Consider the following 103,668-nt stretch of genomic DNA (forward strand, 5'->3'; position numbering starts at 1 on the left):
CCTGGACCCGCCGTACGCCGTCACCGACGACGAGCTCCGCGAGATCCTGCTCACACTCCGCACCCAGGGCTGGCTGGACGCCGACGCCGTCGCCACCGTGGAGAGGAGCACCCGCGGCGGGGAATTCCGCTGGCCCGAGGGGTACGAAGGGATCAGGGCCCGCCGGTACGGCGAAGGGACGCTTTGGTACGGTCGCGCCGCCGACGTTACTGACGCGTCATGAACCACCCGCAGAACCCTCAGAGCGAGGAGTCACCGTTGCGCCGCGCAGTCTGCCCCGGGTCCTTCGACCCCGTCACCAATGGACACCTCGACATCATCGCCCGAGCCTCGCGCCTGTACGACGAGGTCTACGTGGCCGTGATGATCAACAAGTCGAAGCAGGGCCTCTTCCCGATCGAGGAGCGCATCGCCCTCATCGAGGAGGTCACCGCCGAGTACGGCAACGTGCGCGTGGAGGCCTTCCACGGCCTGCTGGTGGACTTCTGCAAGCAGCGCGACATCCCCGCCATCGTGAAGGGCCTGCGCGCGGTCAGCGACTTCGACTACGAGCTGCAGATGGCCCAGATGAACAACGGGCTGTCCGGCGTGGAGACCCTGTTCGTCCCCACCAACCCCACCTACAGCTTCCTGTCCTCCAGCCTCGTCAAGGAGGTGGCGCAATGGGGCGGCGACGTCGCGCACTTGCTGCCGCCCGTCGTGCTGGAGGCCCTCAAGAAGAAGCTCGGGCAGCAGTAGAGTCTGGGACGTGGACGTCCAGAAGAAGCTCGACGAGATCGTGGCCGCCGTGGAGGCCGCCCGGTCCATGCCGATGTCGGCCTCCTGCGTGGTCAACCGTGCCGACCTGCTCGCCATGCTCGAAGACGTGCGGTCGGCGCTGCCCGACTCGCTCTCCCAGGCCCAGCAGCTGCTGGGCGGGCGGGAGCAGATGGTCGAGGAGGCCCGGGCCGAGGCTGGCCGGATCATCGGGGCCGCGCACGCGGAACGCGGTTCGCTGATCTCCGACACCGAGATCGCCCGCCGCTCCCAGCAGGAGGCCGAGCGCATCGTCACGGAGGCGCAGCGCGAGGCCACCGAGATCCGCGCCGAGGCCGACGACTACGTCGACAGCAAGCTCGCCAACTTCGAGGTCGTGCTGACCAAGACCATCGGCTCGGTGGACCGCGGCCGCGAGAAGCTGCTGGGCCACGGCCCGGCCCTCGACGAGAACGGCTACCCGTACGAGGACGACGACGCGCCGGAGCGCAGCGGCGACCCCGAGACGCTCCGCCGCCGCGCCGACGAGTACGTGGACGCCAAGCTGGGCGCCTTCGAGGCGGTCCTCAGCAAGACCCTGGAGGCCGTCGGCCGCGGCCGCCTGAAGCTCACCGGCCACCGCCCCATCGACGAGCTGGGCGACCACCTCGCCCACGACACGGACGCCGAGGGCCAGGTCCCCGGCCAGTCCGACGCCGAGTACCTCGCGGGCCTGGCCGCCCCCGTGGCGCCCGGCGACTACCAGTACGACCCGAACGCCGTGCAGCAGCCCGACTACGGCTATCAGCAGCACGACCCGTACCAGCAACAGCAGCAGGTCCAGCAGCCGGACCCGTACCAGCAGCAGGGCCAGTACGCCGACCCGTACGCCGCGCAGCCGCAGCAGGCGTACTACGACCCGAACTACGGCTGGCAGCAACCGCAGCAGCCGCAGCAGACCGGCTACGAGCAGCAGCACTACGCCCCGCAGCAGCACCAGCAGGGCCAGGGCGCGGCGCTGGACGAGACGAGCTTCTTCGACACCAGCATGATCGACCTGAACCGCCTGCGGGAGCTGGAGCAGGAGCGCGGTTTGGGCTGAGCCCGGGGGACCGGTATCCTGATCCCTCAGCCGTGTGATCCCCGGCGCTTTGGCGTGCCCGCCGTCGTCCCGACGGGCCCGCACCACCGGACCGAAGAAAGCAGGAGCCCTGAACACCCGCCTCGACCACCGCAACCCGCTCGTGTTCGACACGCACGAGCTGGGTCGTCGTCCTGGGGCGATGAAGAAGGTCTCCCGCTCGGTGCCGGCCCCCAAGGACATGGGCATCGAGGTCATCGGTGTCCGCGAGGGCACGGAGATCACGCTGGACCTCCGCCTGGAGTCGGTGATGGAGGGGGTGCTCGTCACGGGCACCGCCCGCGCACCGCTCTCGGGGGAGTGCGTAAGGTGTCTGGAACCGGTCGAGCGCGAGCTCGAGACGGACTTCCAGGAGATGTACTCCTACCCCGACGCCGACACCCGGACCGGTGGGCACCACGGTGCCGCCGACGCCGGTGACGACGCCGAGGAGGAGGACACTCTGTTCCTCGAGGGCGACCTGCTCGACCTCGAGCCCGTGCTGCGGGACGCGGTGGTTCTCGAACTGCCGCTGCAGCCGGTGTGCCAGGACGACTGTCCCGGCCTGTGCTCCGACTGCGGCGCGCGGCTGGCGGACGACCCGGACCACCACCACGAGGTCACCGACATCCGTTGGGCGGCCCTGCAGGAAATCCAGCTGAGCGGTGCCGAGGACGGCGCCGACGAGAACCAGGAGAAGTAGCCGTGGCTGTTCCCAAGCGGAAGATGTCGCGCAGCAACACGCGCCACCGCCGTTCGCAGTGGAAGGCTGCGCCCGTGAGCCTGGTGGCGTGCGAGCGCTGCCACGAGCCGAAGCAGCAGCACATCGCGTGCCCGAGCTGCGGCACCTACAACCGTCGTCAGGTCCTCGAGGTCTGATCGGCGGGTGAGGGGCTCCATGTCGTCAGACGGCGCAACGTCGACGGACGCCGGTAAGGCAGCCTCGTCCCCCGCGGTTCTGGAAGGGCGGCTCGGGTACACACTCGAACCCGCCCTTCTGGTGCGTGCGCTGACCCACCGCTCGTACGCGTACGAGAACGGTGGTCTGCCCACCAACGAGCGCCTGGAGTTCCTCGGGGACTCCGTGCTCGGCCTGGTGGTCACGGACACGCTCTACCGCACGCACCCGGACCTCCCGGAGGGCACGCTCGCCAAGCTCCGGGCCGCGGTGGTGAACTCCCGTGCCCTGGCCGACGTCGGCCGCGGCCTCGACCTGGGCAGCTTCATCCGCCTCGGCCGGGGCGAGGAGGGCACGGGCGGCCGGGACAAGGCGTCCATCCTCGCGGACACCCTCGAGGCGGTGATCGGCGCGGTCTACCTGGACCAGGGCCTGGACGCCGCGTCGGAGCTGGTGCACCGGCTCTTCGATCCGCTGATCGAGAGGTCCTCCAACCTCGGTGCGGGACTGGACTGGAAGACCAGCCTCCAGGAACTCACCGCGGGCGAGGGACTCGGTGTCCCGGAGTACGTGGTCTCCGAGACCGGACCCGACCACGAGAAGACCTTCACGGCTGCCGCCCGCGTCGGTGGTGTCGAGTACGGCACCGGCACCGGCCGCAGCAAGAAGGAAGCGGAGCAGCAGGCCGCCGAGTCCGCCTGGCGCGACATCCGCGCCAAGCGCGACGCGAACGGCACTGTCGCGAGCTGAACCCGTCAGGCCCGTCCGGCCGGCCCCCGAGGCCGCCCGGACGGGCCTTGCGGTTCCCCGGGCGGGGAACCGCTGTCCGAGAGGAGCGCACCGCGTGCCGGAGCTGCCCGAGGTCGAAGTCGTACGCCGGGGCCTGGACCGCTGGGTGAGCGGCCGTACGGTCGCCCGGGCCGAGGTGCTGCACGCCCGTGCCGTGCGCCGCCACCTCGCGGGCGGCGCGGACTTCGCCGCCCGGCTGGAGGCGCAGACCTTCGGTCCCGCCCTGCGCCGCGGCAAGTACCTGTGGCTGCCCCTGGCGGACTCCCCGCTGGCACTCCTCGGCCACCTCGGCATGAGCGGCCAGCTGCTCGTCCAGCCCGAGGACGCGCCCGCGGAGACCCACCTGCGGATCCGGATCGGCTTCGAGGACGACCTCGGCACGGAGCTGCGCTTCGTCGACCAGCGCACCTTCGGCGGCCTGTCGCTGCACGAGTGCGTACCCGGCGACCCCGAGCGGCTGCCGGTGCCCCTGTCGCACATCGCCCGGGACCCGCTCGACCCCCGCTTCGACGACTCGGCCTTCCACACCGCGCTGCGCCGCCGCCGCACCACGATCAAGCGGGCGCTGCTGGACCAGTCCCTGATCAGCGGGGTCGGCAACATCTACGCCGACGAGGCGCTGTGGCGCACCAAGCTGCACTACGAGCGGCCGACCGCGACCCTGACCCGGCCGGTCACCACCGAACTGCTCACCCACATCCGCGAGGTCATGACCGACGCCCTCGCCGCCGGCGGCACGAGCTTCGACAGCCTGTACGTCAACGTCAACGGGGAGTCCGGCTACTTCGACCGCTCCCTGGACGCCTACGGCCGCGAGGACGAGCCCTGCCGCCGCTGCGGCACCCCGATCCGCCGCCGCCCCTGGATGAACCGGTCGAGCTACTTCTGCCCCCGCTGTCAGCGACCGCCGCGCACCGCGGCCGGCGCCACCGCGCTCGTCGTCCGCTCGTCGTAGCTCCGCTGCGCCGTCAGCACCTCGGGCATCCGCGACTCCACGAGCTCGATCAGCGCGAGCAGCCGCTCGGCCGTGTCCCGGCCCAGCGGCGTCAGGCTGTAGTCGACGCGCGGCGGGTTGGTGGGCCGGGGCTCGCGGCGCACGAGGCCGTCCCTTTCGAGCGCGTGCAGGGTCTGCGAGAGCATCTTCTCGCTGACTCCGTCGACACGGCGGCGCAGCTCGTTGAACCGCAGTGCCCCGCCGGCCAGCGCACCCAGCGCCAGCGAACCCCACCGGCCGGTCACGTGCTCCAGCGTGGGGCGCGACGGGCAGGAGCGGGCGAACACGTCGAACTCCAGGGCCTCCGGCCCGGCACCACCGCTGCCGCCGGGGGCGTCACAGGTACGCGCGGACGTCTCCATGGGCGGGAGCGTACCCGCCAGCGGCACACCCCATGGGTCGCGCTGCGCCTCGGCGGGGACCCGCCGTGAGCCCCTGCCGTGAACCCCCGGCGCGCCCCGGGCCGTACGGCGCACAATGGGCGGATGCTTCCCGACGGCCCGCCCTCCCCGGCGTCCCCGGCTCCTCCGCCCGGCCCCGCCGCCACGTACGCCGAGACCGCCGAGCCGCAGGCGGAGGTCCCGCTGCTCGGCGGTGACGTGACCGAGGGCGTCGTCCGCGTCGGCGACACCGTCCGCCGCCCGACCGGCGCCCACAGCCCCCTGGTACACGCCCTGCTCCGTCACCTGGAGGACGCCGGATTCCCCGGCGCCCCGCGCCTGCTCGGCATCGACGCCGCCGGCCGCGAGGTGCTGACCTACGTCACGGGCGAGGTCGCCGGACGTCCGCGGCCCGCCTGGATCGCCGACGAGGACCGCCTCGTCTCGGTCGGCCGCCTCGTCCGTGCCTACGACGACGCGGCCGCCGGCTTCACCCCGCCGGAGGGCGTCGGAGCCCCGTCCGGTCCCGTCCCGCACCCGGACATGCCACCCGCACCCGACCACCCCGCCGAGCTGATCGGCCACATGGACTTCACGCCCGACAACATCGTCTTCCGGGACGGCCGGGCCGCCGCGCTCATCGACTTCGACCTGGCCAAGCCCGTCCCCAGGGTCGAGGAGATCCACAACGCGATGCTCTACTGGGCCCCGATCGGCGACCCCGCCGACGCCGACCCCCACCTGCGCGGCGTCGACGTCCCCCGCCGCTGCCGCCTCCTCGCCGACGCGTACGGGATGTCCGGCGCCGACCGCGGCCGCCTGCTGGAGGTCGCCGTGCTGCGGGCGCGCCGCGCGTGGTTCTCCATGAAGCTGATGGCCGAGACCGAGGGCGGCGGCTGGGCCCGCATGTGGCACGAGGGGCTCGGCGACCAGATCAAACGCCGCGAGGCCTGGCTCGAGCGCCACGGCACCTCGATCGAGGCGGCACTCACCGCCCCGTAGCGCCGACACCGCACGGCCGCACCCCCACCCCACGGCCGCGTCCCGCGGCACCACGTCCCTCCCGACCACACCCACCACTACGCGGCCGAAGCCGCCGCCGTTCAACGGCGCGCCCCCGGCGCAGCAACCCGCTCGGGACAGTCCGTCCTGGCGATCAGGCTGCGCCCGTGTGGAAAGAAGTTGCCGTCGGAGCTCTGCCCAGCGCCGGACTCCGACCGCCTGTGGACAGGCTCGCTCTCGCTGAGGCGGAACGGCGCCTCGGCCGAGGTCTGCCCGCTCCCCTGGCGGCCCTGCTGTTGGAGACCAACGGGGTGGTCGGCACCTACGGGAAGGACGTCGTCTGGTCCCTGGACCGGATCGTGCAACAGAACCTGCTGTTCTGGTCTCCCGATGCCTTCCCGGGCCTCTACATGCCCTTCGATCCCCTGTTGTTCTTCGGCGACAACAGCGGGGGTGACCAGTTCGCCTTCGTGGTGACGCCTGACCGTCCGGACATCTTCGTGTGGGCCCACGAGGACGACAGCCGGCTGTGGGCCGCCCGGGACCTGGAGGACTACCTCAACCGTTCCCTGGCAACCGGCGCCGACTGGTATCGGTAGCCACAAGGCCGCGAGCGCACCCGCTCGCGAATCGAGCGGCCGACGGTTGTCAGCGAGGATTTCCGGTCGTGCAAGACCAGTGATCGCTTCGCTTAGTCTCTTGGAATGGAGGACTCCGAGGCGTTCCGCATAGCGGTCAGAGCACAAGCAACGGCCATGCTGGACGGCGTTGCTTCTCCGTACGAACTGGCGTTGGAGATGTGGGGTTTCGCCATGGGTGAGTGGCCTGGGGCCGACGGAGACGAAGCGTGTTTCTCGCTGCATCTCATGTGGGGCGCGCTGACGGATTGGGTCGAGCTCCGGCCGGCGGAAACGGATCAAGCCGAGGCGCACATGATCACGGCGGCCCGTGAGTGGCTGACCATCGAAGGTGACCGGCAGGCCGAAGCCGAGTACTTCGATCATTGGGTCCACGACATTCTCGGATACGAGCGTCAGGCTTTGGTGGCGGATCAATAGGCGATCTTGAAAACCGTCGCGGCAGCGATATCCCCTGGGCGCGAGAACGGTAAGAGCCACGCACGCACGAGGGCCGCCGTCGATCTCGGTCCCGGAAGGAAACCTGTGATCGACGACGGCCCGCCGCGAGCTACCTGACCTGCGACTGCCTCTGCCTCAGTAGCCGAAGTCCTGCGTCCACCAGGGGCCGCCCTCGCCGAACACCGCGCCGACGCCGATCTTCTTGAAGTCGCAGTTGAGGATGTTCGCGCGGTGGCCGTCGCTGTTCATCCAGGCGTACATGACCTCCTCGGCCGTCGCCTGGCCGCGGGCTATGTTCTCGCCGCCGAGGTCCTTGACGCCCGCCTGGGCCGCGCGGTCCCAGGGGTCGTCGCCGTCGGGGTCGGTGTGGTCGAAGAAGCCCCGGGCGGCCATGTCGGCACTGAAGTCGGAGGCGAGCTCGGAGAGCTTCTTGTCGGCGTGCAGCGGCTGGCAGCCGGCGGTGGCCCGGACGGTGTTCACCAGGGCCAGGACGGAGACCTCGGCGACGCTCTGGTCGCCGTCCTCCACCTCCTCGTCGCCGCCCGGCACGGTGGTGGCCGCGGGCAGGGACGGGATGGTGGCCGGCGCGGAGGACGCGGAGGGCTGGGGCGCGGCGGGCGTGGTGGGGACCTCGACCGGGGCGGAGCTCGGTGCGGAGGGGGTCGGCGTCGTGGCGGTCACGGGTGCCGACGGCGCCGCCGGGGGCGCGGTCGTACGGGCGTCCCCGCGGCTCGCGGGGGCCGAGGTGTCGCGGTCGGCGGGCACGGCGCCGACGTCCTGGGGGCTCGCGGTGTTCGGCAGCCCGGCGGCCTGGACCTGGCCGGGAGCGTCGTCATGGTACGCGAACCCGCCGGAACCGTCCGGCGAGGGAAGCAGTCCGCTGGAGACGCCGATCGCACCGACGGCCAGCGCGGCGGAGGAGGCCAGCAGCCCGGTGCGCACCGGGTTCTGCTTGCGCCGCCGGGCCCTGCTGCTCTGCCCGCGGTGGCGCGGCGCCTCCGAGAACGGCGCCGGCTCGGAGGCTGTACGGCTGTGGCGGCCCATCCGGTGCAGTCCTTTATGTCGACGGTGTTCACCCGAACGGGTGAGTCCTGTTGCGGCGCGACTGTACCGAAAGACAGGCGGGGCCGGTGTGAACCCTGTGCAACTGGCGGGTTAGCGTGCTTCCATGAACGACGCTGTCCGACTCACGGCCTGGGTGCGAGGCCGAGTACACCAAGTGGGTTTCCGCTGGTGGACGCGGGCGAACGCGCTGGAGATCGGTGGGCTCGACGGCTATGTGAGCAATCTCTCGGACGGACGTGTGCAGATCGTGGCCGAAGGCGACCGGTCCCACTGCGACCGACTGCTCGACTGGCTGCGGACCGGCGACACGCCCGGCCGCGTCGACGGCGTGACCGAGATCTGGGGCGAGCCGCGCGGTGGCTACGAGGGCTTCGCGATCCGCTGAGGCACCGCCCGCCGCACCGCCCCGTCCTCGCAGGTGAGGGCCGGGCGACAGACCACCGGCATTCTCACGTGGCAAGAGCGGTAAGGAGGTTGCCATTTCGCGCACCACGTGCGAGGCTGCCGACAACGAGGACGCGGTGATCTTCGGGGAGCGGTTGACGGCCCCGTCCTCCACGCCACGCGGGACGCCCGCGGCGCCGTTCTCGCGCCGTGCTTTCTTAGGCGCACCCGACGACCGGGCTGTGATCGTGTTGACCGTCCAACCATTTGGTGAGACGCTGGAAGCCCCGCGCACCGCAGCTGTAGGCATGGCAAAGGGCAGCTTCGGCGCACACGGCGCGGGTGCCTCTAACCCCTCACAAACGACCCACACCGCTCCCCGGTCGGTCACTCAGCGTGGAGGACCATCCATCATGGCAAAGGCGCTTCTCGGTTACGTCGGCGGCCCCGACCCTCGACTCCTCGCCGAGATGCGAAGGCTGCAGCAGCGTGTCCAGGACCTGGAAACCGAGCTCGTACGGATCCAGGCCGAGAACGATGCGCTGGCCGCCGCCTCGCACGAGCTCGTCGACGTACCTCACGCGGAGCCGGTTCTCGCCTGACGCGGCCTTTCGGCCGGTCAAGTGGAAACGACTCCGTTTGGGAATGTGCAAGGGACGCCCCGGCGTCCCTTCGTCGTTTTCCGCCCCGTTGCCCTCCCATGATCTCCGCCCTTGCCTTGCATGTGCCCCCCGCATTCCTCGGTGAAACCGGGAGCGGGAGGTAGAGTCCAACGGCGTGCACCTCAAGAGCCTGACCCTGCGCGGGTTCAAGTCATTCGCCTCGGCGACGACACTGCGGTTCGAACCCGGAATCACCTGTGTCGTCGGCCCGAACGGTTCCGGCAAGTCCAACGTCGTGGACGCGCTGTCCTGGGTCATGGGCGAACAGGGCGCCAAGTCGCTGCGCGGCGGAAAGATGGAGGACGTGATCTTCGCCGGCACGACAGGGCGGCCGCCGCTCGGCCGCGCCGAGGTGTCGCTCACGATCGACAACAGCGACGGTGCCCTCCCGATCGAATACGCCGAGGTCACCATCACGCGGATCATGTTCCGCAACGGTGGCAGCGAATACCAGCTCAACGGTGACACCTGCCGTTTGCTGGACATCCAGGAACTGCTCTCCGACTCCGGTATCGGCCGCGAAATGCACGTCATCGTCGGTCAGGGACAACTGGATTCGGTGCTGCACGCCGATCCGATGGGCCGCCGCGCCTTCATCGAGGAGGCGGCCGGCGTCCTCAAGCACCGCAAGCGCAAGGAAAAGGCGCTGCGCAAGCTGGACGCCATGCAGGCGAACCTGGCCCGCGTCCAGGACCTGACGGCGGAGCTGCGCCGTCAGCTCAAGCCGCTGGGACGGCAGGCGCAGGTGGCCCGCCGGGCGGTGGTCATCCAGGCCGACCTGCGCGACGCCCGGCTGCGGCTGCTCGCCGACGACCTTGTCACCCTGCGGGACGCGCTGCGCTCCGAGGTCGCCGACGAGGCCGCGCTCAAGGAGCGCCGCGACGCCGTCGAGACGGACCTGGCGGCCGCCGTGCAACTGGAGGCGCGGCTGGAGGAGCAGGTCAGGGCGCTCGCCCCGCGCCTCGCCGACGCCCGGGCCACCTGGTACGGACTGTCGCAGCTGGCCGAGCGGGTCCGCGGCACCATCGGCCTGGCCGAGCAGCGCGTACGTCATGCCACCGCGCAGCCGACCGAGGAGCGGCGCGGCCGCGACCCGGAGGACATGGAGCGCGAGGCTGCCCGCATCCGCGAGCAGGAGGCGGAACTCACCGACGCCCTGGAGGCCGCGCAGCGCGCCCTGGACGACACCGTCGACCACCGCGCCGAGCTGGAACGCCGCCTCGCCGAGGAGGACAAGGCGCTCAAGGCCGCGGCCCGGGCCATCGCCGACCGCCGTGAGGGCCTGGCCCGGCTGCAGGGCCAGGTCAACGCCGCCCGCTCCAAGGCCGGGTCCGCCGAGGCCGAGATCGGCCGGCTGGCCGCGGCCCGCGACGAGGCGCGCGAGCGCGCCGAGTCCGCCCAGGAGGAGTACGAGGAACTGCGCGCCCGGGTCGAGGACCTGGACGCCGACGACTCCGAGCTCGACGAGCGCCTGGAAGCCGCCAAGGACGAGCAGGTCCGCGCCGACGAGGCGCACTCCGCCGCCCGCGAGGCCGCGACCGCCGCCGAACGCCGACGGGCCGCGCTCGCCGCCCGCCACGACGCCCTCGCCCTCGGCCTGCGCCGCAAGGACGGCACCGGCGCCCTGCTCGCCGCGGGCGACCGGCTGGCCGGGCTGCTCGGCCCCGCCGCCGAACTGCTCACCGTCGCCCCGGGCCACGAGGTGCCGGTCGCCGCCGCGCTGGGCGCCGCCGCCGACGCCGTGGCCTTCTCCGGCCCGTCCGCCGCCGCCGAGGCGCTGCGGCTGCTGCGCAAGGACGACGCGGGCCGCGCCGCGCTGCTGGTCGCCGGCGAGAGCGGCCCGCAGGAGCAGGCCGCCGAGGTGCCCGCGGGCGCGCGGGCCGCGGCCGCGCTCGTCAGCGGCCCCGACGAACTGCTCCCGGCCGTGCGACGTCTGCTGCGGGACCATGTCGTCGTGGAGAGCCTCGCCGAGGCCGAGTCACTGGTCGCCACCCACCCGCGGCTGATCGCGGTGACCGCGGAAGGCGACGTCCTCGGCGCCCACTTCGCGCACGGCGGCTCGGCCGGCGCCCCCAGCCTGCTGGAGGTCCAGGCCGCCGTCGACGAGGCGGCCGCCGAGCTGGAGGCGCTGGCCGGGCGCTGCGAGACGCTCGCGGAGGAGCAGGCCGCGGCCAAGGAACGCCGGGGGGCGGCCGCCCGGGTGGTCGACGAGCTGACGCAGCGTCGCCGGGCCGCGGAGAAGGAGAAGTCGGCCGTGGCCCAGCAACTGGGCCGGCTGGGCGGCCAGGCCCGCGCCGCGGCGGGGGAGGCGGAACGTTCTGCCGCCGCCGTGGGCCGCGCGGAGGAGTCGCTGGCGGCCGCCATAGAGGAGTTCGAGGAGCTCTCCTTCCGGCTGAGCGAGGCGGAGGCCGCCCCCGCCGACGAGGAGCCGGACACGTCCGTGCGGGACCGGCTGGCCGCCGACGGCGCCAACGCCCGCCAGACAGAGATGGAGGCCCGGCTCCAGGTCCGTACCCACGAGGAGCGGGTCAAGGGCCTGGCCGGACGCGCGGACGGCCTGGACCGCGCGGCCCGCGCCGAACGCGAGTCCAGGGCCCGGGCCGCCCGCCGCAAGGCGCGCCTGGAGTACGAGGCGCAGGTCTCCTCCGCGGTGCTGAAGGGAGCTCAGGGCCTGCTGGCGTACGTCCAGGTCTCGCTGGGGCGCGCGGACGAGGAGCGGGGCGCGGCCGAGCGCGCCAAGGCCGAGCGCGAGGCGGAGCTGGACACCGCCCGCCGCCGGGGCCGTGAGCTGAAGTCCGAACTGGACCGGCTGACCGACTCCGTCCACAAGGGCGAGGTGCTGGGCGCCGAGAAGCGCATGCGGATCGAGCAGCTGGAGGGCAAGGCGCTGGAGGAGTACGGCGTCGAGCCCGCGGGGCTGGTCGCGGAGTACGGGCCCGAGCAGCTCGTGCCGCCGTCGCCGCCCGCCGAGGGCGAGGTGCTGCCGGAGGACCCGGAGCACCCCCGCAACACGCCGCGCCCCTACCACCGGGGCGAGCAGGAGAAGCGGCTGAAGGCGGCGGAGAAGGCGTACCAGCAGCTGGGCAAGGTCAACCCGCTGGCGCTGGAGGAGTTCGCGGCGCTGGAGGAGCGGCACAAGTTCCTCTCGGAGCAGCTGGAAGACCTCAGGAAGACCCGGGCCGACCTGCTGCAGGTGGTCAAGGAGGTCGACGAGCGGGTCGAGCAGGTCTTCACCTCCGCCTACCACGACACCGCGCGGGAGTTCGAGGGCGTCTTCTCCCGGCTCTTCCCCGGCGGTGAGGGCCGGCTGATCCTCACCGACCCGGAGAACATGCTCACCACCGGTGTGGAGGTGGAGGCCCGTCCGCCGGGCAAGAAGGTCAAGCGGCTGTCGCTGCTGTCGGGCGGCGAACGCTCGCTGACCGCCGTGGCGCTGCTGGTGTCGATCTTCAAGGCCCGGCCGAGCCCGTTCTACGTGATGGACGAGGTCGAGGCCGCGCTGGACGACACCAACCTGCAGCGGCTGATCCGCATCATGCGGGAGCTGCAGGAGAGCTCGCAGCTGATCGTCATCACCCACCAGAAGCGGACGATGGAGGTCGCCGACGCGCTGTACGGCGTGTCCATGCAGGGCGACGGCGTGTCGAAGGTGATCAGCCAGCGCCTCAAGGCCTGATCGACCGCCGACTTCACGTGGTGAACGAAGAAGGGTCGTCGCCATCGCGCTGATCGGCCGGTGAAAGGCCCCGCCGACGGCGACCACCGCGGCGACCTGCTGAGCGTCGAGGCGTGGCAGGTCGTGTTCGGCGTGATGGTCGTGCCCGCCGTCCTGTACGGCCTGCCGTCGTTCGCCATCCCCGAGTCGCGCCGCTTCCTGATCTCGGCCGGGCGGATCTCCGACGCCGAGAAGGTGCTGCGCGACGTCGAGGGCGCGCACGCGGACACGGGCGCGCGGGTCACCGAGATCCGCGAGCACCTGCGCCGTGGTGCCCGTCCGGGCCCGGGGGCGTCGTCGCCCGCCGGGCCGGTCCTCGAGCCGGATCAGTCCTTGAGCCGGGGCAGCACCTGCTCCGCGAACAGCCGCAGGCTCCGCCAGCCCTCCTCGACCGGCATCCCCCCGCACAGCGGGTGCAGCACGAGCGCGGCGGCCGGGTCGGTGCTCGCTTCCGCGAGGGCGACGCACTCGTCGGGGGTGACCACGCGGTAGACGCCCTCGCGGCGCAGTTCCTCCGGGGAGGCGGCCGTCGAGCGCACCGCCGAGTGGATGCCGGCGGACTGCCAGGAGGCGTAGGTGGCGGCCTCGTAAAACAGCCGGCCGCCGTGCTCGGCCCAGGTGCGGTCGGGGTCCTCGGACAGGTGGAGCAGCGGCACCTGCGGCGGGGGCATCAGGCACCAGCCCTCCGTGCCGTGCTCGGCGAGCTGCTCCCGGTAGTACGCCTCCAGCTCCGGCAGGTGGGCGCTGGGGAAGAACGGCAGACCGAAACGCGCCGCCCGGCGCGCCGCGGCGCGCGAACTGCCGCCGACGATCAGCAGCGGGTGCGGCGAGCTGTGCGGGCGGGGCGTGACCCGGACCGTCCGGCCGCGGAAGACGAAGGGCTCACCGGTCCACGCCTTCAGGAGCGTGTCCAGCAGTTCGTCCTGGAGGGCGCCGCGCCGGTGCCAGTCGACCCCGAGGGCCGCGTACTCCTCGGGGCGGTAGCCGATGCCGGCGACGGTGACCAGCCGCCCGCCGCCGACGTGGTCGAGCACCGCCAGGTCCTCCGCCAGCCGCAGCGGGTCGTACAGCGGCCCGATCAGCGCGGAGACGGTGACCGCGATCCGGCGGGTCGCGCCGAGGACGGCCCCCGCGAAGGTCAAGGGCGAGGGCAGCCAGCCGTCGGGGGAGCCGTGGTGCTCCTCGGTCTGGAGGGTGGCGACGCCGCGCTCGTCGGCGTACGCGGCCATCTCCAGGGCGGCCCGGTAGCGGTGGCTCAGCGCCCCGGGCGAGGCCGCGGGGTCGACGAGGTTGAAACGTACGACAGTGGCGGGCATGCGCCGACGTTAGCTGACGAACCGTCAGATGAACAGAGTCGCGGACGCCCGCCGGGTGGCTCCCGGGAGGGCGGGCCGCGTGACCGATACTGGACGGGTTATGGAAACCGTCATTCTTGCCGTAGTCATCGCCCTGGTCGTGATCCTGGCGGCCGGCGGGCTGGTGGTGGGCAGCCGCCGCAGGAAGCAGCTGCCCCCCGCGCCGCCCACCGAGCAGCCGACGATCACCGCGCCTCCCGCCGAACCGCAGGTCGGCGACGAGGCGGAGGCCCCGCGGGATGAGCCCCGCCGGACCATCGAAGAGGTCGAGCTCCCCGAGTCCGAGGACGCCTCCGCAGGCGGCGTCATCGTCGAGGAGCGCCCGGCCGCCCCCGAGATCGAGCAGCCCGAGCCCACCGCCGGCCGTCTGGTACGGCTGCGCTCCCGGCTCTCGCGCTCGCAGAACGCGCTGGGCAAGGGCCTGCTCACGCTGCTCTCGCGCGAGCACCTCGACGAGGACACCTGGGAGGAGGTCGAGGACACCCTGCTCACCGCGGACGTCGGTGTCGCCCCCACCCAGGAACTGGTGGAGCGGCTGCGCACCCGGGTGAAGGTGCTCGGCACCCGCACCCCCGCCGACCTGCGGCAGCTGCTGCGCGAGGAACTGCTGACCCTGGTCGGCACGGACCTGGACCGCACCCTGCACACGGACGGGCTGCCGAACGCGGACGGTGCCGAGCAGCCGGCCGTGCTGATGGTCGTCGGCGTCAACGGCACCGGCAAGACCACCACCACCGGCAAGCTCGCGCGCGTCCTGGTGGCCGACGGCCGCAGCGTCGTGCTGGGCGCCGCCGACACCTTCCGTGCCGCGGCCGCGGACCAGCTGCAGACCTGGGGCGAGCGGGTGGGCGCCCGTACCGTGCGCGGGCCGGAGGGCGGCGACCCGGCGTCGGTCGCCTTCGACGCGGTCAAGGAGGGCATCGCCGAGGGCGCGGACGTCGTCCTCATCGACACCGCGGGCCGGCTGCACACCAAGACCGGCCTGATGGACGAGCTCGGCAAGGTCAAGCGCGTCGTGGAGAAGCACGGCCCGGTCAACGAGGTCCTGCTGGTCCTGGACGCCACGACGGGTCAGAACGGCCTCGTGCAGGCCCGGGTCTTCGCCGAGGTCGTCGACATCACCGGCATCGTGCTCACCAAGCTCGACGGCACCGCCAAGGGCGGCATCGTCGTCGCTGTCCAGCGCGAGCTGGGCGTGCCGGTCAAGCTGATCGGCCTGGGGGAGGGGGCGGACGACCTCGCCCCGTTCGAGCCCGAGGCCTTCGTGGACGCGCTGATCGGCTCCTAGCCGGCGGCAGCGGTCGACCAGCGGACGAGGGGCGCACTCCCGGGAGTGCGCCCCTCGCCGTCGTTCACGCGTACGCGCGGTCCCGGTGGCAGACGTACGCCAGCGTGCCCAGCAGCAGCCGGGCCTCCGGGGGCTGGCGGTCGGCGTCCAGCGCCGGCGGCCGCAGCCAGCGGACCGGGCCCAGGCCGCCGAGGTCGGAGGGCGGGGCGGTCACGTGCTCGCCCGGCCCGAGGCAGCGCAGGTCGAGGTCGGCGTCGTCCCAGCCCATGCGGTACAGCAGGTGCGGGAGTTCGGCGGCGGCCCCCGGCGCGACGAAGAACTGCGCCCGGCCGTCCGGGGTGGCGACGACCGGGCCGAGCCGCAGGCCCATCCGCTCCAGGCGCACCAGAGCGCGCACGCCGGATCGTTCCGCCACGTCGATCACGTCGAAGGTGCGCCCCACGGGAAGCATCAGCGCCGCGCCCGGGACGTGCTCCCAGGCCGCCACGGCCTCCTCGAGGGTCGCCCCGGCCGGCACCTCGCCGGCGAAGTCCAGTGCGTGGGCGCCCGGTGCCTCGCACCCCGGGTCACCGCAGGAGCACTGCCCGCCCCCGCGTGTGGCGCGCGCACCCGGCGCCACCGCCCATCCGCACAACCCGGTGTACTCCGCCACGGTGGTGCACGCCGAGGCGTGCGTCCGGCGGCGCGCGCCGGAGCGGATGTGACGCATCTCCCGCATGCTGCCGATCGTGAAGCCCATGACACCCCCAACGGGTCGCAGTTGCCGATGGTTACGCCCGTGCCTGATCGGCATGTGTCAAGTGAATCGCTCCGCGTGCACATGTAGTTCATTCGAAGGGGTGGCGAATGGTGGCGTTTTCGCTGAAGGCATCGCCGGATGGGTGATCGTAGGATTACTTTCGGTTTGCAAGCCCCGGAAGTGTGCGGGCCGGCGGGTATGCCGGAGGCAAGACTCGTAGGACACTGAGGCACTGGGGGCCCAGGCAGGCAACGGCCCTCATCCCCGAAGGTGTTGGGCGACGGAATGGGGGCGTCACGGTGGGCGGCACACAGGACAAGCAGCCCAACGCGCAGCTGACCTCTTGGTTTGTGCGCAGTGGCTGGTCCAAGGGCGAACTCGCCCGTCAGGTGAACCGCAGAGCGCGCCAGATGGGTGCCCTGCACGTCAGCACGGACACCTCACGGGTGCGCCGCTGGCTGGACGGCGAGCAACCGCGCGAACCCATCCCGCGCATCCTGTCCGAGCTGTTCTCCGAACGCTTCGGCACCGTCGTCCCGGTGGAGGACCTGGGGCTGCGCCCCGCCCACCAGCCGCCCGCCTCGACCGGAGTGGACCTGCCGTGGGCGGGGCCGCAGACGGTCCAGCTGATCAACGAGTTCTCCCGCAGCGACCTCATGCTCGGGCGCCGCGGCTTCCTCGGGACCTCCCTGGCGCTGGCCGCAGGACCCTCCCTGGTCGAGCCGATGCAGCGCTGGCTGGTGCCCACCCCCGCGTCCGGCGCCGACGTGCCCCCGCCGCGCGACTCCGGCGGCAGGGTCCGGCTCTCCGAGCCCGAGCTGGAGCTGCTGGAGGCCACCACGGTGATGTTCCGGCAGTGGGACAACCAGTGCGGCGGCGGCCTGCGCCGCAAGGCCGTGGTGGGCCAGCTGCACGAGGTCACCGACCTGCTGCAGGAGTCCCATCCGCAGTCCGTCGCCAAGCGGCTCTACCGCGTCACCGCCGAGCTCGCGGCGCTCGCCGGCTGGATGTCGTACGACGTCGGACTGCACCCGACGGCGCAGAAGTACCTGGTCCTGGCCCTGCACGCGGCCAAGGAGGCCGACGACCGCCCACTGGGCGCGTTCGTCCTGTCCAGCATGAGCCGCCAGATGATCCACCTGGACCGGCCGGACGACGCACTGGAACTCATCCACCTGGCGCAGTACGGCAGCAGGGACACCGCGAGCGCCACCACCCAGGCGATGCTGTACGCGATGGAGGCCCGCGCCTACGCCAACATGGGCCAGGTCAGCAAGTGCCACCGCGCCGTGCGGATGGCCGAGGACTCCTATACCGACTCCCGGCCCACCGAGGACCCGGACTGGATCAGCTTCTTCAACGAGGCCGAGCTCAACGCCGAGAACGCCCACTCCTACCGCGACCTGGCGTACGTGGCCGGCCGCAGCCCCACGTACGCCTCGCTGGCACACCCGGTGATGCAGCGGGCCGTCGACCTCTTCGCGAAGGACAGCGTCCACCAGCGCGCCTACGCCCTCAACCTGATCGGCATGGCCACCGTGCACCTGCTCCAGCGCAGCCCGGAGGAGGCCGCCGGGCTCACCGTCCAGGCGATCGACGTCGCCAAGCACGTGCGCTCCGAGCGGGTGAACACCCGTATCCGCAAGACCGCCGACAGCGCCCTGCGCGACTTCGGCAAGGTCGCCGAGGTCGCCCAGCTCAGCGAGCGCCTCGCCGCCGACCTCCCCGAGGTCGCCGAGACCGCCTGAACCGGCGGTCCGCCCCGCACCCCGGCCGCGGCCGGCCATCCCGACAGCCCGACTCGGCTCCCCCATGCCAGGTCAACCGGGTGGCCCGCCGCGGCCGGTCCTCGTCCACCGGCGCTTCGTCCTCCGGCGCGTCCTCCCGCGCCCCCTCGACGGCGTGGCGAGGTTTGTCCACCCCGGCCCGCGCGGCACGTATACAGCTCGTCGGCCCGCCAGAGGGGTCGCGGCGTCATGACGGCGTCGTCATGGCGGCGCCCGCTGGGGCGGCGGTTCATCGCGACGTAACACGGACGACTTCTTCGTCACGGTGACGAAACACCCGATGGCGCCGACGGAAACCCGGCTGGGACAACCTCATGGCGAAAACCGGCCCACCGAGCCCGCTTCCCGCACGGGCCGTTCGGATGACGAGGAGACGCCGATGGCAGCAGGCTTTCTGACGCTTGCCGCAGACACGCCCACGCTCGACAGCGGTAGCACGGCGTTCATGCTGCTGAGCGCGGCACTGGTGCTCGTGATGACCCCCGGCCTGGCCTTCTTCTACGGCGGCATGGTGCGGGTCAAGAGCGTCCTGAACATGCTGATGATGAGCTTCATCGCCATCGGCATCGTCACGGTGCTGTGGACGCTCTACGGCTTCAGCGTCGCGTTCGACTCCGGCAACGCCTTCTTCGGCGGCTTCGAGTGGGCCGGCATGCGCAACATCGGGATCAACCAGCTGTGGGACGGCTACACGATCCCGGTCTACGTCTTCGCCGTGTTCCAGCTGATGTTCGCGATCATCACACCGGCCCTCATCAGCGGTGCCCTGGCCGACCGGGTGAAGTTCACCGCCTGGTCGCTCTTCGTGGCCCTGTGGGCGACGGTCGTGTACTTCCCGGTCGCCCACATGGTCTGGGCGTCCGACGGCTTCCTCTTCACGCGCGGCGTGATCGACTTCGCCGGCGGTACGGCGGTGCACATCAACGCCGGTGCCGCGGCGCTCGGCGTGATCCTCGTCATCCGCAAGCGCGTGGGCTTCAAGAAGGACCCGTTCCGGCCGCACAACCTGCCGCTGGTCATGCTCGGCGCCGGTCTGCTGTGGTTCGGCTGGTTCGGCTTCAACGCCGGCTCCTGGCTCGCCTCCGACGGCGTCGCGGCCGTGGCCTTCACCAACACCCAGGTCGCCACCGCCTCCGCGATGCTCGGCTGGCTCGCCTACGAGAGGATCAGGCACGGCTCCTTCACCACCCTGGGCGCCGCCTCCGGAGCGGTCGCCGGCCTGGTCGCCATCACCCCGGCCTGCGGCTCGGTCAGTCCGCTCGGGGCCCTCGCGGTCGGCGCCATCGCCGGTGTGGCCTGCGCCGCCGCGGTCGGCCTGAAGTTCAGGTTCGGCTTCGACGACTCCCTCGACGTGGTCGGCGTGCACATGGTCGGCGGCATCGTCGGCTCGCTGCTCATCGGCTTCTTCGCCACCGGCGGGGTCGGCCAGACCGCCAAGGGCGTCTTCTACGGCGGCGGCTTCGACCAGCTGTGGAAGCAGTTCCTGGGCGTCGGTGTGGTCCTGGCCTACTCGCTGGTCGCCTCGGCGATCCTTGCCAAGCTGATCGACCTGGTGATCGGATTCACCGTCAGCGAGGAGACCGAGGTCGCCGGCATCGACCAGGCCGAGCACGCCGAGACCGGCTACGACTTCGCGGGCGTGGCCGGTGCGGTCAGGGCCGCCCTCTCCTCCCTGGACAGCAGCAGTGGCAGCGGCACCCAGGTGACCGACGCCCCGTCGAAGAAGGTGGACGCGTGAAGCTCATCACCGCGGTCGTGAAGCCGCACCGGCTGGACGAGATCAAGGAGGCCCTGCAGGCCTTCGGCGTCCAGGGCCTGACGGTCACCGAGGCCAGCGGCTACGGCCGCCAGCGCGGCCACACCGAGGTCTACCGCGGTGCCGAGTACACCGTCGACCTCGTGCCCAAGATCCGCATCGAGGTGCTCGTCGAGGACGGCGACGCCGACCAGCTGATCGACGTCGTCGTCAAGGCGGCCCGCACCGGCAAGATCGGTGACGGCAAGGTCTGGAGCATCCCCGTCGAGACCGCCGTACGGGTCCGGACCGGGGAGCGCGGCCCGGACGCACTCTGAGGACGCGGGGGGCGCGGCCGGGAGACCGGCCGCGCCCCTTCCGCACCACCGAAACCGGGCGGTTCCGCCGCACGGCCTGCGACTGGAGACAGTGTGACGGAGAACGTCGACGCGAAAGCCCCCGACGGACACGCCCCCGCAGGCTACGCGGCGGCCCGGCTGGCCCTCCTGAACGGCGGGGGACCGTCCGGGCCGCCGCGGCGCAAGGCGCTGGCCGCCCTCACCGACGGCTGGCTCGCCGACCTCGCCCGCGGCGCGGCCGACCGGACCGGGGCCCGGGGCTGGTCGCTGGTCGCCGTCGGCGGCTACGGCAGGGGCGAGCTCTCCCCGCGCAGCGACCTCGACCTGCTGCTGCTCCACGACGGCTCCGCCGGGCCCGGTGACGTCGCCGGCCTGGCCGACGGGATCTGGTACCCGGTCTGGGACCTCGGCGTCGCCCTCGACCACTCCGTCCGCACCCCCGCCGAGGCCCGCGGGACCGCCGCCGAGGACCTGAAGGTCCAGCTCGGCCTCCTCGACGCCCGCCACATCGCGGGCGACACCGCCCTCACCGCCTCCTTGCGCACCGCCGTCCTCGCCGACTGGCGCAACCAGGCCCCCAAGCGGCTCCCCGCGCTCCACGAGCTGTGCCAGGAGCGCGCCGAACGTCACGGCGAGCTCTCGTACCTGCTGGAGCCCGACCTCAAGGAGGCCCGCGGCGGGCTGCGCGACGCGACCGCGCTGCGCGCCGTCGCCGCGTCCTGGCTCGCCGACGCGCCCCGCGAGGGCCTGGAGGAGGCCCGTACCCGGCTGCTCGACGCCCGCGACGCACTCCACCTGGTGACGGGCCGCGCCACCGACCGGCTGGCCCTGCAGGAGCAGGACCAGGTCGCCGACGCGCTCGGGCTGCTGGACGCCGACGCGCTGCTGCGCCAGGTCTACGAGGCGGCCCGCACCGTCGGCTACGCCTTCGACGTCACCTGGCGCGAGGTCGGCCGGGTCCTGCGCTCCCGTCAGACGCGCCCCCGCAGGCGCGGGCTGCTCGGCCGCTCCCGTCCCGAGCAGGGGAACGCCCCCGAGCGCACCCCGCTCGCCGAGGGCGTCGTGGAGCACGAGGGCGAGGCCGTCCTCGCGCTCACGGCCAGGCCCGAGCGCGACCCGGTGCTGCCGCTGCGCGCCGCGGCGGCAGCCGCCGAGCACGGCGTGCCGCTGTCGCTGCACGCGGTCCGCCGGCTGAGCGCGGCCCAGGCCACCCGGCCGCTGCCGGTGCCGTGGCCCGCCGAGGCCCGCGAACAGCTCGTCACCCTGCTCGGAGCGGGGGAGTCCACCGTCCAGGTGTGGGAGGCCCTGGAGGCCGAGGGCATGATCACCCGGCTGCTCCCCGACTGGGAACGGGTGCGTTGCCGCCCGCAGCGCAACGCCGTGCACATCTGGACCGTCGACCGGCACCTCATCGAGTGCGCGGTGCGTGCCTCGCGCCTGACCCGCCGGGTCGGCCGCCCCGACCTGCTGCTCATCGCCGCACTGCTGCACGACATCGGCAAGGGCTGGCCCGGCGACCACTCCGAGGCCGGCGAGGTCATCGCCCGGGACGTCGCGGCCCGTTTCGGCTTCGGCCGCGCCGACGTGGCGACGCTGGCCCTGCTCGTCCGCCACCACCTGCTGCTGATCGACACCGCGACCCGGCGCGACCTGGACGACCCCGCCACCGTGCAGGGCGTCGCCGACGCCGTGCGCGACGGCGAGACGCTGGAGCTGCTGCACGCGCTGACCGAGGCGGACGCCCTCGCCACCGGCCCCGCGGCCTGGAGCGCCTGGCGCTCCTCGCTCGTCGGCGACCTGGTCAAGCGGGTCGCCGCCGTCCTGGCCAGCGGGGCGGTGCCCGAGCCTGCCGACCGCGAGCCCACCGCCGAGGAGGAGCGCCTGGCCGTCGAGGCGGCGCGCACCGGTGGCCCGGTCATCGCCTTGCACGCCCAGGCCGAGCCCGACCCCGACGGGACCGCCCCGCGGACCGCGGAGGACGAGCCCGAGCCCGTCGGCGTGGAACTGCTCCTGGCCGTCCCCGACCGCCCCGGGCTGCTCGCCGCGGCGGCCGGCGTGCTGGCCCTCCACCGGCTCACCGTCCGCGCCGCCGACCTGCGAACGGTCGACCCCATCGGCGAGGGCCCGGTGACCCTCCTGCGCTGGCGGGTGGCCGCCGAGTACGGCTCGCTGCCCGAGGCGGCACGGCTGCGCAACGACTTCGCCCGGGCCTTCGCGGGCTCCCTGGACATCGAGGCGCGCCTGGCGGAACGCGAGTCCGCCTATCCCCGCCGCCGCGGGGTCACACCCCCGCCGCCGCGGGTGGCCGTCGCCCCCGGCAGCTCCACCGCCGCCACCGTCATCGAGGTACGCGCCCACGACGCCCCGGGACTGCTGCACCGCATCGGCCGGGCCCTGGAGTACACCGGCGTGAACGTCAGGTCCGCCCGGATCAGCACGCTCGGCGCCAACGCGGTGGACGCGTTCTACGTCACCGACACCGCCGGCGCTCCGCTCCCCGACGTACGCGCGGCCGAGGTGGCCGACCAGGTGGAGCGGGCCCTGCGCTGACGCGGTGGAGACCATTCGCGGGCCGGGCGGATACCCTTGAGGACGACCTATCACCCGCCCCCGACCTGAGGATCCGCGACCGACGTGTTCGACACCCTTTCCGACCGCCTCGCAGCGACGTTCAAGAACCTCCGGGGCAAGGGCCGCCTCTCGGAGGCGGACATCGACGCCACGGCGCGAGAGATCCGCATCGCGCTGCTGGAGGCGGATGTCGCGCTGCCGGTGGTCCGTGCCTTCATCAAGCAGGTCAAGGAGCGGGCGAGCGGGGCCGAGGTGTCCCAGGCCCTCAACCCCGCCCAGCAGGTCATCAAGATCGTCAACGACGAGCTCGTCGGCATCCTCGGCGGTGAGACGCGGCGGCTGCGCTTCGCCAAGCAGCCCCCGACCGTCATCATGCTGGCCGGTCTGCAGGGTGCCGGTAAGACCACCCTGGCGGGCAAGCTCGGCCGCTGGCTGGCGGGCCAGGGCCACACCCCGCTGCTGGTCGCGGCCGACCTCCAGCGTCCCAACGCCGTCAACCAGCTCCAGGTCGTCGCCGAGCGGGCGGGCGTCGCGGTCTTCGCGCCTGAGCCGGGCAACGGCGTGGGCGACCCGGTCCAGGTCGCCAAGGACTCGCTCGAGCACGCGCGCACCAAGCAGTACGACGTCGTCGTGGTCGACACCGCCGGCCGCCTCGGCATCGACGCCGAGATGATGCAGCAGGCCGCGGACATCCGCGACGCCGTGCAGCCGGACGAGATCCTCTTCGTCGTCGACGCCATGATCGGCCAGGACGCGGTCAACACCGCGGAGGCCTTCCGCGACGGCGTCGGCTTCGACGGCGTGGTGCTCTCCAAGCTCGACGGCGACGCCCGTGGTGGTGCCGCACTGTCCATCGCGCACGTCACCGGCCGCCAGATCATGTTCGCCTCCAACGGCGAGAAGCTGGACGACTTCGACGCCTTCCACCCCGACCGGATGGCCTCGCGCATCCTGGGCATGGGCGACGTCCTCAGCCTGATCGAGAAGGCCGAGCAGACCTTCAGCCAGGCCGAGGCCCAGAAGATGGCCGAGAAGCTGGCCAAGGGTCCCAAGGAGTTCACCCTCGACGACTTCCTCCAGCAGATGGAGCAGGTCCGCAAGATGGGCTCGATCTCCAAGCTGCTCGGCATGCTCCCCGGCATGGGCCAGATCAAGGACCAGATCAACAACCTCGACGAGCGCGACGTGGACCGCACGGCCGCGATCATCAAGTCGATGACGCCGGGCGAGCGCCAGGACCCGATGATCATCAACGGCTCCCGCCGGGCCCGCATCGCCCGCGGCTCCGGTGTGGACGTCAGCGCCGTGAAGAGCCTGGTGGAGCGGTTCTTCGAGGCCCGCAAGATGATGTCCCGGATGGCCCAGGGCGGCATCCCGGGGATGCCCGGCATGCCGGGCCTGGGCGGTGGCGCCCGTCAGAAGAAGCAGCAGAAGAAGGCCAAGGGCAAGCGGCAGAGCGGCAACCCGCTCAAGCGGGCCGAGCAGGCGAAGGCCGACGCCGAGCGCCGCGAGCAGCAGGCCGGCGGCGCCTTCGGCCTGCCGGCCGGCCAGGACGGCCAGAACTTCGAACTGCCCGACGAGTTCAAGAAGTTCATGGGCTGATCCGGCCCGAAGCGCGTACGACGGCGGCGTCCCCCGGGGAGGGGGAGCCGCCGTCACGCGTGCATCATGGATCCATGCGCGTACACATCCGCCCCCCGGAGCCGGCCGACGCCCCCGCGTACCGGGAGGCGGTGCTGCGTTCCGCAGGCCACGTGGGCCGGTGGAACCCGGTCGAACCGGACGGGCTGCCCGAACTGCTGCGGCGCCAGGGACCCGTGCTGCGGACGTTCCTGATCCTCGACGAGGAGAGCGGCGGGATCGTCGGCAAGTGCAACGTGGCCAACATCGTCATGGGGCGCTTCCGCAACGCCAGCCTGGGCTACGACAGCTACGTGCCCTTCGCCGGCACCGGGCGGATGAGCGAGGGGCTGCGTCTGGTCGTCGACCGCTGCTTCGCCCCCGAACCCCACGGCCTGGGCCTGCACCGGCTGGAGATCAACGTGCAGCCGGAGAACGAGCGGTCCGTCGCGATGGCCAGGCGCCTCGGCTTCCGCCACGAGGGCTTCACGCCGCGCATGCTCTACCTGAACGACGCCTGGCGCGACCACGAGCGCTTCGCGCTGACCGTCGAGGAGTGGCCCGGGGCCTGAGGGGCGCCGGAGCGGCGCTGTCCTTATGGTCGGGTTATGGGCAATCCCGTACCGCCCCGGCAGAATCCGGACGACCCATGGCGGACGGAGGGCGCGCCACCCTCGCCGCCCACCCGGCGACGACGCCGCATGGGCGGCTGGGGCGGCATGATCCTGACGGCGCTCGTCGTCTTCCTCATCACCGACCTGGTGCTCTCGTTCTTCACCGGGCCCCGGCCGACGACGATCTCGTACACCGAGTTCGACCGGCAGCTCGACCGGGACAACATCTCGAAGATCTACTCCAAGGGCGACTCCATCGAGGGGCAGCTCAAGAAGAAGCAGGACGTGCCCGGCGCGGCCGACGGCACGTACATGCAGTTCAAGACCCAGCGGCCGGTCTTCGCCGACGACGACCTGTGGGCGACCCTGTCGAAGAACGGGGTCACCGTCACCGCGGAACCCGTGGTCCAGCAGCGCGGGCTGCTCTACAACCTGCTGCTCTCGCTCGCCCCCGTGCTGCTGCTGGTCGTGCTGTGGCTCTACGTCTCCCGCCGGATGAGCAAGCTCGCGGGCGGGCTCGGCGGACTTGGCGGCATGGGCCGCAGGGGCCCGCCGCGGCCGGTCGTCCCCGAGCTCGGCCGCCGTACGACCTTCGCCGACGTGGCGGGCATCGACGAGGTGGAGGCCGAGCTGAACGAGGTCGTCGACTTCCTCAAGCGCCCGCAGGCCTACCGGGCGCTCGGGGCGCGGATGCCGCGCGGCGTGCTGCTCGCGGGACCGCCCGGCACCGGCAAGACCCTGCTCGCCCGCGCCGTGGCCGGCGAGGCGGACGTGCCGTTCTTCTCCGCCTCCGCCTCGGAGTTCATCGAGATGATCGTGGGCGTCGGCGCCGGCCGGGTGCGCGAGCTGTTCGCCGAGGCCCGCGAGGTCGCCCCGGCGATCATCTTCATCGACGAGATCGACACCATCGGCCGCGCCCGCGGCGCCGCGGGCGGCATCGGCGGCCACGACGAGCGGGAGCAGACCCTCAACCAGATCCTCACCGAGATGGACGGTTTCTCCGGTTCCGAGGGCGTCGTCGTCATCGCCGCCACCAACCGGCCCGATGTCCTGGACCCGGCCCTGACCCGGCCCGGCCGGTTCGACCGCGTCGTCCACGTCAGCCCGCCCGACCGCACGGGCCGCGAGTCCATCCTCCGCATCCACCTGCGGCAGGTCCCGCTGGAGAGCGGCATCGACCTGACCGCCGTGGCCCGCGCGACGCCGGGGATGACGGGCGCGGAGCTCGCCAACCTCGCCAACGAGGCCGCGCTGCTCGCGGTCAAGCGCGGCAAAGGCGCCGTCGGGCAGGGCGAGCTCTCCGACGCCCTGGAGAAGGTGCAGCTGGGTGCGGCACGCCCGCTCTTCATGCCCGCCGAGGAGCGCCGCCGCACCGCCTACCACGAGTCCGGGCACGCCCTGCTCGGCATGCTGCACCCGGGCGCCGACCCCGTACGCAAGATCACCATCGTGCCGCGCGGCCGCGCCCTCGGCGTCACCCTCTCCACCCCCGACTCCGACCGCTACGCGTACACCCAGGAATACCTGCGCGGCCGGATCATCGGCGCGCTCGGCGGCATGGCCGCCGAACACGTCGTCTTCGGGGTGATCACCACCGGTGCCGAGAACGACCTCGAACAGGTCACCAACGTCGTCCGGGGCATGGTCGGCCGCTGGGGCATGAGCGAGAAGGTCGGCCCGCTCTCCGCGATCCCCGCCGACTCCCAGCAGCCCTACGGACTGTCCGCCGCCCCCGCCACCCTCGACGTGATCGACACCGAGATGCGCAGGATCGTCGACGAGTGCTACGGGACGGCCTGCCGGCTGCTGGACCGGCACCGCGAGCAACTGGACGCCCTCGCGGAGCGGCTCCTGGAGGCCGAGACGCTGGAGGAGAACGAGGCCTACGAGGCGGCGGGCATCCCGCGGCTTGCGAAGGCCGCCGAGTAGCCGCCGCAGCCGCGTGGCCGCCGCCTGGGTCGCGGCCGCCGTCGCGCGGGGGCATCCGGGCTACACCCGGGCCACCAGGTAGCGGAAGACGTTCTCCATCCGCACCGTGCCGTCCGCGCGCCGGTACGCGTGCAGCGCCTCGCGCAGTTCCTTGCGCACCTGGTCCTCGTCGGTGGCGGCCACGGCGGCGTCGAAGAGCCCGGTCGACACCAGGCCGCGCACCGCGCTGTCCATGTCGGGGTAGCCGAACGGGCAGGACACCCGCCCCGAGCCGTCCGGGCGCAGTCCCGCGTCGCGCGCCAGGTCCTCCAGGTCGTCCCGGCCGCTGAGCCGGACCGCGGCCTCGAGCGCGGTGCCGCGCGGCTCCGCCAGCCGGGACGCGACCCGCAGCACCCGCCCGGTGGCGCAGCGCTCGGGCGGTCCCCAACCGGCCAGCACGACCGGGGTGCCCCGCTCGGCCAGGCCCGCCGCGGCCCGCAGCGCCGGAACCAGCGTCGCCGGTGCCGTCCCCGGGTCGAGGGCGGTGACCAAGGTGAACGGTGCCCCGTCCGGCAGCGTGACCTCCTCCGGGCCGCCCGGCACGAGCCGGGTGCGCCCGCGTGACCGTACCGGCGCGCCCCACTGCGGCTCGGGCAGCAGCCGCTGCCGGGCCAGTGCCAGACGCCGTTCGTCCGGGTCGCACCCGGTGACGGCCGCGCCGCGGGCCGAGGCCATCAGCAGCGCGAGCCCCGATCCGCACCCCACGCCGAGCAGCCGGGTGCGGGGGCCGACCTCCAACCGCTCGTGCACCGCCTCGTAGAGCGGTACGAGCATCCGCTCCTGGATCTCCGCCCAGTCGCGCGCCCTGCCGTCCGTCCGGTGTGTTTGTGGGTGCCGTGCGAGCGTAGGTGTCATCGAGCGCCCCAATCAGCCGCGTCGCCGTCTCGCCGAAAGCCTTCCTCGTACGCCCCCCGGTTACGCCGCGCATGTCCTCCGTCACGCCGCGCATGCCCCCGGAGCCAGACAACTCCCCTTCCGGGCCGTAGTCCAGAGGTTTGAAGGTGAGGATTGGGCCGATTCCCGACCACGCCGATTCACGTCCGGTGCCGCTGTCCCCGTACCATCTGCGGCATGGCAAAGGCTCCCGTACTCACGCCCCAGGCGGACGACTTCCCGCGCTGGTACCAGGACCTGATCAACAAGGCCGAGCTGGCCGACAACGGCCCGGTGCGCGGCACCATGGTCATCCGGCCGTACGGGTACTCGCTGTGGGAGCGGATGCAGCAGGAGATGGACGCGCGGATCAAGGAGGCGGGCGCCCAGAACGCGTACTTCCCGCTCTTCATCCCGCAGTCCTACCTGACCCGGGAGGCCGAGCACGTCGAGGGCTTCGCGCCGGAGCTCGCCGTGGTCACCCACGGCGGCGGCAAGGAGCTGGAGGAGCCGGTCGTCGTCCGGCCCACCTCCGAGACGATCATCAACGAGTACTTCTCCAAGTGGGTGCAGAGCTACCGCGACCTGCCCCTGCTCATCAACCAGTGGGCCAACGTGGTCCGTTGGGAGATGCGCTCGCGGCTCTTCCTCCGTACGAGTGAGTTCCTGTGGCAGGAGGGGCACACCGCGCACGCCACCTACGAGGACGCCCGCGAGTACGCCGCGATGATCCACCGCGACGTGTACGGCGACTTCATGACCGACGTCCTGGGCATCGACGTCGTCCTCGGCCGCAAGACCGCCCGCGAGCGCTTCGCCGGTGCCGTCAACACCCTCACCCTCGAGGGCATGATGGGCGACGGCAAGGCCCTGCAGCTGGGCACCAGCCACGAGCTGGGCACCAACTTCGCCAAGGCGTTCAACACGTCCTACCTCTCGAAGGAGGGGCAGCAGGAGCTGGTCTGGCAGACCTCCTGGGGCGTGTCGACCCGCATGGTCGGCGGCCTGATCATGTCCCACGGCGACGACAACGGACTGCGCGTGCCGCCGCGGCTCGCGCCGGTGCAGGCCGTCGTCCTGGCGATCAAGGGCGACGACGAGGTCGTCGCCAAGGTCCGCGAGATCGGCGACCGGCTCAAGGCCGCGGGCGTGCGCGTCGAGGTCGACGTGCGCACCGACACCCCGTTCGGCCGGCGCGCCGTGGACTGGGAGCTCAAGGGCGTGCCCGTCCGGGTCGAGGTCGGCCCGCGCGACCTGGAGAACGGCACCGCGATGCTGGCCCGCCGCGTCCCCGGCGGCAAGGAGCCGGTGGCGATCGACGAGCTGGCCGCGCTGTTGCCCAAGGTGCTGGAGGAGGACCAGGCCACGCTGCTGCGCCAGTCCCGCGAGCGCCGCGAGTCCCGCACCGTGGACGTCAGGACGATCGCCGAGGCCGCCGAGGCCGCGGCCACCGGCTGGGGCCGCATCCCGTGGGCGGACCTGGGCCCGGAGGGCGAGGCCAAGCTGGCCGAGCAGGGCGTGTCCGTGCGCTGCCTCCTCACCGAGGACGGCGGTGTTCCGGAAGCGGACGACGCGCCGGGTACCGTCGCGATCGTCGCGCGGGCATACTGACCGTCAACTGACCGAAAAGCGACGTACGTAATCAGCAGTACGTCCATGCTTGAGGCGGGTGCGTGACTTCTCCACTGTCCTCCGCACCCGCCCTCAGCCGTACGCATCATCCGGAACTGACTAGTACGTGCAAAATATTTGGGATGGCCCGGTATCGGAACACTGGGCGCCCCCGGCTCGTTGTCACGACGTGAGCACGACACCACCAGTCCTCGCCGCCGAGCTGGCAGTCGCATGGGCCGACATTCAACGGCACCATCCCGAACTGCCCGACCTGGCCGCCCCCGAGTCCCTGATCGGAGAGTCCTCGTCCGCGTGCGGCACGGAGCTCTCCTTCGAGCGCCTGCTGCACGAGGCCGTCCACGGAGTCGCCGCCGCACGCGGCGTCCGGGACACCTCGCGGGCGGGCCGCTACCACAACCGTCGATTCCTGGCCATCGCCGACGAGCTCGGCCTGGACCACTCCGAGGAGCCGCACCCCAGCAGCGGCTTCTCCCTGGTCCAGCTGCGGCCGGACACCAAGAAGCGCTACCGGGCGACGATCGACCGGCTGCAGCGCGCCCTCAGAGCGCACACCGCGGCGACCGCCGCCGACACCGCCCGCAGTTTCCGCGGGCCCGCCGCCCGGCACGGGTCCTCGGGCGGAGGCGTACGGGTGAAGGCGGTCTGCGACTGCGGACGCAACGTCCGGGTCGTGCCGTCCGTGCTCGCGCAGGCGCCGATCGTCTGCGGCGCGTGCGGTACGCCGTTCCGGATCCCGGAGGCCGCGGCGGTCGCGTGAGCGCCCGCCGCGCACGGGGGCGGCTCGTCACGGGGGCAGCGCCGGTGGGGCCGCCGGCGTACGGCGGCATGCCCGCCGTATGGCACAATGGTCAGCTGAGCACTCGGCAGCCGTGCAGGACCCCTCTCTCCTTCGGCTGACGCGTCCGTCGGGCGAACCGGCTCCACAACCCCACGTGGCGGTCCGGCCTGCCCAACCACGTCAACACCAGGAGAACCCACTCCCGTGGCAGTCAAGATCAAGCTGAAGCGTCTGGGCAAGATCCGTTCGCCTCACTACCGCATCGTCGTCGCCGACTCCCGTACCCGCCGTGACGGCCGGGCCATCGAGGAGATCGGTCTGTACCACCCCGTGCAGAACCCGTCGCGCATCGAGGTCAACGCCGATCGCGTCGCGTACTGGCTGGGTGTCGGCGCGCAGCCGACCGAGCCCGTGCTCGCCATCCTGAAGAAGACCGGCGACTGGCAGAAGTACAAGGGCGAGCCGGCTCCGGCCCCGCTCCTGGTCGCCGAGCCCAAGGCCGACAAGCGCGCTCTCTTCGAGGCCGCCGCCAAGGACGCCGGTGACGAGCCCAAGGGTGAGGCCATCACCCAGAAGGCCAAGAAGTCCGACAAGAAGGACGAGGCCGCCGAGGCGGCCGAGTCGACCGAGGCCTGATCGTGCTCGAGGAGGCCCTCGAGCACCTGGTCAAGGGCATCGTCGACAATCCCGACGAGGTGCAGGTCGCCGCGCGCACCCTGCGTCGCGGGAAGGTCCTCGAGGTCCGGGTGCACCCCGACGACCTCGGCAAGGTGATCGGCCGTAACGGCCGCACCGCCCGCGCCCTGCGCACCGTCGTGGGCGCGATCGGCGGACGGGGTGTCCGCGTCGACCTCGTCGACGTGGACAACGTCCGCTGAGGTACGCAGCACCGGCACGGGCCGGGGGTGGCTCTTGGGCCGCCCCCGGCCCGTGGTCTTATCCGACACGTGAGCACAGGAGCGCGAACAAGTGCAGCTGGTAGTGGGACGCATCGGCCGCGCCCATGGCATCAAGGGCGAGGTCTCGGTGGAGGTGCGCACCGACGAGCCGGAACTGCGGCTCGCCCCGGGCGCCGTGCTCGTCACGGACCCGGCCTCGGCCGGCCCGCTCACCGTCGAGACCGGCCGGGTGCACAGCGGCCGGCTGATGCTGCGCTTCGCGGGCGTCAAGGACCGCAACGGCGCCGAGGCGCTGCGCAACGTCCTGCTCATCGCCGACGTCGACCCTGACGAGACGCCCGAGGACCCCGAGGAGTTCTACGACCACCAGCTGGTCGACCTCGACGTGGTCACCACCGACGGGACCCCGGTCGGCCGGATCAAGGAGATCTCCCACCTGCCCTTCCACGACCTGCTGGTCGTCGAACGGCCGGACGGCAGCGAGGTCATGGTGCCCTTCGTCGCCGAGATCGTCCCCGAGATCGACCTGGAGCAGCAGCGCGCGGTCGTCGACCCCCCGCCCGGCCTGCTGGACGAGATCGAGGACGAGGACGAGGCCCACGGCGAGGCCGACGGCGAGACCGGGGCCGAGGCGGAGCGGTAGGACCATGCGCATCGACGTCGTCACGATCTTCCCCGAGTACCTGGAGCCGCTGAACGTCTCCCTGGTCGGCAAGGCCCGCACGCGCGGCCAACTGGACGTACGCGTCCACGACCTGCGCGAGTGGACCCACGACCGGCACAACACGGTCGACGACACCCCGTACGGCGGCGGGCCCGGCATGGTCATGAAGCCCGAGCCGTGGGGCGAGGCCCTGGACGCGGTCCTGGAGTCGGGCGAGGGCGCACCCGTGCTGGTCGTCCCCACCCCGAGCGGCCGTCCCTTCACGCAGGAGCTCGCGGTCGAGCTGTCCGGGAAGTTCTGGCTGGTCTTCACCCCGGCCCGCTACGAGGGCATCGACCGCCGGGTCATCGAGGAGTACGGAGACCGGTTCGACGTCCGCGAGGTCTCCATCGGCGACTACGTGCTGGCCGGCGGCGAGGCCCCGGTCCTGGTGATGGTCGAGGCGGTCGCCCGGCTGCTGCCGGGCGTGCTCGGCAACGCCGAGTCCCACCGCGACGACTCCTTCGCCCCCGGCGCCATGGCCGACCTGCTGGAGGGCCCGGTCTTCACCAAGCCCCCGGTCTGGCGCGACCGCGGGGTGCCGGAGGTGCTGCTCAGCGGCCACCACGGCAAGGTCGCCCGCTGGCGCCGCGACGAGGCCTTCCGCCGTACGTCGGAGAACCGGCCCGACCTGATCGAGCGCTGCGACCCGGCGACCCTCGACAAGAAGGACCGCTCCATGCTCGCCGCGCTCGGCTGGGTCGTCGGCGAGGACGGGCGATTTGGGCGCGTGCCGGAGTCCGTGGAAGAATAGGCGGCTGCCGCTGTGCGTCCGGCGTGCGCCCCTGCCACAGGGGGACATGACGACCGTCCGACGTCGCGGCACTCGTATCACCACCACGATCCGCCGATGACCTGTGGCATGGGCGAAGAAAGCAGACGAACATGTCCCACCTGCTCGACTCCGTCGACGCCGCGTCGCTGCGCAGCGACGTCCCGGCCTTCCGCCCGGGTGACACCGTCAACGTCCACGTCCGCGTGATCGAGGGCAACCGCTCCCGTATCCAGCAGTTCAAGGGCGTTGTCATCCGTCGCCAGGGCGCCGGCGTCCGTGAGACCTTCACGGTCCGCAAGGTCTCCTTCAGCGTCGGCGTCGAGCGCACCTTCCCGGTGCACAGCCCGATCTTCGAGAAGATCGAGCTCGTGACCCGCGGTGACGTGCGTCGCGCCAAGCTGTACTACCTCCGTGAGCTGCGCGGCAAGGCCGCGAAGATCAAGGAGAAGCGCGACAACTGAGTCCGGCCGGCACATGCGGGGCCCTATAGGCTCTGCGCCTGATGGACACAGAGGTACACCTTCCGGAGCGCGACCGCGCGGATCCCGCCGAACAGCGGGATGAGCGGTCGCGCTTCGGCGTACGTACACAGCGGTACGCGCTCCTGGTCGTCGCGGCCGCCGCCGTGGTGGCGCTGGTCAACGTGTTCGTGGCGCAGCCCTTCGAGATCCCCAGCGGGTCGATGGAGAACACCCTGCGGTCCGGGGACCGCGTGCTGGTCAACAAACTGGCGTACCGTTTCGGCAGCACGCCCGCCAGGGGTGACATCGTGGTCTTCGACGGCAAGGGGTCGTTCGTGCAGGGCTCCGGCGGGACCGACTTCGTCAAGCGGGTCGTCGGTGTCGGCGGGGACCGGGTGACCTGTTGCGACGACAGCGGCAGGATCACCGTCAACGGGCGGCCGCTGGACGAGACCTATCTTTATCCCGGGGACACGCCGTCCCGGGTAGCGTTCGACATCGAGGTGCCGGATGGGAGGCTGTGGGTGATGGGTGACCACCGTGCCGACAGCCGGGATTCCCGCGACCACCTCGGCGACCCCGGAGGGGGCACGGTTCCGGTGGACGAGGTGATCGGCCGGGCGGAGGCGACCATATGGCCGCTGGGCCGCCGTCGGTCCCTGGACGGCGCCCATGGGTAGCCGCGGCCGGGCGCAGCCCGGTCAGCCGAGCCGCGCCGAGTACCTGGGCGAGGAGCCGGCGGGTCCGCGCAGGGGTGGTGGCCGGGCCGAGCGGCGCAAGCTGGCGCGGAAGGTCAAGCGCCGGCGCCGGCGTTCCGCCGCCAAGGAGATACCCCTGCTCATCGGGGTCGCGCTGCTGATCGCGCTGGTGCTCAAGACCTTCCTGCTGCAGGCCTTCGTCATCCCGTCGGGTTCGATGGAGCAGACGATCAGGATCGGCGACCGCGTGGTCGTCGACAAGCTCACACCGTGGTTCGGCTCGCGTCCGCAGCGCGGTGACGTGGTGGTCTTCAAGGACCCCGGCAACTGGCTGGAGGGCGAACAGGCCCAGTCCGGCGAGGACCCGGTGGTCGTCAAGCAGGTCAAGGAGTTCTTCACCTTCATCGGGCTGCTGCCGTCCGCGGACGAGCAGGACCTGATCAAGCGCGTGGTCGCGGTCGGCGGCGACACGGTGAAGTGCTGTGACGCCCAGGGCAGGATCACCGTCAACGGGACCCCGCTGGACGAGCCCTACATCCACCCGGGGAACCCGCCGTCGGAGATCAAGTTCACGGTCCACGTGCCCGCGAACCGGCTCTTCGTGATGGGCGACCACCGCTCCAACTCCGCGGACTCGCGCTTCCACCTCAAGGACGCCGGCAACGGCACCGTGCCCGAGAACATGGTGGTCGGCAGGGCCTTCGCGGTGGCCTGGCCGATGGGCCACTGGGCGGGACTGAAGGAACCGGCGACGTACTCCGGCGTCGCCGCCCCCGGGGGCTCGGGCGCGTCTGCCGCGAGGGCCGGCCCGGGAGTGGCAACATCCAACAATCGGCAAGGAATGACCCCGCTCCCGACTCCTGCGGAACTTCCGCTCGTTATGGGATTGGTGGGCCTGCGCCGCACGTGGCGCGGGCGGCAGCGCGCAGCAAGTCGAGTAAGGAGTGGATGTGGGGGACCTGGTGGTCGGCGCAAGGTCCGGACGCGAAGAGCCGGAGGATCGGGACCCCACGTCGGGCGGCTCGGCTGGCGACGGCGAGGCGCAGCTCGGAAAGAAGGGCCCGGACGCGGGCGCGGAGACCTCAGAAGGCGCGGGGACCTCCGAAGAGGCGGGCGAGACGGACGGCCGTGACGGCGGCGGGGAGAAGAAGCAGCAGCGTTCGTTCTGGAAGGAACTCCCGCTGCTGATCATCATCGCCCTCGCGCTGGCGTGGCTGATCAAGACCTTCCTGCTGCAGGCGTTCTCCATCCCGTCGGCGTCGATGGAGAACACCCTGAGGATCGGCGACCGCGTCCTGGTCGACAAGCTCACGCCCTGGTTCGGCTCCGAGCCCGAGCGCGGCGAGGTCGTGGTCTTCCACGACCCGGGCGGCTGGCTCGGCGAGACGGTCCCGGTGGACACCAACCCGGTGACGGGCGCGATCCAGAAGGGTCTGAGCTTCGTCGGCCTCATGCCGTCCGCGGAGGAGAAGGACCTGATCAAGCGGGTCATCGCGGTCGGCGGCGACACGGTGGAGTGCAAGGGCACGGGCCCGGTCAAGGTGAACGGCAAGGCGCTGGACGAGCCGTACATCTACCCCGGGAACACGCCGTGCGGTGACCGCCCGTTCGGTCCGATCAAGGTCCCGCAGGGCCGCATCTGGGTGATGGGCGACCACCGTCAGGACTCCCTGGACTCCCGTTACCACCAGAACCTCCCGGGCAACGGCACGGTCTCGGTGGACGAGGTCGTCGGACGCGCGGTCGTCGTGGCCTGGCCGATCAGCAACTGGTCCACCCTTCCCGTGCCCAGCACCTTCGACCAGCCCGGCATCAGCGCGGCCGCCGCCGGTCTGCCGGCCGCGGGCGGACTGGCCGGCGCGGTCCCGCTGGTCATGTGGCGGCGGCGCCGTCTGATCAACCGGGCCGGGTGACAGGGCTGCCCCCGGTCCGTACCCCCGGGTAGGGTGCGGACGCATGAGCACGAGCACAGGCACGGGCACGCGCACGGCGACGGGGCGAGCGGGCGGACAGGGCGGCGGACGGACCGGACGAATAGTCTCCGGTCTGGCCGTCGCCCTCGGCTGCGTCCTCTTCCTCGGCGGTTTCGTCTGGGGAGCGCTGGTCTACCGGCCGTACACCGTCCCCACCGGATCGATGACCCCGACCGTGGACGCGGGCGACAAGATCCTCGCCCAGCGGATCGACGGATCCGAGGTGCGGCGCGGGGACGTCGTGGTCTTCACCGATCCGCTCTGGGGCGACGTCCCCATGGTGAAGCGGGTCGTGGCGGTCGGCGGTGACGAGGTGGCCTGCTGCGACAAGCAGGGGCGGCTCACGGTCGGCGGGAAGCCGGTGGACGAGCCGTACCGCCTGGACGCCGACGGTCCGGCCTCACCGACCCCCTTCTCGGCCACCGTGCCCCGGGGCAACCTCTTCATGATGGGCGACAACCGCGCCACGTCCGAGGACTCCCGCCTGCGCCTCGGCGACTCCGACAACGGCTCCGTGCCGCGCAGCACGGTGTCCGCGCGGGTCGACGGCGTCGTCTGGCCGTTCGGCCGCGCGGGCATGCTGGAGCGGACCGGTGCCTTCGCCGCCCTGCCGGGCGACGGTCCCTCGGATCCCGGCCCGCTGCGCACGGTGGGCGTGGCGATCGCGGCCGGCGTGGTCCTGATCTTCGCGGGCGCGGCCTACGGGCCCGTCGCGGACCGGGCCCGGCGGCGGAAGGCGGCGCGATAACCATGCGACGTCGTGCCGCACGGGTCATCCTCCTCGACCCCTCCGACCGGATCCTGCTGCTGCACGGGTACGAGCCGGACGACCCGTCCGTCACCTGGTGGTTCACCCCGGGCGGCGGCGTCGAGGAAGGCGAGAGCCTGGAGGCCGCGGCGCGCCGCGAGCTGGCCGAGGAGACCGGGATCACCACGGCCCTGCTGGGGCCGGTGCTGTGGGAGCGCTCGTGCGCCTTCGCCTTCGACGGCCGGGACTGGGAGCAGGACGAGTGGTATTACCTGGCCCGCACCGACGACCTCCGGGTGCACACCGGCGGCCTCACCGAACTGGAACGGCGCAGCGTGGACGGCCTGCGGTGGTGGACCTGCGAGGAACTGCTCGCCTCGCATGAGACGGTGTACCCGACCAGGCTCGCCGGGCTGCTGCGCACGCTGCTCGACGAAGGTCCCCCATTGTCCCCGATTCACCTGGGGACGGAGCGTGACTGACGCACAATGGGGGGACGTACGGCTGAAGGGGAACATGCCATGAGCGCCGAGGACCTCGAGAAGTACGAGACCGAGATGGAGCTGAAGCTCTACAGGGAGTACCGGGATGTCGTCGGCCTGTTCAAGTACGTGATCGAGACGGAGCGTCGTTTCTACCTCACCAACGACTACGAGATGCAGGTGCACTCGGTCCAGGGCGAGGTGTTCTTCGAGGTCTCCATGGCCGACGCGTGGGTGTGGGACATGTACCGGCCGGCCCGCTTCGTGAAGCAGGTGCGCGTGCTGACGTTCAAGGACGTGAACATCGAGGAGCTGAACAAGGCCGACCTCGACCTGCCCTCGGACGACTCCGGCTTCAACGGCTGAGGCCGCCGGGGCCGCGGGGGCGCGCGGCGATCCGTCGGGGGTCCGGCGGAGGCCGGGAGTTGTCCACAGGCTCTGGTCAAGATCATCTCTCGGGCGCCATCTCCCTCACAGTGAGTGACGGAGGTGGTACGGATGAACGCTCGAGGAGCCTTCGGACGCTACGGCGAGAAGCTGGCGGCACGGTCCCTGACCGAGGCCGGGATGATCGTGCTGGAGCGGAACTGGCGGTGCCGGCACCGCGAACGCCACGGAGAGATCGACATCCTGGCGGCGGACGGCGACGCGCTCGTGGTGTGCGAGGTGAAGTCGCGCGCCGAGAACTGCGGTGAGCACCCGATGGCCGCGATCACCGCGCGCAAGGCCGAGCGGCTGCGGCGGCTGGCCGAGTGCTGGCTGGCCGACCACGGCGGACCGCCCCCGGGAGGGGTGCGGATCGACGTCGTGGGCGTGGTCCTGCCGGCCCGGGGTGCCGCTCGCGTCGAGCACGTGCGGGGGGTGCAGTGATGGGCTTCGCGCGCACGTGCTCGGTGGCGCTGCTGGGCGTGGAGGGCGTCGTCGTCGAGGTCCAGGCGGACCTGGAGGCGGGGGTGCCGGCGTTCACCCTGGTGGGGTTGCCGGACAAGAGCCTCAGCGAGAGCCGCGACCGGGTCCGCGCCGCGATCGTGAACAGCGGTGAGACCTGGCCGCAGAAGAAGCTCACGGTCGGCCTCAGCCCGGCCTCCGTCCCCAAGGGCGGCAGCGGGTTCGACCTGGCGGTGGCGTGCGCGGTCCTCGCCGCGAACGACCGCGTCGCCCCGCGCGACATCGCCGACCTGATGATGATCGGCGAGCTCGGCCTCGACGGCCGGGTCCGCCCGGTCCGCGGGGTGCTGCCCGCGGTGCTGGCCGCCGCCGAGGCGGGGTACCGCCACGTGGTGGTGCCCGAGCGCACGGTCGCCGAGGCCTCGCTCGTGCCGGGGGTCTCGGTGCTCGGGGTCCGCAGCCTGAGGCAGCTGATCGCACTGCTCAACGACGAACTCGCCCCTGAGGAGGAAGAAGAGCCCACGGACGGGCGGCCCGACCCGATGCTGGCCGGCCTCACCCTGCCCGGCGCCGGCCACGGCACCGGCCTCGCCGAGGCCGGCGCCCCGGATCTCGCCGAGGTCGCGGGCCAGGGCACCGCCAGGACCGCCCTGGAGGTCGCGGCCGCGGGCGGCCACCACATCTACCTCAAGGGGCCGCCCGGGGCGGGCAAGACGATGCTCGCCGAGCGGCTGCCGGGGCTGCTGCCGCCGCTCACGCGGCAGGAGGCGGTGGAGGTCACCGCCGTGCACTCGGTCGCCGGGATCCTGCCGGCGGACCGGCACATGGTGGACCAGCCGCCGTACTGCGCCCCGCACCACTCGGCGACCATGCAGTCCCTCGTCGGCGGCGGGAACGGGCTGCCGCGGCCGGGGGCCGTCTCGCTCTCCCACAAAGGAGTGCTCTTCCTGGACGAGGCGCCGGAATTCAACGGTCAGGCCCTCGACGCACTGCGCCAGCCCCTGGAGTCAGGGCACGTGGTGATCGCCAGGGCCGCCGGGGTCGTCCGCCTGCCCGCGCGGTTCCTGCTCGTCCTCGCCGCCAACCCCTGCCCCTGCGGACGGTACGGCGCTCCCGGCGGCCTGTGCGACTGCACGCCGAACATGATCCGCCGCTACCAGGGGCGGCTGTCCGGGCCGCTGCTGGACCGGGTCGACCTGCGGGTGGAGGTGGAGGCCGTCGGCCGTTCCGAGCTGATCGGCGGCGCCGGCACCGCCGAGACCACCGCGGTGGTCGCCGCGCGGGTGCGGGAGGCCCGCGAACGCGCCGCCGCCCGGTACGCGGGCACCCCGTGGCGGCTCAACAGCCAGGTCCCCGGCCACGAACTGCGCACCCGCTGGGCCGTTGCGCCCGGGGCCCTGCGCTCCGCCGAACGGGACATGGAGCGCGGACTGCTCACCGCGCGGGGGCTCGACCGGGTGCTGCGCGTGGCCTGGACGGTCGCCGACCTCGCCGGACGCGACCAGCCGGCCGGCATCGACATGGAACGCGCCCTGGAGCTGCGCACGGGTGTGCGCCGCGGCATGGCGACGGCGACGGGGGACGTCCGATGACGCAGATGCCGCCCGGCGCGGACGGGGACGTCCTGCCGGAACTGGAGGAGGAGCCGTCCCCGACACCGGATGAGCGCCTGGCCCGGGCCGCCCTGACCCGGATCGCCGACCCCGGCGACGGGCTCGTCGGCAGCTGGCTCCAGGAGCTCGGCCCCCTCGAGACCGTACGGGCGCTCACCGCCGGTGAGGCGCTGCCCGGGGCCGGGGAGCAGCGGACGGCCGGGTACGCCCTGCGGGCCCGCCGGACGAAGCCTGAGCGTGAGCTGGCGGCGGCCGGCGCCACGGGCACCCGCTTCGTCTGCCCCGGTGACCAGGACTGGCCGCGGCAGCTCGACGACCTGGGCGGCGAACGCCCTTACGGGCTCTGGGTGCGCGGCGGCGCCTCGCTGCGTATGTGGGCACAGCGGTCGGTCGCCGTCGTGGGCGCCCGCGCGTGCACCGAGTACGGCTCCCACATGGCGGCGACCCTCGGGGCCGACCTCGCGGAGGCCGGCTGGGTCACCGTCTCCGGGGCCGCCTACGGCATCGACGGCGCCGCGCACCGCGGCGCGCTGTCCGCGACGGGCGCGACCGTCGGGGTCGTCGCCTCCGGGGTGGACGTGCCGTATCCGCCGGGTCATGCCGAGTTGATCGGACGCATCGCCGAACAGGGCCTGCTCATCGGTGAATTGCCGCCCGGATCGCACCCCACCCGGAGCCGCTTCGTGCTGCGCAACCGCGTGATCGCCGCCCTCACCCGGGGCACCGTCGTCATCGAGGCCCAGTACCGCAGCGGCTCCCTGATCACCGCCCGCCGTGCCCGCAAGCTGGGGCGCTTCGTCATGGGTATCCCGGGCCCCTGCACCTCCGCGCTGTCCCACGGTGTGCACGAGCTCCTGCGCGCCGACGGTGTCCTGGTCACCGGCGCCGCCGACGTCATCGAACTCGTCGGCCGCATCGGCGAGGACCTCGCGCCCGAGCGCCGCGGACCGGTCCTGCCGCGGGATCTGCTGCCACCCGCGGCCGCCCGCGTGCTGGAGGCCCTGCCCGCCAGGGGCGCGACCGGCTGTGCGGAGCTCGCGGTGGCCGCGGGCAGCACCCCCGACGACACCCTCACCAGGCTGCATGAGCTGCACGCCCTCGGTTTCGTCGAACGGGAAGGCCCTCGCTGGAAGTTGGCGCGCGTCCGTGAGACCGCTCCCACGACGGAGGGAGGACACCAAGCCGACACGCTCTCCCGGTGAACACACCATCAGGTGACAGGACGGTTCTTGACCTGGGAACCCCTGGATGGCGAGGTTATGGGGACGCCCCGACGTCGCCCTGAGCGACGGTATGGTCACGCTACGCTCAAGGAGGTTCGAGTCCCGCCCGTCCCTCAGGTCAACGCAGAACGGCTCAGATCGACGCATGCACCGGCACACTCCCGGGCACGAAGGCAGCACGGCGGCGACCGCCGTCACCGGAAACCCCCGGCCGCCCGCCCCCACCTCGCTCGACGCGCTGTGGCGGACCTACAAGGCCACGGGGGACGCGCGTCTGCGCGAGCAGCTGATCCTGCACTACTCGCCCCTGGTGAAGTACGTGGCAGGGCGCGTGAGCGTCGGCCTGCCCGCCAACGTGGAACAGGCGGACTTCGTCTCCTCCGGGGTCTTCGGGCTCATCGACGCCATCGAGAAGTTCGACCCGGAGCGCGCGATCAAGTTCGAGACGTACGCGATCACCCGGATCCGCGGTGCCATGATCGACGAGCTTCGCGCCCTGGACTGGATCCCGCGCTCGGTGCGCCAGAAGGCCCGCGCCGTCGAACGCGCCTACGCCACGCTCGAGGCCTCCCTGCGGCGCACCCCGAGCGAGTCGGAGGTCGCCGCCGAGATGGGCATCGCCCTGGAGGAGCTGCACGGGGTCTTCAGCCAGCTCTCCCTGGCCAACGTCGTCGCCCTCGAGGACCTGCTCCACGGGGGCACCGAGGGCGGCGACCGGCTCACCCTGGTCGACACCCTGGAGGACACCGGCGCCGACAACCCCGTCGAGGTCGCCGAGGACCGCGAGCTGCGCCGGCTGCTGGCCCGCGCCGTCAACACGCTGCCCGAGCGTGAGAAGACCGTGGTCACCCTCTACTACTACGAGGGGCTCACCCTCGCCGAGATCGGCCAGGTGCTCGGCGTCACCGAGAGCAGGGTCAGCCAGATCCACACCAAATCCGTTCTGCAATTGCGCGCGAAACTGGCCGACGTCGGCCGTTGACGCCGGTTTGCCGACGCGTGCGCCCGGCGGCCGCACCACTTCCGTACAGTGGTGAGGTGCCCAAGATTCGAGCGGCCTCGGTGGCCGAGCACCGGTCGATGCAGCGCGACGCCCTGCTGGACGCCGCGCGCAGTCTGCTCTCCGAGGGCGGGACGGAGGCCCTGACCTTCCCCGCCCTGGCGGAGCGCACCGGGCTGGCCCGGTCCTCCGTCTACGAGTACTTCCGGTCCCGGGCCGCCGTCGTCGAGGAGCTGTGCGCCGTCGACTTCCCCCTCTGGGCGGCCGAGATCGAGGCGGCCATGGCGGCCGCCCCCACCGCCGAGGCCAAGATCGAGGCCTACGTTCGCAGTCAGCTCGCCCTCGTCGGCGACCGCCGGCACCGGGCCGTGGTCGCGATCTCCGCGGGCGAACTGGACGCCGGCGCCCGCGAGAAGATCCGCGCCGCGCACGGCGGTCTGGTCGCCATGGTCGTGGAAGCCCTCGCCGGGCTCGGCCACGACGAGCCGAGGCTCACCGCGATGCTGCTCCAGGGCGTCGTCGACTCCGCCGTCCGCCGGATCGAGCTCGGCGCCGCCGAGGAGCCGGACACCATCGGCGACGCGGCCGTCACCATGGCCCTGCGCGGCGTACTGGGCTGAGCGGCGCCACCGGCCGCACGTCCGGCCCGTCCGCGGCCTCCGGCAAGGGCACCCCGAACACCGGCAGCAGCCGCGACGGTCCGCCGCGCAGCATCGCCTCCGGCAGCAGGGACAGCGGGTCGAGGTAGACGTCCCCGCGCAGCAGCCCCCAGTGCAGACAGCCGCCGGGGCAGTGCCACGGGCCTCCCCCGAGCGCCCCCACCACCTGCCCCGCGTCCACCTCGTCGCCCACCACGACCGAGGCCCGCACCGGCTGGTACGTGATGCGCAAGCCACCGGCGAGCTCGATCGCCACCACCCCGCGCCCCGCCACCTGCCCGGCGTACGACACCCGCCCGGGCGCCGCCGCACGCACCGGTGCGCCCGGTCCCGCGCGCAGGTCCACCCCGCGGTGCCCCGCCGCCCACGGCACGGCGGGCGGGTCGAACCCCCGCTCCACGACCGGCCGCCGCCCACCGTCGCCCGGTGCCACGGGCCAGGCCCGGTCCGCGCCCCCGCCGGCCGGGACCACCGGCACCCGGACCACGGCCCCCACCGGGTGCACGAGCCCCCCGAGCCACGCCAGCACCGCCAACACCACCACCACGTAAGTCCTCATGAGCCAACGATGACGCCTCCCGCACCGACGGGACGATCATGGAACCGGCCTGTGGACAACCCCGGACGGCCCCTGCCCCCAGGCACGATGTCGCCCGCCGCTCCGGCGGTCCCGTACACTTTCCATGGCGATCCGGGTCACCGGGTCGACTTCGCACGCCCCGCCACCGCCGTACAGCGAGCGGTGGACGCGCTCCTCGGTCCCTCGTGGCACGGCGCGTTCGGGGCGTCAGGCGTGGCCTCCGTCCGGCGGCCGCGAAAACCGAGTACCCCTAGGAGTACGGCCATGGCCGTCGTCACGATGCGGGAGCTGCTGGAAAGCGGCGTCCACTTCGGGCACCAGACCCGCCGCTGGAACCCGAAGATGAAGCGCTTCATCTTCACCGAGCGCAACGGCATCTACATCATCGACCTGCTCCAGTCGCTGTCGTACATCGACCGCGCCTACGAGTTCGTCAAGGAGACCGTCGCGCACGGCGGCACCATCCTCTTCGTCGGTACGAAGAAGCAGGCCCAGGAGGCCATCGCCGAGCAGGCGACCCGTGTCGGCATGCCCTACGTCAACCAGCGCTGGCTGGGCGGCATGCTCACCAACTTCTCGACCGTCTACAAGCGCCTGCAGCGCCTGAAGGAGCTCGAGGAGATCGACTTCGAGGACGTGGCCGCCTCCGGCCTCACCAAGAAGGAGCTCCTGGTCCTCTCCCGTGAGAAGGAGAAGCTGGAGAAGACCCTCGGCGGTATCCGCGAGATGCAGAAGGTGCCGAGCGCCGTCTGGATCGTGGACACCAAGAAGGAGCACATCGCCGTCGGTGAGGCGCGCAAGCTGCGCATCCCGGTCGTCGCGATCCTCGACACCAACTGCGACCCCGACGAGGTCGACTACAAGATCCCGGGCAACGACGACGCGATCCGCTCCGTCACCCTGCTGACCCGCGTGATCGCCGACGCCGTCGCCGAGGGCCTCATCGCCCGCTCCGGTGCCGCCACCGCCGGTGACAAGGCCGAGGGCGAGCCGCTGGCCGCCTGGGAGCGCGAGCTGCTCGAGGGTGACAAGGCGAAGGCCGACGAGACCGCCGCCGAGGCGCCGGCCGCCGAGGCCGCTCCGGCGGAGGCTGCTCCGGCCGAGGCCGCTGCGGAGACGGACGCTGCGGAGACGACTGAGGCCGCTCCGGCCGAGGCCGCCGCTGAGACCGCCGAGGCGCCCGCCGCCGACGCCGAGCAGGCCTGAGCCTCAGCCCGCCTTCCGATGCGTGTGAGGACGGCGGGGGCTCCGGCCCCCGCCGTTCGTCCGTAGAACCACCGCTCACCGGATTCACCGACTTCCGAGAAGAGACTGACAGACCATGGCGAACTTCACCGCCGCCGACGTCAAGAAGCTCCGCGAGCTGACCGCCGCGGGCATGATGGACTGCAAGAAGGCGCTCGAGGAGGCCGAGGGCGACCTGGACAAGGCCGTCGAGATCCTCCGCGTCAAGGGCCAGAAGGGCGTCACCAAGCGCGAGGGCCGCTCCGCCTCCAACGGCGCCGTCGTGTCCCTGATCGCCGGTGACAACAGCGAGGGCGTCCTCGTCGAGCTCAAGTGCGAGACCGACTTCGTCGCCAAGGGCGACAAGTTCATCGCCGCCGCCGACGCGATCGCCGCCCACGTCGCCGCCAGCAAGCCGGCCGACCTGGAGACGCTGCTCGCCTCCGAGATCAAGGACGGCCAGACCGTCCAGGCCTTCGTCGACGAGGCCAACGCCACCCTCGGCGAGAAGATCGTCCTGGACCGCTTCGCGCAGTTCACCGACGGCTACGTCGCCTCCTACCTGCACCGCACCAGCCCGGACCTGCCCCCGCAGGTCGGCGTCCTGGTCGAGCTGGACAAGGAGGACGCCCAGGTCGCCAAGGACGTCGCGCAGCACATCGCCGCCTTCGCCCCGACCTTCCTGTCCCGCGAGGAGGTGCCGGCCGAGACCGTCGAGAACGAGCGTCGCGTCGCCGAGGCCACCGCCCGCGAGGAGGGCAAGCCCGAGGCCGCCCTGACGAAGATCGTCGAGGGTCGCGTCAACGGCTACTTCAAGGAGAACGTCGTCCTCGAGCAGGCCTTCGCCAAGGACAACAAGAAGACCGTCCAGAAGGTGCTCGACGAGGCCGGCGTCTCGCTGAAGCGCTTCGCCCGCTTCCGCGTCGGCGTCTGAGCGACCAGCCGCGCAAGCGTTTGACCGACGGCCCCGCTAGGGTCGTACGCAGCCGGCCGCTCACCGGCGGGCCGCAGTTGTGACGAGGAGGCCATTGCCCACAGGGAACCATCACGGACCCTCGGCAATGGCCTTCTTCGTACGTGCACGAGGAGATCTCCAATGGAACAGGACGCCGACAAGGCACCCACCGCCACCGGCAGCGCGCACAAGGGCCGGTACCTGCTCAAGCTCTCCGGCGAGGCCTTCGCCGGCGGAGGGGGGCTCGGAGTCGACCCCGACGTCGTGCACACGATGGCCCGCGAGATCGCCGCGGTCGTCCGCGACGGCTACGAGATCGCCGTCGTCATCGGCGGCGGCAACTTCTTCCGCGGCGCCCAGCTCCAGCAGCGGGGCATGGACCGTGCCCGTTCCGACTACATGGGCATGCTCGGCACGGTCATGAACTGCCTCGCCCTCCAGGACTTCCTGGAGAAGGAGGGCATCCAGTCGCGGGTGCAGACGGCGATCACCATGGGCCAGGTCGCCGAGCCCTACATCCCGCTGCGCGCCGTGCGCCACCTGGAGAAGGGCCGCGTGGTGATCTTCGGCGCCGGTATGGGCATGCCGTACTTCTCCACCGACACCACCGCCGCGCAGCGTGCCCTGGAGATCCACGCCGAGGCGCTGCTGATGGGCAAGAACGGGGTCGACGGGGTCTACGACTCCGACCCCCGCTCGAACCCCGACGCGGTGATGTTCGACGCCCTGGAGTACGCCGACGTCATCGCCCGCGACCTGCGCGTCGCGGACCTGACGGCGATCACGCTGTGCCAGGACAACAAGCTCCCGATCCTCGTCTTCGAGCTGCTCGCGGAGGGCAACATCGCGCGGGCCGTGAAGGGTGAGAAGATCGGCACGCTCGTCAACGACACGGGCGCCCGCTGACGGACGCCGCTGGCCGCAACCCGGCCGGCGATCCGCCCGGAACGGGGATGGACAAGACGCTGCCGGTCGGACACCGTGCAGGAAAGACGCGCGCAAGGGCCGAGGCTCTGCCTTCTGAATACCAGGAGCACATGGTGATTGAAGAGACCCTCCTCGAAGCCGAGGAGAAGATGGAGAAGGCCGTCGTCGTCGCCAAGGAGGACTTCGCCGCGATCCGCACCGGCCGCGCCCACCCGGCGATGTTCAACAAGATCGTGGCGGACTACTACGGCGCCCCGACCCCGATCAACCAGCTCGCCTCCTTCGCGGTGCCCGAGGCGCGGATGGCCGTGATCACCCCGTTCGACAACTCGGCGCTGCGCAACATCGAGCAGGCGATCCGGGATTCGGACCTGGGTGTCAACCCGACCAACGACGGCCGTATCATCCGGGTGGTCTTCCCGCAGCTCACCGAGGAGCGGCGCAAGGAGTACATCAAGGTCGCCCGTGGCAAGGCGGAGGACGCCCGGATCTCGATCCGCAGCGTGCGCCGCAAGGCCAAGGAGACCCTCGACAAGCTCGTCAAGGACGGCGAGACGGGCGAGGACGAGGTGCGCCGCGCGGAGAAGGAGCTCGACGACACGACCCACAAGTACGTGGCGCAGGTCGACGAGCTGCTCAAGCACAAGGAAACCGAGCTGCTGGAGGTCTGATCCGGCGCGCTGCCGGACCCGCTCCACGGCCCGGCCCGTCCGCGGCTGGGCCACCCATCCACCCGACCATCCATCCGACCGACCCGGACCGGACGAAAACGCGAGGCTGAACTCCGTGAACGACTCTTCTTGGGGGCCCTCGCCACACGCCGGTTCCTGGGGAGGCGGGGACGAATCAGGCACCCGGATGGGCGGCCCCTTGTTCCGTGACGACGCCCCCGAACCGGAGCGGCACTCCGCCCGGTCCGACCGTTCCGCACCGCAGCCCTCGGCGGCGGGCGGGAACGGCGGCCGGGCGAAGAAGAGCGCGGGGCGCAACCTGCGCGCCGCGATAGGGGTCGGCGTCGGCCTCGGCGTCGTCATCATCGCCTCGCTCTTCATCGTCAAGGCCGTCTTCGTGGGCGTCGTCGCCGCGGCGGTCGTGGTGGGCCTGTGGGAGCTCACCTCGCGTCTGGCCGAGCGCAAGGAGATTCGCGCTCCCCTGGTGCCGCTCGCCGTCGGCGGCGCCGCCATGGTCGTCGCGGGTTACGTGCGCGGCGCGGAGGGCGCCTGGGTGGCGATGGCGCTCACCGCGCTCGCCGTCCTGGTGTGGCGGATGACGGAGCCCCCGGAGAACTACCTCCGCGACGTCACGGCGGGCGTCTTCGCCGCGTTCTACGTGCCGTTCCTGGCCACCTTCGTGGTCATGATGCTCGCGGCGCACGACGGCCCGTGGCGGGTCTTCGTCTTCCTGCTCCTCACGGTGATCAGCGACACCGGTGCCTACGCCGTCGGCTGGCGCTTCGGCACGCACAAGCTCGCCCCCCGCATCAGCCCCGGCAAGACCCGCGAGGGCCTGGTCGGCGCGATCACCTTCGCGATGGTCGCGGGCGCCCTGTCCCTGCAGTTCCTGATCGACGACGGGCAGTGGTGGCAGGGACTGCTGCTGGGGCTCGCCGTGGCGGCCAGCGCCACCCTCGGCGACCTGGGCGAGTCCATGATCAAGCGGGACCTCGGCATCAAGGACATGGGCAAGCTGCTGCCCGGCCACGGCGGCATCATGGACCGCCTCGACTCGCTGCTGCCGACCGCCCCCGTGGTGTGGCTGCTGCTCGTCGTCTTCGTCGGCTCGGGCTGATCCCCGCCGGGCCTCACCGCCCCCGTGCTGTGCCCCGCCCCGTACGCGCGCCCGCGTACGGGGCGGCGTCGTGTGCGGCGCCACCATTGCCGACCTGGACCGTAGACGGCCCGGCGTGACGGCGGTCGCAGGGTGCGGTGGCCCACGCATGCTGGTCGGCGGTGCGTCCGCCAATTACACTCGAACATGTGTACGAGCTTCCTCCGGATCCGCAACGCCTGCGGGTGATACGCCTCTATCTGCAGATGCAGATCGCCGCAGTCGACGCCAAGATCCAGGAGGCGGAGTCCGGTTCGCCCGCCGGGGCCGGGGCCGGGGCAGGGGAGGGGCCGGAGGCCGGGGAGGGCACTGCGCGGCGAGCGGGGGGCAGGAGCGGCGCCCGTACCCCTGCCCGCGCCTGGCGGCTGCAGAGCGTGCCTGATCCGCGGGGCGGCGCGGGCCGGGGCGTCCTCCACCGCGACGACTGCCGCGTTCCCGGGGGTGGCCGGCTGAACCGGCAGGAGTTCGAAGTGGCGCTCGGCATGCCGGACGTCACGCCGTGCGAAATATGCCACCCGGAGCCGGACGGCACTCCCTGAGGGCCTGGTGTCCGCTGCCCTGGCCCGAGAGGTACGCCATGCCCATGCGCAGACGTCTGGTCTCCGCGGCTGTCGCTGTCGCCGCTTGCCATGGGTGGGACCGGACACCGTGGTGTCCCGGAGGGCCACGCGTCCCGTGGCGTACCGACTTTCGGCCGAACTGCCCACGGCCAAAGGCACCCTGACGCGCGCTGAGCCACTGCCGCGGCACCAGCGGCAACAGGAGTGTCAGACCCTCCGCGCAGACTGTGTACGTGCCGTCGCTTCGGAGCGGGAAGGTCGCCGGCGCGTCCGCGGGGTGCGATGGCCGGAGGAACGGGGGAGACGATGAGCGCTGACCGTACGGTGGACCGGATCCTCGGTGAGCGGTGGGAAGGGTACGTGCAGGAGGCAATCGCGGAGTCGGGACGCGACTACCCCGGACGCGACGTGGTGGTCGAAGTCTTCGGTGAACCGGACACGTTCGAGGCGCTGGTCGCTCCTTTCGGCCCCCGGTGGCCGGGGGCCGCGGCGCCCCCGGCCGGCTTCCGGGCCGATCCCGACCGGCTGGCCGCCGAGATCCTTGCCCAATGGGCGGACGAGGAGGACGAGGAGACCGCGGACGGCGACTGGGGCGTGCTGGAGCGGGGGTGCCTCAGCACGGACCTGCCCGCCCTCGCGGACGTGCGCGGGCTGCCGGACGAGTGGTCGGACGACGCCGAGGACATGTGCACCGTGCTGCGGTCGTGGGAGGACCGCTTCGGCATACGCATGCTCGCCCTCGACCGTGACAGCCTGGCCCTTTCGGTGGCGACCCCGCCGAGCACCATGGCCGAGGCCCTCGCCGTCGCAGCGGAGCACTTCGCGTTCTCACCGGACACCATCACCCAGATGAGCGAGCACGACACCCTGCGCACCTTCGCGGCCCATGAACTCCTGGGCAAGCAGATGTGGAGGTTCTGGTGGGACTGATCGGGGCCCGGCACGCTCCCGCGCTCGGTGTGGGCATGTGATGGTGAGGGGGCGTCAACTCGCCGCTTCCGGAGGGCACGTTCGGGGGACGGGCAGCGGGGCATGGGCCGGGCGATGGAGTGGCCGGAAGTAGTGCGCGAGGGTCCAGCGGGCGACACGGGCTCCCGCGAGGCAGCCTTCGGTGTCGGCGGTACGGGTGTGGATGCCGGCCCAGACGCGGGCGTCGATCATGTCCTGGTTGAACCGCACGGCGTCGTCGTAGTGCCGTGTGGTGCCCGTGGCGTCGGAGGGGAAGGTGAGGTCGACGCGGGTCGTGCCGAAGAGCCCCGCCAGGGTCTGGGCGACCGCCCCGGCGACCGCCGCGTGCCCGCTGATGTGGTCGGGGTGTGGTGGCGTGACGAGCAGCGGCTGCCACTGCGGATCGGCCTCGGTCGCCGGATTGCCGTCGGTGTCGGCGAGTTGGACGGCGGTGACGGGTCGCCAGGAGCCGTAGTGGAGCTTGGCGTCCCACGCGGTGACGACGGCGTCGGTCGCCGCCGCGTTCGCCGCGGCGAACAGCCGTGCCGTGTCGGCGATGTCCAGACGGTGGCGTGCGCTGTGGTCGCGGAACGCGGACTGGAGCTGTACGGCCAGATTGCCCCCGAAGAACAGGGCGGTCTCGGTCTGCTGCGCGGTACGGGGCGATCCCGTCCTCGCGCCCATGGTCCTCACCTCGTTCACGTCCCGGGCGTAGCGGGCCGAGGTCAGGGCGGGCGGCGGCCCGGGCCGGAACTGGGAGGGTGACGTCAGCACCAGCGGGCGCAGCCGGGCGAGCCAGGTGTCGATGAAGGGCAGGTTCCCCGGTGAGGTGGGCCGCCATACGCCGGGCGCGGGCGGGACGGTGAACTCCACGGTCGCGAACCGGCCGTCGCCTGCGCGCAGTTGTATGACGCGGTCCGCGGCGCGCGCCCCGAAGGCCACGCCCTGCCGCTTGGCGGTGCCGTCGGGGATCCGGGCGAGGGAATCGGCGTACGCGGCGTCGAGGAGGGCCCGGGACGCGGGGAAGTCGGAGAGCAGGACGTGGTGTGCGGCCGTGACGGCCGCCGCTTCCGGTGATGCGCCCGCGGGGCCGCGCGCGTGCCATTTGTAGGGCGCGTAGCGTCCCTCGATGCCGACCACGGCGTTGTAGACGGCGACCGAGACGAACCCGTGCCAGACGACCGCCTGCCCGGAGGGCCGGGTCGCGCCGAGGTTGGTGCCGATGACGTCCGTGGCGATGGCGTTCCACTCACGGACGGCGGCCGGATCCGCCGCGGGCCGTCGTTCCTTGCCCGCGGCCTGCGCAGGGACGAAGGCGGCGGCCGATACGGCGGTGGCGGCGAGGGCCACGGGAACGATCATGCGGGCGAGCCGCCGGTACCACTGTGCGGGCCGCCCGGAGGAGGGGGCGGCCCTGTCTGCAGGACTCATGGGGAGACTCCTCGTCGACGCCGGGCCCGATCCGGACCGGAGGGGATTCCCGCCCGGTTCGGGCCACATCGACGTCGTTCCTACCCATGGCCGGGCGGGGTGTCCGCCCGGTTCCTCAGGTGTGCGACCGGTTCCCGCCCTCCGTCTCACCGGCGGGACCCACCGGAGGACGACCGTCCCTCGTACGACCGGCCACCGCGGTGCCCGCCGTCCGGCGGGCGCCCACTGCGACGGGCCGTCGACGCGGGCCGGTCAGGGGATGGAGATCGGGGGCGGCGGCTGCAGGGGCCCCTGCAGCGGGTTCCACGCACCGCAGACCGGGAGGGCACCGGTGGTGGTGCAGCGGTTCTCCGCCACGTCGCCGCGGAAGGTGACGACCTTGACCGACAGTTCCGCGGTCGAGGTGGTGCTCACGCTCGCGCCGCACACGCCGGTGACGGGGTATCCGGGGAGCCCGCTGAGGTCCTGCCAGGTGTAGGTGCCGCCCACCGGGACGGTGTCGCGCTGCCCGACGAACGTACGGCCGCGGACAACGGCGACGGAGAAGTCGCGGGTGGTCGCGTTGGCCACGCCGGCCGAGTCGATGTCGCATCCTGAGAGCCTGCCGGGGCCGGGGAAGGGGGCCACGAAGGGCCCGCGGCCGGGGCCGAGGAGCGGGGCGGCGGGGTCGATGACGGGACCGGCACCGCTGTCGACGATGGGGCTGGTACCGGGGCCGAGAAGGGGCCCGCGACCGGGGTCGAGGAGAGGACCGGAACCGAGGAGCGGACCGGAGCCGAGGAGGGGCCCGAGGCCCAGCCCGGGGCCGAGCCCGAGTCCGGGACCGGAATCGACGCCGTCGCCGGGGTACGGGTAGTACGGGTCGTCGTACGGGTCGTCGTACGGGTCGGCGTACGGGTCGTTGTACGGGTCGGGCCAGGGGAGGCCGGACGCCGATGCCGCGGGCGCGGGAGCGCCGTCCGAGTCGGCCGCCTGAGCCGTCGTCAGGGAGGCCGCGGATATCACGGTGGCGATCAGGGCCGCCGGCACCACCGCGCCGGCGAGCCGTCCGAACCGTCGAAGGGACCGCCCGCAGGGCGGCGGGGTCCTGTCTGCAGGACGCATGGAGACACTCCTCGTCGATCTCTGGCCGGCACCGAACCGGAGGGCCTTCCGGCACGGCTCGGGCCCCTGTCGGCGGGATCCGTACCCGCGCCCACCGGCGTCCGGCGCCAAGGTCATCCCAGTGGCGCAGCCCGTTCCCTCCCACCGGGCCGCGCTCACCCGATCGACGCCCCGTGCCTCGACAGACCCTGACCCTCCGTGAGCCGTGCAGCGCTGGCCAACGTTCGCGGAGCCCCGGCAGCCGAGGGGGCCTCAGAATGCAGGCCGGACAACATTCATGACATACATGTGGAAAACGGAAGAGGCCCGGAGCGGGTCCCGAGCGGGGACGAGGTGACCGAGGTGGCGGAAGCCCCGGCGGACGAGGCGGCCGGCGAGCGGTCCGTCGAGGAGGGGGGATACCAGCAGGAGCTGAAACGGACGCTCGGCTCCTTCCAGGTCTTCGCGATCTCGTTCGCGTTCATCTCCGTGGCCGTCGGCATCTTCTCGACCTACGACGACGTGCTGCAGAACGCGGGCCCCGTGGGCATCTGGCTCTGGATCCTCGTCGCGGTCGGGCAGTCCTTGGTGGCCCTCGTGGTCGCGCAGCTCGCGGGACGCATCGCCCTCAGCGGCTCCTCGTACCAGTGGGCCTCGCGGCTGGCCGACCCGAAGGTGGGCTGGGGGTTCGGCTGGCTGACGTTCTGCTACCTCGCGATCGCCGTGGTCGCGATCGACAACGCCCTCGCGAGCCAGGCTTTCATGCCGCTCGCCGGCATGAGGCCGGACGAGGACTCGGCGCGCGTCATCACGCTCGTGGTGCTGCTCGTGCAGGCCGTGCTCGCCGTGGCATCGACCCGCCTCGTCAGCCTGATCAACACCGCGGCCGTCGGCCTGGAACTCGCGCTGGTCGTGGTGATGGCGGTCGCGCTCGTCATCGCGGCGGCGGTCACCGGGAACGGCGCCGTCGGCAACCTCACCTCACGCGGCGTCACCGAGGACGCCCCGCACTACTTCGTTGTCGGCGGCGGGCTCATGATCGCGATGATCATGGGTCTGGCCACGCTCGTCGGCTTCGACTCCGCCGCGAACCTCGCGGAGGAGGCCAAGGACCCCTACCGCAGCGTCCCCCGGGCGATCGTCGGCTCGGTCGTGGCCGCGGGACTGCTGGGCATGCTCTTCCTGATCACGCTCACCGTCGCCATCGAGGACGTCCCCCGGATCAGCCGCGACGGCTCTCCGGTCGCCACGATCATGCGGGACCAGCTCGGTCCGGTCATGGAACGGACCCTGCTGGTCGCGATCACGTTCGCCTTCTTCGGGGCGGGGATGGTGGTGATGGTCGCGTGCTCGCGGATCATCTTCGCCATGTCGCGCGACGGGCGCTTCCCCGCGCACCGGCTGATGCGCCGGGTCAACCCGTACACGCGGACCCCGATCCCGGCCACCGTGCTGATCTTCGCCATGGGCGTCGTCCTGATGGTGGCGCTCCCGGGCGCCGCGCTGCTGGAGCTCATCACGGCGTCGACGATCCTCCCGGCCCTCATCTACGGCGCGACGATCGTCCTCTACCTCGCGGTCCGCAAGCGCCTGGGCCGCCGCAAGGGCGCCTTCGACCTCGGACGCCTCGAACTGCCCGTCGCCCTCGCCGCCCTGGTGTGGACAGTCGTCGCGCTCATCGCCCTGGTGACACCGCAGGAGGCGCTGGTCCCCCTGGTGATCGTGGTGGGGCTGCTCGTCGTGGGCGGGCTGTTCTTCCTCGGCATGCTGATCTTCGACCGCCGGTCCTTGGAGGCGGAGCCCGGCGGGGTGGACGTCTTCAAGCACTGAGGCGCCGCGAACGCGTCCGCGGTACACGCGGTCCCGCCCGGCGCGGCTCTCCAACACCGGCAGGCGCTCATGTGAAGCCCGGTCAGCGCGCGAAACCTTGGTGCGAGATCAGATGAACGGCCCGTCGGAGACCGAATAGTCGCACCACGTTCCGATGGCGTATTGCTTCGAGTATTCGTGCTGAGCACCAACCTGTTCCGGCGACCACTCGTCCGGCCCCGGATCGAGGTCCAGGACGCAATGATCAGGTGCACAGCCCAGCTTCAGGCCGTCCGACAGGACAAAGTACGAGTGCTGCTCGCCGCAAACGAATCTGTAAGCGCTGACGCCTCCGACGGTGATGTGAACAAGACGCCACTCGCCATCCCCTGCCAGGTCCACGGCTTGGATGTCGAGCGTGACGGTTCGCGCCTCCACCGAACCTCTTGGCACACGGAATCGAATGCCAGTGATCACGGCGTCTTCGAACTGCCCGAATCTCGCGGTGAAGGCTCCGAAATTCTCCGGCGAGAGTCTCTCTACGTTCACTGCCCACCCGTTCTCACGACAGCCCGTGGCGTTGCTGCACCGGTCGCCCGATGCCTGTCCGCATCCTGCCAGCGGTCGATCGCGTCCGCCGACCGGGGACCGGCGGCGAGCGGGCGACAGCGGAAGCCGAACTCCTGCGCCTCAGTCGGCTGTGGATGGGACGCGGGGGCGCAGGCGCTCGCCCTGGGGGCCGTACATGATCAGATATTCGACCGGTCTGCCGAGGTCGGCGTTGGCGACGGCATGGGGCGTGCGGGTGTCGAACTCGGCGACGTCTCCGGCGGTCAGGACGAGGTCGTTGTCGCCGAGTGCCAGCCACAGCCGCCCGGAGAGCACGCACAGCCATTCGAAGCCTTCGTGCGACGCCTGGCGCGGCCGCGGGGGCCGCTCGTCGACGGCCGGCAGGACGTGCTTGTGCGCGTGCAGCCCCCCGACGTAGTGGGTCAGCGGCAGGACGGCCTTGTCGTCCGCCGCACGCCGGTGTGCCGTGCCGGACGGCTTCCGCGTCGACGCGAAGGCGGTGCCGGCCAGCGCGTCCAGGGAGACGTCGTACGCCTTCGCCAGGCGCAGCAGCAGTTCCAGATTCGGTTTGCGAAGGCCGTTCTCGACGCGTGACAGCGTACTCACGGCGATGCCGGTCGCCCGGCTGACCTGGGTGAGCGTTTCCCCGCGCTTCTCGCGCTCGCTCCGCAGGCGCGGCCCCATCGCGGCCAGGGCCGCGGCGACCTCGTCCGGCATTCCCCTCCGCCTCTCTTACGCTCACCTCTCCGGCCTGCCATTTTGCCATTCTGTCAAGGTTTCTCGCATCCCCGTCCGCCGACATCGCATGATCGACGGGTACCGCGGCCACCGGGAAATCCGAGGAGAAGCCATGCACCAGCCCACACCGTCCGGCGACCTGTCCCACCGCACCATCGACGCGCCCGCCGGACGGCTGCACCTGGTCGAGCAGGGCAGCGGACCGCTGGTCCTGCTCGTCCACGGCTTCCCCGAGTCCTGGTACTCCTGGCGTCACCAGCTCCCGGCACTGGCGGCGGCGGGATACCGGGCGGTGGCACCGGACGTGCGCGGCTACGGCCGTTCCTCCAAGCCGGCGGAGACCGGCGAGTACCGCATGCGTGCCCTGGTGGAGGACAACGTCCGCCTGGTACGCGCCCTGGGCGAGGAGACGGCGGTGGTCGTCGGGCACGACTGGGGCTCGAACATCGCCGCCGCCTCCGCCCTCCTGCACCCCGAGGTCTTCCGTGCGGTGGGGCTGCTCAGCGTCCCCTACACCCCGCCCGGCGGCCCGCGCCCCAGCGAGATCTTCGCGCGGATGGGCGGGGACGAGGAGTTCTACGTCTCCTACTTCCAGCAGCCGGGCCGCGCCGAGGCCGAGATCGAGCCGGACGTCCGGGGCTGGCTCGCGGGGTTCTACGCCGCCCTGTCCGCCGACACCATGCCGGCCCAGGGGCAGCCCACCCCGTACTTCGTCACCCGCGGCGGGACACTGCGGGACCGCTTCCCCGCAGGCCGGCTCCCCTCCTGGCTCACCGAGGCCGATCTCGACCACTACGCCGGGGAGTTCGAGCGCACGGGCCTGACGGGAGCACTCAACCGCTACCGGAACATGGACCGTGACTGGGAGGACCTCGCCGAGTTCAACGGCTCCCCTCTGACCCAGCCGTCCCTGTTCGTCGGCGGCAGCCTGGACGCCACCACCACTTGGATGTCCGATGCGATCGCCGCCCACCCGACGACCCTGCCCGGACTGGTGGGCTCCCAACTCCTGGACGGCTGCGGCCACTGGCTCCAGCAGGAACGTCCCCGGGAGGTCAACGACTTGCTGACCACCTGGCTCGCGGCCCTGCCTCAGCCGGTTCCCCTGCGATAGTTCGCGACCTCATCCCGTTCGCGGCCACAAAGGCGTGGTCGACGCACCTGGCGCGCCGGCTCCCGCCCGCGTTATGGTCCGTGCCGTCGCGGGGGGTGACATCGTGGGGCGGAAGAGCAAAGTGCCGGGCATCATGCCCTGGTGGCTGTGGCTGATCTACTGGGCGCAACTGGCGTTCGTGGCCTGGAACATGATCCGGCCGGTTTTCCACGTGAGCCTGGTCCTACTGGTGCCACCGTTCTTCATGACAGCCCTCAAGTGGTACCAGAGCCGCCGGACCGGCGGATAGCCGCGCCAGCGCTGTCGTATCGGAGCCGCGGCAGCATTGCCGCGGCCCCGGCGACAGTCAGCGGGTCACGAGTCCTCCGCCGTGCCGCTGCCGGCGTCACCCGTCGAACCAGACGACCAGACGGACGCCCTCGTCGCCGTGCAGGGTCGCCAGTGTGCGCATCACCGACCAGACGGCGGCCCAGTCGCTGTCCGGCACGGCATCCTTGCGGCGGAGGCGTCCGATGTGGAAGAGGCGGTCGCCGTCCGGCCACTCGGTGCCCTCGGCGTAGGTGCTGCCCGCGCGGTACCGAGCGTGGGGGTCGGTGAGGCCCGCGAGCTGGGCGAAGCGGGTGAGGCCGGAGTTCCGGCCGTGCAGCTCCCAGGACCCCTCGGGGCTCCGGCGGTACTCGTGAACGCAGTCGTCGACCTTGTCGGCGACCTCCTCCCAGTCCGCCGCCAGCTCCGCCCAGGTGATCCAGGACGTACCGGATGCGCCCGAGCCCCAGGACTCGAAGTCGGCGAGAGCCTCGCGCGACACGTCGCGAGGCAGGCCGCGGTGATCGGCGAGTGGGCGGAACGAGGCGGTGTCGCGGACACCGAACAGGGACCCGAAGGCGTCGTAGCAGCGCCCGTTGTAGAGGTGCACGAGGTCGACGGCCCCGTGCCAACTGCGGTCGTCCTCGTCCAGCCAGCGATCCCAGCGGCACTCTATGAACCCGTATATGTCCGTCCCCATGGTGGGAATTGTTCTGCGCCGGGGTGAGGAGTGCGACGCGATTTCCGCCGTGCCGGCCGGGCCACGCCCCCCCGACGCCGACAGGGGACGCCCGAGGGTGACCGGAGCCTCACCCATGTGACCTGGGGGCGCCGAGTCGATCTGCGACACTGGTTGAACCATGCCTGCACCCGGAGAACTCACATTCGTCGCGCCGCGCGGAGCCAAGAAGCCGCCGCGGCACCTTGCCGACCTCTCGCCCGAGGAGCGCCGGGAGGCGGTCGCGGAGCTGGGCGAGAAGCCGTTCCGCGCCAAGCAGCTGTCGCAGCACTACTTCGCGCGGTACGCCGATGACCCCGCCGCCTGGACGGACATCCCGGCGGCGGCGCGGGGGAAGCTGGCGGAGGGGCTCCTGCCGGAGCTGATGTCCGTGGTGCGGCACAGCAGCACCGACAACGACACCACGCGCAAGACGCTGTGGCGGCTGTTCGACGGGACGCTGGTCGAGTCGGTCCTGATGCGCTACCCGGACCGGGTGACCATGTGCATCAGCTCGCAGGCCGGCTGCGGCATGAACTGCCCGTTCTGCGCGACCGGCCAGGCCGGCCTGGACCGGAACCTGTCGACCGGGGAGATCGTGCACCAGATCGTGGCGGGCATGCGCTCGCTGCGCGACGGGGAGATCCCGGGCGGGCCCGCGCGGCTGTCGAACATCGTCTTCATGGGCATGGGCGAGCCGCTCGCGAACTACAAGCGCGTCGTCGGCGCCATCCGCCGGCTGACCGACCCGGAGCCGGACGGGCTGGGGCTGTCCCAGCGGGGCATCACCGTGTCGACGGTGGGCCTGGTCCCGGCCATGCTGCGCTTCGCCGACGAGGGCTTCAAGTGCCGGCTCGCGGTGTCGCTGCACGCGCCCGACGACGAGCTGCGCGACACCCTGGTGCCGGTGAACGCCCGCTGGAAGGTGCGCGAGGTGCTGGACGCCGCGTGGCACTACGCGGACGTGTCCGGGCGCCGGATCTCCATCGAGTACGCGCTGATCAGGGACATCAACGACCAGGCGTGGCGGGCGGACCTGCTGGGCCGGCTGCTCAAGGGTCGCCGCGTCCACGTCAACCTGATCCCGCTCAACCCGACCCCCGGCTCGAAGTGGACGGCCTCCCGTCCCGAGGACGAGCGGGCCTTTGTGGCGGCCCTGGAGGCGCACGGCGTGCCGGTCACCGTCCGGGACACCCGGGGACAGGAGATCGACGGCGCCTGCGGTCAGCTGGCGGCTTCCGAGCGCTGACCTGCGCTTGCTATGGTGACGGTCGTTTGCGGCCGTTTGCCGCGACGTCACGCAGATCACACAAAAGAACATCCGACAGGGGAGCGCGGAGAGCGCTGAGAGTGCGGCACGGCCGCAGACCCTCGGACCTGATCCGGGTCATACCGGCGTAGGGAGTCACCACATGAGCACTACCCGTCGGCGTGTGGCCGGCACCGCACTGGCCGTCGCGCTCGGCGCGAGCGCGCTCGCCGCCTGCGGCGGCGACGGCGACACCGCCAAGGACAAGGGCGCCGCCGCCTCCAAGACCGTCACCCTGGTCAGCCACGACTCCTTCGCCGCGTCGAAGGACGTGCTGAAGGCGTTCACGGCGCAGACCGGCTACACCGTCAAGGTGCTGCGCGGCGGCGACGCCGGCGCCGCGCTCAACCAGGCCGTGCTGTCCAAGGGCAACCCGCAGGGCGACGTCTTCTTCGGTGTCGACAACACCCTGCTGTCCCGGGCCCTCGACAACGACCTGTTCGAGCCGTACGAGGCCAAGGACCTCGACAAGGTGCCCGCCGCGCTCCAGCCGGACGCCGCGAAGCACCGCGTCACCCCGATCGACTTCGGCGACGTCTGCGTCAACTACGACCGGAAGTACTTCACCGAGCACAAGCTCCCCGTGCCGGAGAGCCTCGACGACCTCGTCAAGCCCGCGTACAAGGACCTGCTGGTCACCGAGAACGCCGCCACCTCCTCCCCGGGGCTCGCCTTCCTCCTCGCCACCACCGCGAAGTACGGCGACGGGGGCTGGGAAGCGTACTGGAAGAAGCTCAAGGCGAACGGCGTGCAGGTCGTCGACGGCTGGGAGCAGGCCTACTACGACACCTTCTCCGGCGCCGGCGGCGGCAAGGGCGACCGGCCGCTGGTCGTCTCGTACGCCTCCAGCCCGCCCGCCGAGGTGCTCGCGCTGAAGACGCAGCCGCAGGAGGGGCCGACCGGTGTCGCGACCGGCACCTGCTTCCGGCAGGTGGAGTTCGCCGGCCTGCTCAAGGGCGCCGGGAACCCCGAGGGCGGCAAGGCGCTCGTCGACTTCCTGCTGAGCCGCGCCTTCCAGGAGGACATGCCGCTCAGCATGTTCGTCAACCCCGTGCGGGACGACGCGAAGCTGCCCGAGGTCTTCACCAAGTACGCGCCGGTCGTCGCCGACCCGGCCACCGTCGCCCCGGAGAAGATCGCCGAGAACCGTGAGCAGTGGGTCAAGTCGTGGTCCTCGCTCGTGCTGAAGTAACGAAGGACGCCGGGGGGCGGCGCGCCGGGGCGGCGGCCCTGCGGCCGCTCGCCGTACGGGTCGGCCTGATGGCCGTGCCGGTCGCGTTCTTCGGGCTGTTCTTCGGCTACCCGGTCGCCGCCATCGTCGCCCGCGGGCTCCGCGAGGGCGGACGGTGGCGGTTCGGTCGGTTCGCGGACGTCCTGGGCGAGCCCGACGTCCTGCACGTGCTGTGGTTCACCTGCTGGCAGGCGGCCGCCTCCACCGCGCTCACCCTGGCGATCGCGCTGCCCGGCGCCTACGTCTTCGCCCGCTTCGACTTCCCCGGCAAGCAGTTGCTGCGCGCGGTGGTGACGGTGCCCTTCGTGCTGCCGACGGTGGTCGTCGGCTCGGCCTTCCTCGCGCTGCTGGGGCGCGGCGGGCTGCTCGACGAACTGTGGGGGGTGCGCCTGGACACCACGGTGTGGGCGATCCTCCTCGCGCACGTCTTCTTCAACTACGCGGTCGTCGTACGGACCGTGGGCGGGCTCTGGGCGCAACTCGACCCCCGGCAGGAGGAGGCCGCGCGGGTCCTCGGCGCGGGACGCCTCACGGCCTGGCGCAAGGTGACGCTGCCCGCGCTCGCCCCCGCCGTCGCCGCGGCGGCGCTGATGGTCTTCCTTTTCACCTTCACCTCCTTCGGCGTCATCCAGATCCTCGGCGGCCCCACTTTCTCCACCCTGGAGGTGGAGATCTACCGCGAGACCGCCCAGTTGCTGGACCTGCCGACGGCCGCCGTGCTGACCGTCGTCCAGTTCGCCGCCGTCGCGGCGATCCTCGCCGTGCACGCAGGGACGGTACGGCGCAGGGAGGGCGCGCTGCGCCTGGTGGACCCGGCCCGCACCGCCCGGCGGCCGCGCGGCGCCGGCGAGTGGGGACTGCTGGCAGGCGTGCTCGGGGTGGCCGCGCTGCTGATCCTGCTGCCGCTGGGCGTGCTCGCCGAGCGTTCGCTGCACGGACCCGACGGCTACGGCCTCGGCTACTACCGCGCGCTGGGTTCGGTGGCCGGAAGCGGCGGCACGTTCCTGGTGGCGCCCGTCTCCGCGGTCTGGAACTCGCTCCAGTACGCGGCCGCCGCCACCGCGATCGCCCTGGTCGTCGGCGGGCTCGCCGCGGCCGCCCTCACCCGCCGGGCCGGGCGCCTCGTACGGGGCTTCGACGCTCTGCTCATGCTGCCGCTCGGCACCTCGGCGGTGACCATCGGCTTCGGCTTCCTCATCACCCTCGACGAACCGCCGCTGGACCTGCGCTCCTCGTGGATCCTGGTGCCGCTCGCCCAGGCGCTGGTCGGGGTGCCCTTCGTGGTGCGCACCATGCTGCCCGTGCTGCGTGCCGTGGACGACCGGCTGCGCGAGGCGGCGGCGGTGCTCGGTGCCTCCCCGCTGCGGGTGTGGCGCGAGGTCGACCTGCCGCTGGTGCGGCGGGCGCTGCTGGTGGCGGCCGGCTTCGCCTTCGCCGTGTCCCTGGGCGAGTTCGGCGCCACCGTCTTCATCGCCCGCCCCGACAACCCCACCCTGCCGGTCGCGGTCGCCCGCTTCCTCGGACGGGCCGGGGAGCTCAACCACGGCCAGGCGATGGCGCTCAGCACCGTGCTGATGCTGGTGTGCGCGGTCGCGCTGCTGGCGCTGGAACGTATCCGCATCGACAGGTCGGGGGAGTTCTGATGACCCTGCTGCGACTGGACGGCGCCACCGTGCGCTTCGGCGGCCACACCGCCCTGGACGCCGTGGGCCTGGAGGTCGCCGAGCACGAGACGGTCTGCGTGCTCGGGCCCAGCGGCAGCGGCAAGTCCACGCTGCTGCGGGTCGTCGCCGGGCTGCAGCCGCTGGACGCCGGGCAGGTCCTGCTGGCGGGTCGCGACCAGGCGGGGGTCCCGGCGCACCGGCGCGGCGTGGGCCTGATGTTCCAGGACCACCAGCTCTTCCCGCAGCGCGACGTCGCCGGGAACGTCGACTTCGGCCTGCGCATGCGCGGCGCCGGTCGCGCCGAACGGCAGCGCGCGGTGGAGGAGTTGCTTGAACTCGTCGGCCTGCCGGGTGCGCAGCGGCGCGCCGTCGCCTCCCTGTCGGGCGGTGAGCAGCAGCGCGTCGCCCTGGCCCGGGCGCTGGCGCCGGGGCCCCGGCTGCTCATGCTCGACGAGCCGCTCGGCCAGCTCGACCGGGGCCTGCGCGAGCGCCTGGTCGTCGAGTTGCGCGGGCTCTTCCGGCGGCTGGGCACCACGGTGCTGGCCGTCACCCACGACCAGAGCGAGGCCTTCGCGCTCGCCGATCGCGTCGTCATCATGCGCGACGGCCGTGTCGAGCAGGTCGGCACCCCGCTGGAGGTGTGGCAGCGGCCCGTCTCCGAGTTCGTGGCGCGCTTCCTCGGCTTCGACAACGTGGTGCCCGCCACCGTCACCGGCGTCGCCGCCGACACCGCCTGGGGCAAGGTCCCCGTCCCCCCGGGCTCCCCGCAGGGCGCGGGACGGCTGCTTGTGCGGCCCGCCGGCGTACGGCTCGTCCCGCCCTCCGACGGGCTGCGCTGCGACGTCCTCGCCCGTACGTTCCGCGGTGACCAGGTCACGCTTCTCCTGCGGCCCGAGGAGGGTCCGCGGCTGGAGGCGGGCTGCGCCCTGCGCGACGCCCCCGCCGAGGGCGAGACGGTCGGCGTCTCGTTCAGCGCGGACGAGGTCGTGGTCCTGGGCGAGTAGGCCCCGTTCAGCGGCGGGCGCTTTCGGGGCGCGCGGCGGTGCGGTGGTGCGGTGGGGCCGGTGGGTGGGTGCGGGTTCGTCTCGCGCCCTTCGGGCGCACGGCGGCCGGCTGCGGAGGGGAGGGTGGGGGCCTGCCCTGTTCGCAGTGTGCGGGTGGGTTGGTGGTCGGGGTTCAGGCGCCGGAGCGGGGTGCCTTTCCGATGGCCTGGGGTCTCGTTGCCGTCAGCGGGTATAGATGGCCGCTTCCACGCCTACTGCCGGGGGTGGGCGCGCCCGCCGTTACCTGCGTCTGCGGATATTTCGAGGTGCTGCCGGGGGGGCTTGAAGGAGATCGGGCCCGCTTTCGACGGTATGGACGTCGAAACAGGGCCCGATCTTTGCGCGGACGGAGATCGGGCTCGCTTTCAGCGTCATAGGCGTCGGAAGAGGGCCCGATGTCGGGGAAGCACCCGCAGGCGCCGGTTACGGCGGGCGCGCCACCCACGAAGGGTGGGCGTGATCACCGGCCATCTGCACCCGCGGACGGCAACGAGACCGGGACCGTACGAACAACCGGCCCCGCTCCGGCGCTTGAACCCCCACCACCAACCCACCCGCACACTGCGGACAAGCCCCGGACCGCCACCCTCCCACCCGCAGCCCGCATCTTTGCGCCCGAAGGGCGCGAGACGGCGCGACAGTCGGCGACGTACGGGCTAACCCCGCGTCAGGCGTGCCAGGGCCTGCGGGGCGTCCTCGACGGAGTCGACCAGCGCGATGCGCGGCTCCATGGAGCGGCCTTCCGCCAGTGCCTGGAGGAGGGGCCAGGCCGGCAGCCGCCGGGTCCAGTGGTCGCGGTCGACCAGCACCATGGGGCGCGGGGCGCCGTTGGACTCGTAGTAGTTCGGCGTGGTGTTGTCGAAGACCTCCTGGACGGTGCCCGCGGCGCCCGGCAGGAAGACGACCCCGGCGGTGCAGCGGGCCAGCAGGCCGTCCTCGCGGGTGGCGTTCGCGAAGTACTTGGCGATGTGCGCGGCGAAGGCGTTCGGCGGCTCGTGGCCGTAGAACCACGTCGGCACCCCGATCGACTCGCCGCCACCGGGCCACCGGTCGCGCACGTCGAAGGCGACGCGCGCCCAGTCCGTGACGGAGGGACGGAAGGAGGGGATCTTGGCCACCGTCTCCAGGGCGTCGAGGAGCATCGCGTCGTCGAAGGGCGCGGCGTAGGCGCCGAGGTTGGCCGCCTCCATGGCGCCGGGCCCGCCGCCCGTGGCGACGGTCAGGCCCTCGCGGGCCAGCGCGCGGCCGAGGCGGGCGGCGCCCGCGTACGCGTCGGTGCCGCGCTCCATGGCGTGACCGCCCATGACGCCCACGACGCGGGCGTCCATGACGAGTTCGTCGAAGGCGTCGGAGACCGCGTCGTCGTGGATGCTGCGGAGCATCGAGGCGTAGATGTCGCGGCTGCCCCGCGTGCGCAGGAACCACTGGTAGGCGCCGGCGTCCGGGGTCGCCTCGTAGCCGTCGGCCAGGCCCTCGAACAGCGTCCCGGGGGCGTAGAGCGAGCCCCGGTACGGGTCGAAGGGAAGGTCCGGCAGCGGGGGGAAGACCATGGCACCGGCGGCGCGGACGCGGGACGTCGTCTCCGGCTCCATCGGGCAGCCCAGGAACACGGCCTCGGCGGTGTCGGCGGACAGCAGGGCGTCCGTACGGGTCGTCAGGTCGACCGACTGGACGCGGTATCCGCGCAGCGAGCCCGACGCGGCGACGCGGTCGAACTCCTCGAGGGTCTCTATCTCGTGATCGTTCGGATCGTTCGGCGAGAGCACGCCCGCCACCCTAGCGCCCGCGGCGGAGGCCGCCGCCGCGGGGCTGCTCGGGGCGTCACGGCAGCGGCAGGGTGCCCAGGCGGGCGACGAGCAGGGTCAGCGGCAGCACCGCGCCGAGGACCGCCAGGGCCCGCACGGCGGCCGCGTTGCGCAGCAGGGCGGCGGGCGCGCCGAGCCGGGTGAGGGCGGCGGTGGCCGGACGGCGGGCGCGCCTGGCGTCCACGGTCGCGGTCAGGGCGGTCGCGACCGCCGACAGGACGACGAGGACGGCACCCAGCACCGTGAGCGGTCCGACGGGGTGCGCCACGGCGCCGAGCCGGTCGCTCCCGGCGAGGGCGGTGGCGGCCACCGCGCACAGCGCGCCCAGCGGACGCCCCACGAGCGCCGCCTCCTCCTGGAGTGCCCGGCCCGCCAGCAGCCGCAGTGCGCCGGGCCGGTACGCCGCCAGCAGCCGTCCGGACAGGTGGACCACGCCCGGCATGGCCAGCACCATGCCGGTGGCCGTCAGCAACCAGCCACCGACGACGGCCGCGGCGGCGTGGCCGAGTCCGCCGGGCAGCGGCAGCGTGCCGCCGGGCGCGGCGGCGCCGGCGTCCCCGGCCGAGGAGATCTGCACGGCCAGGCCGATCACGACGAGCGCGACACCCCACGGCAGTCCGGACGGCGTACGTCCCTCGCGGGCGGCGGGCTCCTCCTGACGGGTGCGCCGCGGCCGGAGCACGACCGCGGCCGAGACCGCTGCGGCCAGCGGCAGCGTGGCCAGCAGGGTCAGCGCGCCCGCGAGCGGCAGCTCCCGGTCCGCACCCAGTGCCTCGGCCGCGCCGGTGAAGTGCGGGCCGGGCAGGTCGCCGCGGAGGAAGAGGAAGCCGAAGAGCGCGATCAGCACGCCCAGACCGCAGTTGAGCGCGGAGCTCGCAGCGGCCAGCAGGGGCAGTCCGTGCCGGCCGAGTCCGGCGGCGGCCAGTCCCGCGTGCAGCCGCCCGCTCGGCTCCGTACGGGCCACGAGCACCGACAGGTGGACGGTGGCGGCGAACGGCACCGCGCACCACAGCAGCCGGAGCAGGCCGTCCGGGGCGTCCTCGGGGTGCGCGAGGGCGTGCCCGAGCACGGCGAGCAGCAGGAACCCCGTGCCCGCGGCCGCGGCGACGACCATCAGCCGGCGCAGCAACACCTCCGGCCGGGAGCCGAGGGCTACACGGAGGCTGAGCACGAGTCGGCGTCCTCCCGCTCCTGTCGCGGCATGCCCGCCGCGAAGCGTCCGTCGACGAGCGTGACCACCCGGTCGGCGAGGGAGACGACCTCGGGCTCGTTGGAGGCCAGCACCACGGTGATGCCGTGCGAGCGGGCGGCGCTGGTCAGCATGCGCAGCACCTGGGCGCGGTCGGCACGGTGCAGCGGCGCGGTCGGCTCGTCGGCGAAGACCACCGAGGGCCGGTTGACCAGGGCGCGGGCGATCGCCACCCGCTGCCGCTCGGCCTGCAGCAGCCGGCCGGGACGCTGGCGGGCGGCCCCGCCGATGTCCAGCCGGTCCAGCCACTCCTGGGCGGCCGCCCGGGCCGTGCGGTACGGGACGCCGCACAGCAGGAGGGGCAGCGCGGCGTTCTCCCGGACGGTCAGTTCGGGCAGCAGCTGCGGGCTGCTGTCGATCCAGCCGAAGCGCTCACGTCGCAGCCGCTCGCGCGCGGTCGCGCCGAGGGTGTGCACGGGGGAGCTGTTGAACCACACCTCGCCCTGCTCGGGGAGCAGTTCGCCGGACAGACAGCGCAGCAGCGTGGTCTTCCCGGCGCCGTGCGGGCCGAGGAGGCCGAGGATCTCGCCCTCCCGCACACCGAGGGACACACCGAGCAGAGCGGGTGAGCGGTCGTGCGTGTGGCGCAGGCCGCGGGCCCACAGCACGTCGTTGTCGGGTGGGTTCACGTTGGCCTCTAACGAACGCGGGGAGTCCGGGTCACTGCGGCACCGTACGCGCCCCACGGCCCGGGACCCCGGTCACCGCGGCGTGTTCCGCGCCCGCGCCCACCCGTGCGGCGTACGCACGGGCCCTGTACGGCGTCCGGCCCGCGCGGACGCCGACGGGCCGGGGCACGCGGTGTGCGTGCCCCGGCCCGTGGGTGGCGAGGGGACCGTCAGAGCTTGGTCCAGGCCTCCGTGAGGACGGTGCGCAGGACGCCCTCGATCTCGTCGAACGTCGACTGGTCGGCGATCAGCGGCGGCGCGAGCTGGACGACCGGGTCGCCGCGGTCGTCGGCGCGGCAGTACAGGCCGTTCTCGAAGAGGGCCTTGCTGAGGAAGCCGTACAGGACGCGCTCGGTCTCCTCGGCGGTGAAGGTCTCCTTGGTGACCTTGTCCTTCACCAGCTCGATGCCGTAGAAGAAGCCGTTCCCGCGGACGTCGCCGACGATCGGCAGGTCGTGGAGCTTCTCCAGGGTGGCGCGGAAGGCGCCCTCGTTGTCGAGGACGTGCTGGTTGAGCTGCTCGCGCTCGAAGATGTCGAAGTTGGCGAGGGCGACCGCCGACGACACCGGGTGGCCGCCGAAGGTGTAGCCGTGCAGGAAGGTGTTGTCGCCCTTGTAGAAGGGCTCGGCGACGCGGTCGGAGATGATGCACGCGCCGATGGGGGAGTAGCCCGAGGTCATGCCCTTGGCGCAGGTGATCATGTCCGGGACGTAGCCGAACTTGTCGCAGCCGAACATCGTGCCGAGCCGGCCGAAGGCGCAGATGACCTCGTCGGAGACGAGCAGAACGTCGTACTGGTCGCAGATCTCGCGGACCCGCTGGAAGTACCCGGGCGGGGGCGGGAAGCAGCCGCCGGCGTTCTGCACCGGCTCCAGGAAGACGGCCGCGACGGTGTCGGGGCCCTCGAAGAGGATCTCCTGCTCGATCTGGTCGGCGGCCCAGCGGCCGAAGGCCTCCGGGTCGTCGCCGAAGAGCGGGGCGCGGTAGATGTTGGTGTTGGGCACCTTGTGGGCGCCGGGGACCAGCGGCTCGAAGGGGGCCTTCAGGCCCGGCAGGCCGGTGATGGACAGGGCGCCCTGCGGGGTGCCGTGGTAGGCGACGGCGCGCGAGATGACCTTGTACTTGGTCGGTTTGCCCTTGAGCTTGAAGTACTGCTTGGCGAGCTTCCACGCGGTCTCGACGGCCTCGCCGCCGCCGGTGGTGAAGAAGACCTTGTTGAGGTCGCCCGGGGCGTAGTCGGCCAGGCGCTCGGCGAGCTCGACGGCCTTGGGGTGGGCGTAGCTCCACACCGGGAAGAAGGCGAGCTCCTGGGCCTGCTTGTAGGCGGTCTCGGCGAGCTCCACGCGGCCGTGGCCGGCGTTGACCACGAACAGCCCCGCGAGGCCGTCGATGTACCGCTTGCCCTTGTCGTCGTAGATGTACGTGCCCTCGCCGCGCACGATGGTCGGCACAGGGGCGTTCTCGTACGACGACATGCGGGTGAAGTGCATCCACAGGTGGTCGTACGCGGTCTTGGAAAGGTCCGCGCTCATGGCTATCTGGTTCCCCAGGTGTAGGTCTGCTTCCGGAGCTTGAGGTAGACGAAGCTCTCGGTGGACCGCACGCCGGGAAGCGTGCGGATCCGCTTGTTGATCGTCTCCAGGAGATGGTCGTCGTCCTCGCAGACGATCTCGATCAGCAGGTCGAAGGAGCCCGCGGTCACGACGACGTATTCGACCTCCGTCATCTCCGCGAGCGCGTCGGCGACGTGTTCGATGTCGCCCTCGACGTTGATGCCGACCATCGCCTGCCGCCGGAACCCCACGGTGAGCGGGTCGGTGACGGCGACGATCTGCATGACGCCCTGGTCGAGCAGCTTCTGGACGCGCTGGCGGACGGCCGCCTCGGACAGGCCCACGGCCTTGCCGATGGCGGCGTAGGGACGCCTGCCGTCCTCCTGGAGCTGTTCGATGATCGCCTTGGAGACGGAATCGATCACGAAGGCGCCGTTGGCGCCCCTGTGATCCGGAGTACGAGTGGCCACGCCCCCACTGTGCACGAGAGGTCAGCCGTCACGCAACCCTTGATCGATGAAATCCGTGGTTTGAGGGCTCGAATCTCACGGAATCCATTGTTTCGGAGTTTCGGCTATGTCGAATACCGCAGTGCTGCAGGTAGGCTGGTGCCCGTCTCACACATCGGACAGGAACAGGGAGAGGTGCAGTGAGCGAGCTCCGTACCTTGCGCAACCACATCAACGGAGAATTCCGCGACGCCGCCGACGGGCGCACCACCGACGTGGTGAACCCCGCCACCGGCGAGGTCTACGCGACCGCGCCGCTCTCCGCCGCCGCCGATGTCGACGCGGCCATGGCCGCGGCCGCGGCCGCCTTCCCGGCCTGGCGGGACACGACGCCCTCCGAGCGCCAGAAGGCGCTGCTCAAGATCGCGGACGCCTTCGAGGCGCGCGCGGACGAGCTGGTGGCCGTCGAGAGCGAGAACACCGGCAAGCCGATCGGGCTGACGGCCAGCGAGGAGATCCCTCCGATGGTCGACCAGATCCGCTTCTTCGCGGGCGCCGCCCGCCTGCTCGAGGGCCGCTCGGCCGGCGAGTACATGGAGGGCATGACCTCCATCGTCCGCCGCGAGCCGGTCGGCGTCTGCGCCCAGGTCGCCCCGTGGAACTACCCGATGATGATGGCCGTGTGGAAGTTCGCCCCGGCGATCGCCGCCGGCAACACGGTCGTGCTGAAGCCCTCGGACACCACCCCGGCCTCCACCGTGCTGATCGCCGAGATCATCTCCGGGATCCTGCCCAAGGGCGTCTTCAACGTCGTCTGCGGCGACCGCGAGACGGGACGGCTGATGGTCGAGCACCCGACCCCGGCGATGGCCTCCATCACCGGCTCGGTCCGCGCCGGCATCCAGGTCGCCGGCAGTGCCGCCAAGGACGTCAAGCGGGTCCACCTGGAGCTCGGCGGCAAGGCGCCGGTCGTGGTCTTCCAGGACACCGACATCGCCAAGGCGGTCGAGGACATCGCCGTCGCCGGCTACTTCAACGCCGGCCAGGACTGCACGGCCGCCACCCGCGTCCTGGTCCACGAGTCGATCCACGACGAGTTCGTGGCCCAGCTCGCCAAGGCCGCCACCGACACCAAGACCGGCGCCGCGGACGACGAGGACGTGCTGTACGGCCCGCTGAACAACGCCAACCAGCTCGCCCAGGTCACCGGCTTCATCGAGCGCCTCCCGGCGCACGCCAAGGTCGAGGCCGGCGGCCACCGCGTCGGCGAGAAGGGCTACTTCTACGCCGCGACCGTCGTGTCCGGCCTCCAGCAGGACGACGAGATCATCCAGAACGAGGTCTTCGGCCCGGTCATCACCGTGCAGTCCTTCTCCGACGAGGACCAGGCCGTGGAGTGGGCGAACGGCGTCGAGTACGCCCTGGCCTCCTCGGTGTGGACCAAGGACCACGGCCGCGCGATGCGCATGTCCAAGCGCCTGGACTTCGGTTGCGTGTGGATCAACACCCACATCCCGCTGGTCGCGGAGATGCCGCACGGCGGCTTCAAGAAGTCCGGCTACGGCAAGGACCTGTCCGCCTACGGTTTCGAGGACTACACCCGCATCAAGCACGTCATGACCTCCCTGGACGGCTGACGCCGCAGGGCGCGAGCCCACGCCGCGGCCCCGGCGCGACCCCCGCGTCCGGGGCCGTGGCACGTGCGCGTACGCTCCGGACCATGGAGGATCGAAGATCTCTTGAACAGCGCATACGCGCGTGGCTCGTTGTCTTCGTGGTGTGCCTGGTGCTGAGCGGCGTGACCGCGTTCCCGCTGGTGCACGAGGTGCGGTGGGTGGACGGCTGGGGTCTGCCCGGGGCCGTCGGCGACTGGATCGCCCACGTGCGGGAGGCGCTCGACGCCACCGACGCCGAGTACCCGTTCCTGATGTACGGGACGGACTGGCTCGCCTTCGCCCACCTGGTGATCGCCACGGCCTTCTACGGCGTCTGGCGCGACCCGGTGCGCAACGTCTGGGTCGTCGAGTGGGCCATGATCGCCTGCGTCGGGGTCGTCCCGCTCGCCGCGATCTGCATCCCGCTGCGGGGTCTGCCGCTGTGGTGGATGCCGGTCGACATGGCCTTCGGCGTCTTCGGGATCGTGCCGCTGCTGGTCCTGCGGCGGATGATCAAGCGGCTGGAGCACGCCTCCGACGGCGCGTCAGCCGTGCCGGCCGGCGTCTGACGGCGCACGGCGGTCCCGGCCGCCGTGCGGAAAGCGGCTCAGCGGCCGCCGAGTTCCGCGCGCAGCACGTCGATGCGGTTGCTCGTGACGGCGTCCACGCCGAGCCGCTCCATCCGCCGCATCGTCCGGCGCAGGTCCACCGTCCACGCCGCGACCAGCAGCCCCTCGCCGCGCGCCCACTCCAACAGGGGCGCGCGCACCAGCCCGAAGCGCAGGTTGATCCAGCGCGGCCGCAACTCCGACAACAGCAGCGGCGGCACGGCCGCGGAGGTCTTCCAGGTCAGCGCGATCTCGGCGGCCGGGTCCAGGTCCCGGACCGCCAGGACGGCGGCCGCCTCCCCGCAGTAGTACGTACGGTCCCCGGCCCCCGCCTCCCGGACGGCGGACAGCACCGGGCCCGCGGACTCCGGCAGGGTGAGGTCGACCAGCGCCCGGCAGCCGTCGACCGCGGCCAGCGCGTCGTACAGCGTCGGGACGCCCGCCGGCAGCCGGTCCGCGGCGAGGCCGGCGACGGGGGACTCCACCCCCCACAGCCGCTTCAGCGTGGGGTCGTGGAGCAGCACGGGCACCCCGTCGCGGGTCAGCCGTACGTCCATCTCCACCGCGTCCGCCCCCGCGCGCAGCGCGCTGCGCAGCGAGGGCAGGGTGTTCTCGCGGTGGCGGTACGGGTCGCCGCGGTGGGCGACCGCTAGCGCCGCCATCCCGCCAGGTGGGAGTCGATCTCGGCGGTGAGCTTCGCCTTGCCCGGGGCGTCGAGGAAGGAGGCCTCGACGGCGTTCCTGGCGAGCTGGGCCAGGCCGCCCTCGTCGAGCTGCAGCAGCCGCGCGGCCACCGCGTACTCGGTGTTGAGGTCGGTGCCGAACATCGGCGGGTCGTCGCTGTTGACGGTGACGAGCACGCCCGCGGCCACCATCTCCTTGACGGGGTGCTCGTCGAGCGTGGCGACGGCGCGGGTCGCGATGTTGGAGGTCGGGCAGACCTCCAGCGGGATCCGGTGCTCGGCCAGGTGGTCCAGCAGGCGCGGGTCCTGGGTGGCGCTGGTGCCGTGGCCGATGCGCTCGGCGCCCAGCTCGTTCAGCGCGTCCCAGATCGTCTGCGGGCCGGTGGTCTCGCCCGCGTGCGGCACGCTGTGCAGACCGGCCGCCCGGGCGCGGTCGAAGTACGGCTTGAACTGCGGGCGCGGCACACCGATCTCGGGACCGCCCAGGCCGAAGCTGACCAGCCCGTCCGGCTGCAGTTCGGTGGCGATGCGCGCCGTCTCCTCCGCGGAGGCCAGCCCGGCCTCGCCCGGGATGTCGAAGCACCAGCGCAGCACGATGCCGAGCTCCGCCTCGGCCGCCTTGCGCGCGTCCTCGATCGCCTCGACGAACGCCCGGTCCGGGATGCCGCGGCGGACCGAGCTGTACGGGGTCACGGTCAGTTCGGCGTAGCGGATGTTCTGCCGCACCATGTCGCGGGCGACCTCGTACGTCAGCAGGCGCACGTCCTCCGCGTCGCGGATCAGGTCGACGACGGACAGGTAGACCTCGATGAAGTGGGCGAAGTCCCGGAAGCTGAAGTACTCGGCGAGCGCGGCGGGGTCGGTGGGCACCTTGGAATCCGGGTGCCGCGCGGCCAGCTCCGCCACGATGCGGGGCGAGGCCGAGCCCACGTGGTGCACGTGGAGCTCGGCCTTCGGCAGCCCCGCGATGAAGGCGTCGAGGGATGACGCGGTGTCGGACATGGGGTGATCCTCCTGCGGGGTGGTCGGCAACCGCCATCGTAAACGCGGAATTGCCTCGGCCCGGTGTCTTCGCAGGCCATAGCATTGCCCGACGTAGCCACCAGGAAGGCAGCGATGTCCCACGACCCCGAGAACCCGACGCCGCGCGACGCCGCGAGCGACACCCCCGCAGCGGCGGCCCCGTCGTCCTCGGCGGCCCCGGCGGACGCACCGCCCGCCCCCGACTACGAGCTGCCCGCCCCGGCCCCGGCCCCGGCACCGACGCCGGCGGATGCCGCGCCGGACGGCGCCGCGGAGTCCGACGCCCCGGCCGGGGACGGGGGTACGCAGGTGCTGGGCGGCGTGGCGCCCGTTGACGCGGTGCCGTCTGCCGATGCGCCTGTCGGCGCTGCGGGGGCCGATGCCCCGGTTGTTGCGGACGCGCCTGTTGCCGTGCCGGTCGCGGATGCCGGGGACGGGGGTACGCGGGTGCTGGGCGGCGTGGCGCCCGTTGACGCGGTGCCGTCTGCTGACGCGCCCGGTGCCGTCGCGGAGGCCGGTGGCTCGGCGGTTCAGGACGCGCCTGTTGCCGTGCCGGTCGCGGATGCCGGGGACGGGGGTACGCAGGTGCCGGGAGGCGTCGTGCCCGCCGGTGCCCCCGCGGGGGTGGGCGACGCTCCCGCCGCCCAGGCCGCTCCCGCGCCCGCCGTGCCGCCCTTCGGGGTGCCCGGGCCGCGGGATCCGTGGGCACCGCCGGTGCCGGTCGCTCCCGGGTACGGGCAGCCCGGTGCGCCGGCCGGGTACAACCCCTGGGCGCCGCCCGTGCCGCCCGTACCGCAGGCGCCGCAGGACCACATGACGCTGACCAAGCGGCCGGTGCCCGAGGACGCACCCGCGCCCGGGCCGGGGGAGCAGCCGCGCGACCCCTGGGCGCCGCCTGCCCCCGACGCGGGGGCGACCGTCCCCCCGCAGCCGCCGTACGCCACGTACCCCGGCCACCCCGGCGACACCGGCCACACCGGCTTCCCCGGTCACGCCGGCTTCCCCGGTCACGCCGGCCCGCCCGGCTACCCCACGTACCCGGGCTACCCCGCGTACCCCGCCCACCCCGGCTACCCGGCCCACCCGGGCTACGCGATGGGCCCCTACGGCGGGTGGGCACCGCCGGCCGCCCGCAACGGCGTCGGCCTGACCGCGATGATCCTCGGCATCGTGGGCGCCGTCATGGCCATCTCCTGCTTCGGGGCCTTCCTCGGCCTCCCGCTCGGCATCGCGGCCCTCATCTGCGGCATCGTCGGTCTGCGGATCGCCCGCCGCGGCGAGGCGACCAACCGGCCACAGGCGCTGACCGGTCTGATCCTCGGGATCGTCTCCGTCGTCCTGTCGGGCGCGATGATCGCCCTGGTGGTCGGCGGGATCGACGACGGCTGGTTCGACGGGGGGCCGGACGACGACCTCATCACCTCGCGCAACGGCGACTGGGAGTCGCCGCTGGACGCCGACGGCACCGCGCTCTACGACGACGGCGTCCACGTCACGCTGTCGGACGCCGAGCGGACGGTCGCGCTCCCGAACGACATGCTCCAGGGCGGTACCGCCGTCACCTTCTCCATCGAGTTGGAGAACACCGGCGACGTCACCGCCGACCTGGGCGAGAGCGAGGTCTCGGCCTACGGCGACGACTTCGACGACGAGGGCCTGCGCGACCTGACCACCGGCGTGGGCCTGCCCGAGTCGCTGGAGCCGGGGGAGCGCGCGAGCAGGGAGATCACCGTCGTCGTGCCGAAGGACGACGACGACGGCAGTTTCGAGGTCGAGGTCGCCCCCGGTTACGCCTACGACTACACCTACTGGGTCCTGGACGTGCCGTAACACCCGTGCCGCGCGGGCCTCATCGCCGGACCGCGTCCAGCGCCAGCAGGGCCACGTGCAGCGAGAGGCAGGACTCGACCTGGTCCAGGTCGATGCCGAGGACGCGTTCGACGCGGTGCAGCCGGTCGTAGAAGGAGGGCCGCGACAGGTGCGCGGCGTCGGCCGCGGCCGACTTGTTGCGGCCGGCGTCCAGGTAGACGGTGAGGATCCGGACGAGGTCCGTGCCGTGCTCGGCGTCGTACGCGAGCAGCGGGCCGAGTTCGCGCTCGACGTACGTCTGCAGCCGTGCGTCGTCGCGCAGGAGGTGCAGCAGACCGCGCAGCCGGACGTCCGGCAGCCGGTAGTACGCCCGGCCGCCGCCCGCTCCCACCCTCTTCTCGGAGGGCTGCGCCCGGCCGCCCTCGCCGCGCCCGCCGTGCATCGCGGCGTCCGCGACCTGTGCCGCCTCCAGCAGGGTGCGGCGGGCGTCGCGCAGCGAGCCGACCGAGGAGCCGGCCGCCATGACGAAGGCGGGGCCGCCGTCGGGTGCGGGCTCGGTCAGCCGGGTGAGCGCGGCGGCGAAGTCCTCCAGCGCGGTGTGCTCGTGGTCGGACGGGCCGAGGGAGACCAGCACGCCGACGCCGCCGTCGTCGAGGGTGCCGGTGAGCGCGGTCAGGCCCCGCTCGCGGACGGCCTGGGCCGCCGTCTCGGTGAAGTCGCGCAGCTGGGCCTGTGCCTCCAGCGCGGCCGAGGCCGGTCCGCCGCGCAGCCGCAGCATGACGCCCACCAGCCGCCGGCCCTCCAGCGGCACGCCCAGCGCCCGGGCCCGCAGCGCCACGTCGGAGACGGTCAGGGCGTGGGTGAGGATGCCGGAGAGGAGGGTGCGGTGGGTCTGCCGTTCCAGGGACTCGCGGTCGCGTTCCAGGAGCCGGTTGAGCGCGAGGGTGGCGGCCCCGCGCTCCAGCAGCACGCTGTGGCGGTGCGGGCGTTCGGCCGGTTCCGGCCCGGCTTCGGGCTCGGGCCCGGGCCCGGAGGCGGACCCGGACGAGGGGACGGGCCCGGAGGCGGACCCGGACGAGGGCGCGGGCGCGGGCTCGCCGACGATCACCAGCCTGCCCCAGTCCCGGCCGCGCGCCCCGACGGCGGTGACCAGCCAGCCGCTGCGCGGGTCGTGGCCGGTGCGCCCGGCCGGGTGGACGCCGCGGCTGCGCCGTTCCCAGCCGTCGAGCAGGGCCTCGGGATCCCGGCCGGCCGGGTCGAAGGCCAGCACCTGGTGGGAGAGGTTCTCCAGCACGACGGGCGCGCCCGCCATCCGGGCCACCTCGCGGACGACCTCGCCGGGCTCCGCGCCCTCGACGGACAGCTCGTTGAAGGTCTGGTGCACCGCCTCCGAGGCCCGCAGTTCGGTCAACTGGGCGTCGACGACGTGGGCGTGCACGGCCTCGGTCACCGCGACGAAGCGCACCTCGGTGCGGAGGGCCACCAGCGGCAGTCCGCGCCGTTCGGCGGCGCGGACCAGGGGGCGGGGGAGGACGTCCGCGTAGCGCCGGCCCAGTTCGACGACGAGCCCCGCGGCGCCGACGTCGGCGAGGCCGTCGATGTAGCGCGCCAGGGGCTCCTTGTCGTCGGGCAGCATCACGCCCGTGGTGAGGACCAGCTCGCCGCCGTGGAGCATGCCGGCGATGTCGGCCAGCTCGCTGATGTGCACCCAGCGGACCGGGCGCTGCAGGCCTCCGGAGCCCGCGACGACCTGCGGCGAACCCCGCCTGAGCACGTCCAGTTCCAGGACCTCGGCGACGGTGGGGAACACGGGTGACCTCCGGGGCGGAACGGGGCGGAACGGGGTGGATCGGGGCGGTACGACCGTCCGGTGCGTCGTGCCACGGTAACCGCAGGGTGTAAAGGCCCCCGTGGCACGCCATGCGATGTGTCGGTTGCCCGACGTACCCGGCGCCCGGCATCGTCCACCGTGACGATCTGCTGCGGGCGACAGGTGAACACAGAATTCGTCGCGTAACCAAAAGGCAACAACGGAATCACTTGTTGGGGCGAGCCTACTCTGTCAGGATCGTCCACCAATCCAAGCTTTGGCCACGCCGCCGAGCGGAGTGCGAGGAGAAGACGATGGACCTCAGCGCGAACGGCGCGTTCGATGTGCGGGAGCGTTTCGCCGAGGGAGCCCAGTACATCGGCGGAACCCTGCGCGGCGGAACCTCCGGCCGGCCGCACCCCGTGGTCGACCCGGCCACCGGCGAGACCGTGTACTCCTACGAACTCGCGGGCACCGCCGACGTGGACGCCGCCGTCGCCGCCGCCGCGCGGGCACTGCCGGACTGGGCCGGCGCCACCCCCGGCGAACGCTCCGACGCCATGCACCGCTTCGCGGCCGTTCTCGCTGCGCAGGCCGCCGAGTTCGCGTACGCCGAGTCGCTGCAGTGCGGCAAGCCGCTGCGGCTGACCACGGAGTTCGACGTCCCCGGCACGGTCGACAACACCGCCTTCTTCGCGGGCGCCGCACGGCAGCTGGAGGGCAGGGCGGCGGGGGAGTACTCCGGCGACCACACCTCCTACGTGCGGCGCGAGCCCGTCGGCGTCGTGGGCTCCGTCGCGCCGTGGAACTACCCGCTGCAGATGGCCGCCTGGAAGGTCCTCCCGGCGATCGCCGCGGGCAACACGATCGTGCTCAAGCCGGCCGAACTGACCCCGCTGACCTCGCTGATGTTCGCGCAGGCGGCGACCGGGGCGGGCATCCCGGCGGGCGTGGTCAACGTCGTCACCGGGGCGGGCAAGGAGGCGGGCGAGCACCTGGTGGGGCACCCGGACGTCGCGATGACCTCCTTCACGGGCTCCACCGCGGTCGGCAAGCGCGTCGCGGAGATCGCCACCGCCACCGTCAAGCGGCTCCACCTGGAGCTCGGCGGCAAGGCGCCGTTCGTCGTCTTCGACGACGCCGACCTGGAGGCGGCCGTCCACGGCGCGGTCGCGGGCGCCCTGATCAACACCGGTCAGGACTGCACCGCCGCCACCCGCGCCTATGTGCAGCGCCCCCTCTACGACGCCTTCGTCGCCGGCGTCGCCGACCTCTTCTCCGGCATCCGGGTGGGCGATCCGTTCGACGCCAAGACCGACCTCGGCCCGCTCATCTCCCACGCCCAGCGCGACCGCGTCGCCGGCTTCGTCGAGCGCGCCCGCGCCTACGCCACGGTCGTCACCGGCGGCGAGGCCCCCGCCTCGCCGGGCGCGTTCTACCGGCCCACGCTGGTGACCGGCGCCGCGCAGGACAGCGAGATCGTCCGGTCCGAGATCTTCGGCCCGGTACTGGTCGTGCTGCCGTTCGACAGCGATGATGAGGGCCTGGCCATGGCCAACGACACGCCGTACGGCCTGGCCGCGTCCGCGTGGACCCGCGACGTCTTCCGTGCGGGCCGTGCCACCCGTGAGATCAAGGCGGGGTGCGTCTGGGTCAACGACCACATCCCGATCATCAGCGAGATGCCGCACGGGGGGTACAAGGCGTCCGGCTACGGCAAGGACATGTCGGCGTACTCCCTGGAGGAGTACACGCAGGTCAAGCACGTGATGTACGACAACACCGCGGTCGCCAGGAAGGGCTGGCACCGCACGATCTTCGGCGACCGCTGACCCCCGGCCGCACCCCCCCGCGGACCGTCCCCCACCGGCCCGACAGTCCGTCCGTCCCACGCACCACCGTCCCTGGAGGCCGCACCGCAATGGAGATGTTCGAGGGCCTGTCCGAGCCCGTACGCAAAGCGTGGGAACGCAGCCTGACCAGCGGGAGGGCATCCCTCAGCCGGCGCCGGGTGCTCGGCGCCGGCCTCGCAGTCGCGGGCGCCGGGGCGCTGTCCGCCTGCGGCATCCCGGCGGCGACCAACAACCAGGGCGGCATGAAGAGCGACGACCTGTCCGACAAGGACAAGTCGCTGGTCTTCTCGAACTGGCAGCTCTACATCGACATGAGCGACGACGAGAAGCACATGCCGACCCTGGAGGCCTTCGAGAAGAAGACCGGGATCAAGGTCAAGTACAGCGACGACATCACCGACAACGTCGAGTTCTTCGCCAAGATCAAACCGCAGCTCGCCGCCGGTCAGTCCACCGGTCGCGACCTGGTCGTCCTCACCGACTGGATGGCCGCCCGGATGATCCGCCTGGGCTGGGCCCAGCCGCTGGACCCCACCTACCTGCCGAACGCCTTCACCAACCTGGAGCAACGTTTCCGCAACCCCGACTGGGACCCCGGACGCGCCCACTCCTACCCCTGGCAGGGCATCGCCACCGTCATCGCCTACAACGAGAAGGCCACCAAGGGGAAGAAGGTCGGCAGCGTCTCGCAACTGCTGGACGACCCCGACCTCAAGGGCCGCGTCGCGATGCTCAGCGAGATGCGCGACACCATAGGCATGACCCTGCTCGACATGGGCAAGCAGCCCGAGTCCTTCACGGCGGACGACTTCGACGCGGCCGTCGCCCGCGTCCAGAAGGCCGTGGACGGCAAGCAGATCCGCCAGTTCACCGGCAACGAGTACACCGACGGCCTCGCCTCGGGGAACATCGCCGCCTGCGTCGCCTGGGCCGGCGACCTCGTCCAGCTCCAGGCCGACAACCCCGAGATCAAGTTCGTGATCCCGTCCGCCGGCTACATCTACTCCACGGACAACATGCTCGTCCCGGCCGGCTCCAAGCACCGCAAGAACGCCGAGCTGCTGATCGACTGGTACTACCGGCCGGAGATCGCGGCCGAACTCTCGGCCTGGGTCAACTACATAACGCCCTGCACGGGCGTCTACGAGGAACTCCTCAAGATCGACGAGGACGTGGCCAACAACCCGCTGATCATTCCCAACGCGGAGATGAAGGCGAAGGCCCATCCCTTCCGGTCGCTCTCCGCCAAGGAGGAGACCGCCTTCGAGGACAAGTTCGCCAAGCTCATCGGCGCCTGACCGGCCACCGCAGTTAGGGACCTGACGACATGACCCAGCAGACCGCACCCCTCTCCGACGAGCCGGCCGGAGCCAAGGACCACGCCCCCGCGGGGGGCGCCGTGACCCTCACCGGCATCGGCAAGGCCTACGGCGACTTCACCGCCGTCCACCCGCTCGACCTCACCATCCCCGAGGGCTCCTTCTTCGCGCTCCTGGGAGCCTCCGGCTGCGGCAAGACCACCACGCTGCGCATGATCGCCGGCCTGGAGGACCCCAGCGGCGGCAGCGTCCGCATCGGCGACCAGGACGTCACCGGACTGCCGCCGTACAAGCGGCCGGTCAACACGGTCTTCCAGAACTACGCGCTCTTCCCGCACCTCGACATCTACGAGAACGTCGCCTTCGGCCTGCGCCGCCGCGGCGTCAAGTCCGTCAGGGGCCAGGTCGAGGAGATGCTCGAGCTCGTGGAGCTGGGCCACCTCGCCCGCCGCAAGCCGCACCAGCTCTCCGGCGGCCAGCAGCAGCGCGTCGCCGTCGCCCGCGCCCTGATCAACCACCCCAAGGTGCTCCTCCTCGACGAACCGCTGGGCGCCCTGGACCTGAAGCTGCGGCGGCAGATGCAGCTGGAGCTCAAGCGCATCCAGACCGAGGTGGGCATCACCTTCGTGCACGTCACGCACGACCAGGAAGAGGCCATGACCATGGCCGACACCATCGCCGTGATGAACGCCGGCCGCATCGAGCAGCTCGGCGCGCCCACCGACCTGTACGAGAACCCGCGCACCACCTTCGTCGCCAACTTCCTCGGCCAGTCCAACCTCATCGAGGCCCAGGTCGCCGGCACCAGCGGCGACGACCTGCTGCTCAGCGTCGGCGACGGCCGGCTGGCGATGCCCACCGCGCGCTGCGTCCCCTCCGTGCAGGCGGGCGACAAGCTCCTCGCCGGGGTACGCCCCGAGAAGATCACCATCGTCCACGCCGACGACGCCGCCGAGGTCCCCGAGGGCCGCAACAGGATCACCGGCCGGATCGTCGACGCCAGCTTCATCGGCGTCTCCACCCAGTACGTCGTCAACAGCCCCTGGTGCCCGGAGCTCGCCGTCTTCGCGCAGAACGTGGAGCGCGACGGCCGCCTCGTCCCCGGCGCCGAGGTAGTGCTGCACTGGAGCCCGGCGCACACCTTCGGTCTCGACGCCGCGCAGGACATCGAGGCGGGGGAGGTCAACGCGTAATGGCCGCCCTGTCCACCGCCCCCGCGGGGGCACCGGCGCAGAACCCGCCGGAGCCGTCCGGCTCCGCCGCCCGGCGCCGCAGACTCGTGCCGTACTGGCTGCTGCTGCCCGGCATCCTGTGGCTGCTGGTCTTCTTCGCCGCCCCGATGGTCTACCAGGCCTCGACCTCCGTGCAGACCGGCTCCCTGGAGACCGGCTACCGCGTCACCTGGCACTTCGCCACCTATTGGGACGCCTTCACCGAGTACGACGTCTTCTACCTGCGGTCGCTGGTCTACGCGGGCATCGCCACCGTGCTGTGCCTGGCGATCGGCTACCCGCTGGCGTACACCATCGCCTTCAAGGCGGGCCGCTGGCGGAACGTGCTGCTGGTCATGGTCATCGCGCCGTTCTTCACCAGCTTCCTGATCCGCACCCTGGCCTGGAAGACGATCCTCGCGGACGACGGCTACGTCGTGACCGTGCTGGACAAGCTGCACGTCCTGAACGTCACCGCGTCCCTCGGCATCACCGCCGACGACCGCGTGCTCGCCACGCCGCTCGCGGTGGTGTGCGGCCTGACGTACAACTTCCTGCCCTTCATGATCCTGCCGCTCTACAGCTCACTGGAGCGCATCGACCCGCGGCTGCACGAGGCGGCGGGCGACCTGTACGCCCGGCCCTTCACCACCTTCCGCAAGGTGACCTTCCCGATCTCGCTGCCCGGCGTCGTGGCCGGCACGCTGCTCACCTTCATCCCCGCCTCCGGCGACTACATCAACGCCGAACTGCTGGGCAGCCCCAGCGAGCAGATGATCGGCAACGTCATCCAGTCCAAGTTCCTGACGGTGCTCGACTACCCGACCGCCGCCGCACTGTCCTTCATCCTCATGGCCGCGATCCTCGTGATCGTGTCCGTCTACATCCGCAGGGCGGGGACGGAGGAACTGGTCTGATGCCCGTGCTGAACTGGGTGCGACGGCACCTCGTCGTCTTCGCCGGCGTGGCCGCGCTCGCCTACATGACGATCCCCAACGTGATCGTCCTGGTCTTCTCCTTCAACCAGCCCAAGGGCCGCTTCAACTACTCCTGGAACCACTTCTCGCTCGACGCCTGGACGAACCCCTGCGGCGTCGGCGACATGTGCGACTCGGTGTCGCTGTCCCTGCAGATCGCCGTCCTCGCCACCCTCGGCGCCACCGTCCTCGGCACCATGGTCGCCTTCGCGCTCGGCCGCCACCGCTTCCGCGGCCGCGGCCCGGTGACCGGCCTGATCTGGCTGCCGATGGCGATGCCCGAGATCGTGATGGGCGCCTCGCTCGGCACCCTGTTCCTCAACATGCGCATCCAGTTCGGCTTCTGGACGATCCTCATCGCGCACATCATGTTCTGCCTCAGCTTCGTGGTGACGGCGGTCAAGGCGCGCGTGATGAGCATGGACCCGCGACTGGAGCAGGCCGCCCAGGACCTCTACGCCACCCCGTGGTCGACGTTCTGGCGGATCACCTTCCCGATCGCCGCGCCCGGCATCGCGGCGGGCGCGCTGCTGAGCTTCGCGATCTCCATCGACGACTTCATCATCACGCAGTTCAACGCCGGCCCGGCCACCGTGACCTTCCCGATGTTCGTCTGGGGCGCCGCCCAGAAGGGCCTGCCCGTCCAGGTGAACGTCATCGGCACGCTGATGTTCGTCGTGGCGGTGCTCTGCGTCGTCGTCGGACAGCTGCTCAGCCGCCGCAGGAAAGCCCATAGTTGACCCGCCGACCGCATCCGCAAAGGTGTGAGACCCCATGGACCCAGCCCGTTCGCTCGCCGACGCGCAGCCGACACCGTTCTGGCTGGAGGACCCCGGCAGGCCGCGGGCCGGATCGGCCCTCGTGGGCGACGAGCACTGCGACCTGCTGGTGGTCGGCGGCGGCTACACCGGGCTGTGGACCGCGCTGCTGGCCAAGGAACGCGACCCGCGCCGCGACGTCGTCCTGATCGAGGCCAAGGAGGTGGGCTGGGCGGCGTCCGGCCGCAACGGCGGCTTCTGCGCCGCCAGCCTCACCCACGGCCTGGCCAACGGACTCGCCCGCTGGCCCGAGGAGTTCGGGCAGCTGGAGGAGCTGGGCAACCGCAACCTCGACGGCATCGAGGAGGCGGTCGCCCGCTACTCCATCGACTGCGACTTCGAACGCACCGGGGAGATCGACGTCGCCACCGAGCCCTACCAGCTCGACGACCTCCGGGCGTCCGCCGAGGAGGCCGCCCGGCACGGCGTCGAACTGGAGCTGCTCGACCGCGACCAGGTCCGCGCCGAGGTCGACTCGCCCACCTTCGTCGGCGGCCTGTGGGACCGCCGCGGCGTCGCCATGCTGCACCCCGCCAAGCTCGCCTGGGGCCTGCGGCGCGCCTGCGAGGAACTGGGCGTACGCGTCTACGAGCACACCCGCGCCACCCAGCTCGCCCACAACGGCTCCGGCACGGCCGTGCGCACCCCCTACGGGCGGGTCTTCGCCCGGCACGTCGCGCTCGGCACCAACGTCTTCCCCTCGCTGGTGCGCCGCGTGCGCCACTACATCGTCCCCGTCTACGACTACGCGCTGGTGACCGAGCCGCTGACGCCGCAGCAGCTCGGCGCGGTGGGCTGGAAGAACCGCCAGGGACTCGGCGACAGCGCCAACCAGTTCCACTACTTCCGGCTCACCGCCGACAACCGCGTGCTGTGGGGCGGCTACGACGCCATCTACCCCTACGGCGGACGCCTGGACGCCGCCCGGGACGAACGCCCGGAGACCTACCTGAAGCTCGCGGAACACTTCTTCCGCTGCTTCCCGCAACTGGAGGGCGTGCGCTTCGCCCACGCCTGGGGCGGCGCGATCGACACCTGCTCGCGCTTCTCCGCCTTCTACGGCACCGCACACGACGGGAAGGTCGCGTACGCCGCCGGCTACACCGGCCTCGGTGTCGGCGCCACCCGCTTCGGCGCCGACGTCATGCTCGACCTGCTCTCCGGCGGACCCACCGAACGCACCGCGCTGCGCATGGTGCGGACCAAGCCGCTGCCCTTCCCGCCCGAGCCGCTGGCGTGGGCGGGGATCGGCCTCACCAAGTGGTCACTGGACCGCGCCGACCGCAACGCCGGGCGGCGCAACCTGTGGCTCAAGGCGATGGACCGGCTGGGCCTCGGCTTCGACAGCTGACCGGCGGCCCCGCACCCCGCGCGAGCCCCGTGATCCGGATCACCCCATCGGGCGTGGTGAAACCCGCGTAATGATCCGTCCCCGGCCCCCTCTCTCCGCGTGACAGCACGACAGCGCACACACGGAACGGAGGAACCGGCATGGTGGGCACAGACGCGCGGGGCGCGGTCGAATGGCTGGTTTCCGTGGCACCCGACCCCGACGCCACCCGGTGGGAATGGGAGCGCCACCCCCTCGGGGTGACGCTCCTGCCCGCCGGGAGGCTGTGGGACGTCCTCATCCTCACCGGCGAACTGGGCTACCCGACGCTCGACGTCCTCACCCGTCTCGTCGACCGCCCGGGCCCGGTCCTGGCCGACTTCGGGGACTCCCGCATGGGCTGGTTCGTGCCCCCGGGCACCGCCGCCCGCTGGGTCGGCACCGGGGTGCGCACCGCGGGCCCCGGCACCTGGATCGTGGTCCCCTACCCCGGCCGCGCCACCGGGGGCGTCCGCTGGCTCGTGCCGCCCGACGGCACGGGCAACCTCACCGACCCCGGCGTCCTGGAACTGGCCATGCACGAGGCGGCCGCCCACCTGGCGGGACGGCGGGGCCGTGATCCGGGCGCGTGACCCGGCGGACGGGGGCCCGCCCGTCGTACGCCCCGGTGCGCGACACTGGTTCCATGATCCCGACGGAAGGCGGCCGGTCCCGGAGCGGCCGCGGATACCCGGGCGCGCCGCGGCGCGCCCCCGTTCCCGCGGCGGGCTGAGATGGTCCTCCCGCCCGGCCTCGCGCACCTCGTCGAGACCGCCCTGCCCGTCTGCGGGCGCCACGGCCTGGCCGTGGCGGGCGGCCTCGCGCTGATCGCGCACGGCTTCGACCGCCGTCCCTCCCGCCACCTCGACCTGGTCACCTTCAGCTCCACCCCGGTCGGTGACATCGGGGCCGCGCTCGCCACCGCCTGCACCGGGGCCGGCTACGAAGTGGCCCCGCTGCCCGGCACACCGCTCGCCGCCCACCTCGGGGTCACCGAGCCGGGGGAGGCCGGCCGCACGGTCCACGTGGCCAAGCAGCCGCTCTCCCGTCCGCCGGTCCCCGTCGGACTCGGCCTGTCCGGGCCCGTGCCGGTGGTGGCGCTGGAGGACTGCGCGGCCCTGAAGGTGGCCGCCGTCGCCGACCGCGCCACGGTCCGCGACCTCGTCGACGTCCACGCCCTGACCACCTGGTTCACGCCAGGGGAGCTGCTGACGATGGCCGTCCACCTCGACGACGACCTCCAGCCGCGCCTGCTCGCCGACCGCCTCGACAAGCTCGTCGAGGCCGACGACGCGGCGTACGCGGCGCAGGGACTGGACGGCGCGGGCACCGCCGCCGTCAAACGCTGGGCCTTCGAGTGGGCGCAGGACATCCGGCTGGACCTCATGGAGGGCATGGAGCACCCCGACGAGCTCTACGACCTGTAAAGCTCCCGGCCCCGGCGCCGACACCTTGGTGCTTGAGGGTGCCCTGCCCGCTGACGACACTGGCAGGAGACGAGGAGAGGAAGGTCCGCCGTGACCGACAAGCACATCACGCACTGGATCGCCGGACAGTCGTGGACCGGCACCACGGAGCGGCACGGGGACGTGTACGACCCCGCCACCGGGGCCGTGACCGGGCGGGTGGACTTCGCGTCGAACGCCGAGGTCGACCAGGCCGTCGGCGCTGCGGCCGCCGCGTTCAAGGAGTGGCGCCACGCCTCGGTGGCCAAGCGCAGCACGGTGCTCTTCGCCTTCCGCGAGCTGCTCAACGCCAAGCGCGAGGAACTGGCCGCGATCATCGTCTCCGAGCACGGCAAGGTGCACTCCGACGCGCTCGGCGAGATCGCCCGCGGCCTGGAGGTCGTCGAGTACGCCTGCGGCATCCCGCAGCTGATCAAGGGCGGCTTCACCGAGCAGGCCTCGACCGGCATCGACGTCTACTCGATCCGCCAGCCGCTCGGCCCGGTCGCTATCATCTCGCCCTTCAACTTCCCGGCGATGGTGCCGATGTGGTTCTTCCCCATCGCCATCGCCGCGGGCAACACCGTCGTCGTCAAGCCCTCCGAGAAGGACCCGTCCGCCGCCAACTTCCTCGCGGAGCTGTGGAAGCAGGCCGGTCTGCCGGACGGCGTCTTCAACGTCGTGCACGGCGACAAGGTCGCCGTCGACCGCCTCCTGGAGCACCCGGACGTCAAGTCCGTCTCCTTCGTCGGCTCCACCCCGATCGCGCGCTACGTCTACGAGACCGGCACCCGCTACGGCAAGCGCGTCCAGGCCCTGGGCGGCGCCAAGAACCACATGCTGGTGCTCCCGGACGCGGACCTGGACCTCGCCGCCGACGCCGCCGTCAACGCCGGGTTCGGCGCGGCCGGCGAGCGCTGCATGGCGGTGTCCGTCCTGGTCGTCGTCGACCCGATCGGCGACACGCTGGTCGAGAAGATCAAGGAGCGGATGTCCGGCCTCACGGTCGGCCCCGGCTGCAGCGCCGCCTCCGAGATGGGTCCATTGGTGACCGGCGCCCACCGCGACAAGGTGACGTCCTACCTCGACGCGGGCCTCGCCGACGGCGCGACCCTCGCCGTGGACGGCCGTACCCACGCCGTCAGCGGCGAGGACACCGAGGGCGGCTTCTGGCTCGGCCCGACGCTCTTCGACGACGTCAAGCCCGGCATGTCGGTCTACAACGACGAGATCTTCGGCCCGGTGCTGTCCGTGGTGCGCGTGGGCTCGTACGACGAGGGCCTGGAGCTGATCAACTCCAACCCGTACGGCAACGGCACGGCCATCTTCACCAACGACGGCGGCGCCGCCCGCCGCTTCCAGCACGACGTCGAGGTCGGCATGGTCGGCATCAACGTGCCGATCCCGGTGCCCGTGGCGTACTACTCCTTCGGCGGCTGGAAGGCCTCGCTCTTCGGCGACACGCACGCCTACGGCCCGGACGGCGTCCACTTCTTCACCCGCGGCAAGGCCGTCACCCAGCGGTGGCTCGACCCGAGCCACGGCGGCATCAACCTCGGTTTCCCGACCAACAACTGACACTCCGCTCCGAGGCCCGCCGACCCGCGCTTCCGCGGCCGGCGGGTCTCGCCCGTCCGGGTGGGGCGCTCACGCGTCCGTCGCCGGGCCGCCGACCTCGGGCAGGTGCGCGGAGAGGTGGCGCAGGTACGCGCCGGCGTCGGCACGGTAGTCCTCGGCGCCCCGCGCCTTGGCCAGCTCGAAGACGACGAACATGTTCAGGTTGAGGAGCCCGGCGACCATGCGCATCCGTTCCGCGCCGTCGAGACTCTCGACCACGCCGGCGATGTGCCTGGTGGCCCCCTCCCGGTCGTCCTCCAGCCACAGCGTGAGGAACTCGATCGCGAGGCGGGTCGCCTCTTCCGCTTTGCTCGGTTCGGTCATGTGGGGAGGGTAAGCCGCCGCGCCCGCGGTCCGTGCCGGCCACCCGGACCGGCGGCTCAGCGCGCTGGGTGATGACGTCCCGACCGGCGACCGACCGCCAGGGCGGCGCCCGCGAGCAGGGCGCCGCACAGCAGCCAGCTCCCCACGACGTCGAGCGGCCAGTGGTAGCCGCAGCGGACCAGGGCGACCCCCACCGCGGCATCGAGCAGTACAACGGCGGCGACCAGCAGCCGCCGTGCGGCCGTGCGCACCAGCCACGGCAGCAGCAGGAGCACGGCGCCGCCGTACGCGGCGGCCGCCGTCGCCGTGTGGCCGGAGGGGTAGAGCCCCGGATAACCGGGGGAGAGGGTCAGCGAACCGGGGCCGGCCCGGCCGATCAGCGGCTTGACCAGGGCGACCAGCAGCGGCGCAGCAACCATCACGAGCGCGTACGCCAGCGGCGGCAGCCAGGGGCGGGACAGCCCGTACAGGCGGGCGCGCCAGGTGGTCCAGACCATCGCAAGCAGCAGCACGGGCACGGCGACCCGCCAGTCGCCCAGGTCGGCGAGGAACTGCGACACGGAACGGTCCGCGGGGTGGGGGGAGGGTCCCGCGAGGGTGGCACGCACCGGTCCGTCCAGGGCCAGCAGGCGCCCTCGTATTGCCTCCTGCCAGGTCAGCAGTCCGAAGAGCGCCGTGCACACCACGGCCACCAGAGAAGTTGGCCGCCCCGGAACAGGGGGGAGAGTTCCGGGGCGGCCAGAACGATCGCCGTACCGCCCGCCCCGGGGGGTTTGGGGCAAGCGGCCGACCGATCGGCGAGGATTGCCGGAGCCTTCGGCTTCGGCGCTGTGCGCGAGGGCACTGCTGTGCCGGTGATGGGGAGTCACCGGCAAAGTGTCGCCCGCGGACTTCCGCAGACGGGGTGTTTCTTCCATCTGCCGAAACCGTACGTCACCGGGAGGCCGCCGGGCAGGGGTTGCACCCTCCCGCCATCAGGCCCGCACACCTTCTTCACGCTGCGTGCCGTACGCGCCCGGTCACCGGCGAAGCACCTGGTCACAGCCGGGCGAGCGCGCCTTCGATGATGTCCAGGCCCTCGTTCAGCAGGTCCTCCCCGATCACCAGCGGCGGCAGGAAGCGCAGCACGTTGCCGTAGGTGCCACAGGTCAGGACCACCAGGCCCTCGGCGTGGCAGGCCTTGGCCACGGCGGCGGTGGCGGCGGCGTTCGGGGTCTTGCTCCCCGGCTCCACCAGCTCGATCGCGATCATGGCGCCGCGGCCCCGGACGTCACCGATGACCTCGAACTTCTCCTGCATGCCGCGCAGCCGGCCGAGCATGATGCCGCCGATGCGGCGCGCCCTGGCGTTGAGGTCCTGCTCCTTCATCGTCTCGATGGCGCCCAGCGCACCGGCGCACGCCACCGGGTTGCCGCCGTAGGTGCCGCCCAGACCGCCGGAGTGCGCGGCGTCCATGATCTCCGCGCGGCCGGTCACCGCGGCCAGCGGCAGACCGCCGGCGATGCCCTTGGCCGTGGTGATGAGGTCCGGGACGATGCCCTCGTCCTCGCAGGCGAACCACTGGCCGGTGCGGCAGAAGCCGGTCTGGATCTCGTCCGCGACGAAGACGATGCCGTTCTCCCGCGCGAACTCCACCAGCTTGGGGAGGAAGCCCTTGGCCGGCTCGATGAAGCCGCCCTCGCCCTGGATCGGCTCGATCACGATCGCGGCCACGTTCTCCGCCCCGACCTGCTTGGTGATCATGTCGATCGCCTGGGCCGCCGCCTCCTCCGCGCAGTTCTCCGGGCCGGTCAGCCAGCGGTAGGGGTAGGCCAGCGGCATCCGGTAGACCTCGGGCGCGAACGGGCCGAACGAGTGCTTGTACGGCATGTTCTTCGCCGTCAGCGCCATCGTGAGGTTGGTGCGGCCGTGGTAGCCGTGGTCGAAGACGACCACGGCCTGGCGCTTGGTGTACGCGCGGGCGATCTTCACCGCGTTCTCGACGGCCTCGGCACCCGAGTTGAACAGCGCGGTGCGCTTCTCGTGGTCGCCCGGGGTCAGCTCGTTGAGGGCCTCGGCGACCTCCACGTAGCCCTCGTACGGCGTCACCATGAAACAGGTGTGGGTGAAGTCGGCCAGCTGCGCCGACGCGCGGCGCACGACCGCCTCGGCGCTGTTGCCGACCGAGGTCACCGCGATGCCGGAACCGAAGTCGATCAGGGAGTTGCCGTCCACGTCCTGCAGCACGCCGCCGCTGGCGCGGGTGACGAAGACGGGCAGGGTCACGCCGACGCCGCTCGGGACCGCCGCCGTCTTGCGCGCCAGCAGCTCCTGCGACTTGGGGCCGGGGATCGGGGTGACGAGTCGACGCTCCTGGGCCAGATCGGTCATGGCGGACGTACTCCTTCGAACCGTGGTCTTTCCTCGCAGGCTAAGCCCGTACGGCGGAGCCCCGCACACTCCGATAGGGCGCACTGCGGAACGCCTCTTCGACGTGACGGACATGAGCGTGCCAAGATCCTTCAGACTGCGGTGGCCGCTCGACTACATTGAGTGCGGACCTGCGAGGGGTGGCACACGCGATGGAACGCGACGGTACGCACGAGAAGCCCGCGGCGCCTCCGCCCGGGGGCTCCGGCCCGCAACCGGGCCCGCCGCCGGTACCCGGTGCCCGGCCGATGCCGGACGCCCCGCCCGCGCACGCCGGGCCCCCCGTGCCCGGCGCCCGGCCCGGCCCCGCCGGCCCCGGCCGCGCGCCCAGGGCCGTCCCGGCCACGCCCCCGCTGCCCCCCGGGCCCCCGCCGCAGCCCGCCACCCGCCCGGACACCGGCACGTGGCGCGCCCCCGCCGAGTCCGCGCCGTCCGCCACCCCGGACGGCTCCGGTTTCCTCGCCTGGCTGCGGGCCCCGCGCCCCGCCGCCGCCCCCGGCGTCTGGCGGCTCGGCCACCGCCCCCGCCCCGCCGCCGACCCGGACGCCGTGCCGGGCCGCCAGCTCGTCGCCGGCGCCCTGATCTCCTTCCTCGGCGGCTGGCTGCTGTGGTCCCTGCTGTGGAACGGCTACCTCGGCAGCTACTGGCTCTGGCCGCTGCTCGCCCTGACCCCCGAGTCCTGGCGGCATGCGGGCGGCAACCAGACCGCCTACCTGTGGGCCTCGTACCTCTACTACGCGCTCATCGGCGGCGCCCTGCTGGTGTTCTTCGCCCGCGTCGGACGCTGGGCCGAACTGTGGCGCCGCTCCATCAGCGCGCCGCTGCGGCGCGCGCGCGAGGAGGAGCGGGCGGTTACCGGCCGCGAACCCGCCGACCCCGCCCAGGACCCCGCCGCTTTCCCCGAGCTCCGCGGCGGCGGCGCCGCCGACGCCGCGGACCGGCTCGCCGAGGACGCCCGTTCCGGGCTGATGAACGACGTCGACTTCGCCCGCCTCAGCCGCGCCTGGCAGTCCGTACGCTCCGAACCCGGCCGGCTCACCGCCTTCACCGACACGGTTTTGCGCTACGGCGCCGCCGCCTGCGCCCACCCGTCCGGCGCCCGCGACCTGCCCGCCCGCACCGCCCAGCACGACCTGCTGGCCGGCCAGGTCCGCATCGGCGCCGCCTCCGACGACGAGCGCAACCCCCGCACCCACCGCGGCGCCGGCTACGCCCTCGACCCGTCCGTCCTCGGCACGTCCCTGCTGGCCGTCGGGCCGCCCGGCTCCGGCAAGACCGTGCGCTTCGTGCGGCCCGCGCTGGAACTCATGTGCCTGCAGGCCCTCGCCGGGCGGGCGGCCGTCGTCGTGGTCGGCACCGACGGGGCACGCCTCGCGCCCGACGAGTCCTTCGACGTCGTCGTCAAGATCGGCCAACCCGACTCCGCGTACGACCTCGACCTGTACGGCGGCACCGCCGACCCCGACGAGGCCGCGGGCTTCCTCGCCGAGGCCCTCGTCGGGGACCTCGCCGCGGCGCTGCCCGGCGGCGACAGCCGCCGCGCCGCCACCGCCCTCGCCCAGCTCCTCGGGCCCTTCCACGCGGCCCACGGCCGTTTCCCCTCCGTCCCCGAACTGCGCGAGCTCCTCGACGGCACCGCGTCGGCCCTCGCCGCGCTGCGCTCCGCCCTGCAGGCCCGGGGCGCCGCCGCCCAGGGGCAGCTGCGCGAACTCGACGCCCGCGAAAGGCAGTCCGCCCGGGCCGGCGACGCGGGCCCCTTGCTCGCCGACCGCATCGCGCTGCTCGACCGGCCCGCGTTCGCCGGGTTCTTCGACACCACGGGCGGCAGCCACCCCTTCTCCCTGCGCGGCCTCGAACACCCCCTGCGGGTCCGCATCGACCTCCCGGAACGGGGCCACACCGAGGTCTCCCGGATGCTGGCGCGGCTCGTCCTCGCCCAGTTCGCCGAGTGCGCCGCCGCCCGGCGGGACCGCTCCCTGTTCGCCTGCCTCGTCCTTGACGACGCCTCCCACACCGTGACCGCGGAGTCCGTGCGGGGCCTGCAGCGCATGCGCTCCGCCAACGCCGGCGCGGTGCTCACGCTGCGCACGCTGGACGACGTCCCCGAAGCGCTCCGGGGCGCCCTGCTGGGTGCCGTCGGCTGCCGGGCGGCGCTCGCCGGGCTCACCGCCTGGGACGGCGCCCGGTTCGCGGAGGTGTGGGGCAAGGAGTGGGTGGACGTCCACGACGTCACCAACCGTCAGATCATCGCGGACGAGCCGCTCACGCGGGTGTTGCACGCTGTGCGGCGGCTCGTCACGGGGAAGGCGGTCACGGCGGAGTCGGTGACGGTGCGGCGGGTCGAGCGCGAGCGGTGGTCCGCGTCGGACCTCGCGCACGCGGTTCCCGCGGGGCACGCCGTGGTTTCCCTCACGGCGGTCGACGGGGAGCATGCGGCCCCGGTGCTCGTGGATCTGCGGGCCTGAGGTCGTCTTTCCGGCCCGGGGTCGCGTGTGTGCGGGTCGTTTGCGCCTGCGGCGGCTGTGCTGTGCGGCCCGGTGAGTGTGTGCGGCGCCGTCGTGGTTGTTGTTGGGGTTTCTTCCCCGCCCTCCCGCCCGATTGCCCGGCGCGGTTGGTGCGGGTCGGCGCACCTCGTTGTGGGGTCGGCGCCGCGCCGGCGCACGTCCTCAACGCTCGCGGTTTGCCCCCACATCCTTGGGCGCCGGGTCCGCCGCTCGTCGTTTCCGGGCGCACCCCGACACACCCCCTCCGGCCGGTATGGGCGCACAACGGCCGGTGGGGGTGTCAGGAGGCGATCCGGGGCACCCCGAACGGTCTCTGACCCCCACCGCCCCGCGGTTCCAGCCCCGCATAATTCCGTGCCGGGTCCGCCGCTCGTTTCCTCTCGGCCTTCGGCCAGGGGAAGCACCCCGCCACACCCCCTCTGGCTCGTGTGGGTCGGCATCGAAGGCGCCCTCGGGTCACCTGATCGTGGAGTCGAGAGAAGCTCAGTTCGGGTGAGCTCATCGGTGGCGAACGTGGTCGCCGATGTGGGGGTGCGGTCAGGTCGCGGAGGGACTCACGCCATCACCCCACACCGACCGTTGTGCGCCCGTACAGGCCGAAGGGAAGGGCGTGTCGGAGTGTTCCCCCTGGCCGAAGGCTAGGACAGACGAGCGGCGGACCCGGTGCCGAATGATGCGGGCTGGAACCGCGGAGCCGTGGGGGTCAGCGAGCGGTTCGTGGCAACCCGGACCGCCTCCTCACCCCCGACCGGCCGTCATGCGCCCACAGGACAGACCCGGTGCCAGATGATGCGGGGCTGGAACCGTGGGGCTGTGGGGGTCAGAGGGCGGTTCCGGGTACCCCCGTACGCCTATCTGACCCCCCACCGGCCGTTGTGCGCCCATACGAGAGGAGGGGGTGTGTCGGGGTGCGCCCGGAAACGACGAGCGGTTAAGTCCGGTGCCCAAGGATGTAGACGTAAACCGCGAGCGTTGAGGACGTGCGCCGGCGCGGCCACGACCCCACCACAACGTGCGAGACCCGCACCAACCGCGCCGGGCAATCGGGCGGGAGGGCGGGGGAGAAACCCAACAGAAACCACAGCGGCGCCGCACACAAGCAAAGGGCCGCGAGGGGCACCGCCGACAACCAGGTGGCCCGGCGCAGCCGCGCGCAGGGGCACACAACCCGCGCACGACAAACGGCACGGCACCGCAGGTATACGGTGAGGCAGAATCGGAAGTGAACGCACTCCGAGATGGAGAAAAAGCCCGTGCCGCCCACGCTCGCCTCGCTGCTGCGGAACCCCGCCCTGAAGCTGGCCGCCCTCGCCGGAGGCGACCGCCTGGAGGGGGCCGCCGTCCGCTGGGTGCACACCAGCGAGCTGGACGACCCCGCCCCGTACCTGGAGGGCGGCGAGCTGCTGCTGACCACGGGCCTCAAGCTGGACGTCGGCTCGCCCGAGGCACTCGGCGCGTACGTGGCGCGCCTGGCCGGCGCCGGCGTCGTGGGCCTCGGGTTCGGCGTCGGGGTGAGCCACGACACCGTGCCGCAGGCGCTCGTGGACGCGGCGGCCGCGCACCGGCTGCCGTTGCTGGAGGTGCCGCACAGGACCCCGTTCATCGCGATCAGCAAGGCCGTCTCCGCGGAGATCGCCGCCGACCGGTACAAGGCGGTGACCGCGGGGTTCGAGGCGCAGCGGGAGCTGACCCGGGCGGCGCTCGCCCCGGACGGGACGACGGCGCTGTTGTCGCGGCTGGCGGCGCACCTGAACGGCTGGGCGGCGCTGTACGACGCGTCGGGCGCCGTCGTGGCCGCGGCGCCCGAGTGGGCGGGGCGGCGGGCGGCGCGGCTCGCCGGGGAGGTGGAGCGGCTGCGCGGCAGGCCCGCACCGGCCAGCGCGGCGGTCGCGGGCCCGGCCGGCACGGAGGACCGCGTCGAGCTGCAGTCGCTTGGCACCGGCCGCCGCCCCCGCGGCTTCCTCGCGGTCGGCACGGAGGAGCGGCCGGACACCTCCGCCCGGTACCTCGTGCACGCCGCCGTGGCGCTGCTGACGCTGTCCCTGGAGCAGTCCCGGGCGCTGCAGGACACCCAGCAGCGGCTGGGCGCCGCGCTGCTGCGGATGCTGCTGGTCGGGGAGCCCGAGCACGCGCGCACCGTGGCGGGCCGGTTGTACGGGGGGCTGTTCGACGCGCCGGTGCGGGTGCTGGTCGCGGAGCGCGCGGAGGCCGCGGGGGACGCGGTGGGGCTGCTGGCCGAACGGGTGGAGACGGCCGGGATGCGGGCCGCCGAGCCCGCGCTGGCGGTCCGCGACGAGGACCGGCTGACGGTGCTCGCGGCCGCGGACGGCGAGGTGACACGGGCCTGCGTGGCGGCGGTCGACGGAAGCGACGACCTGGTGGCCGGGCTGTCCGCCGCGGTGGGCACCGCGGGCGTCCCCGGTGCGCACGAGCAGGCCGAGCGGGCGCTGGCGGTGGCCCGGCGGCGCGGCCGCAGTCTGGTCGAGCACGACGAGGTCGGTGCCGGCCCGATGCTGCCGCTGCTGGGCGACGACGCCGTACGGGCCTTCTCCGAGGGCCTGTTGCGGCCGCTGCGCGAGCACGACGCCACCGCCCGGGGTGATCTGGTCGCCTCGCTGCGGGCGTGGCTGTCGCGGCACGGGCAGTGGGACGCCGCCGCGGCGGACCTCGGCGTCCACCGGCACACCCTGCGCTACCGGATGCGGCGCGTGGAGGAGATCCTCGGGCGTTCGCTGGACGACCCGGACGTCCGCATGGAGCTGTGGCTGGCGCTCAAGTCCGGTGGCTGAGCCCGTCCCGCCAAAACGTCGTATCGCCCCGGGCCCGTAGGACGCACTGGACAAGACCGGCCGGGTGCCGCCCGTCCTACGGTGGTCCGCATGAGCACCCCCACCGCCTTCTGGCTCGCCGGCCGCCCCGCCACCGGCGAGGACACCTTCGATGTCGTGAACCCGTACGACGGCAGCGTCGTGGCCTCCGTCGGCGTGCCGACGCCCGCCCAGGTGGAAGAGGCCGTCGCCGCGGCGAAGGCCGTCGAGGCGGAGTTCGCCGCGACCCCCGCCCACGTGCGGGCCGCCGCCCTGGACCACGTGTCCAAGCGGCTGGCCGAGCGCACCGAGGAGATCGCCCGGCTGATCACCGCGGAGAACGGCAAGCCGGTCAAGTGGGCCCGCGGCGAGGTCGGCCGCGCCGTGTCCGTCTTCCGCTGGGCGGCGGAGGAGGCCCGCCGCTTCAACAGCGGTGAGGCCCAGCGCCTGGACACCGACGCGGGCGGCACCGGCCGCCTGGCGCTGACCCGGCGCTTCCCGCGCGGCAGCGTGCTCGGCATCGCGCCGTTCAACTTCCCGCTCAACCTGGTGGCCCACAAGGTGGCCCCGGCGATCGCGGTGGGCACCCCGATCATCCTGAAGCCCGCCCCGGCGACCCCGCTGTCCGCGCTGCTCCTCGGCGAGATCCTGGCCGAGACGGACCTGCCGGCCGGCTCGTGGAGCGTGCTGACCGTCCCCAACGACCGCATGCCCGCCCTGGTGCGGGACGAGCGGCTGCCCGTCATCTCCTTCACCGGTTCCGACCGGGTCGGCTACCAGATCATGGACTCGGTGCCGCGCAAGCACATCACCCTGGAGCTGGGCGGCAACGCCGCGGCCGTCGTCCTGGCCGACTGGTCCTCGGAGGAGGACCTGGAGTGGGCGGCGAACCGCATCGCCACCTTCGCCAACTACCAGGGCGGCCAGTCCTGCATCTCGGTGCAGCGGGTCGTCGCCGACGCCTCGGTGTACGACCGGCTCGTGGAGAAGGTCGTCGCCAAGGTCCGTGCGCAGGTCACCGGCGACCCCGCGGACGACGCCACCGACGTCGGCCCGCTCGTCGACGGCAACGCCGCCTCGCGCGTCGAGTCCTGGGTCGACGACGCGCTGGCCAAGGGCGCGAAGCTGCTGACCGGCGGCCGGCGCGACGGCGCCGCCTACGAGCCGACCGTGCTCGCCGACCTCCCCGCGGACGCGATCATCGCCACCGAGGAGGTCTTCGGCCCGGTCCTGTCCCTGCACAGGGTGGACGGTGCCGACGAGGCCTTCGCGGTCGTCAACGACTCCCGGTTCGGGCTGCAGTGCGGTGTGTTCACCCACGACCTGCAGACCGCGTTCCGCGCCCACCGCGAGCTGGAGGTCGGCGGCGTCGTCATCGGCGACGCCCCCTCCTACCGCGCGGACCAGATGCCGTACGGCGGCGTCAAGGACTCCGGCGTGGGCCGTGAGGGCGTCAAGTACGCCATGGACGACTACACCTACGAGCGGGTCCTGGTCCTGACCGGTCTCGCCTTGTAGTCCGAACGGCAGGAGCCACCTTTTCCAGCGGCCGGGGCGCATGTGCGGTGCGTCCCGGCCGCGCTGTGCGTGCTGTCGGCATGGGCACGTAAAGTGACCCTCTCGTGAACGGCGCCGGGGAGGCGCCAGGGAGGGGAAACGCAAGGTGGCAACGTATGCGGTGGTCTGCACGGCGGAGGCCGGGGCGACCGCTGAGGCCGTGGCCGCGGGGCCGGTCGGCGGCTGGGTCGTCGGGGGCCAGGGCGGTACGGGGGTGCTGTTCGACGCGCCGGTGACCGAGGGCGAGGGCATCGGGATCGGCGACGTGGTGCCGGCCGGTCGTGAGCTGGCCCGGCGGCTGGAGGTGCCGGCCCTCGTGCTGGTGGCGACGCCGCAGGTCGCGTACGCGGTGTTCGTGCGCCCGGACGGCGAGGGCAGCCAGAGCATGGTGTGGGCCGCGAACTGGGAGCCGCCCACCGACCCGCAGGAGTACGCGGAGCACCGCGCCCAGTGGGACGAGCAGGCGGCACACTGCGCGCAGTGGTTCGGGCGCCCCGGGGCGGCCGCCGCCCTGGCGGAGGTCCGCAACGACCCGCGCCCCGGCGAGGCGAAGCCGGGTCCGGAGGATTTGCTGCGTCAGGTGTGCGCGGCACTCGGCGTCCCGTCCACGACGGTCGGCGTCTCCTCGCTGACCAGCCCGGACGGCGTCGCCGACGACGGGGTGCCCCAGGACGCGGTGCGCGCCGAGGCCGCGCCGCCCGCCGGATCCGAGCCGGCCGCGGCGGGCGGCTCCACGCTGCGCGCCGTACGCGCCATGGTGCTGCTCGCGGGCTTCTACCTGCTGGGCGTGGTGCTCCTCGCGGTGCTGGCCGGGATCGACGTCCTGGTCGCCTCGTGGGGCGTGGGCGGACTGACCGGCAAGGTCGTCCTCGTCAGCGTCGTCCTCGCCGTCCCCATCGTCCGCGGCATGTTCATGCTGCGCCGCCCCCAGGACGACGGCCCGTCCGGCGTCCCCGTCACCGATGCGCAGCAGCCCGAGCTGTGGGCGGCCGTCCGCGACCTCGCGGCGCGCTACGGCACCCGCGCCCCGGACGAGATCGTCCTCGTCGGCGAGGTCAACGCCGCCGTGTCCGAGAAGTCCCGGCTGCTCGGCCTGCTCGGCGGCCGCCGCCGCATGTACATCGGCGTCCCCCTGCTCGCCGGGCTGACCGAGCGCCAGCTGCACGCCGTCCTCACCCACGAGCTCGGCCACTACGGCAACAGCGACACCCGGCTGTCCGCCATCACCCTGCGCGGCCAGGAGCGCATGCTGCGCACCATCGCCCACTTCGAGGAGCGCGCCGCCAGCGCCCAGGGCCGGGAACAGGCCCGCCAGGAGGACAAGGCCGCCAAGGCCCTGGCCAAGGGCCGCAAGGCCAAGGAGGTCGACGCCTCGGGCGCCGGTGTCACCTACCGCGCCATGGCGGCGATCTACACGGCCTACGCCAAGTTCTACCTCCGCGCCTCGCACAGCGTCGGCCGCGCCCAGGAGCTCGCCGCCGACCAGGCCGCCGTACGCCTCGCCGGGCGCGACGCCACCGCCTCCGCGCTGCGCGAGATCCCGGTCCTGGACGCCGCCTTCGACCACTACATGCGGCAGTACGCCGCCTTCGGCGCCGCGGCCCGGCTGCTGCCGCCCGCCGGGGAGGTCTACGGCGGGCTGCCCCGCTTCCTGACCGACCCCGCGCGCCGCGCGGAGCTGGACCGGCTGCGGGCCCGGCTGCCGCGCCAGCAGCGCTCCCCGTACGACTCGCACCCCCCGATCGCCGAGCGCGTCCGCCTCGTCGAGGCGGCGCCCGCCGACGGCCCGCAGGCGCCGGCCGCCGGGCAGGACCGCCCGGCCATGGAGCTGCTGCACGACCGGGACCAGGTGCTGATCGCCCTGGAAACGGCCACCCTCAGCCCGGAGAGCCAGGCGTTCACCCGAGTGGAGTGGAGCGCGCTGGCGGATCCGGCGGTGCGTCTGGTGCTCGCCGAGAGCGCCGCGCCGATGCGCGTCGCGCTGTCGGCCGCGGGCACCGAGCCGACCGTGGCGGCCCTGCTCGACGCCGCCGACCAGGGCCGCCTGCCGGCCCTGGCGCAGGGGCTGCCCGAGGGCGCGCTGCACGCGGGAGTCGCCGCCCTCGCCGGTCTCGCGCTGGCGGAATCCGGCGCGGCCCGCTGGGAACTGACATGGGATCAGGGGGTGCGGCTGGTGCTGGCCGACGGCACCGACGAGTCGGAGTTCGGCTCCGCGGTCGACGCCCTCGCCGACCCCGTCACCGAGGGCGGCTCCGCCCCCGACACCGCCCCCCTGCGCAAGCTGCTCGCATCGGCCTGAACCGCCGTCGGAAAGGTCACCGGCCCTCCGCACCCCGTGCGCGAGGGCTGGTGACCATGCCGGAACCGGGGTACTAACGAACAAGTAGCACCGGTCGGTAACCGACGCGAGGTGACGCCCCCATGTCCGCAGCATCCGCCCGCCCCACCGTTTCCGAACGCGAAGCGCGCCAGGTCGCAGAGGCCGCCCGCGAACAGGAATGGCGAAAGCCGAGCTTCGCCAAGGAACTGTTCCTGGGCCGCTTCCGGCTCGACCTGATCCATCCCCACCCCACACCGTCGACCGAGCAGGTCCAGCGCGGCGAGGAGTTCCTGGCCAAGCTGCGCGACTTCGTCGAGACGAAGGTGGACGGGGCCCTGATCGAGCGTGAGGCGAGGATCCCCGACGAGGTCATCACCGGGCTCAAGGAGCTCGGCGCCCTCGGCATGAAGATCGACCCCAAGTACGGCGGCCTCGGCCTCACCCAGGTGTACTACAACAAGGCGCTCGCCCTCGTCGGCTCCGCCAGCCCCGCGATCGGCGTGCTGCTCTCCGCGCACCAGTCGATCGGCGTGCCCCAGCCGCTGAAGCTGTTCGGCACCCCGGAGCAGAAGGAGCGGTTCCTGCCGCGCTGCGCCCGCACCGACATCTCGGCGTTCCTGCTCACCGAGCCCGACGTGGGGTCCGACCCCGCGCGCCTGGCGACCACGGCCGTCCCCGACGGGGACTCCTACGTCCTCGACGGCGTGAAGCTGTGGACCACCAACGGCGTCGTCGCCGACCTGCTGGTCGTCATGGCGCGGGTGCCGAAGAGCGACGGCCACAAGGGCGGCATCACCGCCTTCGTCGTCGAGGCCGGCTCCGAGGGCATCACCGTCGAGAACCGCAACTCCTTCATGGGGCTGCGCGGCATCGAGAACGGCGTCACCCGCTTCCACCAGGTACGCGTCCCCGCCGAGAACCGCGTGGGTCCCGAGGGCTCCGGGCTGAAGATCGCCCTGACCACCCTCAACACCGGCCGCCTCTCGCTGCCCGCGTCCTGCGTCGCGGCCGGCAAGTGGTGCCTGAAGATCGCCCGCGAGTGGTCGGTCGCCCGCGAGCAGTGGGGCCGGCCGGTCGCCCGCCACGAGGCCGTCGGCGCGAAGATCTCCTTCATCGCGGCGACCACCTTCGCGCTCGAGGCCGTCATGGAGCTGTCCAGCCAGATGGCCGACGAGGACCGCAACGACATCCGCATCGAGGGCGCGCTGGCCAAGCTCATCGCCTCCGAGATGAGCTGGACCATGGCCGACGAACTCGTCCAGATCCGCGGCGGCCGCGGCTTCGAGACCGCCGAGTCCCTCGCCGCCCGCGGCGAACGGGGCGTCCCGGCAGAGCAGTTGCTGCGCGACCTGCGCATCAACCGGATCTTCGAGGGCTCCACGGAGATCATGCACCTGCTGATCGCCCGTGAGGCCGTCGACGCCCACCTGTCCGTCGCGGGTGACCTCATCGACCCCGACAAGGCGCTCGGCGACAAGGCCAAGGCCGGCATGAAGGCGGGCGGCTTCTACGCCCGCTGGCTGCCGAAGCTGGTGGCCGGCCCCGGCCAGATCCCCGGTACGTACTCGGCCTTCCACCCGGCGGGCCACCCCGACCTCGCCGCCCACCTGCGCTACGTCGAGCGCAACTCCCGCAAGCTCGCCCGCTCCACCTTCTACGCCATGTCGCGCTGGCAGGGCCGGATGGAGACCAAGCAGGGCTTCCTGGGCCGCGTCGTCGACATCGGCGCGGAGCTGTTCGCCATGAGCGCCGCCTGCGTCCGCGCCGAGATGCTCCGCAACCGCGGCGAGAACGGACGCGAGGCCTACCAGCTCGCCGACGCCTTCTGCCGCCAGTCGCGGATCCGCGTCGAGGAGCTCTTCGGCCGGCTGTGGACCAACACCGACGCCATCGACCGCAAGGTCGTCGACGGCGTCCTCGGCGGCGCCTACACCTGGCTCGAGTCCGGCATCGTCGACCCCTCCAGCGACGGTCCGTGGATCGCCGACACCACACCGGGCGCCTCCGGCAAGGAGAACGTCCACCGGCCGATCCGCTGACCGGACGAGGTGCGCGCCCCCAGCGCGCGGGGCACCGCCTTCCCGGAGGCGGTGCCCCCGCCGTGCCGGCGACCCGACACAATGGGGGGATGACGGACTCTCTCGCCGACCCCCACCTGCGGCTGCCCGTACCGGACGCAGCCGGCGGCGCCCACGACGGACCCCGCGACATCGTCGTCCTGGGCTCGACCGGATCGATCGGCACCCAGGCCATCGACGTCGTCCTGCGCAACCCCGACCGCTTCCGGGTGGTGGCCCTGTCCGCCGCCGGCGGCCGGGTCGGGCTCCTCGCCGACCAGGCGCTGCAGCTCGGCGTCTCCGCCGTCGCCGTCGCGGACGAGGACGCGGAGGGACCGCTGCGGGAGGCGCTGGCCGAGCGCTACGGCTCCGGGCCGCTGCCGGAGATCCTGGTCGGCCCGGACGCCGCGACCGAGCTGGCCGGCCGTCCGTGCCACTCCGTCCTGAACGGCATCACCGGCTCGATCGGCCTGCGCCCCACGCTGGCCGCGCTGGAGGCGGGGCGGATCCTGATCCTCGCCAACAAGGAGTCGCTGATCGTCGGCGGGCCCCTGGTGAAGGCCGTGGCGAAGCCGGGCCAGATCGTGCCCGTCGACTCCGAGCACTCCGCGCTGTTCCAGGCCCTCATGGGCGGCTCCCGCGCCGAGGTCCGCAAGCTCGTCGTGACCGCCTCCGGCGGTCCTTTCCGCGGCCGGGGCAAGGAGGAGCTGGCCGGGGTCACCCCCGAGCAGGCATTGGCCCACCCCACCTGGGACATGGGCCCGGTGGTGACGATCAACTCGGCCACCCTGGTGAACAAGGGCCTGGAGGTCATCGAGGCCCACCTGCTCTACGACATTCCCTTCGACCGCATTGAGGTCGTCGTCCACCCGCAGTCGTATATCCACTCGATGGTGGAATTCACTGACGGCTCCACGCTGGCCCAGGTCAGCCCGCCCGACATGCGGATGCCGATCTCGCTGGGCCTCGGCTGGCCCGAGCGGGTGCCCGACGCCGCGCCCGGGTGCGACTGGACCAAGGCGGCCACGTGGACCTTCTTCCCGCTGGACGACGAGGCGTTCCCGGCGGTGGCGCTCGCGCGCCACGTCGGTAGCCTCGGGGGTACCGCCCCCGCGGTGTTCAACGCGGCCAACGAGGAGTGCGTGGCCGCGTTCCTCGCGGGCACGCTGCCCTTCACGGGCATCGTGGACACCGTCGCAAGGGTGGTGCAGGAGCACGGCACTCCCGCGGCGGGAACTTCCCTCACCGTGGAGGACGTCCTCGAGGCGGAGAGCTGGGCGCGGGCCCGCGCCCGGGAACTGGCTGCGGAACAGGCGACAACGGAGGCAGCACACGTATGACAGGACTCATGTGGGGACTGGGAATCGCCGTCTTCCTGGTCGGTCTCCTCTTCTCCATCGCCTGGCACGAGCTCGGCCACCTCTCGACGGCCAAGCTGTTCAAGATCCGGGTGCCGCAGTACATGGTCGGCTTCGGGCCGACCATCTGGTCGCGCCACAAGGGTGAGACCGAGTACGGCGTCAAGGCGATCCCGCTGGGCGGCTACATCCGGATGATCGGCATGTTCCCGCCCGGCGACGACGGCCGGGTCGCGGCCCGCTCCACCTCGCCGTTCCGCGGCATGATCGAGGACGCCCGCTCCGCGGCGTACGAGGAACTCAAGCCCGGCGACGAGACCCGGATGTTCTACACGCGCAAGCCCTGGAAGCGCGTGATCGTCATGTTCGCCGGCCCGTTCATGAACCTGATCCTGGCCTTCGGCCTCTTCCTTGCGCTCTTCATGGGCTTCGGCATCCCCACCCAGACGACGACGGTGGGCTCGGTATCGGACTGCGTGATCCCCGCGTCCGACACCCAGGCCCTCAAGGCCAAGGACCCCTGCACCCGCGGCGACTACCCGGCCGCTCCCGCCAAGGCGGCCGGCCTGCGGCAGCGCGACCGGATCGTGGCCTTCAACGGGGTGAAGGTCGACGACAGCCAGTGGACGGTGCTGCAGCAGGAGATCCGCAAGACCATCGGCCCCGCCACGATCACCGTCGTGCGCGACGGCAAGACCGTCGACCTGCACGCCAACCTGATCCCCAACAAGGTCGTCAAGACCGACGGGCACGGGGGCATCGTCAAGGACCAGTACGTCCAGGCCGGGTTCCTCGGCTTCACGCCCGCGGACGGCGTGGTGACGTACGGTTTCGGGCAGTCCATCGACCACATGGGCACCACCGCCGAGGAGAGTGTCCGGTCCCTCGCGGCGCTCCCCGGCAAGATCCCCGACCTGTGGAACGCGGTCTTCAGCGGCGCCGAGCGGCAGCCCGACTCCCCGGTCGGCATGATCGGTGCGGCGCGTCTCGGCGGCGACATCTTCTCGCTGCCGCTGCCGGCCACGCAGAAGGTCGCCACGATGGTGAACCTGCTCGCCATGATCAACATGGCCCTCTTCCTGTTCAACATGCTCCCGCTGCTGCCGCTCGACGGCGGCCACATTGCGGGCGCCCTGTGGGAGTCCGTCCGCCGGAAGTTCGCCAAGGTCTTCCGCCGTGCCGATCCGGGCCCGTTCGACGTGGCGAAGCTGATGCCGGTCGCCTACGTGGTCGCCGGAATCTTCATCTGCTTCACGGCCCTGGTCATGGCCGCGGATCTCATCAATCCGGTGCGTTTGACATAGCGCGATGTCGGAGGCGTGGGTGGGGTGACGTAGTCTCGTTCAACGGAGCCCGCCCACGCCGCCGGGACCTCGATCCGCTTACTTTGGGGATGCCACGCACATGACCGCGATTTCGCTCGGGATGCCGTCCGTTCCGATCAAGCTCGCCGACCGCCGCAAGAGCCGCCCGATCCAGGTCGGGTCGGTCGCGGTCGGCGGCGACGCCCCGGTCTCCGTCCAGTCCATGACCACCACCGTCACGGCCGACATCGGCGCCACGCTGCAGCAGATCGCCGAGCTCACCGCGTCCGGCTGCCAGATCGTCCGCGTCGCCTGCCCCTCGCAGGACGACGCCGACGCCCTCGCCACCATCGCCAGGAAGTCGCAGATCCCGGTGATCGCGGACATCCACTTCCAGCCGAAGTACGTCTTCGCGGCCATCGACGCGGGCTGCGCCGCGGTGCGGGTGAACCCGGGCAACATCCGGCAGTTCGACGACAAGGTGAAGGAGATCGCCAAGGCGGCCTCCGGGGCGGGTGTGCCGATCCGGATCGGTGTGAACGCCGGGTCGCTCGACAAGCGGCTGCTGGAGAAGTACGGCAAGGCGACGCCTGAGGCGCTGGTGGAGTCGGCGTTGTGGGAGTGCTCGCTGTTCGAGGAGCACGGCTTCCGGGACATCAAGATCTCGGTGAAGCACAACGACCCGGTGGTGATGGTCAACGCGTACCGTCTGCTGGCGGCGCAGTGCGACTACCCGCTGCACCTGGGTGTGACCGAGGCGGGTCCGGCGTTCCAGGGCACGATCAAGTCGGCGGTGGCGTTCGG

At 72.4% G+C, this 103,668-nt stretch carries 94 protein-coding genes, 2 pseudogenes and 1 riboswitch (1 of these 97 running past the window's edge); of the genes and pseudogenes, 74 read left to right on the forward strand and 22 right to left on the reverse strand.

Features of this window, described 5'->3' with window-relative positions; genetic code table 11:
• The 7 genes from rsmD to mutM all read left to right on the forward strand — a co-directional run.
• Window positions 1-223: the 3' portion of a 16S rRNA (guanine(966)-N(2))-methyltransferase RsmD gene (gene rsmD / locus ACFZAU_RS25895; protein ID WP_500554154.1), read on the forward strand. 359 nt of this gene lie to the left of the window's left edge; the window shows 223 of its 582 coding nt (coding positions 360-582); the start codon falls outside the window, past its left edge; it ends in the stop codon at window positions 221-223.
• Window positions 224-258: 35 nt separating this feature from the next.
• Window positions 259-738, forward strand: coding sequence for a pantetheine-phosphate adenylyltransferase (coaD, locus tag ACFZAU_RS25900; protein WP_499602207.1), 480 nt, complete (start codon window positions 259-261; stop codon window positions 736-738).
• A gap of 10 nt (window positions 739-748) precedes the next feature.
• A complete protein-coding gene (locus ACFZAU_RS25905) occupies window positions 749-1,837 on the forward strand; it encodes an ATP synthase subunit B family protein (RefSeq protein WP_500554155.1) in 1,089 nt (362 codons plus the stop codon).
• 181 nt (window positions 1,838-2,018) lie between these two features.
• Window positions 2,019-2,558 carry a YceD family protein gene (locus ACFZAU_RS25910; protein ID WP_500465176.1) on the forward strand — a complete coding sequence of 180 codons (540 nt, stop codon included), beginning with the start codon at window positions 2,019-2,021 and terminating at the stop codon, window positions 2,556-2,558.
• 2 nt (window positions 2,559-2,560) lie between these two features.
• Window positions 2,561-2,734, forward strand: coding sequence for a 50S ribosomal protein L32 (rpmF, locus tag ACFZAU_RS25915; RefSeq protein ID WP_026251550.1), 174 nt, complete (start codon window positions 2,561-2,563; stop codon window positions 2,732-2,734).
• A gap of 19 nt (window positions 2,735-2,753) precedes the next feature.
• Entirely contained in the window at window positions 2,754-3,503 is a 750-nt protein-coding gene (gene rnc, locus ACFZAU_RS25920; protein ID WP_500554156.1) for a ribonuclease III, read from the forward strand.
• Window positions 3,504-3,597: 94 nt separating this feature from the next.
• Window positions 3,598-4,497 (forward strand): bifunctional DNA-formamidopyrimidine glycosylase/DNA-(apurinic or apyrimidinic site) lyase, encoded by a 900-nt coding sequence (mutM, locus tag ACFZAU_RS25925; RefSeq protein WP_500554157.1) that lies wholly within the window; start codon window positions 3,598-3,600, stop codon window positions 4,495-4,497.
• Here mutM and ACFZAU_RS25930 read toward each other — a convergent pair.
• Window positions 4,440-4,898 carry a winged helix-turn-helix transcriptional regulator gene (locus tag ACFZAU_RS25930; protein ID WP_500554158.1) on the reverse strand — a complete coding sequence of 153 codons (459 nt, stop codon included), beginning with the start codon at window positions 4,896-4,898 and terminating at the stop codon, window positions 4,440-4,442. The two genes, mutM and ACFZAU_RS25930, sit on opposite strands and share 58 nt — an antisense overlap.
• Window positions 4,899-5,021: 123 nt before the next feature.
• On the opposite strand from ACFZAU_RS25930, the gene ACFZAU_RS25935 reads away from it, so the two are divergent.
• The 3 genes from ACFZAU_RS25935 (at window position 5,022) to ACFZAU_RS25945 (ending at window position 6,976) form a co-directional block, all read left to right on the forward strand.
• Complete coding sequence (locus ACFZAU_RS25935; protein WP_500554159.1) at window positions 5,022-5,918, forward strand: phosphotransferase; 897 nt, start codon at window positions 5,022-5,024, stop codon at window positions 5,916-5,918.
• A 221-nt stretch (window positions 5,919-6,139) separates the two neighbouring features.
• Complete coding sequence (locus ACFZAU_RS25940; RefSeq protein WP_500554160.1) at window positions 6,140-6,517, forward strand: SMI1/KNR4 family protein; 378 nt, start codon at window positions 6,140-6,142, stop codon at window positions 6,515-6,517.
• A 105-nt stretch (window positions 6,518-6,622) separates the two neighbouring features.
• A complete protein-coding gene (locus ACFZAU_RS25945; protein WP_500554161.1) occupies window positions 6,623-6,976 on the forward strand; it encodes a hypothetical protein in 354 nt (117 codons plus the stop codon).
• A 156-nt stretch (window positions 6,977-7,132) separates the two neighbouring features.
• On the opposite strand, the gene ACFZAU_RS25950 is transcribed toward ACFZAU_RS25945, so the two are convergent.
• Window positions 7,133-8,041, reverse strand: coding sequence for a CAP domain-containing protein (locus ACFZAU_RS25950; RefSeq protein ID WP_500554162.1), 909 nt, complete (start codon window positions 8,039-8,041; stop codon window positions 7,133-7,135).
• 124 nt (window positions 8,042-8,165) lie between these two features.
• Here ACFZAU_RS25950 and ACFZAU_RS25955 point away from each other — a divergent pair, with 124 nt between their 5' ends.
• From ACFZAU_RS25955 to ACFZAU_RS25970, 4 genes and pseudogenes are all read left to right on the forward strand, one after another.
• Window positions 8,166-8,447, forward strand: coding sequence for an acylphosphatase (locus ACFZAU_RS25955; protein ID WP_026251710.1), 282 nt, complete (start codon window positions 8,166-8,168; stop codon window positions 8,445-8,447).
• 412 nt (window positions 8,448-8,859) lie between these two features.
• On the forward strand, window positions 8,860-9,048 hold the full coding sequence (locus ACFZAU_RS25960) for a hypothetical protein (protein WP_319131640.1): 189 nt from the start codon (window positions 8,860-8,862) through the stop codon (window positions 9,046-9,048).
• A gap of 175 nt (window positions 9,049-9,223) precedes the next feature.
• Entirely contained in the window at window positions 9,224-12,784 is a 3,561-nt protein-coding gene (smc, locus tag ACFZAU_RS25965) for a chromosome segregation protein SMC (RefSeq protein ID WP_500554163.1), read from the forward strand.
• A 72-nt stretch (window positions 12,785-12,856) separates the two neighbouring features.
• Window positions 12,857-13,093 (forward strand): annotated as a pseudogene (locus ACFZAU_RS25970) (MFS transporter); the annotation flags it as partial.
• A gap of 56 nt (window positions 13,094-13,149) precedes the next feature.
• Here the strand turns inward: ACFZAU_RS25970 and ACFZAU_RS25975 are convergent.
• Window positions 13,150-14,139, reverse strand: coding sequence for an LLM class flavin-dependent oxidoreductase (locus ACFZAU_RS25975; RefSeq protein ID WP_500554164.1), 990 nt, complete (start codon window positions 14,137-14,139; stop codon window positions 13,150-13,152).
• A 100-nt stretch (window positions 14,140-14,239) separates the two neighbouring features.
• On the opposite strand from ACFZAU_RS25975, the gene ftsY reads away from it, so the two are divergent.
• A complete protein-coding gene (ftsY, locus tag ACFZAU_RS25980; RefSeq protein WP_499602192.1) occupies window positions 14,240-15,466 on the forward strand; it encodes a signal recognition particle-docking protein FtsY in 1,227 nt (408 codons plus the stop codon).
• Window positions 15,467-15,530: 64 nt separating this feature from the next.
• Here the strand turns inward: ftsY and ACFZAU_RS25985 are convergent, their stop codons facing one another.
• Window positions 15,531-16,205 carry a bifunctional DNA primase/polymerase gene (locus ACFZAU_RS25985; protein WP_500465185.1) on the reverse strand — a complete coding sequence of 225 codons (675 nt, stop codon included), beginning with the start codon at window positions 16,203-16,205 and terminating at the stop codon, window positions 15,531-15,533.
• A gap of 299 nt (window positions 16,206-16,504) precedes the next feature.
• Between ACFZAU_RS25985 and nsdA the strand changes: the two genes are divergently transcribed.
• From nsdA to ftsH, 7 genes are all read left to right on the forward strand, one after another.
• The gene (nsdA, locus tag ACFZAU_RS25990) at window positions 16,505-17,953 is read left to right on the forward strand and encodes a transcriptional repressor NsdA (protein WP_499602189.1); all 1,449 of its coding nucleotides are present in this window, start codon (window positions 16,505-16,507) and stop codon (window positions 17,951-17,953) included.
• Window positions 17,954-18,371: 418 nt separating this feature from the next.
• Complete coding sequence (locus tag ACFZAU_RS25995; RefSeq protein ID WP_500554165.1) at window positions 18,372-19,730, forward strand: ammonium transporter; 1,359 nt, start codon at window positions 18,372-18,374, stop codon at window positions 19,728-19,730.
• Entirely contained in the window at window positions 19,727-20,065 is a 339-nt protein-coding gene (locus ACFZAU_RS26000) for a P-II family nitrogen regulator (protein ID WP_391578994.1), read from the forward strand. The genes ACFZAU_RS25995 and ACFZAU_RS26000 overlap by 4 nt, the downstream gene beginning before the upstream one ends.
• Window positions 20,066-20,158: 93 nt before the next feature.
• Entirely contained in the window at window positions 20,159-22,636 is a 2,478-nt protein-coding gene (locus tag ACFZAU_RS26005) for a [protein-PII] uridylyltransferase (protein WP_500554166.1), read from the forward strand.
• Window positions 22,637-22,720: 84 nt separating this feature from the next.
• Window positions 22,721-24,259 (forward strand): signal recognition particle protein, encoded by a 1,539-nt coding sequence (ffh, locus tag ACFZAU_RS26010; RefSeq protein WP_499602185.1) that lies wholly within the window; start codon window positions 22,721-22,723, stop codon window positions 24,257-24,259.
• Between the two features lie 74 nt (window positions 24,260-24,333).
• Complete coding sequence (locus ACFZAU_RS26015) at window positions 24,334-24,849, forward strand: GNAT family N-acetyltransferase (protein WP_500554167.1); 516 nt, start codon at window positions 24,334-24,336, stop codon at window positions 24,847-24,849.
• A gap of 36 nt (window positions 24,850-24,885) precedes the next feature.
• Window positions 24,886-26,820: an ATP-dependent zinc metalloprotease FtsH gene (ftsH, locus tag ACFZAU_RS26020; protein WP_500554168.1), complete on the forward strand. Its 1,935-nt coding sequence runs from the start codon at window positions 24,886-24,888 to the stop codon at window positions 26,818-26,820.
• 60 nt (window positions 26,821-26,880) lie between these two features.
• Here the strand turns inward: ftsH and ACFZAU_RS26025 are convergent, their stop codons facing one another.
• Window positions 26,881-27,714: a class I SAM-dependent methyltransferase gene (locus ACFZAU_RS26025; protein ID WP_499602180.1), complete on the reverse strand. Its 834-nt coding sequence runs from the start codon at window positions 27,712-27,714 to the stop codon at window positions 26,881-26,883.
• 216 nt (window positions 27,715-27,930) lie between these two features.
• Between ACFZAU_RS26025 and proS the strand changes: the two genes are divergently transcribed.
• From proS to ACFZAU_RS26115, 18 genes and pseudogenes are all read left to right on the forward strand, one after another.
• Entirely contained in the window at window positions 27,931-29,343 is a 1,413-nt protein-coding gene (gene proS, locus ACFZAU_RS26030; RefSeq protein WP_500554169.1) for a proline--tRNA ligase, read from the forward strand.
• Window positions 29,344-29,533: 190 nt separating this feature from the next.
• Window positions 29,534-30,124: a hypothetical protein gene (locus ACFZAU_RS26035; protein ID WP_319140678.1), complete on the forward strand. Its 591-nt coding sequence runs from the start codon at window positions 29,534-29,536 to the stop codon at window positions 30,122-30,124.
• Window positions 30,125-30,349: 225 nt separating this feature from the next.
• Window positions 30,350-30,781: a 30S ribosomal protein S16 gene (gene rpsP, locus ACFZAU_RS26040; protein ID WP_326572235.1), complete on the forward strand. Its 432-nt coding sequence runs from the start codon at window positions 30,350-30,352 to the stop codon at window positions 30,779-30,781.
• Window positions 30,782-30,783: 2 nt separating this feature from the next.
• Complete coding sequence (locus tag ACFZAU_RS26045; RefSeq protein WP_018562958.1) at window positions 30,784-31,023, forward strand: RNA-binding protein; 240 nt, start codon at window positions 30,784-30,786, stop codon at window positions 31,021-31,023.
• Between the two features lie 91 nt (window positions 31,024-31,114).
• Window positions 31,115-31,687 (forward strand): ribosome maturation factor RimM, encoded by a 573-nt coding sequence (gene rimM / locus ACFZAU_RS26050; protein WP_500554170.1) that lies wholly within the window; start codon window positions 31,115-31,117, stop codon window positions 31,685-31,687.
• A 4-nt stretch (window positions 31,688-31,691) separates the two neighbouring features.
• Entirely contained in the window at window positions 31,692-32,501 is an 810-nt protein-coding gene (gene trmD / locus ACFZAU_RS26055) for a tRNA (guanosine(37)-N1)-methyltransferase TrmD (RefSeq protein WP_500554171.1), read from the forward strand.
• Window positions 32,502-32,632: 131 nt separating this feature from the next.
• The gene (gene rplS / locus ACFZAU_RS26060; RefSeq protein ID WP_105869103.1) at window positions 32,633-32,983 is read left to right on the forward strand and encodes a 50S ribosomal protein L19; all 351 of its coding nucleotides are present in this window, start codon (window positions 32,633-32,635) and stop codon (window positions 32,981-32,983) included.
• 41 nt (window positions 32,984-33,024) lie between these two features.
• Window positions 33,025-33,663, forward strand: coding sequence for a signal peptidase I (lepB, locus tag ACFZAU_RS26065; RefSeq protein WP_500554172.1), 639 nt, complete (start codon window positions 33,025-33,027; stop codon window positions 33,661-33,663).
• Window positions 33,656-34,342 (forward strand): annotated as a pseudogene (gene lepB / locus ACFZAU_RS26070) (signal peptidase I); the annotation flags it as partial. The gene lepB (ACFZAU_RS26065) and the pseudogene lepB (ACFZAU_RS26070), both read left to right, overlap by 8 nt.
• A 298-nt stretch (window positions 34,343-34,640) precedes the next feature.
• Window positions 34,641-35,594 (forward strand): signal peptidase I, encoded by a 954-nt coding sequence (gene lepB / locus ACFZAU_RS26075; RefSeq protein ID WP_499602739.1) that lies wholly within the window; start codon window positions 34,641-34,643, stop codon window positions 35,592-35,594.
• 43 nt (window positions 35,595-35,637) lie between these two features.
• Window positions 35,638-36,402, forward strand: coding sequence for a signal peptidase I (lepB, locus tag ACFZAU_RS26080; protein ID WP_500554173.1), 765 nt, complete (start codon window positions 35,638-35,640; stop codon window positions 36,400-36,402).
• A 2-nt stretch (window positions 36,403-36,404) separates the two neighbouring features.
• Window positions 36,405-36,884: an NUDIX hydrolase gene (locus tag ACFZAU_RS26085; RefSeq protein ID WP_500554174.1), complete on the forward strand. Its 480-nt coding sequence runs from the start codon at window positions 36,405-36,407 to the stop codon at window positions 36,882-36,884.
• Between the two features lie 39 nt (window positions 36,885-36,923).
• On the forward strand, window positions 36,924-37,250 hold the full coding sequence (locus ACFZAU_RS26090) for a DUF2469 domain-containing protein (RefSeq protein WP_018562949.1): 327 nt from the start codon (window positions 36,924-36,926) through the stop codon (window positions 37,248-37,250).
• 132 nt (window positions 37,251-37,382) lie between these two features.
• The gene (locus ACFZAU_RS26095) at window positions 37,383-37,754 is read left to right on the forward strand and encodes a YraN family protein (RefSeq protein WP_500554175.1); all 372 of its coding nucleotides are present in this window, start codon (window positions 37,383-37,385) and stop codon (window positions 37,752-37,754) included.
• Window positions 37,754-39,364 carry a YifB family Mg chelatase-like AAA ATPase gene (locus ACFZAU_RS26100; RefSeq protein WP_500554176.1) on the forward strand — a complete coding sequence of 537 codons (1,611 nt, stop codon included), beginning with the start codon at window positions 37,754-37,756 and terminating at the stop codon, window positions 39,362-39,364. The genes ACFZAU_RS26095 and ACFZAU_RS26100 overlap by 1 nt, the downstream gene beginning before the upstream one ends.
• Complete coding sequence (dprA, locus tag ACFZAU_RS26105) at window positions 39,361-40,587, forward strand: DNA-processing protein DprA (RefSeq protein WP_500554177.1); 1,227 nt, start codon at window positions 39,361-39,363, stop codon at window positions 40,585-40,587. The genes ACFZAU_RS26100 and dprA overlap by 4 nt, the downstream gene beginning before the upstream one ends.
• Before the next feature lie 166 nt (window positions 40,588-40,753).
• Window positions 40,754-41,590, forward strand: a complete 837-nt coding sequence (gene whiG, locus ACFZAU_RS26110) for an RNA polymerase sigma factor WhiG (RefSeq protein WP_499602169.1) — start codon at window positions 40,754-40,756, stop codon at window positions 41,588-41,590.
• Window positions 41,591-41,670: 80 nt separating this feature from the next.
• On the forward strand, window positions 41,671-42,228 hold the full coding sequence (locus tag ACFZAU_RS26115) for a TetR/AcrR family transcriptional regulator (RefSeq protein WP_500554219.1): 558 nt from the start codon (window positions 41,671-41,673) through the stop codon (window positions 42,226-42,228).
• On the opposite strand, the gene ACFZAU_RS26120 is transcribed toward ACFZAU_RS26115, so the two are convergent.
• Window positions 42,197-42,826: a murein hydrolase activator EnvC family protein gene (locus ACFZAU_RS26120; protein WP_500554178.1), complete on the reverse strand. Its 630-nt coding sequence runs from the start codon at window positions 42,824-42,826 to the stop codon at window positions 42,197-42,199. The two genes, ACFZAU_RS26115 and ACFZAU_RS26120, sit on opposite strands and share 32 nt — an antisense overlap.
• Window positions 42,827-43,111: 285 nt before the next feature.
• Here ACFZAU_RS26120 and rpsB point away from each other — a divergent pair, with 285 nt between their 5' ends.
• The 7 genes from rpsB (at window position 43,112) to ACFZAU_RS26155 (ending at window position 49,270) form a co-directional block, all read left to right on the forward strand.
• Window positions 43,112-44,053: a 30S ribosomal protein S2 gene (gene rpsB, locus ACFZAU_RS26125; protein ID WP_500554179.1), complete on the forward strand. Its 942-nt coding sequence runs from the start codon at window positions 43,112-43,114 to the stop codon at window positions 44,051-44,053.
• Window positions 44,054-44,168: 115 nt separating this feature from the next.
• Entirely contained in the window at window positions 44,169-45,005 is an 837-nt protein-coding gene (gene tsf / locus ACFZAU_RS26130; protein ID WP_500464735.1) for a translation elongation factor Ts, read from the forward strand.
• Window positions 45,006-45,167: 162 nt separating this feature from the next.
• On the forward strand, window positions 45,168-45,932 hold the full coding sequence (pyrH, locus tag ACFZAU_RS26135; RefSeq protein WP_499602163.1) for a UMP kinase: 765 nt from the start codon (window positions 45,168-45,170) through the stop codon (window positions 45,930-45,932).
• A gap of 134 nt (window positions 45,933-46,066) precedes the next feature.
• The gene (frr, locus tag ACFZAU_RS26140) at window positions 46,067-46,624 is read left to right on the forward strand and encodes a ribosome recycling factor (protein WP_500554220.1); all 558 of its coding nucleotides are present in this window, start codon (window positions 46,067-46,069) and stop codon (window positions 46,622-46,624) included.
• Between the two features lie 115 nt (window positions 46,625-46,739).
• Window positions 46,740-47,741 (forward strand): phosphatidate cytidylyltransferase, encoded by a 1,002-nt coding sequence (locus ACFZAU_RS26145; RefSeq protein WP_500554180.1) that lies wholly within the window; start codon window positions 46,740-46,742, stop codon window positions 47,739-47,741.
• A gap of 188 nt (window positions 47,742-47,929) precedes the next feature.
• The gene (locus ACFZAU_RS26150; RefSeq protein ID WP_500554181.1) at window positions 47,930-48,319 is read left to right on the forward strand and encodes a DUF6233 domain-containing protein; all 390 of its coding nucleotides are present in this window, start codon (window positions 47,930-47,932) and stop codon (window positions 48,317-48,319) included.
• A 327-nt stretch (window positions 48,320-48,646) separates the two neighbouring features.
• Window positions 48,647-49,270, forward strand: coding sequence for a DUF4253 domain-containing protein (locus ACFZAU_RS26155; protein WP_500554182.1), 624 nt, complete (start codon window positions 48,647-48,649; stop codon window positions 49,268-49,270).
• Between the two features lie 54 nt (window positions 49,271-49,324).
• On the opposite strand, the gene ACFZAU_RS26160 is transcribed toward ACFZAU_RS26155, so the two are convergent.
• Entirely contained in the window at window positions 49,325-50,719 is a 1,395-nt protein-coding gene (locus ACFZAU_RS26160; protein ID WP_500554183.1) for a vanadium-dependent haloperoxidase, read from the reverse strand.
• 252 nt (window positions 50,720-50,971) lie between these two features.
• A complete protein-coding gene (locus ACFZAU_RS26165; protein ID WP_500554184.1) occupies window positions 50,972-51,823 on the reverse strand; it encodes a hypothetical protein in 852 nt (283 codons plus the stop codon).
• A 342-nt stretch (window positions 51,824-52,165) separates the two neighbouring features.
• Here ACFZAU_RS26165 and ACFZAU_RS26170 point away from each other — a divergent pair, with 342 nt between their 5' ends.
• Complete coding sequence (locus tag ACFZAU_RS26170) at window positions 52,166-53,632, forward strand: APC family permease (protein WP_500554185.1); 1,467 nt, start codon at window positions 52,166-52,168, stop codon at window positions 53,630-53,632.
• A gap of 108 nt (window positions 53,633-53,740) precedes the next feature.
• On the opposite strand, the gene ACFZAU_RS26175 is transcribed toward ACFZAU_RS26170, so the two are convergent.
• Both ACFZAU_RS26175 and ACFZAU_RS26180 read right to left on the reverse strand, forming a co-directional pair.
• Window positions 53,741-54,160 (reverse strand): hypothetical protein, encoded by a 420-nt coding sequence (locus ACFZAU_RS26175; RefSeq protein ID WP_500554186.1) that lies wholly within the window; start codon window positions 54,158-54,160, stop codon window positions 53,741-53,743.
• A gap of 141 nt (window positions 54,161-54,301) precedes the next feature.
• Window positions 54,302-54,898, reverse strand: a complete 597-nt coding sequence (locus ACFZAU_RS26180; protein ID WP_500554187.1) for a helix-turn-helix domain-containing protein — start codon at window positions 54,896-54,898, stop codon at window positions 54,302-54,304.
• A gap of 133 nt (window positions 54,899-55,031) precedes the next feature.
• On the opposite strand from ACFZAU_RS26180, the gene ACFZAU_RS26185 reads away from it, so the two are divergent.
• Window positions 55,032-56,033 carry an alpha/beta fold hydrolase gene (locus ACFZAU_RS26185; protein ID WP_500554188.1) on the forward strand — a complete coding sequence of 334 codons (1,002 nt, stop codon included), beginning with the start codon at window positions 55,032-55,034 and terminating at the stop codon, window positions 56,031-56,033.
• 103 nt (window positions 56,034-56,136) lie between these two features.
• Window positions 56,137-56,322 carry a hypothetical protein gene (locus ACFZAU_RS26190; protein ID WP_500554189.1) on the forward strand — a complete coding sequence of 62 codons (186 nt, stop codon included), beginning with the start codon at window positions 56,137-56,139 and terminating at the stop codon, window positions 56,320-56,322.
• Window positions 56,323-56,418: 96 nt separating this feature from the next.
• Here ACFZAU_RS26190 and ACFZAU_RS26195 read toward each other — a convergent pair whose 3' ends face one another.
• The gene (locus ACFZAU_RS26195) at window positions 56,419-57,039 is read right to left on the reverse strand and encodes a hypothetical protein (RefSeq protein WP_500554190.1); all 621 of its coding nucleotides are present in this window, start codon (window positions 57,037-57,039) and stop codon (window positions 56,419-56,421) included.
• Window positions 57,040-57,199: 160 nt separating this feature from the next.
• On the opposite strand from ACFZAU_RS26195, the gene rlmN reads away from it, so the two are divergent.
• The 4 genes from rlmN (at window position 57,200) to ACFZAU_RS26215 (ending at window position 62,265) form a co-directional block, all read left to right on the forward strand.
• A complete protein-coding gene (gene rlmN, locus ACFZAU_RS26200) occupies window positions 57,200-58,306 on the forward strand; it encodes a dual-specificity RNA methyltransferase RlmN (RefSeq protein ID WP_500554191.1) in 1,107 nt (368 codons plus the stop codon).
• A gap of 67 nt (window positions 58,307-58,373) precedes the next feature.
• Window positions 58,374-58,478, forward strand: a riboswitch (TPP riboswitch).
• Window positions 58,470-59,558, forward strand: a complete 1,089-nt coding sequence (locus ACFZAU_RS26205) for a thiamine ABC transporter substrate-binding protein (protein ID WP_500554192.1) — start codon at window positions 58,470-58,472, stop codon at window positions 59,556-59,558. It overlaps the preceding riboswitch by 9 nt.
• 68 nt (window positions 59,559-59,626) lie before the next feature.
• Window positions 59,627-61,240: an ABC transporter permease gene (locus ACFZAU_RS26210; protein ID WP_500554221.1), complete on the forward strand. Its 1,614-nt coding sequence runs from the start codon at window positions 59,627-59,629 to the stop codon at window positions 61,238-61,240.
• The gene (locus ACFZAU_RS26215) at window positions 61,240-62,265 is read left to right on the forward strand and encodes an ABC transporter ATP-binding protein (protein ID WP_500554193.1); all 1,026 of its coding nucleotides are present in this window, start codon (window positions 61,240-61,242) and stop codon (window positions 62,263-62,265) included. The genes ACFZAU_RS26210 and ACFZAU_RS26215 overlap by 1 nt, the downstream gene beginning before the upstream one ends.
• Window positions 62,266-62,960: 695 nt before the next feature.
• Here ACFZAU_RS26215 and ACFZAU_RS26220 read toward each other — a convergent pair.
• The 5 genes from ACFZAU_RS26220 to ACFZAU_RS26240 all read right to left on the reverse strand — a co-directional run bounded on the left by ACFZAU_RS26220 (window position 62,961) and on the right by ACFZAU_RS26240 (window position 68,064).
• Window positions 62,961-64,079, reverse strand: a complete 1,119-nt coding sequence (locus ACFZAU_RS26220; protein ID WP_500554194.1) for an LOG family protein — start codon at window positions 64,077-64,079, stop codon at window positions 62,961-62,963.
• 46 nt (window positions 64,080-64,125) lie between these two features.
• Window positions 64,126-65,280: a hypothetical protein gene (locus tag ACFZAU_RS26225; protein WP_500554195.1), complete on the reverse strand. Its 1,155-nt coding sequence runs from the start codon at window positions 65,278-65,280 to the stop codon at window positions 64,126-64,128.
• On the reverse strand, window positions 65,262-65,987 hold the full coding sequence (locus ACFZAU_RS26230; RefSeq protein WP_500464712.1) for an ABC transporter ATP-binding protein: 726 nt from the start codon (window positions 65,985-65,987) through the stop codon (window positions 65,262-65,264). Before ACFZAU_RS26230 ends, ACFZAU_RS26225 begins: the two co-directional genes overlap by 19 nt.
• Before the next feature lie 209 nt (window positions 65,988-66,196).
• Window positions 66,197-67,558, reverse strand: a complete 1,362-nt coding sequence (locus ACFZAU_RS26235) for an aspartate aminotransferase family protein (RefSeq protein ID WP_500464711.1) — start codon at window positions 67,556-67,558, stop codon at window positions 66,197-66,199.
• Window positions 67,559-67,560: 2 nt separating this feature from the next.
• On the reverse strand, window positions 67,561-68,064 hold the full coding sequence (locus tag ACFZAU_RS26240; protein WP_500464710.1) for an Lrp/AsnC family transcriptional regulator: 504 nt from the start codon (window positions 68,062-68,064) through the stop codon (window positions 67,561-67,563).
• A 164-nt stretch (window positions 68,065-68,228) separates the two neighbouring features.
• Here ACFZAU_RS26240 and ACFZAU_RS26245 point away from each other — a divergent pair, with 164 nt between their 5' ends.
• A complete protein-coding gene (locus ACFZAU_RS26245; RefSeq protein WP_500554196.1) occupies window positions 68,229-69,665 on the forward strand; it encodes a gamma-aminobutyraldehyde dehydrogenase in 1,437 nt (478 codons plus the stop codon).
• An 83-nt stretch (window positions 69,666-69,748) separates the two neighbouring features.
• On the forward strand, window positions 69,749-70,252 hold the full coding sequence (locus ACFZAU_RS26250; RefSeq protein WP_500554197.1) for a hypothetical protein: 504 nt from the start codon (window positions 69,749-69,751) through the stop codon (window positions 70,250-70,252).
• A gap of 38 nt (window positions 70,253-70,290) precedes the next feature.
• On the opposite strand, the gene ACFZAU_RS26255 is transcribed toward ACFZAU_RS26250, so the two are convergent.
• Complete coding sequence (locus tag ACFZAU_RS26255) at window positions 70,291-70,953, reverse strand: glycerophosphodiester phosphodiesterase (RefSeq protein ID WP_500554198.1); 663 nt, start codon at window positions 70,951-70,953, stop codon at window positions 70,291-70,293.
• Window positions 70,941-71,975 (reverse strand): adenosine deaminase, encoded by a 1,035-nt coding sequence (locus ACFZAU_RS26260; protein WP_500464706.1) that lies wholly within the window; start codon window positions 71,973-71,975, stop codon window positions 70,941-70,943. Before ACFZAU_RS26260 ends, ACFZAU_RS26255 begins: the two co-directional genes overlap by 13 nt.
• A gap of 621 nt (window positions 71,976-72,596) precedes the next feature.
• Here ACFZAU_RS26260 and ACFZAU_RS26265 point away from each other — a divergent pair.
• The gene (locus ACFZAU_RS26265) at window positions 72,597-73,826 is read left to right on the forward strand and encodes a DUF4190 domain-containing protein (protein WP_500554199.1); all 1,230 of its coding nucleotides are present in this window, start codon (window positions 72,597-72,599) and stop codon (window positions 73,824-73,826) included.
• Between the two features lie 19 nt (window positions 73,827-73,845).
• On the opposite strand, the gene ACFZAU_RS26270 is transcribed toward ACFZAU_RS26265, so the two are convergent.
• Complete coding sequence (locus tag ACFZAU_RS26270) at window positions 73,846-75,615, reverse strand: PucR family transcriptional regulator ligand-binding domain-containing protein (protein ID WP_500554200.1); 1,770 nt, start codon at window positions 75,613-75,615, stop codon at window positions 73,846-73,848.
• Between the two features lie 314 nt (window positions 75,616-75,929).
• Between ACFZAU_RS26270 and ACFZAU_RS26275 the strand changes: the two genes are divergently transcribed.
• From ACFZAU_RS26275 to ACFZAU_RS26315, 9 genes are all read left to right on the forward strand, one after another.
• Window positions 75,930-77,447, forward strand: coding sequence for a gamma-aminobutyraldehyde dehydrogenase (locus ACFZAU_RS26275; protein ID WP_500554201.1), 1,518 nt, complete (start codon window positions 75,930-75,932; stop codon window positions 77,445-77,447).
• A gap of 89 nt (window positions 77,448-77,536) precedes the next feature.
• Window positions 77,537-78,766: a polyamine ABC transporter substrate-binding protein gene (locus ACFZAU_RS26280; RefSeq protein WP_500554202.1), complete on the forward strand. Its 1,230-nt coding sequence runs from the start codon at window positions 77,537-77,539 to the stop codon at window positions 78,764-78,766.
• 29 nt (window positions 78,767-78,795) lie between these two features.
• On the forward strand, window positions 78,796-79,980 hold the full coding sequence (locus ACFZAU_RS26285; protein WP_500554203.1) for an ABC transporter ATP-binding protein: 1,185 nt from the start codon (window positions 78,796-78,798) through the stop codon (window positions 79,978-79,980).
• Window positions 79,980-80,915 (forward strand): ABC transporter permease, encoded by a 936-nt coding sequence (locus tag ACFZAU_RS26290; RefSeq protein ID WP_500554204.1) that lies wholly within the window; start codon window positions 79,980-79,982, stop codon window positions 80,913-80,915. Before ACFZAU_RS26285 ends, ACFZAU_RS26290 begins: the two co-directional genes overlap by 1 nt.
• Entirely contained in the window at window positions 80,915-81,715 is an 801-nt protein-coding gene (locus ACFZAU_RS26295; RefSeq protein ID WP_499602123.1) for an ABC transporter permease, read from the forward strand. The genes ACFZAU_RS26290 and ACFZAU_RS26295 overlap by 1 nt, the downstream gene beginning before the upstream one ends.
• A 34-nt stretch (window positions 81,716-81,749) precedes the next feature.
• Window positions 81,750-83,144, forward strand: coding sequence for an NAD(P)/FAD-dependent oxidoreductase (locus ACFZAU_RS26300; RefSeq protein WP_500554205.1), 1,395 nt, complete (start codon window positions 81,750-81,752; stop codon window positions 83,142-83,144).
• A gap of 140 nt (window positions 83,145-83,284) precedes the next feature.
• Window positions 83,285-83,755, forward strand: a complete 471-nt coding sequence (locus ACFZAU_RS26305) for a hypothetical protein (RefSeq protein ID WP_500464698.1) — start codon at window positions 83,285-83,287, stop codon at window positions 83,753-83,755.
• Window positions 83,756-83,896: 141 nt separating this feature from the next.
• Window positions 83,897-84,589: a nucleotidyl transferase AbiEii/AbiGii toxin family protein gene (locus ACFZAU_RS26310; RefSeq protein WP_500554206.1), complete on the forward strand. Its 693-nt coding sequence runs from the start codon at window positions 83,897-83,899 to the stop codon at window positions 84,587-84,589.
• A 90-nt stretch (window positions 84,590-84,679) separates the two neighbouring features.
• On the forward strand, window positions 84,680-86,185 hold the full coding sequence (locus ACFZAU_RS26315) for a CoA-acylating methylmalonate-semialdehyde dehydrogenase (RefSeq protein WP_500464696.1): 1,506 nt from the start codon (window positions 84,680-84,682) through the stop codon (window positions 86,183-86,185).
• Window positions 86,186-86,254: 69 nt separating this feature from the next.
• Here the strand turns inward: ACFZAU_RS26315 and ACFZAU_RS26320 are convergent, their stop codons facing one another.
• The 3 genes from ACFZAU_RS26320 to gabT form a co-directional block, all read right to left on the reverse strand.
• Window positions 86,255-86,548: a hypothetical protein gene (locus ACFZAU_RS26320; RefSeq protein WP_500554207.1), complete on the reverse strand. Its 294-nt coding sequence runs from the start codon at window positions 86,546-86,548 to the stop codon at window positions 86,255-86,257.
• A 56-nt stretch (window positions 86,549-86,604) separates the two neighbouring features.
• The gene (locus ACFZAU_RS26325; RefSeq protein ID WP_500554208.1) at window positions 86,605-87,234 is read right to left on the reverse strand and encodes a phosphatase PAP2 family protein; all 630 of its coding nucleotides are present in this window, start codon (window positions 87,232-87,234) and stop codon (window positions 86,605-86,607) included.
• 352 nt (window positions 87,235-87,586) lie between these two features.
• Window positions 87,587-88,918 carry a 4-aminobutyrate--2-oxoglutarate transaminase gene (gene gabT, locus ACFZAU_RS26330; RefSeq protein ID WP_500554209.1) on the reverse strand — a complete coding sequence of 444 codons (1,332 nt, stop codon included), beginning with the start codon at window positions 88,916-88,918 and terminating at the stop codon, window positions 87,587-87,589.
• 287 nt (window positions 88,919-89,205) lie between these two features.
• Here gabT and ACFZAU_RS26335 point away from each other — a divergent pair, with 287 nt between their 5' ends.
• The 8 genes from ACFZAU_RS26335 to ACFZAU_RS26370 form a co-directional block, all read left to right on the forward strand.
• A complete protein-coding gene (locus tag ACFZAU_RS26335) occupies window positions 89,206-91,422 on the forward strand; it encodes an ATP-binding protein (RefSeq protein WP_500554210.1) in 2,217 nt (738 codons plus the stop codon).
• A gap of 1,292 nt (window positions 91,423-92,714) precedes the next feature.
• Complete coding sequence (locus tag ACFZAU_RS26340; protein ID WP_500554222.1) at window positions 92,715-94,250, forward strand: PucR family transcriptional regulator; 1,536 nt, start codon at window positions 92,715-92,717, stop codon at window positions 94,248-94,250.
• Between the two features lie 90 nt (window positions 94,251-94,340).
• On the forward strand, window positions 94,341-95,786 hold the full coding sequence (locus ACFZAU_RS26345) for an aldehyde dehydrogenase family protein (protein WP_500554211.1): 1,446 nt from the start codon (window positions 94,341-94,343) through the stop codon (window positions 95,784-95,786).
• 145 nt (window positions 95,787-95,931) lie between these two features.
• Window positions 95,932-98,124, forward strand: coding sequence for a M48 family metalloprotease (locus tag ACFZAU_RS26350; protein ID WP_500554212.1), 2,193 nt, complete (start codon window positions 95,932-95,934; stop codon window positions 98,122-98,124).
• A 122-nt stretch (window positions 98,125-98,246) separates the two neighbouring features.
• On the forward strand, window positions 98,247-100,184 hold the full coding sequence (locus ACFZAU_RS26355) for an acyl-CoA dehydrogenase family protein (RefSeq protein WP_500554213.1): 1,938 nt from the start codon (window positions 98,247-98,249) through the stop codon (window positions 100,182-100,184).
• An 89-nt stretch (window positions 100,185-100,273) separates the two neighbouring features.
• A complete protein-coding gene (gene dxr, locus ACFZAU_RS26360) occupies window positions 100,274-101,542 on the forward strand; it encodes a 1-deoxy-D-xylulose-5-phosphate reductoisomerase (RefSeq protein WP_500554214.1) in 1,269 nt (422 codons plus the stop codon).
• Entirely contained in the window at window positions 101,539-102,864 is a 1,326-nt protein-coding gene (locus ACFZAU_RS26365; protein WP_500554215.1) for a M50 family metallopeptidase, read from the forward strand. Before dxr ends, ACFZAU_RS26365 begins: the two co-directional genes overlap by 4 nt.
• Before the next feature lie 100 nt (window positions 102,865-102,964).
• On the forward strand, window positions 102,965-103,668 hold a 704-nt coding region (locus tag ACFZAU_RS26370), incomplete at its 3' end, for a flavodoxin-dependent (E)-4-hydroxy-3-methylbut-2-enyl-diphosphate synthase (protein ID WP_500554216.1).

The organism is Streptomyces sp. NPDC008238, assembly GCF_042956445.1.
GTDB lineage: Bacteria > Actinomycetota > Actinomycetes > Streptomycetales > Streptomycetaceae > Actinacidiphila.

Coding starts and splice junctions, on each gene's coding strand:
- ACFZAU_RS25910 (WP_500465176.1), top strand. CDS start 2,019: ATGAAGAAGGTCTCCCGCTCGGTGCCGGCCCCCAAGGACATGGGCATC.
- rnc (WP_500554156.1), top strand. CDS start 2,754: ATGTCGTCAGACGGCGCAACGTCGACGGACGCCGGTAAGGCAGCCTCG.
- ACFZAU_RS25930 (WP_500554158.1), bottom strand. CDS start 4,898: ATGGAGACGTCCGCGCGTACCTGTGACGCCCCCGGCGGCAGCGGTGGT.
- ACFZAU_RS25935 (WP_500554159.1), top strand. CDS start 5,022: ATGCTTCCCGACGGCCCGCCCTCCCCGGCGTCCCCGGCTCCTCCGCCC.
- ACFZAU_RS25945 (WP_500554161.1), top strand. CDS start 6,623: ATGGAGGACTCCGAGGCGTTCCGCATAGCGGTCAGAGCACAAGCAACG.
- ACFZAU_RS25950 (WP_500554162.1), bottom strand. CDS start 8,041: ATGGGCCGCCACAGCCGTACAGCCTCCGAGCCGGCGCCGTTCTCGGAG.
- ACFZAU_RS25955 (WP_026251710.1), top strand. CDS start 8,166: ATGAACGACGCTGTCCGACTCACGGCCTGGGTGCGAGGCCGAGTACAC.
- ACFZAU_RS25960 (WP_319131640.1), top strand. CDS start 8,860: ATGGCAAAGGCGCTTCTCGGTTACGTCGGCGGCCCCGACCCTCGACTC.
- ACFZAU_RS25975 (WP_500554164.1), bottom strand. CDS start 14,139: ATGCCCGCCACTGTCGTACGTTTCAACCTCGTCGACCCCGCGGCCTCG.
- ftsY (WP_499602192.1), top strand. CDS start 14,240: ATGGAAACCGTCATTCTTGCCGTAGTCATCGCCCTGGTCGTGATCCTG.
- ACFZAU_RS25985 (WP_500465185.1), bottom strand. CDS start 16,205: ATGGGCTTCACGATCGGCAGCATGCGGGAGATGCGTCACATCCGCTCC.
- ACFZAU_RS25995 (WP_500554165.1), top strand. CDS start 18,372: ATGGCAGCAGGCTTTCTGACGCTTGCCGCAGACACGCCCACGCTCGAC.
- ACFZAU_RS26015 (WP_500554167.1), top strand. CDS start 24,334: ATGCGCGTACACATCCGCCCCCCGGAGCCGGCCGACGCCCCCGCGTAC.
- ftsH (WP_500554168.1), top strand. CDS start 24,886: ATGGGCAATCCCGTACCGCCCCGGCAGAATCCGGACGACCCATGGCGG.
- ACFZAU_RS26025 (WP_499602180.1), bottom strand. CDS start 27,714: ATGACACCTACGCTCGCACGGCACCCACAAACACACCGGACGGACGGC.
- proS (WP_500554169.1), top strand. CDS start 27,931: ATGGCAAAGGCTCCCGTACTCACGCCCCAGGCGGACGACTTCCCGCGC.
- trmD (WP_500554171.1), top strand. CDS start 31,692: ATGCGCATCGACGTCGTCACGATCTTCCCCGAGTACCTGGAGCCGCTG.
- rplS (WP_105869103.1), top strand. CDS start 32,633: ATGTCCCACCTGCTCGACTCCGTCGACGCCGCGTCGCTGCGCAGCGAC.
- lepB (WP_500554172.1), top strand. CDS start 33,025: ATGGACACAGAGGTACACCTTCCGGAGCGCGACCGCGCGGATCCCGCC.
- lepB (WP_500554173.1), top strand. CDS start 35,638: ATGAGCACGAGCACAGGCACGGGCACGCGCACGGCGACGGGGCGAGCG.
- ACFZAU_RS26085 (WP_500554174.1), top strand. CDS start 36,405: ATGCGACGTCGTGCCGCACGGGTCATCCTCCTCGACCCCTCCGACCGG.
- ACFZAU_RS26090 (WP_018562949.1), top strand. CDS start 36,924: ATGAGCGCCGAGGACCTCGAGAAGTACGAGACCGAGATGGAGCTGAAG.
- ACFZAU_RS26095 (WP_500554175.1), top strand. CDS start 37,383: ATGAACGCTCGAGGAGCCTTCGGACGCTACGGCGAGAAGCTGGCGGCA.
- ACFZAU_RS26100 (WP_500554176.1), top strand. CDS start 37,754: ATGGGCTTCGCGCGCACGTGCTCGGTGGCGCTGCTGGGCGTGGAGGGC.
- dprA (WP_500554177.1), top strand. CDS start 39,361: ATGACGCAGATGCCGCCCGGCGCGGACGGGGACGTCCTGCCGGAACTG.
- whiG (WP_499602169.1), top strand. CDS start 40,754: ATGCACCGGCACACTCCCGGGCACGAAGGCAGCACGGCGGCGACCGCC.
- ACFZAU_RS26120 (WP_500554178.1), bottom strand. CDS start 42,826: ATGAGGACTTACGTGGTGGTGGTGTTGGCGGTGCTGGCGTGGCTCGGG.
- rpsB (WP_500554179.1), top strand. CDS start 43,112: ATGGCCGTCGTCACGATGCGGGAGCTGCTGGAAAGCGGCGTCCACTTC.
- tsf (WP_500464735.1), top strand. CDS start 44,169: ATGGCGAACTTCACCGCCGCCGACGTCAAGAAGCTCCGCGAGCTGACC.
- pyrH (WP_499602163.1), top strand. CDS start 45,168: ATGGAACAGGACGCCGACAAGGCACCCACCGCCACCGGCAGCGCGCAC.
- ACFZAU_RS26155 (WP_500554182.1), top strand. CDS start 48,647: ATGAGCGCTGACCGTACGGTGGACCGGATCCTCGGTGAGCGGTGGGAA.
- ACFZAU_RS26160 (WP_500554183.1), bottom strand. CDS start 50,719: ATGAGTCCTGCAGACAGGGCCGCCCCCTCCTCCGGGCGGCCCGCACAG.
- ACFZAU_RS26165 (WP_500554184.1), bottom strand. CDS start 51,823: ATGCGTCCTGCAGACAGGACCCCGCCGCCCTGCGGGCGGTCCCTTCGA.
- ACFZAU_RS26180 (WP_500554187.1), bottom strand. CDS start 54,898: ATGCCGGACGAGGTCGCCGCGGCCCTGGCCGCGATGGGGCCGCGCCTG.
- ACFZAU_RS26185 (WP_500554188.1), top strand. CDS start 55,032: ATGCACCAGCCCACACCGTCCGGCGACCTGTCCCACCGCACCATCGAC.
- ACFZAU_RS26195 (WP_500554190.1), bottom strand. CDS start 57,039: ATGGGGACGGACATATACGGGTTCATAGAGTGCCGCTGGGATCGCTGG.
- rlmN (WP_500554191.1), top strand. CDS start 57,200: ATGCCTGCACCCGGAGAACTCACATTCGTCGCGCCGCGCGGAGCCAAG.
- ACFZAU_RS26205 (WP_500554192.1), top strand. CDS start 58,470: ATGAGCACTACCCGTCGGCGTGTGGCCGGCACCGCACTGGCCGTCGCG.
- ACFZAU_RS26210 (WP_500554221.1), top strand. CDS start 59,627: ATGGCCGTGCCGGTCGCGTTCTTCGGGCTGTTCTTCGGCTACCCGGTC.
- ACFZAU_RS26215 (WP_500554193.1), top strand. CDS start 61,240: ATGACCCTGCTGCGACTGGACGGCGCCACCGTGCGCTTCGGCGGCCAC.
- ACFZAU_RS26235 (WP_500464711.1), bottom strand. CDS start 67,558: ATGAGCGCGGACCTTTCCAAGACCGCGTACGACCACCTGTGGATGCAC.
- ACFZAU_RS26250 (WP_500554197.1), top strand. CDS start 69,749: ATGGAGGATCGAAGATCTCTTGAACAGCGCATACGCGCGTGGCTCGTT.
- ACFZAU_RS26255 (WP_500554198.1), bottom strand. CDS start 70,953: ATGGCGGCGCTAGCGGTCGCCCACCGCGGCGACCCGTACCGCCACCGC.
- ACFZAU_RS26260 (WP_500464706.1), bottom strand. CDS start 71,975: ATGTCCGACACCGCGTCATCCCTCGACGCCTTCATCGCGGGGCTGCCG.
- ACFZAU_RS26275 (WP_500554201.1), top strand. CDS start 75,930: ATGGACCTCAGCGCGAACGGCGCGTTCGATGTGCGGGAGCGTTTCGCC.
- ACFZAU_RS26280 (WP_500554202.1), top strand. CDS start 77,537: ATGGAGATGTTCGAGGGCCTGTCCGAGCCCGTACGCAAAGCGTGGGAA.
- ACFZAU_RS26285 (WP_500554203.1), top strand. CDS start 78,796: ATGACCCAGCAGACCGCACCCCTCTCCGACGAGCCGGCCGGAGCCAAG.
- ACFZAU_RS26290 (WP_500554204.1), top strand. CDS start 79,980: ATGGCCGCCCTGTCCACCGCCCCCGCGGGGGCACCGGCGCAGAACCCG.
- ACFZAU_RS26295 (WP_499602123.1), top strand. CDS start 80,915: ATGCCCGTGCTGAACTGGGTGCGACGGCACCTCGTCGTCTTCGCCGGC.
- ACFZAU_RS26300 (WP_500554205.1), top strand. CDS start 81,750: ATGGACCCAGCCCGTTCGCTCGCCGACGCGCAGCCGACACCGTTCTGG.
- ACFZAU_RS26305 (WP_500464698.1), top strand. CDS start 83,285: ATGGTGGGCACAGACGCGCGGGGCGCGGTCGAATGGCTGGTTTCCGTG.
- ACFZAU_RS26310 (WP_500554206.1), top strand. CDS start 83,897: ATGGTCCTCCCGCCCGGCCTCGCGCACCTCGTCGAGACCGCCCTGCCC.
- ACFZAU_RS26320 (WP_500554207.1), bottom strand. CDS start 86,548: ATGACCGAACCGAGCAAAGCGGAAGAGGCGACCCGCCTCGCGATCGAG.
- gabT (WP_500554209.1), bottom strand. CDS start 88,918: ATGACCGATCTGGCCCAGGAGCGTCGACTCGTCACCCCGATCCCCGGC.
- ACFZAU_RS26335 (WP_500554210.1), top strand. CDS start 89,206: ATGCCGGACGCCCCGCCCGCGCACGCCGGGCCCCCCGTGCCCGGCGCC.
- ACFZAU_RS26345 (WP_500554211.1), top strand. CDS start 94,341: ATGAGCACCCCCACCGCCTTCTGGCTCGCCGGCCGCCCCGCCACCGGC.
- ACFZAU_RS26355 (WP_500554213.1), top strand. CDS start 98,247: ATGTCCGCAGCATCCGCCCGCCCCACCGTTTCCGAACGCGAAGCGCGC.
- dxr (WP_500554214.1), top strand. CDS start 100,274: ATGACGGACTCTCTCGCCGACCCCCACCTGCGGCTGCCCGTACCGGAC.
- ACFZAU_RS26365 (WP_500554215.1), top strand. CDS start 101,539: ATGACAGGACTCATGTGGGGACTGGGAATCGCCGTCTTCCTGGTCGGT.